This is a genomic window from Candidatus Krumholzibacteriia bacterium (assembly GCA_029865265.1).
GTDB lineage: Bacteria > Krumholzibacteriota > Krumholzibacteriia > WVZY01 > JAKEHA01 > JAKEHA01.
In genome coordinates this window covers 87,501-202,843 of the sequence record JAOUHG010000002.1, presented here as the reverse complement: position 1 = coordinate 202,843, position 115,343 = coordinate 87,501, and the positions used below count along the sequence as shown (strand labels likewise).

Sequence of the window (115,343 nt, the reverse complement as noted above, 5' to 3'; positions counted from 1 at the left end):
GAACTCAAGCGGCAAGGCGTGGTGGTGATGGCGCGGGACCGCAGGACCCTCGCCGAAGAGATGCCGGAGGCCTACAAGGACGTCTCCGAGGTGGTGAACACGCTGGACGCGGCGGGGATCATCCGCAAGACGGTGCGCATCCGTCCCCTGGGCGTCATCAAGGGCTGAGCCGCGCCGGCGGATTTTGGGGCTTCAACGCGCCCGACGCTTGCGCTATGATGACGCCCCTGAAACGGCGCCATTTACGCCCAGGCCAGGTCACCGGGGCCGCTTCACCCGGCCTTCCCGAATCGTATCGCAATTGCTGTCAGCATGGCGCGAACGCCCGCCGGGCGGGTGCCGTCGCGCCGACGACGACAGAGGAGATTCACAGAATGAAACGAGCTTTTCTTGTCACGCTCCTGTTGCTGGCCGCCGTGCCGGCCGGCGTCGTACAGGCGCAGACCACCGAGCCCCAGTACCTGAGGCTTCCGCACCGGTTTCAGATCTTTGTCGAGGGTGGCGGCGCCCTGCCGACCTCTCCTTCCATCTGGGACGAACTGTGGGATTCCGCCTTCTCGTTCGGCCTCGGGGCGGGCGCGTCCATCTTTCCGTGGCTAGAAGTGAACGCCGGGTTCAACACCATGAGTTTCGGGCTCAACCACCTGCAGGCCAAGGGCCTGCTGGGCTACCAGGGAATCCAGGAGGTCGAGGGGGGCGCGATCTCCACCAGCATCTACTACGGCTCCGCGCGCTTCATCGCGGTGCCGCGCGCACGCACCAATCCCTACCTCGAGGCGCAGGTGGGCTACTTCAGCACCTCGGCCGACGACGTGATCATCGAGGGCGTCGTCGACAAAAGCATGGAGAGCGTGAGCGGTATGTCCGTTTCCGGCACCGTCGGCATCCAGTACGCCATGAGCGACTACTGGACCGCCTATGCCAAGTACACCTACACCGCCAATCTCAACGGCGACTTCGCGCCGGGCGACCTGCTGCAGCCGGTCAACGGATCCCGCGATGAGCCGAAGGGCAACCAGATCATCCAGTCGCTGATCGTCGGTGTCATGGTTCGCTTCTAGTTTCTCATGACGGCACGCAAGAGCGTTCATGGTCTGCTGCTCGTGCTGGCGCTGGCGGCAATGCCGATGCCGGGCCGCGCGGAACCGCACGTGCGCAACGGCATCTACGCGGGTGCCGGTTACGGGGCGGACTGGGGCAAGGTGGAGCTCGCCGGGCAACAGCAGACGGAGTCGTCGGGGACGCTGAACCTGCGCCTGGGCTGGGCGTTGCGCCAGAACCTCCTGCTCGGCGCGGAGTACATGCGCTGGGCCAAGGACTACGAATACAAGACGCTCGACGGCAGCATTCCCTGGCGTGTCACGCTGTCCGGCATGGTGGCCGCGGTAACGTACTTTCCTGGCAACCAGGGCTTCATGCTCCGTCTGGGGCTCGGCGTCGCGGACGCGTCGGTCGACGCCGACGCCACCTCGTTTTCGGAGGCGGCGAGCTACTCTCCGGATCCCGGCCTCGCGGTTCTGCTCGCAGTGGGCTACGAGGTCCGGCTCACCACGCGCTTCGCGCTGGGCGCCGATTTCGACGTGCTGTATCTCGCGGTGAGCGACGATACCTTCGACCGCGCCTACGTTTACGGCATCAATCTCCAACTCAACTGGTACTGGTAGCACCCTTCGGAGGCCCCCATTGTCGCAGCCGAACCCGCCCGCATCCGGCGTCATCACCATCGAACGGCACATCCTCATGGAGCAGGAGCGATTCCCCGATTCCTCGGGTTCGCTTACCAATCTCCTGTACGACCTCGCCCTCGCCGGCAAGCTCATCGCGAGCCGAACGCAGCGAGCGGGGCTGGCCGACATCCTGGGTTCCGCCGGACACGAGAACGTGCAGGGTGAAGAGGTGCAGAAGCTCGACGTCTATGCGCAGCGCACCATCTATCAGCTGACGGACCACACCGGCCGCCTGTGCTGCATGGCGTCCGAAGAGGAGAAGGAGATCATCCCCATCCCGGAGCCGTACCCCAAGGGCGACTATGTGCTGGTGTTCGATCCGCTCGACGGCTCCACCAACATCGACTTCAACGTGGCCGTGGGAACCATCTTCGCCATCTTCCGCCGCCGGACCCCGTCCGGTCCCGGCACCGCGGAGGACGTCCTGCAGAGCGGGAGCGAGATCGTCGCGGGCGGGTATCTGGTGTACGGGTCGAGCACCATGCTCATCTATACGACCGGGCACGGCGTCAACGGTTTCACCCTGGATCCCACCATCGGCGAGTTTCTGCTCTCGCACCCCAACATCCGCATTCCCGAGAAGCCGCGCTACTACAGCGTGAACCAGGGCAACGAGAAGTACTGGACCGAGGGGGTGCGCCACTACACGCGCTGGCTGCAGGGGGAGGAGGGGAATGCGCGCGCGCTGGGGCTGCGCTACATCGGTTCCATGGTGGCCGACGTGCACCGCACTCTGCTGGGCGGCGGTGTGTTCTACTACCCGGCGGATACCAAGGATCCCAGGAAGCCGCAGGGGAAGCTGCGTCTCCTGTACGAGGCGGTGCCGATGTCCTACCTCATCGAACAGGCGGGCGGATACGGGTCGACGGGCCGCGGTCCGGTGCTCGACGTGAAGCCCACGTCCCTGCACCAGCGCACGCCGGTCTTCGTTGGTAATCGCGAACTGGTCGAGAAGGCCGAGGAATTGATCGCGAAGTACGACGGCTGACGGATCGGGTCAGCGCACGAACTGCGCAACGAAGTGGCGTGGGTCCAGCGCCTCTCCGCTCGCGCGTCTCACCAGTTCATCCCACGGGTAGCGCTTGCCGGCGAAGAACACGCGTTCGCGCAGGAACGCTCCTACGCGCTCGTCACCCACAATCGAGCCCCCCGCGTCTTCACCGCCGAAGATCCCGTTGCGGATCGCGTAGTCCAGCTGCGAGGCGAACAGCTCGCCGAGCATGTAGTTGTGGTAGTACACCGGCGCCGACACCACGTGAATCTTGGCCGCCCAGTCCGGCTCGTCGCGGCCATCGGGGCGCGCCACCAGCTGGAACTCTTCCACCAGGTCCCACCACAGCCGGTTGAGATCGCGCTCCGGATCCGCGTACAGCGCGCGCTCGAACGCCACCATCACCTGGCACCAGCGCGCAAACACGATCTGTGCGAGACGCGAACTCATCTGCGACGCGCGTGCCAGTTCCTCGCGTTCGCCCGCCGGCACACCCACCATGCGGTCGATCCAGCCCGCATCCTTGGAGAGACGGCCGAAGAGCATCGCAATGGCCTCGGTGGCGAACACGTGTGCGTGCTCACGCAGCAGGAAGGGCAGCGACGGGTCGATGTAACTGTCGTATACCGCGTGACCCAGTTCGTGCAGCATGGTGCCGGCCCAGTTCTCGTCGTTGTGGACATTGGCGAGCACTCGCACGTCACCGCGCCGGTCGATGTCGATACAGTAGGCGTGCTGCTCCTTGCCGGGACGTTCGTACAGATCGCTGTTGGCGATGATCTGGTTCACGTCCAGGCCGATCCCGTCGAAGAAACGGCGCGAGAGGTCCACCACGTCGGCGTCCCGGTAGAAGCGGTCGAAATCGACCTCGAAGATGCGCGGCGCCTCCTGGAAGTAGGGATCGTCGTAGTGCCAGGGCCGCAGGTCCCTGGCGGGAACTCCGAAACGCGCCGACAGGAACGCGTCAACCTCCGCTTTCTCGCGCGCGAACGGTTCCCGGGTCAGCTCGTCCAGGCGGCGGAACAGCTGCTCGAGATCCGGCGCGTGCTGCTCCGCCAGCTCGAGCGACATGACGTAGTAGTCGGAGAAGCCCACCGATCGCGCCACCTCGTTGCGAAGCCGCACCAGTTCGAGAAGGTCGTCCCTGACTTCGCTCCCCACCGCCTTGTCCGCCTCCCACACGCGTTTGCGGTAGGCGGCGTCATCGCTCTGCTTCAGCACGTTACGCACCTCGTTGCCGGTCAGCTCGCGGCCATCCGCGCTCGCGCGAAAGGTCCCGAACGCCTGCACGATCTTGCTGGAGAGGCGCGTCATGGCCTCGATCTTCGCCGGGTCGATCTGGTTGCGCAGGTAGGCGTGGTGGAGAAGGTCGAGCTGGCGGCGCTCCAACGCATCCATCCCGTCGCCGGTTTCACGCCAGTGGCGGACGCGCGCAAAGTCGTCCTGGCTGGTGTACACCGTCTGCAGACGAACCTCGAGCTCGGAGTAGCGCGCGAACGCGTCCGGGCTGCCGGAGGTGGTGGCGTTCCAGTACGCCAGGTTGACCTCCCGGGAGAGGGCCTCGATCTGCTCGAGGTGGACGGCGAGAAACGAGCGGAAATCGGTCATGAATCGTGGGTCCTCGGTTGCGGGTGAGACGCCGGCGTCGCGGCGCCATCACCCTACCCCAGGCCCGCGTCGGCTGGCAAAGCTCAATTGGCAATTCTTTTTTTTGCAACGGGTTGGCGGAGACGATACAATGGGTGCTCCGTTCGTGTGAATAGGCGCCCCGGCCGCGGGTAGGGAGGCTATTATGGCAACCCGATTGCAGCTGGCGGTCGCGGGCCCGGTCCTGGCGGAACCCATCGTGACCGAAGACAACGAAAACGAAATCATTGCCGGCTGGAAGCGTGGTGACAAGCGCTCCTACGAGACGCTGGTACGCCGTTACATGACCGACGCCTTCCTGGTGGCGTACGGTTTCGTGGGCAACGCGGAGGACGCCCGCGACCTGTCGCAGGAGGCGTTCATCAAGGCCTACCACGCGCGCGGCCGCTTCGAGGCCGGGCGCCCCTTCTACCCGTGGCTGTATCGCATCCTGCGCAACCACTGTCTCAACTTCGTGCAGCGGGGCCGGCGCAACCTCTCCATCGACGCGGATGACTTTCACCGCGAGATCGCGTGCCCGCGTCCCACCCCGCTCGACAACCTGGAGAGCGAGGAGCGCAGGCGGATCGTGCGCGCCGCCATCGCCCGTCTCTCCGAGGATCACCGGGAGATCATCGTGCTCAAGAACTTCAAGGACCTCTCCTACAAGGAGATCGCCGAGGTGCTGGACGTGCCCATCGGGACCGTGATGTCCCGGCTGTTCTATGCCCGCCAGGCGCTACGCGCGCTCATCGAGGAGCTGGAACAGACCGGCGCCGACGAGGCGGCAGGGGGTGAACTGACATGAGCTGCAACCGATATCAGACCGACGGCATGCGCCTGCTCGACGGCGAGATGTCAGCCGATGAGGCGGCGGCGTACGAGGCGCACCTGCGCGGGTGCGACGTGTGCCACCGCGAAATGAAGTCCCTCGGCCGCGTGGTGCGGTTCAGCGAGGAGTTGAAGCTGCGCGCGCCCGACGACGAGTTCTGGAAGGGTTACTGGGAGAGTATCTACCGGCGCAGCGAACGGAGCATTGGATTCGTGCTGCTGATCGGGGGGCTGCTGGCGGTGACGGTGTACGGGATCTACCGTGCCCTCACCTCACCCGCCCTGCTGACCTACGAGGGCATCAGCGTCACCATCATTCTGGTGGGACTCGCCATCATATTCATTTCCGTGGTGCGCGAGCGCTACCACGAACGCCGCAACGATCCATACCGGGAGGTCGAACGTTGATCCTCGCCACCACCGACACGGTTGCCGGCGCCCGCGTCACGCGTGTGCTCGGTCTTGTGCAGGGAAGTACCGTGCGCGCGCGCAACATCGGGCGCGACCTGACCGCCTGGATGAAGAACATCACCGGCGGTGAGGTTCGCGAGTACACCAAGCTGCTCGCCGAGGCGCGCGAGCAGTGCCTGGATCGCATGCGCGAGGAGGCGGCGCGCATGGGCGCCAACGCCATCGTCGGACTGCGCTTCTCGTCGACCGACATCTCCGAGGGTGCATCCGAGCTGCTCGTCTATGGCACCGCGGTCGTGATCGAGCCCGAGTAGCGCGCCGGTTGGCCGCCCGCAACGCGTGTGGTATAGTGCGGGCATGCAACTGGGAGAGTGGACGGTCCGGAGTTGCCTCGCGGGGAGTTTTGGTCTCGACGGGGGTGCCATGTTCGGGGTGGTGCCGCGGATCATGTGGGCGAAGGCGCTGCCCCCCGACGAGTTCAACCGGGTGCCCATGGTGATGCGGCTGTTGCTGGTGCAGGGGCGCGGACACACCGTGCTGGTCGATGTCGGCGCGGGTGGCGGGCACAGCCCCAAGAACCGGGAGATCTACGCGTTCTCGGACATGAAGCCCCTGCGTGACGTGGTGCGTGCGAGCGGGGTCGACCCCGACGCGATCACCGACGTCCTTCTCACCCATCTGCACTTCGACCACGGCGCCGGGATCGTCGATCCCGATGGCGATGGCTGGCGCCTGGTGTTTCCGGACGCGCGCCACCACCTGCAGCGTTCCCAGTGGGAGCACGCCTTTGCCCCCACCCCGCGCGACCGCGCCAGCTACTATGAGGACCGCATGCGCGTACTGGAACGCGAGGGCGTGCTGGTCGTGCACGACGGCCCCTGGCAACTGGCGCCGGGCTTCGAGCTGCTCGTCTTCGACGGCCACACGCCGGGGCAGCAGCTGCCGCTCATCCACGGAAACGGGACGGCAATTTTCTTCTGCGGCGACCTGATTCCGACCCACCATCATATTCCGACGCCGTACGTCATGAGCTACGACCTGCTGCCGGTCGCCGCCATGCAGGAGAAGTCCGCCGTGCTGGAACGGGCCGCAGCGGAAAACTGGATCCTTTTCTTCGAACACGACGCGCACCTGGCGGCGTGCCGTATCGTCAAGGATGGCAAGCGGTTCACGAAGGGCGCCGAGGTCGACATCGCCGGCGCGTGATTGCCCGGAACGCATCCCCGCCGCCGCGGTACAATTGGCGGTCTGCCGGCTTGACTCGGCGGCCATTCTGTTGAATGATTGATAAGATTTCGCTCGGACACTCAACGCAGCCCAGGAGGATCGGACCTATGAACCGCAACCTGCTTTTGCTCGGCACGGTAGCCGCTTTCGGCCTCGCGGCCGCGGTCGCCGGCGCGGGGGACGCCACCCGCATTTCTTCGAAGACGTGTGACGAATCCATCAAGACCGCGTCGGTATCGTCCTGCTGCGCGAAGGGCGCCACGGCGACCGCCGCGTCGGTGGAGGCGGGTACGAAGTCCTGTACGCGCGGCGCCACCGTCACCACCGCCGCGGTCAACGACTGCGCGCGCAGCGCGTCGGCCGTTCACACCGCGGACATGACGCTGGTCGCCGCCGGCTGCGACAAGAATGCCGCCGCTGCCGCGGGTGGCTCGTGCGACAAGGCCAGTGCGGCTGCCGCGGGTGGGGATGCGTGCTGCAAGACCGGCCAGGCCAAGACCGCGTCGGCGGGAGCCTGCAAGGCCGTGTGCGAGGAGTCGAAGACGGCGACCACCTTCAATGGTGCCGTGGACGAGCTTCCGTACCGCGAGAACAAGCGCCTGGTTCTGACCGGTACCTACGTGTGCGGTCATTGCTCGCTGGACGCCACCGAGACATGCTCGCCGCTGTTCAAGACCGCGGACGGCAAGGTCTATCCGTTGATCAGCAACCCCGAGGCGTCGCAGCTGCGCGCCGCGAACGATGGCAACGGCGTTGAGATTGCATCCAGCGTCAAGAAGCTCAACGGTATCAAGTACCTGGAAGTGAAGAGTTACAAGACGCTGTAGGACCGCAGCGTCGCAGCGCAGGAAAACAAGAAGGCCTCCCCGTCCGGGGAGGCCTTCTTCGTTTCCGATCCTGCGGTGGGGATGCCGTTCAGCGCGAACGCGAGCCGCCCTTGGCGCTGCCGCCGCGCGCGGCCGGCGCGCTTCGCGACCCGCTGCCGCCCCGCGATGACGAACCCCGCGATTTCACTCCGCTCGAACCCCGGCTCGACGCGCCCCGCGGCGCACCCTTCACACCGCTGCTGGAACCACGCGAGCTCGGCGCCGGCCGGACTGTCCCGGATGATCCACGCGTCCGCTGCGGCGTGCTTCCGCGCACCGCAGGTTTCGAACCGCTCCGCGTCGCGGGTGCACCGCGCACGCCGGCCGTCGGCCGCGAACCCGTCCGCGCCGGTGCACCGCGCACGGCGGTCTTGCCGCGGTTGGTTCCGGAAACGGTGGTCTTCACCCGCGGCGTTCCATAGCGTCCGGCCATGACCGTCGCCCGCGTGGCGGATCTCGTGCTGCGCGCGAGCGACGTGCGGTTGGCCCGGGTCACCGAGCGCTGGACGTCCTTCTGCGCGATGCGCAGGCTGCCGTCGCGCTGTGCGGCACGCGTGCGCTGCGCGGTCAGCGATCCGGACTGGACGTCGCCGCTCTTGTAGCGGGTCTTGAACTTCTCGGGGTATGTGTAGCCGCCCGACGGGTAGTACGGATAGCTCGGGTAGTTGCACGGCGGCGCGTACCAGCCGCAGCTGTAGTAGCCGCCCCAGCCTCCCCAACCCCAACCCCAGCCCCAGCCCCAGCCCCAGCCGATGCCCACCGACCAGCCGCTCCCGCAGTACGGGTAGTAGCCCGGCCAGTACCAGTAGAAGGGATCCCACAGACCCCAGCCGCCTGGATACAGGTAGACGCTCGGGTCGACGTAGCGTACCTCCGAACCGTAGGGATAGAAATTGACGACGACGTCACCGTCGTCGGGGTTGTCGATGATGGTCGAACCGTCCGCCACCTGCTCCACCATATCGTAGCCGCGCGGCAGCGGATAGACGAGCGACTCGCTGCGCTGGAAGTTCTGCACCACGCGATACTCACCGCACGCATCGACATCGGCCACGCCGTCACACGCACCACACAGGTAGCACGGGTACTCCACGCGTTGGTTCACGTAGAAGTTGGTGTATCCGAAGTAAACCTCCTGGTGCGAAACCCCGCGCACCAGCTCGGCCGCCACCATGTTGGCGGCAATGAACGGATCGCCCGTTATACGGTACGGCTCCGCGCCCGGCACATCGGTGCCCCGCAGGTGGGCGAGTTCCGCGGCGTCGATGGCGCCGGGGTCCGTGACCGCGAGGGCGAATGCGAACTCCACCCCGGTGGGCGTGTCGACCACCAGCTCGCTGCCGTATTCGGGGATGGAATACTCCGTATTGGCGCGGGCCACCTCGGGCGGACCCGCGGGATACAGCAGGTGGACGAAGCCGCGCGAGTCGATGCTGAACACGAGCACCGCGGCGTCCTTGCGGGTCTGGAATTCGAACGCGACGCGGTCGCCTGTGTTGACGATGCCGCCCAGCGGGACGCTGGCGCGCAGGATCACCCCACCGTCTCCACCCTGGCGCGCGGCGGAAACCGCGGCTGCCGGAGCCGGAGCGGCGAGCAGGAGAGAAATCATCAGGGGAGTCAGGTTCTTCTTCATGGCGGCTTCCTCCCGGTGCGGGACGCGAGGGGCGCGATCAGGGGCCGACCGAGATCGACGGGAACAATCAGGCTATTCTTTAATATAGCCCATCTCCGCCCCCGTGGCAAGGCGGCGGAACCCCCCACCCGCAGGGGCGTATGCAGGTTCTGGACCACCGGCGGTCGGACTTTTTCTAGGCAAGCCCCGGGGGTTGTGCTAGACGTAGGCGGAATTCCCGCCCCACGACGAGCACTGCAGCGCATTTGGGCGCAAACGTAGACAGGAAGGACGCATATGGAATTCTTCGCGGCTGTGCCCGCGGCGATCGGCCGTTCATTGCCCCAGATCCTCGCCGATTCCGGCCGTTTTGGCCTCTTCATCCTCTGCATCACCTTCGTGCTGTCAGTGATGACATGGGCCGTGGTCTGGGATCGCGCGCGGCTCTACGCGCGCCTGCGCGCCAAGGGCGATGCACTCCGCAAGGCCATGGTCACCCGGGGTATCGGCCCCTGCGTGGCGGAGGCGGAGCACTTCCTGCCCTCGGTGGAGGCGGCGCTGCTGCTGGAAACGCGGCGCTTCGTCGCCGGACGCGCCGTTGACGGTGTGCTGGTCACGGACGATCCCGCGCTGGCGGATTCGGAGCGGTCGCGGCTCAAGGGGCTGCTGGAGGCACGCGCCATGAATGAAATCGGCGAGATGGAGCGGCACCTGATCCTGCTGTCCACGACGGCGAGCATGGCGCCGTTCCTGGGCCTGCTGGGAACGGTGTGGGGAATCATGCACAGCTTCCTGAGCATGGGTGTCGAAGGGGCGGCGAGCATCGAGGTCATCGGCCCCGGCATTGCGGAAGCGCTCATCACCACCATCGCCGGCCTCGCCGCCGCCATTCCCGCGCTGGTGGCCTACAACGTCTTCGTGCGCGCGGTGCAGCGTAAGGAGACGCAACTCGATCTCTACATCTCGCGCGTGCTGGACGGCGTGATCGTAATGCAGGGCGGCGCGCAACGTTCCATGAACTCGCCCCGGCCCGCACGCACCGGCGCCGGCGCCTGAACGGAGCGTCGTTGCGATGCGAAAAACCCGTTTTTCCACCGTCGCGGAGATCAACGTCACCTCCATGGTCGACGTCATGATGGTGCTGCTCATCATCTTCATGCTCACGGCACCCTTCATCCAGGCCGGCATCCAGGTGAAGCTGCCCAAGGCAAAGTCGACCGTGATCAAGGAAACCGATGCGGTGGTCATCTCCGTGACCAAGGAGCGCAAGGTCTACGTGAACAAGCAGCTGGTTCCGGAGGAACAACTCGGGTCCACGCTGGCAACGTTGAAGGCGGCGGGGGAGGAGCGCATCTTCGTGCGCGCGGATCAGGATGTGCCATACGGCGCGGTCATGTCCGTCATCGGCGAGGTCAAGGCCGCGGGTATCAGTGACGTGGGCATGATCACCGAGAAGAAGGACGGGAAGCGCTGATCGCGGCGGTCTGCAATGCGCAGGGCGATTCTCATATCCATCGGCTTCCACGCGTTCATTTCGCTGCTGGTGTTCCAGTGGGTGTCGTTCCGGCAGGTGAGCTATGTGCCGCGCCAGGTCTACGATGTCACCCTGGTGACCCCCGCGGTGGCCGAGCCGGCGCCAAGGGTGGTGCGCCCGGTGGTGCAGCCGGATCCGCCGGCGCCGGAGCCGGTGCCCGAGGAGAAGGACGAGGAAATGCCGCCGCCGCCGGACGAGCCGAAGAAGAAACCGCCGGTCAAAAAGGAAACGAAGAAGCAGGTGCCGACCACCCAGATACAGAAGACCATCCCGCCCGCCGAGGCGGACACCAGCGGCCAGCAGATGGCGGCGCCCCCCACCGGGTCGATCTCGTTCGAGCACGATTTCCCCTTCGCGCACTACATCGGACGCATGCGGCAGAAGATCGCCGCCACCTGGCGGCCGCCGGGCGGTTCGCCGGAAGAGCGCGCGTGCCGGGTGTACTTCCGCGTGCACCGCGATGGTTCTGTGAGCAACGTCGCGGTGGAGGAGTCGTCGGGTTTGTCGCTCTTCGATCAGTCATGTCAACGCGCGGTGCTGCAGTCCGCCCCGCTGCCGCCCCTCCCGCGCGAATTCAAGGACGCCTATCTCGGCGTTCACTTCAGTTTCCTGTACCGGGAGTCTGAGTGACGCCGCGGTTGGGTCTCGTGCCCGCAAATCCTGGAAGAGGAAGAAAACGATGAAGCGTTGTCTCATTGCGCTGCTGGCCGTCATGTTGCCCGCGGGGGCGCACGCGCAAACCGATGTGTGGCCCGATCCTATCGTCAAGGAAGGCGTCTTCGTGATCCCGTTGTGGCTCCCGACGTTCGCCGGGCAGGGCGATGTCGCCTCCCGTGCGCAGCGGCTCGAGCAGATCGTCCTTGCCGATCTGGAGTTCACCGGCCTGTTCAGGATCATGCGCGAGGAGCCGGCCACGGCCGGTGTGGCGGGTGTTGCCAACGCGGTGGTGGTGCGCGGAAAGGTGTTTCACGAGGGTGCCGACGTTTCCTTCGAGGGCATCGTGAACGATCTCGGTTCCGGCGACTTCATGGGGGGCAAGAAGTACAAGGTGGGCGACAAGGACGTGCGCCGCGTGGCGCACCACTTTGCCGACGAAGTCGTGCGCCTGGTGACGGGCGAGAACGGGGTGGCGTCGACGCAGATCGTGTACACGCGCAAGGTGGGTGACAAGTGGGAACTGGTGGTGTCCGACTATGACGGCTACAACCCGCGCGTGCTGGTGCGCCAGGCGATGCCGTTGCTGGCGCCGCGCTGGATGGACGCAAACCAGGCCATCGCCTACACCAGCTTCCGCAACGGCAAGCCGGACCTTTTCGTGCGCTACCTGGCCGAGGGGCAGTCGCACAATCTGGCCAACTACAGCGGCAGCAATACAGCGGTGGACTGGGTGCAGAATCCCGGCCTGCTGCTCGCGTCGCTCTCCAAGGACGGCAACGCCGAGATCTATCTGCTGCAGAAGAACGGCCACATCCAGGATCGTCTCACCCACAATCGCGCCATCGACACCAGTCCGAGCTGGGCTCCCAACGGCCGCGAAATCGTATTTTTGTCGGACCGCTCCGGCTCTCCGCAGCTCTACCTGATGGAACGCAGCGGCGGCAACGTGCGCCGGCTGACCTTCACCGGTGGCTACAACGCCTCGCCGGACTGGTCGCCGCGCGGCGACCTCATCGCATTTTCCACCCGCATGGGGGCCGAGTTTCAGATCGCCACCATTACCCCGGACGGTCGCGACGGGCGTCTGATTACCAAGGATGCCCGCAGCTACGAGGATCCGCGCTGGGCTCCAGACGGCCGTCACCTCGTCTGCACCGAGCGGGGCCGCGAGGAGACCGTTTCCGTTGTTGACATCGTCACGGGGGGTAAGAGAATATTGGCCCAGGGTTGCGACCCCGACTGGTCGAGCCCCTAAATACGGGAAAAATAAGAACGTTGCGATTTTGGATGCCCCGTTTTGTATGGTCACGCACGAGGACTGATCCGAGGAGGTCATGGGAATGATTGCCAAGCGTTTGATGTGGTTGCTCGCGGTGTCGAGCATGGTGTTCGTCGCGGGTTGCGGCGGCAAGAAGGCGATGGATGAGCCGGTCGATGCTGCGCCCGCGCCGGTCGTCGAGGAGCCGGTCGAGAAGCCGGTGGTACAGGAGCCGGTGAAGGAAGTTTCTCCGATGGCGTTGAGCGACGCGTTCTTCGCGTTCGACTCCTACAGCCTGAGCGCGGAAGCCAAGGGCACGCTCGAAGCCAACGCGCGCGAGATGAAGCGTGTGACGGACAAGATGATCACCATCGAGGGCCACTGCGACGAGCGCGGCACCAAGGCCTACAACCTGGCTCTGGGCGAGAAGCGCGCCAACGCCGCACGCGACTACCTGGTGGCAATGGGCGTCAACGCGTCGCGCATCACCACCGTGAGCTACGGCAAGGAGCGCCCGTTCGATCCTGGTCACGACGAAACGGCGTGGGCCAAGAATCGTCGTGCGCACTTCGTCGTAAAGTAACGCCGGATCGAACACCGAGTTGATCCGCCGTACGTTCAGAATCCTCGGAATCGCCGTCGCGGGGGCGGTGCTGTCGGGTTGCTACGGGGCCAAGCTGGTCAAGGGCCCGGTCAACTCCGACCACGCTGCGCGCGTGGCCGATACGCTGCGGACCGATCAGCAGCAGCTTCTGGAGCGGATCCAGCGCCTGGAGGATCAGATCGCCCGCGACAGCGAGGAGCGGACGTCCTTTCAGGCTCAGACCTCGGTGACGCTGTCGGAACTCGATGAGGCGGTGCGCGTTCTGGTGAGCCGCATCGAGGACAGCGAACAGTTGAGTGTCAACCGTGGGGGGCGTGGCCGCAGCAGCGGTTCACGCCCCTCGCCTGTTCCCCCCGCCGACTCCCTCGCGCAGGCGGCGGAGGAGATCTACCGCGGGGCGTACATGGACGTGACGCGCGGCAACTACGAACTCGCCGCGCAGGGCCTGCAGGACTACCTGGCCCGGTTCCCCGAGGGTCCGCGCGCGGTCGAATCCCACTATTACCTGGGCGAGTGCAACTACGCCACCGAGCGCTACCTGGAAGCGGCGGGCGAGTTCCAGCGCGTGGTTACCGACTACCCGAACGCGCGCCTGGTGCCGGCCGCGTACCTCAAGATGGGGCGCGCCTACCTGCAACTCGAAGAACGGGGCCTGGCCGAGAAGGCGTTCAACACGCTGATCGAAAAGCACCCCACAACCGAGGAAGCCAAGCAGGCCCGCAGCGCCCTCGCCGAACTGGGCAACTGACCCCGGGCCCGCCGTCGTGGGCGACGTACTCCTCTATACTGCCGGTCTTCTCGTTCTGCTCCTGCTGTCCGGTTTCTTTTCCGGCTCCGAGGCCGCCCTTTTTTCTCTCAGCCGCTCACATCTGCGCGCGCTGCGTGACGTCTCCGGCGCGGGCCGCCTGGTGTCACGGCTCCTGGAACGGCCGCGCCGGCTGCTCATTACCATTCTGCTCGGCAACCTGACCGTCAACATCTTCGCCACCAGCACCGCTACTGCCATCGCGCTGGAATCGTTTGGCGAGCGGGGCGCGGGCTACTCGTTCGTGGTGATGGCGGTGCTCATCATGCTGTTCGGGGAGATCATCCCCAAGGCGCTGGGCCTGCACAGTCCGGAGCGATTCGCACGCGGGGTGGTGTTTCCGCTTTCCGTCCTGCACACGCTCTTTCTGCCCGTACGGGTTCCGCTCACCCTTTTCACCGATCGCGTGATCGACGTGCTGCGCGGACGGCTGGGCGCCGCGAGCAGATCCTACTCCTGGGACGAACTGCTGACGGCGGTGCGCATCGGCCGCCGCGAGGGCGCGGTGGGCGCGTTCGAGTACGAGATCCTCTCGCACGTGCTGGAGTTCCGTCAGAAGGTCGTCAAGGAGATCATGACGCCCAGTATCCAGGTGACGTCGGCTCCGGTCAGCGCGGGGCGGGAAGAACTGGTGCAACTGTTCGCCAGCAGCGGAAGGTCGCGCATTCCGATCCGCGAGGAGTCTTCCGACGACGTCATCGGCATCCTGCATGTGAAGGACCTGGTGGACCCGGACGCGGCGAGGACGGAGGACGACCTGCGTGCGCGCCTGCACGAGGTCTTCTTCATCCAGGAAACGGCCTCCATCGTTGAGTTATACGGAGAACTGCAAACACGCAAGATACACGTGGCGATCGCGCTCGACGAATACGGTTCGTTTGCGGGCGTGGTGACCATCGAGGACATCCTGGAGCAACTGGTGGGCGAAATTCGCAACGCGCGCGAGCCGCGTTCGCAGCCATTCCAGCGCATCGACGACAAGCGCATCGTCGTCGACGGCACCATGGAGCTGGATGATTTCAACGAGGAATTCGATACCGCGCTGCGCGACGAAGAGCACGAGACAGTGGCCGGGTTCGTGCTGGGGTTGCTGGGGAGGATCCCGCGCGAAGGCGAGACCATCGTGGCGCAGGGGTTGCGCTTCCACGTCATCTCCGCGCAACCCAATCGCATTCGCAAGATCCGGGTGGAAAAGCTGTGAGCGACCGCCACCTCATCATCATCTCGGTGGTGGCATTCGTGCTCGGTATCTTCTATTCGGGCAGTGAGACGGCGTTCATCGCCGCCGACCGCCTGCGCCTGCGCCACCTGGCCGACGCCGGCGACCGTCGCGCGCGGCGCGTGCTGGCGTTGCTGGAGAACCCGCGCTACCTGCTGAGTTCGGTCCTGGTGGGCACCAACCTCGCCATCATCGGCTGCACCACCACTTTCACCGCACTGATGGCCCGCCACTACGGCACGTCGGGGGCAACGCTGGCCACGCTCATCTTGGTGCCGGTGACGTTGATCTTCAACGAGGTCATCCCCAAGGGGCTGTTCCTCTACTACTCAACGCGCGCGGCGCTGGGCAGCGTGGACATCCTGCGCGTGCTGACCGGCCTTCTGTACCCGCTGGTACGCACATTCACGTTCCTCTCCGACGTATTCACGCGCTTCCTGCCCATCAGCCCGTCGTCGCGCCTGCTCAATGTTTCCATGGAGGAACTGCTGTTCCACATCGGCGACAGCCGGGGCGCGGGGCTCATTGCGCCGGAGACCACTGAGTTGATCGACCGTGCCATCGAACTCAAGGATCTCTCCATCCGCGACGCCATGACACCGCTTGAGGTGGTGCTCATGCTGGATGGTGACGTGCCCTTCGACGACCAGCGTGGTGTCATCGCTCACGAGCGATTTTCGCGTTACCCCGTGTACCGCGGGCAGCGCAACAACGTGGTGGGTGTGATTTCGGTGCACGAATTCGTAACCGCCCACGACCGCGAGGCGCTGCGCAGGAACCTGCAGCCTCCGTATGCGGTGCCCGAGAACGCGCGGCTCTCCGACGTCCTCCTGCAGATGCGTGAGGGCGGCCGTCACATGGCGTTGATCCGGCGCCCCGACGGAACCTGCGTGGGCATGACCACGCTCGACGACATTCTCAAGCGCCTGGTGGGTGTCATCGTGGACGAGTTCGACTGAGCCATGACCACGCCCGTCGTGACCGCGCCCTTCGCCCTTGCCGGCCGGCGCCTGCTGCTCCTCGCCGACGGCCGCTTCTCGGCTGCGGACGGCAAGACGGCGGTGTGCGTGGCGATGGACCGCCCCGGGGACGTGGTGGCGGTGCTGGATGCGTCGCGCGCGGGCCGCAGCGTGCGCGACGTGCTCGGCGTGGATTGCGCTGCGCCGGTGGTGGCGACCATCGAGGAGGGGCTGCGCGCCCGCCCCGAGGTGGCGGTGGTGGGGGTTGCACCCACCGGCGGCGTGCTGGAGGCGGGGGATCGCGCGGTTGTCGCCGCCTGCCTGCGAGCGGGCGTCGACGTGGTGAGCGGTCTGCACGTGTTTCTGGAGGACGACGCCGAGCTGCGCGCGCTGGCTCTGGCCTCGGGGGCGCGCATCTGGGACGTGCGCCGCGTGCCGGAGGCGCGGTTGGTGTCCACCGGCGCCGGCTGCAACACGGGTGCGAGCGTGGTGCTCACCGTGGGCAGCGACTGCGGAGCCGGCAAGATGACGGTCGCCCTGGAGCTCGCGCGCGCCGCGAAGGGCAGGGGGTTGCGTGCGGCATGGGCGGCCACCGGACAGACGGGGATCATCCTGCGCGGGCGGGGTGTCCCGGTGGACCGCGTGGTTGCGGACTTCGTCGGCGGGGCCACCGAGGCGCTTGTCAACCTGGAGGGCGACGCGATGGACGTGGTGTTCGTGGAAGGGCAGGGCGCGCTCATGCACCCCGGCTACGGCGCGGTCATGCTGGGTCTCTTGTATGGATCGATGCCGGATGCGATGGTGCTGGTGCACGCGCCGGGGCGGACGCGCTACAAGCGCTTCACCATCCCGATTCCGCCGCTGGCCGAGATCATCGCCGGCTACGAGGCCATGATGCGGCCGTACAAGCGTTCCCGTGTGGTGGCGCTTGCCCTGAACACCGCCGCGCTCGGCGAGCCCGATGCCCACCGCGCCATCGAGGCCGCGCGGCAGGAGACCGGCCTGCCCGCCACCGACGCGGTGCGCTTCGGTGCCGGCTTTCTGCTCGACGCGCTGCGCGACACCGGGGCGATTCCAAGCGGGAGTGATGCATGAAACTGGAAGTGGAACCCATTCGGGTGGAGACCGCGCACCCCTTCAAGATTGCGCGGGAGACCAAGCAGGTGCGCGACATATTCGTGCTGACGCTGGAAGCCGACGGTGTGCGCGGCATGGGCGAGGCCGCACCACAGGGGTACTACGGCGAGGATGCCATGACCGTACGATCCGCGGTCAACGCCATCGGCCGCCTGCTCGATGCCGAGCCGTCCGAGGTGCGCCGGCGCCTCAACCAGCCCGGCGAGGAACTCCACCAGCGCCTGCAGGCGCACGCATCCGTGCGCGCGGCGCTGGACATGGCGCTGTGGGATCACGCCGGCCGCTGCGCGGACGCGCCGGTGTGGAGCCTGATTGGCGCCGATCCGCTGCGCGCGCCCCTCACGTCTTTCACTATCGGCATCGACCGGCCCGACGTCATCGATGCCAGGGTCGACGCGGCCGCCGCCTACCAGGTGCTCAAGGTGAAGGTGGGGCTTCCGGGCGACCTCGAGATCGTGGATCGCGTCATGACCCGCAGCGGGAAGGTGGTTCGCGTGGACGCCAACGAGGGTTGGGACGCGGAAACCGCCCTGGAAAAGACGCTGGATCTGTACCGGCGCGGCGTGGAGTTCTGCGAGCAGCCCATCGCGCGCGAGGACGTGGACGGGTTGCGCCAGCTGAAGCTGGTGAGTCCGCTGCCCGTCGTGCTCGACGAGAGCATCTCGGGACCGGACGACGTCGACCGCTGCCACGACCAGGGACACGGCATCAACATCAAGCTCATGAAGTGTGGCGGCATCACGCCCGCGCTGCAGATGATAGAGCGGGCGCGGGCGCACGGGCTGAAGGTCATGATCGGCTGCATGCTGGAGACGTCACTGGGCGTGACCGCGGCCGCGCACCTGAGTCCGCTGGCCGACTGGGCGGACCTCGACGGCAATCTGCTGCTGGCGGACGACCCGTTCGAGGGCGTGACGGTGGTGGCGGGCAGGCTGGTGTTGCCCCGCGAACCCGGCCTCGGCGTGCGCCGTCGCTGAGCGCTATTCCAGAATCACGATTGCCATGGCGTGCTCGTCGGTGTGGGTGATGGTGCAATGCACCACCGTGGCGCCAAGCGAGTCCATCAGTTCCCGGGCGCGGCCGTGCAGTTGCATCACCGGCTTGCCGCTGGGGATGCGTATCACCTCGATGTCGCGCCAGCGCACCCCGTATCCCCACCCGGTTCCCAGCGCCTTCATGCACGCCTCCTTGGCGGCGAAGCGCCCCGCGATGCGCGGCACGGGGTCCGCGTAGCGCAGCACGTACTCGCGTTCCGCCTCGGTCAGGATGCGGGCGGGAAAGCGATCCGGGTAGTTCTCCCGCACGCGCGCAACGCGGGCCAGCAGGATGGAGTCGATTCCGATTCCCTTGATCATGGTGCGTTCCCAGCGCCGCTGCCGCTTGCCTGCGGCCCGGCGCGGAAGCGGAAAGTATAGCCGACACAGGTCCGCGCTTGCCACGCGCGTGTTTGGGGTTTAGCGTGCGCTGCGAGGAATCATGACGGCATCCAGACGCAACCACACCCTCGGCATCATCAACGGGATGCTGGTCAACCTGGGCAACGCCTTCGTCGACCCGTTCACCGTGCTGCCGGTCTTCATCGCGACGCTGGGCGGCGGGGCAGTGGTGATCGGCTTCGTGAGCGCCGCCTTCACCGCGGGCTGGTTCTTTCCGCAGGTGTTCGTGGCCAGCATGGCGCAGGCGCGCCGCCGCGTACTGCCCATCTACGCGGCCTCATCGGTGTTCCGCTTCCTGGGTTTCGTGGGAGCCGGGGTGAGCGTCTACCTCATCGGGCCGGATCATCCGACTCTGCTCATGGCGAGCGTCATCACGGGACTGTCCATCAATGCGCTCGCGGCCGGGGTGGGGGGCGTGCCGTTTCTGGAGATCACATCCAAGACGGTTCCCATCCGGGAGCGCGGCTCGTTCTTTGCGGGCCGGCGCGTGCTGGGTGGTGCGCTGGGTGTGCTGGCGGGGCTTCTCATCGCCGCGGTGCTCGACGGTGACCCGGGCGCGATGTGGGCCAACAGTGCGGTCTACCGCTGGGTCACGGTGTGCGCCCGGTTCCTGCGCCTGAGCGATCACGCGTTCCCTTACGACTACGGAATCCTGATCATCATCGGCGGCGTCATCACGTCGTGCGGTGTGCTTGCCTACATGTTCGTGCGCGAGCCGCCCGCCGAGCACGTGACCCGCCCTCCCGCGCTGCGACACCAGATCGCCGACGGGGTGGCCATGCTGCGGCGCATGCCGCACTACCGTGCTTACCTGCTCATGCGCGTGTTCTACCAGCTCACCGCCATGGCGTTTCCGTTCTACGCCACCTACGCCTACGTGCGTCTCGGCTTCTCCGAAGCCAGTGTGGGGCTCTTCCTCTCCATATGGATCGGCGCGGGCATGCTGTCCAACGTGCTTTGGGGACCGCTGCTCGACCGGCGCGGCAACCGCATCGTGTTCCTGAGCACCGCGGTGGCCAGCCTGCTGCCGCCGCTGGTGATGCTGTGGCTCACCCGCGCAGCACCCGCGCCGGGATCGATCTCTGTCTTCCTGCTCGTCGCCTCGACCTTTCTCATCAACGGCTTCGTGCGCAGCGGTCGCTTCATCGCCAACCACACCTACCTGCTCGAGTCCGCACCCCCGGATCGCCGTCCCCTGTACGTGGGTTTCATGAACTCCCTCTCGTTTCCGTTCATGCTCAGCCCCATCCTGGGTGGCATCGTGGCGGAAACCCTGGGATTCACCACGCTGTTCGCCTTCGGGGGCGCCGCCGCGGTGGCCAACATCGTGATCAGCGCCCGCCTCGCCGAGCCGCGGTCCGCGCGTCGCGTCACGGCGGACGCGGCTGCCACGCCACTGTGACATCGCGGCGCAGACGGTAACCGCAAACATGACAGTGTGGCAGATGCCTGTGTCAGCCCTGTGCCCCACGCCGGGGACGGCGCGCCGGGCGAATCTCTAATATATTGTAAATATGAAAGATACACCGTTGCTCCGCGCTGGCACGGCGCGTGCAATTCCTCTCCCTCGTTGAACGCATCATCATTTGCGACATCGAACTCTCTGAACATGCAGACCAACGGAGGTCACTGAATATGAAACTCATGAAGTACGAAAGCCCCGCCACCCCCATCGATCGTCTCTTCGACCGGCTGAACTGGGGCTTCCCGCTCGAGCGCGTCTTTGGTGACGCGGAGAGTACCGAAGAGGGCTGGGCCTCGATCCGCCTGCCGCGGACCAACATCGCCGAGCTGGACGACGCGTTCGTCTTCAGCATGGAGATGCCGGGCCTGGACAAGCAGGACGTGTCGGTGAACATCGAGGGCGACACCCTGATCGTGCGCGGCGAGAAGTCGGAGCAGCACGAGGAGAAGGGGCTGATCCGCCGCGAGTATCGCTCCACGAAATTCGAGCGCAGCTTCAACGTGAACGGCATCAACCGTGACGCCGTCAAGGCGAAGATGGAGAACGGGATCCTCAGCGTGACGCTTCCCAAGGCGCCGGACAAGGTGGGCAAGAAGGTCGAGATCGCGTAGGCGATCCGCGAAGGTGACAGCGAGGGCCCGGGGGCGTCCCCCGGGCCTTTCTGTTTTCGTCCCGGTATGTTACTGTCGGCGCGCATGATACCCCTCGCAGCGCTTCCCATTCTGCTCATGGTGGCATCGTCGTTATCGCCGGCCACGTCCGGGGATCCCGAAACCGACACCTGGTATGTGGTCCGCATTGGCGGCGCGACGGTCGGCACGGCGTCGGAGAGCCTGGTGTCGGGCACGGGCGGCGTGGTGTTCAGCGCGCACCTCAGCGTTCGTTTCACCCGGCTGGGCACCCCGCTCTCCATGATGGTGCTCACCGAGGAGGTTTCGGACCCGTCCGGGCGTCTGCTGCGTTCGCGCATGGAGAGCTCTCTCTCCAACTCCAGCTCCACCGCGTCCCTGGATGGGGATTCGGTGCGCTACGAATCCCGCGTGGGGCGCACCCTGGACCGTCGCGCGTTCGCGTGGGAACCGGGTGCCGCCACCGAGGCCGGCGCGGCGCTGGCGCTGCGTGCCTGGGTCGGGGGAAGCGCGGCGGACACCACCATGACCATCTTCGACATCGGCGAGGGCGGGTTCCGGGTGCAGCGTTTCGTGCGCAACCCGGACGCGACCGCGGAGATGGCGAACACGGGCCGCGTGGTGGTGGACGAGTACGACGCGGGCGCGCAGTCGCCGTCGTCCACCATCTGGTTCGACGAGAGCGGCGATGCGGTGCGCACGGTGGTGCGCCAGCTGGGCGTCGAAATCGCCATCGAGAAGATCAACGCCGACGAACTCGACACCATCGAGATCGAACCGGACTTCGACATCATCCGGCAGTCGATGGTGGACTGCGCCGGCTTTCCCCGGCCGGTGAGCCGCGTGAAGGACGTCACGCTGCGGCTTGAGTTCTCGGGGCTGCCGCCCGTCGCAACCATGGCCGGTCCCAACCAGGAAGAAACCCTGCGCGAAGATCACGCCGTCGAACTGCGGCTGTCGCGCGGGACCACCGTGCGCATGACGGAAGACGAAGGGTCCCAGGCGCGCTTCCTGCAGCCGGATCGTTTCGTCCAGTCCAACAACCCGACGCTGCGCGCGGTGGCGGACAGCATCCGCACCGTGACCGGCGACCGGGACTGGAATCTCGCCCGCGACATCGCGGCCTGGGTCAACGGTCACATCGAACACAAGGGCATGGAGCACGGCTACGCGTCGGCGCTGGATGTGTACCGCACCCGCGCCGGCGACTGTACCGAGCACTCGCTGCTCACCGTGGCGCTGCTGCGCGCCAGCGGCATTCCCGCACGTCCGGTGGTGGGACTGGCGTACAGCGAGGGGGACGGCGCCTTCGTGGGGCACATGTGGGTGGAGGCGTACGTGGGGCAGTGGCGCACGCTGGACGCGCTCGACCTCGACCTCGATCCCATCCGCCTGCGTGTTCACGCGCCCGAGTCAAGCGAGTCGCTGGGCGAGCGCGACCTGCTGAGCGCCTACGGCGCCGTTGCCGGCGTTTCCGTGAGCGTCATCGACTATCACCTCAACTAGACGGGAGCCCGTTGTGCCGAGCCTCAAGAAGACCATGTTCCGCGAGTACGACATTCGCGGCCGCGTCAACGACGACGAGCTCAATGCGCGCTCGGCGGAGTGGATCGGCCGTGGCTTCGGAACCTTTCTCGCCCGCCGTGGCATCGACGACATGGTGGTCGGCTATGATTCGCGTTTTGGATCCGTGGATATAAAGGACGGCCTGGTCAAGGGGCTGCGCGCCACCGGGCGCAACGTGATCATGGTGGGAATGTGCCTCACCCCGATGATGTACTGGTCGCAGTACCGCTTCAAGGTGAAGGGGGGCGCGATGATCACCGGCAGTCACAACCCCAAGGGCTGGAATGGACTCAAGCTCGGGGCCGGATTCTCCTCGACGCTGGTTGCCGACGAGATCCAGGAGTTGTACGGCATCATCGAGGGGGAGGAGTTCGCCAGCGGACGCGGCGACTACAGCGAGGTGACCATTGCCGACGACTACGCCGCCGACCTTACCGGCCGGGTGGATATCGTGCGCCCCCTGAAGATCGTCATCGATACCGGCAACGGAACCGCGGGTGCCTTCGCCCCGCGCATATTCCGCGACGCGGGGCTCAACGTGATCGAACAGTTCACGGATCTCGATCCGGAGTTTCCCAATCACGAACCGGATCCGGCGCGCACCGACACCGTCGAGATCCTGGGCCGGCGCGTGCGCGAAGAAAAGGCCGACCTCGGCATGGCCTTCGACGGCGATGGCGATCGCTTCGGCGTGGTCGACGAGAAGGGCGATGTCATCTGGCCCGACCGTTACATGATCCTGCTGGCGCGGCAGGTGCTGGAACGGGCTCCGGGCGGCAAGATCGTCTTTGACGTCAAGTGCACCCAGGCTCTCGAAGACGACATCCGCGCGCACGGAGGCGTACCCATCATGTGGAAGACGGGGCACTCCCACATCAAGGCCAAGTTGCACGAGGAGAAGGCCGCGCTGGCCGGCGAGATGAGCGGCCATGTGTTCTTCGTGGAGAACTACTACGGCTTCGACGACGGCGTATACTCGGGACTTCGTTTCGTTGAATACGTGGCCGCGCGCAGCCAGCCGCTGTCCGTCATCATGGCGGGGACGCCGGCGTACGTGTCAACACCGGCCATCAACGTCAAGTGCGCCGACGAGGTCAAGTACGACGTGGTAAAGAGGCTCACGGCGGAGCTCAAGCAGGACTTCGATCGCGTGGTCGACATCAACGGGGCGCGGGTGGTGTTCGAGGATGGCTGGGGACTGGTGCGCGCCTCCTCCAACCTGCCGGAGCTGGTGCTGCGCTTCGAGGCGCGAACGCCGGAGCGCCTGCAGAAGATCAAACAGACCTTCCGCGGCTACCTGGATCGATACCCGGAAGTGGATCGACACTGGGAAAACGAATAGGAGATTCGATCATGTTCATGCTGATTGCGTTGATTGTGCTGGTTTCAGTGGTGGTGCCGGCCGGCGCTCAGGACCTCCCCGAGGGGTACGCGCCCCTGACGACGACGCAGCCCATCATCGACAAGACCCTGCACGTGCACCTCGCTCCGGATCTCTCTCCACTGACCGGAGCGGACCAGCTCGCGGTGGACTACCTCATCCAGGCCGGGGAGATCTTCCAGCAACTGCACGAGAACATGAAGCATCGCCAGGCGACCGGGGCGCGCACGTACCTGGTCGACACGGACCGCAACCTGGGTTCGCCCCCGGCCACACAGAACCTCCTGACGCTCTACTACATGTCCAATGGCCCGGTGGTGCGCGGGCTGGACAACGTGCGCCGGCCCGTGCTGCCGGTGGATCCCCCCGTTCCCGGTGGCGCGCTGTATCCATGGGACGTGACCCGCGAGGAACTGGACGCATTCATGAAGGATCACCCCGACGAGGTGGAGACAATCCTGCACCCGCGCACGGTGGTGCGTCGCTGCACCGTCGGCGCCGTGAACGCGGATCTCGCCGCCCTCAACCGTCACCGCGACATCGAGAAGGCGCACCCCGACCTCAAGCCCAGGCTGATCGAGTTGTCGCGCCATCCGGATCGGGTGGCGTTCTATGCCGTCCCCTACCCGGTTGCGTATGCCGACGAACTCGCAAGGGTGAGTGGCCTGCTGAAGAAGGCGGCCGACGCCGTCAAGGCCGAGGACCCGGACTTTGCCGGCTACCTGCGCGCGCGCGCCAACGACCTCATCATCAACGACTACGCCGCCGGCGACTCGGCCTGGGTAACGGGCAGCTTCAAGAACCTCAACGCGCAGATTGGTTCCTACGAAACGTACGATGACGCACTGTTCGGCGTGAAGACCTACTTCAGCCTCAATGTTCTGCTGCGCGATCACGAACGCAGCGACGCGCTGCGCTCGGCCACCGCGGCCCTGCAGACGCTGGAGGACTCGCTGCCCTACGACAAGGGCAAGCCGCACAAGCGCGTGCGCACCGACATTCCCGTCGGCGTGTACGAGGTGGTGGCTGACTTCGCGCAGTCACGGGGAACCAACACTGCCACCATTCTTCCCAACGAGGCGAGTTCGGCGCGCAAGTACGGCCGAACCATCCTCCTGCGACACAACATCATGACCAACCCGGACCTGTTCGAGAACCAGCGCCGCTCCTACGTTGCGGTCATGGACGCGAAGTTCGCGAATGACTTGATCGCCGAAGGCAACGCCAATCGGACACTGTGGCACGAGATCGGCCACTACCTGGGCGTGGACCGTACGCGGGACGACCGCGACCTCGACCTCGCGCTGGGCCAGGCGGCGGCGGTCTACGAGGAGATGAAGGCGGATCTGGTGTCGCTGTACGTGATTCCCACCCTGCTGGACATGAAGTTCTACACCGCCGACGCGGCGCGTTCCGTGTATGCCAGTGGCGTGCGCCGCGTGCTGCTCAAGAACAAGCCGGAGCGCGCGCAGGCCTATCAGACCATGGAGCTGATGCAGTTCAACTACTTCCTCGCCCAGGGCGCCTTCACGTTCGACGCCGCGGCGGGGAAGTTGTCGGTGGACTATGCGCGCATGCATGCCGCCGCGACCGCGATGCTGGGTGAGGTGCTGGAGATCCAGGCCGCCGGCGACGCGGCGGCGGCGGAGGCATACATCGCCAGGTGGACCACGTGGCGCGACGATCTGCACGAACGCATGGCCGCGGCCATGCGCGATGCCGAGCAGCACCGCTTTGCGTATGTGACCTATCAGTCGATCGAGAACGTGCGCAAATGAGTTGGGGCGCCGGCGTGCGCCGGGCGGCGAACCACCCCGAGCTGCAGATCGTGGCCGGGAGCGTCCTGATCTCCTTCTCGGCCGTGTTCGTCAAGCTGGTCCACGTGGGCCCCACCGCGACCGGCGTGTACCGCAACGTGTTCGGCGCGCTGACGCTGTTTGCGCTGATCGCACTGCGGCGCGACCGGGTGTTCAACGGGATGCGGCGCATGCGCTGGGCCCTCCTCGCCGGCCTGTTCTTCGCGGCGGACATATTCTGCTGGCACCGTTCCATCCTGCACGTGGGGCCGGGGCTGGCCACCATCCTGGGCAACTTTCAGGTGTTCGTAATGGCGGCGGTGGGCATTCTGGTGTTCCACGAGCGCGCCACGTTTCGTTTCCTGCTTGCGATTCCACTTGCCGTCACCGGTCTGTTTCTTCTGGTCGGGCTCAACTGGACCGGCCTCGATGAGTCCTACCGCATCGGTGTCGGGTACGGAGTTCTCACCGCCATCAGCTACGCGCTCTACCTGCTGTCGTTGCGCGCCGCGCGGCGCGAACCTGAACGGGTGTCCGCGGTGGCAAATCTGGCGGTGGTATCGTTGTTCACCGCCGTCCTGCTGGTGCCGGTGGCCGTGTTCACCGGAGAGAGCCTGCGCATCCCCGACACGCGGAACGCGGTTGTGCTGGTGGCCTATGGTGTCCTGTGCCAGGCGCTGGGGTGGATTCTCATCTCCCGCACCTTCCACCTGGTCGACGCGTCGCGCGCGGCACTGGTGCTGCTGCTGCAGCCGGCGCTGACGTTCATATGGGACATCGCGTTCTTCGGCCGTCCCACCACGCCGGTCGAGGCCGGCGGGGCGGCGCTGGCCATCGTGGCCATCTACCTGGGCGGCGTCCGGCCGGCCCGCGCCGTCGCACCGGAGCGGACCGCATGAACTGGAAGCTGCTGCTGCCGCTGGGCCTGTTCGGTCCGCTCATGGGCGCGCTCGTGGTGCTGGGGGTGCTCCCCGAGGGGAGCGACCGGTTCGTGTGGTTCGCCGTGGTGGCGCTGTGCGCGTTCCTGTGCGCGCGCCGCGAGCGCAAGCGGGCGCTGTTGCACGGGGCCGTGACCGGCTTCTGGAACGGCGCTTCGGCCACCATGGCGCAGGCGCTGTTCTTCGAGACCACCGTTCGCAACAACCCCATTCTGGTGGAGAGGTTCGCCGGTCAGCCGTCCGGGTTCGACCTGGAGTTCTTCATGTTCATGCTCGTGCCCTTCATCGGCGTTGCGGGCGGTGCCATGACCGGGTTGCTGGCCATGGTGCTGGCGCGCGTGCTGCCCGGCCGCGACGCGCCGGGGAACGGGGAAACCACCCCTTGACAATCGCGCGCGCTTGGCCAACGCTGTGAGCCGGGGCAACACCATGGAATCAAAAGCAATACAGGCATCGCGGCGCACCAAGATCGTGGCCACGCTGGGCCCGGCGAGCGACTCGCCCGAGATGATCGAAGCGCTCATTCGCGCGGGCATGAACGTGGCGCGCATCAACACGTCTCATGGCACACGGGACGATCACGCGCGCGTGGTGAAGAACGTGCGCGCGGTGGCGTCGCGACTGGGCGTGTACGTTCCCGTGCTGCTGGATCTCTCCGGTCCCAAGATGCGCATCGGTGCGATGGCGGCGGGATCCGCGATGCTGCGCGCCGGCGATTCGTTCACCCTGACCACGCGCGCGGTGCCCGGCGACTGGCACGAGGTGTCGATCAGCTATCCGGCGCTGGTGTCGGACGTCTCGCCGGGTGACCGCATCCTGATGGGTGACGGAGAGATCGAACTCAAGGTGATCGACAAGCAGGACGCCGATGTGCGGTGCGAGGTGGTCGTCGGAGGGGAGTTGAAGTCCAACAAGGGCGTGAACGCGCCCGGGGTGAGACTGCGCGAAACCGTACCCACCGAGAAGGACCTGGTTAGCGTCGAATTCGGAATCAAGGAAGACGTCGACTACTTCGCACTCTCCTTCGTGCGCTCGGTGGACGAGGTTGCGCGGCTGCGCTGGTTGCTGCGTGAGAAGGGTGCCGATATACCGATCATCGCCAAGATCGAGAAGAAGGAAGCGCTGGAAAACATCGACGGCATCCTGGACGCAGCCGACGCGGTCATGATTGCGCGCGGCGACCTGGGTCTGGAGATGCCCATCGAGCAGGTTCCACTCATCCAGAAGGATCTCATCCGCAAGGCGCTGGCCGCGAGCAAGCCGGTCATCACCGCCACCCAGATGCTGGAATCCATGATCCAGAATCCCCGTCCCACCCGTGCCGAGGCGGCGGACATCGCCAACGCCGTGTTCGATGGCACCGATGCGGTCATGCTCTCGGGCGAGACTGCATCCGGCAAGTACCCGGTGGAGGCCGTGCGCACCATGGCCGAGGTGGCGCGGGCCAGCGAGGCGCGCATCGACTATGCGGGGCAATTCGCCGCGGTGGCCCCCCGGCCGGGCCGGACCATCCCGGAAGCGGTGGCGCACGCCGCCTGCTTCACCGCCATCGAGATCGGCGCGAAGGTCATCCTGTGCTGCACGCGCTCCGGCCAGACCGCGCTGTACGTGTCCAACCACCGTTCGCCCACGCGCATCGCGGTGATCAGTCCGCACGAGCCGACGCTCAAGCGGACCATGCTGTACTGGAACACCGCGTCGGTAAGAATCGGCGCTTCCACGGATACCGACTCCATGATCGAAATCGCCAAGCGCGCGGTGGTCGAGGCCGGAGTCGCCTCGCGCGGGGATCGCGTGGTGGTGGTGGCGGGTGTCCCGGTGGACGTGCCCGGCACCACCAACATGATCAAGGCTGATGTTCTCTAGTTGGCCGCTCCCGGACGGGCTGGATATAGAATAGAAGGAGAAGACCAGAATGAAATCGCTGCTGATTGCCACCGTGGCCATCGTCATGCTCGCCAGCGTGGCCCACGCGGCCGCTTCCGACAAGGAGTTCGAGTCGACGGCCAACCAGTACATCGACAAGTTGCTGGAAATGAATCCCGAGTACGCAACCACCCTGGGTGATCATCGTTTCGACGGCCGCCTGACCGATCGTTCCGCCGCGGCGATAGCCGAACAGGCGCGGGTGGCGCAGAGTTACCTGGATCGGCTTGCCGCCATCGATGCGAAGTCGTTGAGCGAGGTAAACGCCATCGATTACGCGATTCTCAAGCTCAACCTGGAGCGGGCGGTGTTCGAAGCCAACGAACTGAAGGAGCACGAGTGGAACCCGCTCTTCTACAACATGGGCAACGCCATCTACGCGCTCATCGCGCGCGACTTTGCCCCGCTGGATGACCGCCTGCGCAGCGTCAAGAGCCGTCTGGAGGAGATTCCCGCGGTGGTGGCCGCGGCGCAGGCCAACCTGAAGACCCCGCCGCGGGTCCACACCGAGACCGCGATTCTGCAAAACCAGGGCAACATCGGCATGATCCGCGACGAGCTCTCCCAGTTCGTCGAGGGTTCGTCGGTCGCGGCAGAACTGGCGCCCGTGCGCGAGGCGGCGGCGAAGGCGCTGGAGGCGTACGGCGAGTGGCTGGAGAAGGATCTGCTCCCGCGCTCCAACGGCGACGTCCGCATCGGCGATGCGATGTGGCGCAAGAAGCTGCGCTTCTCGCTGGACTCCGATCTGTCCAAGGAGGAGATCTACGCGCGTGCCGCGGCGGATCTCAAGGCGACACAGAAGACCATGTACGAGACGGCGTTGCCCCTGTACAAGAAGTACTTTCCGGAGGACACCGACCCGGCCAGGCTTGGCGACGTGAAGCTGGTCAACAAGGCCGTACTCGACAAGCTGGCCGAGGACCGGCCCAACAACGACACCATCGTCCCCAAGGCGAAGCAGACGCTGGCGGACGCGATCGCCTTCACCCGCGAGCACAAGCTGGTCACCGTGCCCACCGAGCCGGTGAAGATCATCGTCATGCCGGAGTTCCAGCGCGGCGTGGCGGTGGCGTATTGCGAGTCGCCGGGCCCGATGGAACCGCAGGGGGAAACCTTCTACTCGATCTCTCCCACACCGCAGGACTGGACGCCGGAGCGCACCACGTCTTTTTTCAAGGAATACAACGATTACATGCTCAACGACCTGACCGTGCACGAGGCCGTCCCCGGCCACTACCTGCAGGGGGCGCATTCCAACAAGTTCAAGGCACCCACCATGGTGCGCGCCGTCTTCTACAGCGGTTCGTTCGTGGAGGGTTGGGCGGTGTATTCGGAGAAGGTGATGGCCGACGCGGGGTTCGGCGGGCCGGCGGTGAAGATGCAGCAGCTCAAGATGCGGCTGCGGGTCATCATCAACGCCATCATCGACCAGAAAATCCATACCGAGGGCATGACCGAGGATGAGGCCATGGCCCTGATGAAGAACGAGGGTTTCCAGGAGGACGGCGAGGCCGCGGGCAAGTGGCGGCGTGCGTGCCTCTCGTCGACGCAGCTCTCCACCTACTTCGTGGGCAGCGCCGAGGTGGAGGACATCCGCCGCGCCTACGAGGCGAAGAACAAGAGCGTGGATCTGCAGAAGATGCATGACAACATGCTCTCCTTCGGGTCGCCGTCGGCCAAGTATATCGCCCGCATGATGAAGCTCTAGACCCCCGTTGCGGGGCCGGTGCGCGTCCGCCGCCGGCCCCGCGCGTGGACTTATTCCCCCGCCCGCGTTATAATCGTGCCATGGACACCCGGGTAGGCCCGGCCCGGCGGGCGGCGATACAACTCCTTTCGTTACAGCGAGATGGCTGGTTCGACCACGGCTCGCGCCGCGCGTTGGCGGCGGCCGTGGGGCTGTGCGTGCTGCTTTCGGCGGCCGCCGTCCAGGCCCAGTTCGGGGGATTCACGGCGGTCCCGCCGCAGACCTCGGGACTCGACTTTCAGATCAACGGCCTCGGCAACGAGGACTGGGGCTACGGCGCCGCGTTCTTCGATCTTGACGGCGACGGCGACCTCGACCTGTTCGTCGCGAACGAGGGTGGTGTGGGGGACTGGCTGTTCCGGCAGAATGCCGACCGCACCTTCACCGACATCGGACAGGCCGCCGGATGCGCCGATACCGGGAACAACCGCGCGGTGAAGTTCGCCGATTACGACAACGACGGTGACGAAGACGTCTTCGTGGCAGCGCACCGGGGTCCCAACCGGCTCTTCCGTAACAACGGCGACGGCACCTTCACCGACGTGGCGGATCCAGTCATGGCTTCCGGCAACCTCACCTTCGGCGCCGCGTGGGGCGACTACAACCGCGACGGCTACCTGGACCTGTACGTGGTCAATCGAATCGAGGAAAACCAGTTCTTCGTGAACGACGGCGACGGCACCTTCACCGAGCGCGCCGCCGAACTCGGCCTCGCGGACCGCAAGGCCGGACTGGAGGCGGTGTGGATCGACTACGACAACGACGGTGACGTAGATCTCTACCTCTCCAACGACAAGCACGGTGGCAACCGGCTGTGGCGCAACAACGACGACGGCACCTTCACCGACGTGTCGGTGGAATCAGGCAGCAACATCAGCATCGATTCCATGGGAATCGGTGTGGGTGACTTCGACGGCAATGGTTTCGTCGATCTGTACCTCACCAATACCACCGGGCTGACCAGCATCAAGAACGTCCTGCTGCGCGCAAGGGGCGACGGCACCTTCGAGAATGTCGCCACCGCACTGGGCGTGCAGGTGGCGCAGTACGGCTGGGGAAATTCCTTCCTCGACTACGACAATGACATGGACCTGGACCTCTACGTGGTGAACTGGGACTTCGTGCCCGGGGCTTCGTCGGCCAAGAACCAGCTGTTTCGCAACAACGGTGACGGTTCCTTCACCAATGTCACCGATGCCGCTGGCGTGGGCGACACCGGTCCCGGTTACGGTCTCGCGCTGGGGGACTACAACAACGACGGTTTCGTCGACATGTTCGTCAGCAACAACCGCGCGCAGTCGGTGCTGTACCGCGCGGTTCCCACCAATGCCAGCTGGCTGAAGGTCAAGACGCAGGGCACGCAGAGCAACCGTGACGGCATCGGCGCGCGCGTGACGGTGGTGGCGGGCGGAGTGACGCAGTTCCGCGACGTGAGTGGGGGGGAGAGCTACCTGTGCCAGCCCAGCCTGGAAGTGGAGTTTGGCCTGGGAGGTTTCACGACCGCCACGCGTGTCGATGTGCGCTGGCCGTCGGGCGTGCTGGACCGCTACGAGAACGTCGCCGGCAGGCAGACGCTGCTGGTGGTCGAGGGTGAGACCAACGCGCTGATCGTCAGCCTGATCGAGGCCACGGTGGAGGATGACGGTGTGCGTGTGCGTTGGGATGCGTCGCGCGAGGCGGGCGTGCTCGGCTTCCGCGTATACCGGCGCACGGGCGGTGGCGCGGAGAAGCTGGTGAGCGGCGAGTCGCTGTTGCCGGTGACCACGCGCGAATTCGTGGATGCCGGCGTACCCAGGGGAAACGCCTACCAGTACGTGGTGGCGGGTGTGGAGGATTCCGGGGAGGCACGTTCCGAGCCCGTGGAGGTCGTTGTCCCCGTGGCGCAGTACACGCTGATGCAGAACGCGCCCAATCCGTTCAACCCGCGCACCGAGATCTGGTTCGACCTGCCCGGCGCGACCTCGGCCCGGCTGGCCATCTACGACGCCGCCGGGGCGCTGGTGCGGGTGCTGGTCAACGGCGACCTGCCCGCCGGACGCCATCGGGCGGTGTGGACGGGCCGAGACGACCAGGGGCAGGACTCGGCGTCCGGCATCTACTTCTACCGCCTCGAAAGCGCGTATGGCGTGCAGACGCGCAAAATGGTCCTGCTCAAATAGCACCTGGACAGGTGTAATTCCTTTTTTCATTTTGCTCTCCGGTCGGCGCGCGAGAAGCTGATTTGCGCTTCACCTTGTGCGGGGGGCGTGCTAGGGTATGGCGATCGCGCCGCCGCAGCGCGAGGGAGGGCATTCATGACAGAGACATCTACCGTCGTCCTGGGCGTTCCGCGCGAGACGTTTGCAGGAGAGACACGCGTCGCGCTCGTTCCCGCCGTCGTTTCCATTCTTTCAAAATCCGGTGTTCGCGTGGTTGTCGAGCGTGGCGCCGGAGAACAAGCCGGATACCCCGACAGCGCCTACCAGGACAAGGGCGCCACCCTGGGATCGCGCGACGATGTGTTTGCGTCGCAGATCGTGGCGTGCGTGCGCGTGGCGGGAGCCAATCCGGGAGGCGATGACCGCGCCCGCGTTCGCAGCGGGCAGATCATCATTGGAATGGCCGATCCGCTGAACGAGCCGGAGGCGATTCGAGAATATGCTTCCACGGGCGCCGTGCTGTTTGCGCTCGAACTCATCCCGCGCATTACGCGCGGACAGGCCATGGACGTACTGTCGTCGATGGCGACCATCGCCGGTTACAAGGCGGTGCTGATGGCCGCCGATGCGTTGCCGCGCATGATTCCCATGATGATGACCGCCGCCGGAACCATTACGCCGGCCAAGGCTTTCGTGGTTGGTGCGGGCGTGGCAGGTTTGCAGGCCATCGCGTCCGCCAAGCGCATCGGCGCGGTGGTACACGCCTACGACGTGCGCCCCGCGGTCAAGGAGCAGATCCAGAGCCTCGGCGGCAAGTTCGTGGAACTGCCCGTCGAGACCGCAGACGCCGAGGACAAGGGTGGCTACGCGAAGGAACTCGGCGAGGACTTCTACCGGCGCCAGCGCGAACTGATGGCCAAGGTGGTCGCGGCCAGCGACTTCGTCATCACCACCGCGGCCATCCCGGGCAAGAAGGCGCCCGTTCTCATCACCGGCGACATGCTCAAGGCCATGGCACCGGGCTCGGTGGTAATCGACCTGGCGGCCGAACGCGGTGGCAACGTGGACGTGACCCGCGCGGGCGAGACGGTGGAGGTGCACGGCGTGAAGGTCATGGGGCCGACCAACCTGGCCGCCACGGTGCCGTACCACGCCAGCCAGATGTTTGCGCGCAACGTGACGTCGTTCGTGCAGAATTTCGTAAAGAAGGGCGTCATCGATCTCTCCATGGAGGACGAGATCGTGCGGGGCACCATGGTGACCCGCGATGGCGACGTGGTCAATCCGGTGCTCCGCGAGCGGCTGGGAATGGCCGCCGTGGCGAGCTGAACCGGAATCGACGGGAGGTCAGGTCTTGGATTCTTTCGTGATGATTCTAACGGTGTTCGTGCTGGCGGTCTTCGTTGGATTCGAAGTGATCCAGAAGGTGCCGCCCACGCTGCACACCCCGCTCATGTCGGGGTCGAACGCGGTATCCGGCATCACCATCATCGGCGCCATGCTGGCGGCAGGGTCGACGGACAAGATGTTGACCACCTCGCTGGCGTTCGTGGCGGTGGCGTTCGCCACCATCAACGTGGTGGGCGGGTTTCTTGTCACCAATCGTATGCTGGCAATGTTCCGGAAGAAGTAAGGAGCGGGGCGGTAAGCAATGCGCGAATCAATAATCAATGTTGCATATGTGGTAGCGGCCGTTCTCTTCATCATGTGCTTCAAGATGCTGGCGCACCCGCGCACGGCCATCAAGGGCAACCTGATGGGTGCGCTCGGCATGCTGGTCGCCATCGTGGCCACCCTGGTGGACCGCCACGTGGTGAGTTACACGGTGATTGCGGCCGGTTTTGCGGTGGGTGCGGTGGCCGGCGCGGTGATGGCGCTGCGCATCGCGATGACCGCGATGCCGCAGATGGTGGCGCTGCTCAACGGGTTCGGCGGCGGTGCGTCGGTGCTGGTGGCCGGCGCGGTGCTGATCGAAGCCAACAGCGGCGGGCCCATCGACAGCCTGCAGATGACCATCGCAACCGTTGCCTCCGGAATCATCGGCGGCGTGACATTCTTCGGAAGCCTGGTGGCTTTTGCCAAGCTGCAGGAATTCGTCATCAAGGGCAATCCATACCGGATTCCGATGCAGAACGCATTCAACGCCGCACTGGGCATCGTGTGCCTCGTGCTGGGCGTCATGTTCGTGCGCGACCCGTCCAACATGCTGCCCTACTGGATGCTGGTGGGTGTGGCATCGATCCTGGGGTTCACGCTGACGCTGCCCATCGGCGGCGCCGACATGCCGGTGGTGATCGCGCTGCTGAACTCGTACTCCGGGCTGGCCGCGGCCGCGACCGGTTTTGTCCTCAGCAACAACGCACTCATTATTTCCGGCTCGCTGGTGGGCGCTTCGGGGCTCATTCTCAGTGAGATTATGTGCCGGGCCATGAACCGCTCACTGGCCAACGTCCTGTTCGCAAAGTTCACCGCCGTCGACGGTGGCAGCGGCGACGATGTCTATGCCGGCAAGATCAAGTCGACCTCGGCCGAGGAAATCGCAATGCTGTTCGACACCGCGCAGCGCGTGGTCATCGTCCCGGGCTACGGCATGGCGGTCTCGCAGGCGCAGCACGCCGTGCGTGACCTCGCCAACCTGCTCGAGTCCAAGGGCGTCGTGGTCGAATACGCCATTCACCCGGTGGCGGGGCGCATGCCCGGCCATATGAACGTCCTGCTGGCGGAAGCCAACGTGGACTACGACAAGCTCGTGGAGATGGATGCCATCAACCCGACCATGGAAACGGTGGACGTCTGCATCGTGATCGGCGCCAACGACGTCGTGAACCCGGTGGCGCGCGACCCCAAGAGCATCATCGCGGGCATGCCCATCATCGATGTCGACAAGGCGCGCACCGTGATCGTGGTAAAGCGCAGCCTCAGCCCGGGCTTCGCGGGCATTCCCAACCCGTTGTTCGCCGCGGACAACACGCTGATGTTCTTCTCCGACGGCAAGAAGGCCATTACCGACATGATCGGCGCGGTCAAGGAAGCCGCTTAGCCCCCGGCGCGGCCGCGTCGTCAGTGGTGCCGGAAGGGTCATGAAGAAGGTCCACGTCTGTCACGCCAGCGAGGTGCCGTCTGGTGGTATGCGGGCCTTCGAGGTGGACGGGGAACCGGTCCTCATCGCCAACGTTGCGGGACGCTTCTACGCCATCGGCAACGAGTGTACCCATGCGCATTCCGAGTTATCGGACGGCTACCTGGACGAGAACGAGTGCACGGTCGAGTGCCCGCTCCACAACGCGGTTTTTTCTCTCGAGTCGGGCGATGCGCTGGAGTCTCCCGCCGAACTGCCTGTGCCGACCTATGCCGTCATTCTAGAGGGCGAGAGCCTCTACATCGAACTTCCCTCCAAGTAGGGTTCCTGGAGCCGCATGAAGATCGGAATCATCGGTCTCCCGCAGACCGGTAAGAAGACCCTGTTTTCCCTGCTCGTCGGCCCGGCGGCGCTCTCCGGCCACGCCGACCCGCGCCAGCCCGCGCGCGGCGTGGGTGACGTGCAGGACCCGCGTTTCGACCGCCTGGTAGAACTGTACCGCCCCAAGCGCCAGGTGCGCGCACGCCTGGAGGTGGTGCTGCTACCCGCCATCGAGGAGAACACCCTTTCCCAGGGCGAAGCGCTAAAGGAACTTTCCGAGATCGACGCGTACTGTCACGTGGTACGTGCCTTCGATGACGCGTCCATCTATCACATCTGGGGTGCCCCGGATCCGCGGCGTGAAATCGAATTCGTGCACGGGGAAATGGTGCTCCACGACCTGGTGTTCATCGAAAAGCGGCTGGACCGCATCGACAAGAATCTCAAGAAGGGCAAGGACGACCGCGCCGAGAAGGAAAAGCACCTGCTGACGCGATTCCGCGAGGCGCTGGAGCGCGAAGAGCCCCTGCGCCGCCTCGACGTTTCCGGCGAGGACGAGGCCATCGTCGCCAGTTACCCGTTCCTGACCCGGCGCCCGCTCATCGCCGCACTCAACGTGGCCGATGACGCGGTGGGGAACACCGTTCTGCGCGACGAACTGGAAGCGGCGTTCGGCCAACTGGGCCTGTCGATGGTGCAGCTCGCCGTGCGCGCCGAGGCGGAGATCGGGCAACTGGACAGCGCCGAGGAGCGCGCGGCGTTCATGGCAGACCTCGGCATCACCGAACCCGCGATGCACCTGCTGACGTCGCGCTGCATCCAGGCGCTGGGGCTGCAGTCTTTCTTCACCGTGGGTGAGGACGAGGTACGCCAGTGGTTCGTGCGCCGCGGCGCACTGGCACCGGAGGCGGCGGGCGCCATCCACAGCGACCTGCAGCGGGGCTTCATCCGCGCCGAGTTGATGAAGTACGACGACCTCATCGCCGCGGGCAGCGAGGACAAGCTCAAGGCCACCGGCAAGTACTACCTCAAGGGCAAGGACTACCCGGTTGAAGACGGGGACATCCTGGCCATCCGCTTCAACGTGTGACCATGGCCTCGGTCACACTCATTCCCAACCGCGAAAAGTCGCTGCGACACCGGCACCCGTGGGTGTTCTCGGGAGCGGTCGGCAGCGTTTCCGGCGATCCGGACGCGGGTGCCATCGTGGACGTGCTGGATGCGCACGGAAAGTTTCTCGCGCGCGGTTACTACAACGCGCAGTCGCGCATCCGGGTGCGCGTGCTTGCCTGGGAAGACCGGCCCATCGACGAGGCCTTCTGGCACGCGCGTGTGCTGGAATCGCTGACACGGCGCGGCGCGTTGTCCGCGGATGCGGACACCGATGCGTACCGGCTGGTGCACGCCGAAGCGGACCTGCTGCCGGGCCTGGTGGCGGATCGCTACGGCGAGGTGGTGGTGGTGCAGTTCCTGACGGCCGGCGTGGAACGCGTGCGCGAGGTGATCCTCGACGCCCTGGCGGAGGGCACCGGCGCGCGTTGTGTCTTCGAGCGCAGCGACACGTCGTCGCGCTCCCGGGAGGGGCTCGCCGCCTCCGTCGGGTGCGTGCGTGGCGACGCCAACGCGGTGGCGGAGGCGGTGCGCGTGCGCGAGAACGGGCTGCGCTTCGTGGTCAACGTGGGCAGCGGGCAGAAGACGGGCTTCTACCTCGACCAGCGCTGCAACCGCGCCACGGTGGCGGCGCGTGCACGCAACGCGAGGGTTCTGGACGTGTTCTGCAACACGGGCGGGTTCGGCGTGGGCGCGCTGAGCGGCGGCGCGGCCTCGGTGGTGTTCGCCGATTCATCGGGACCGGCCCTGCAGACGCTGGGCCTCAATCTGGAAGCCAACGGTCTCGACCCCGCGGCGTGCGAGCAGTTGCAGGGGGATGCCTTCGAATCGCTGCGACTGCTCCGCAGCAAGGGCCGGCGCTTCGACCTGGTGGTGCTGGACCCGCCGAAGTTTGCCAGCAGCCGCCACCAGCTCGACAAGGCGTTGCGTGCCTACAAGGACATCAACCGGGTGGCCATGGAACTGCTGGAGCCTGGTGGCACCCTGGCCACGTTCTCCTGTTCGCAGGCGGCGGATATCGCGTCATTCACGCTGGCGGTGGCGTGGGCCGGTATCGATGCGCGGCGGGATGTCCAGATTCTCCAGCGCCTGGGGCAGGCGGAGGATCATCCGGTTCTTGCCTCGTTCCCCGAGTCCGAATACCTCAAGGGCCTCGTCTGCCGCGTCATGTGACGGGCGGTCTCCCTACACCTCGACCAGATACTCCCCGCGCCCCTTGCGCGTAATGCCCGGCACGCGGCAGCCCGCCGCCGGCAGACCCACTGGAATGAGCAGGTAGGCCCGTTCGTTGGCGGGGCGGCCCAGAATTTCGCCCAGAAACTTCATGGGACTCGGCGTGTGCGTGAGCGTGGCGAACCCCGCGTGGTGCAACGCCGCGATGAGGATGCCGGTGGCGATCCCAACCGACTCGTTCACATAGTAGTGCAGGTCCGCCGCGGTTGGCCCGTGCCGTTGCGCGAACACCACGATCAACGCGGGGGCGATTTCCAGAAACGGTTTGTTCTCGTCGGTGCCCAGCGGCTCGAGGTCGGCCAGCCAGCGTTCCGAGGCCCGGCCGCCGTAGTGTGCGCGCTCCTCCTCCTCCGCCGCCGCGCGAATGCGGCGTTTGAGCTCCGGGTCGGTGACCAGCACGAAGGTCCACGGTTGCTTGTTGGCGCCCGACGGCGCCTGCGCGGCCGCGTCGATACAGTCGAGCAGCGCGTCGCGCGGAACGGGATCGGGTGCGAAATGCCGTACCGACCGGCGCGACCTTGCTTCGGTGAGGAACTCGCGGGCACGTGCCGCCATCTCGGCGTCATCACGGCGTACGAAGTCGAGGGGAACACTCTTGAATGCCGGCCCGTGGCCGGGAGGATGGTGGCTCATGACGGCCATTCTACGCGCGGGGCCGTCCAGCGGCAAGTTCGTGAATAATGTAACTATACAATAAACAGTTGGCCTCAACGGGTGCCCTGCGCTAACCTTGAGGAGTCATACAAGGAGGGAATGATGATTACCGTTCGCGATGTGCTGGATTCCAAGGGACGCCAGGTGTGGTCGGTGTCGCCGGGTGACAGCGTGTTTCAGGCGCTGGAACTGATGTCGACTCGTCACGCGGGCGCGCTCATGGTGGTCGAGAATGAGAAACTGGTGGGTGTGATTTCCGAGCGTGACTACGCGCGCAAGGTGGTGCTCGCCGGCAAGAACTCGCGCCAGACGGCGGTGGGCGACATCATGACCTCCAAGGTGTACTACGTGTCCCCTGACCACCGCATCGAGGAGTGCATGGCGCTGATGACCAGCAAGAGTGTGCGCCACCTTCCGGTTCTGCAGGACGGACGCCTGGACGGCGTGATTTCCATTGGCGATGTCGTCAAGGCGGTCATCTCCCACCAGGAGTTCATCATCGAACAGCTGGAGCACTTCATCGCGGGGCGCTGAGGGTCCGCCGGATAAGCGGTTGCGCCCCCGGCGCGGTTGCGGTTACGATCCCCGCGACCCGCTGCAAGGAGTGCCTGCGTGAATACCAATCGTATCCTGATCGTGGGCGTGATCATCGCGATCGCGCTTTCGCTTCCGTTCTACGGCTACCGCTGGAACCTCTTCATGCACATCTTCGGTGCCGTGCTCTTCATGGGCAACATCATGGTGACCGCGGCGTGGGCCAGCATGGCCCGGCGCGCGAAGCACACCGAGGCGTTGCGCCTCGGCGTGCGCGGCATCGTCGTGACGGACACCATCTTCACCATGCCGGGCGTGCTGCTGCTGGTTCTCAACGGTGGCATCCTGGGCACGCCGTTCTTCAAGGCGCACGCGATGTGGCTGTTCGTCTCCATCGGCCTGTTCGTTGTCAGCGGCATCATCTGGGGCGCCATCCTCGTCCCGTTGCAGCGCCGCATGTCGGCGCTGATGAAGGCCACCCCGCCGGGGTCCGCGGTGCCCCCACAGGTGGACGGTCTGCTCGCGCTCTGGTTCCGCTGGGGTGGCATTGCGACGCTCCTGCCGCTGGTCACACTCATCCTCATGGTGGCCAAGCCGGATCTGCGCTGAGCGCCACACCGGCAAAGGGGTGGGCAGGGGGCCACGGGGGGCGATACAATCCCCGCATGATCCCGTTCGCGTTCCTGCCCTCGAGGCTGGCCGCCCTCAACGCGGCATGGTTGCTATTGCTGGTGCTGGTGCTGCCCGCCTGCGGCGACGACCCTGCCCAGCCCGCGCCCGCCAACCCGCCCAACCTGCACGGCATCGGTGGCTGGACCGAGTTCGACCAGTTCGCGGTGGGCGATGGCGGAACCATTCTGCGCTACCGTGGCACGGCGTGGCGCGCGTTCCCGTCCCCCACCCGGAAGACGCTCTTCGACGTAGCGGGCTTTGGCGCGAGTGCCGCGGTTGCGGTGGGGCAGGACGGCACCATCCTGCGCTTCGACGGTACGGACTTCGTGGTTGAGGCGTCCCCGACCACCCGCACACTGCGCTCGCTCTACGGCGCATCCACGGCCAACATGATCGTGGTCGGCGACGGCGGCGTGATCCTCGAGAACGACGGCAGTGGCTGGCAGGACATGAGCGGTGCCACCGGCGTGGATCTGCGCGGCGTGTGGGCGACCGGCACCGGCGAGGCGTGGGCGGTGGGTGTCGCGGGCGAGGTCATCCACCGCGTGTCGGGAACGTGGGCGCGGGAGGCCCCGTTTACGTCCGCGACGCTGCGTGCGGTGTGGGCGGACAAGCCCGACGACTGGTTCGCGGTGGGGGACGGCGGGGAGATCTGGCAGAACCGGGGCAGTGGGTGGGTGCCGATGACCTCGCCCCGCACCGACGACCTGTACGACGTGTTCGGCAGCGACAGCGCGTACGTATTCACCGTGGGCGACGCCGACTCGGTTCTCTTCTACGACCAGACTGCGTGGCGGCCCATCGTCCCGGTTCCCAACGGGCGCTTCGAGGCGATCTGGGCGACCATCTGCCCCCTGCCGTTTCCGGCGCGCACGGCGTCCGGCACGGTCCATTGCTCGAACACCTACTTTGCGGGCAGCGCGGGAACCGTGGCCCGATACACCCTGCTGGGAACCTACGAGATAATGGCCGGGCCGTGAGGGCGCAGACCTGCCTTGTACCGCGCCGTTCATGGCGCTATAATTTACCATTACCGACGCGTCCCCGTGCGTTGCCGGCGCCCCCCGACGCCTGACCTTCCAAGGAGACGATTGCCATGAGCCGCACCGGAATCCTTCGCCTCGCCGCCGTCCTCGCCACCCTGCTCAGCCTGTTGCTGGCCGGTTGCGGCGAAGACGACCCGGTTGCCACTGAAGAGCCGATCTCGGTGGACGTATTTTTCGATTTCACCGTGGGCGGCCAGCCGCTGGTGCTCAACTCGCTCACCTACGACAACCCCGCAGGGCGCAAGTACAGCGTCAAGGTGCTGCGCTTCGTGCTTACGGACATCCGTCTCCACTCCGAACAGGGCAACAACGTGAAGCTGAAGGACCTTCACTACTTCAACATCGCGGACCCGTCGAGCCAGACCATCCACTTCGATGGTGGCGTGCCGCACGCGGACTGGAACCGGGTTACGTTTACCTTCGGACTCGACGAGACGCGCAATGTGCGCGACAAGTACATCTCAATGACCAAATTCCACACCGAGATGGCCTGGCCCACCGGTCTGGGTCCGAACCTGGGCTATCACTACATGCAGCTCGAGGGGAACTACGAACAGACGCCCGGCGGCGCGACGGCCGGGTATACCACGCACACCGGCGCGCGCCAGCTGGACGGGACCAACCCCATGTTTCCGGGCATTGTGGACGCGACGCCGCATCACCACCACTTCAGCGTAGACCTGCCGGTCACCCCCACCCACATACACGAGGGCGGTTCCGGCGAAGTGACGCTGCACGTGGAACTCAACGGCTGGTATACGGATCATGCGCCGGCCGACGGCAACGATACCCAGTATGATTTCACCGACTACCCAGCCATGATCATGGGGAACCTCGAAGCGCAGGACAAGCTCATGAGCAATGGCCCCTTCTGCTTCTCCGCATCTATGGAAGCGCAAGGCGGGCATCACTAGCGCAAGGGCACCTTCGGGATTGTTGCTTTCGGTTCAAACGCCTCCGCAGCGCGGCTCCGGGAGTAATCAGGAGCATGACGAATAGACGACTGATGATCTGGGCGTGCGCGATGCTGGTCATTGCATCGTGTACCGGCGGCGACGACGGGGTCACCCCCCCGGTCGAATCCGAGTGCCCTCCGGCCACGCCGCTGGTCATCGATCTGCCGGCGAACTTTCCCGAACTGCCCAATCCGAAGGACAACCCGCTGACGGTAGAAGGGGTCGCGCTGGGGCGGCGGCTCTTCTACGATCCCATCCTTTCCGGCGACAGCAGTCAGGCCTGCGCGCAGTGCCACATCCAGCAGAACGCGTTTGGCGACACCCGCCGTTTCAGCGAGGGGATTCACGGCGTATTTGGCAGCCGTCACGCGCCCACCATCGTCAATCCGGCGTGGGTATCCGAGATGTTCTGGGACGGGCGCGCGGCCGGCCTGGAGGGCCAGGCGCGCGAGCCGGTCCCCAATCCGATCGAGATGGACCTGCCCTGGCCCGACGCCATTGCGCGCCTCGAGAACCATGCCGAGTACCCCGGCCTGTTCTGTGCCGCCTTCGGCGACAGCCGCATCAGCCAGGACCGGGTGGTGAAGGCCATCGCCCAGTTCGAGCGGACGTTCATCTCCGCGAATTCCAAGTATGACCGTGTGCGCCGCGGCGAGGACGTGTTCACGCCGGTCGAGCAGATGGGGTACGACATCTTTCGCACCGAGCGCGGGGACTGTTTCCATTGTCACGACGAGTTGTTCTTTGCCACCAGCACTTTCCACAACACGGGGCTGGATTCCATCGTGGCCGACGACGGCCGTTACGACGTCACCGGTGATCCCGCCGACATCGGCAAGTTCAAGTCCGCCACACTGCGCAACATCGAGGTGTCGTCGCCCTACATGCACGACGGCCGCTTTGCCACCCTGGAGGAAGTGATCGCCCACTACAACATGGGGTTCCACGATGGGGACGACGTTGACCCGCTCATTCGCGCGCGGCTCACCCGCCCACCGATGAGGCCGGGGGAGATCGACACGCTGATCGTCTTCCTGCAAACCCTGACCGACCCGGACTTCCTGTTCAATCCGGATCTGTCCAATCCGTTTCTGGCGCCGGTTGCCACGCCCGTCACAAACGGGCGATAATGCGCGCATGGACCGCCGGGCGCTTGCGGCGTTGATCGATCATACCTGCCTCGCTCCCGGCGCGGGCGCGGGGGACATCGACGCGGCCTGCGATACCGCGCTCGCGTTCGGCATGCGGGTCTGCGTGGCGCCGGTGTGGGTGCCGCGGGCGCGGGCCCGGGTGCGGGACGCGGTGGGCGTGGTGACGGTGGCCGGCTTTCCCCACGGCAACACCACCACGGCGGCCAAGTGTGCGGAGGCGCGCGACGCGCTGCTGGCCGGCGCATCCGAAGTGGACATGGTGATGCATATCGGGGCGCTCAAGGATGGCGATGAAGGCGCGGTGGGCGCGGACATCCAGGCGGTGGCGGTGGTGGTGCACCGTAATAGCGGATGTCTGCTCAAGGTGATCATCGAAACGGCGTTGCTCTCGCCGGAGGAGATCCTGCTTGCTTGCCGGCTCTCGGTTGCAGGCGGCGCGGATCTGGTGAAGACCTCGACCGGGTTCGCGGCCGCCGGTGCCACGGTTGAGAACGTGCGCCTGATGCGACGGGCGCTTCCGGACGGAGTCGGGATCAAGGCGGCGGGCGGGATTCGTGACTACGCGGCCGCGGTGGCCATGATCGATGCGGGTGCGACGCGCATCGGCGCGAGTGCTTCGGCGGAGATCCTGCGCGGGGCGCCGAAAACCTGAAAACGAGGAGGCGGTTCGATGCGAACGATGTGGGCGGCACTTCTGGTTCTGAGTATGGGCGTCACCACCGCACCGGCCGCGAGGGCCGACGCTCCCTCGGGGAAGGCGGCCATTGCGGCGGTGGAGGAACTCGAGCACGCACGCCAGCACGCGATGGTGTCGGTGGACGCGGAGGTTCTTTCGGGGATCTTCGCCGACGACATGACGTACATCCACTCCACCGGTCTTGCGCAGACGCGCGATGACCTGATGGAAATGCTGTCGCGAGGCGACATCCAGTACGTGGCGTTCAAGGTGGAGTCTGTCTCCTACCACGTGTACGGGGCCACGGTGGTGGGGACCGGTGTCCAGGCCATTGAGCTGACCTCGTCGGGCAAGGCGTTCATTTCGCGCAGCCGTTACGTGGTGGTCTACGTCCCCGTGCAGGGGCAGCACCGCCTGGTGTCATACCAGTCAACCACCATGCCGGAGATCGTGATGCAGGAGACGGTGGGGGATCGCAAGGCGCCTTGATTCGGCCCGGGATCGAGATTACCTTCGAGGGGCGACGTGGAGCGGCCGCGCCGCACAATGTGAACTAGAACCAGGAAAGCGAGTTCTGATGGTCCAGACGCCCTCCACCATGTTGCCCCTGGGCACGCCCGCGCCCGATTTCACGCTTCCCGAGCCCGCCGCCGGCGCGACGCGCTCCCTTGCGGACTTCAAGGCGCCCACGCTGGTGGTCATGTTCATCTGCAACCACTGTCCCTTCGTGATCCACGTCAAGGACGAGATCACCCGCCTCGCGCACGACTATGCGGCGCGCGGCGTCGACTTCGTCGCCATCAACGCCAATGATGTCGACGCCTACCCGCAGGACGGGCCGGATGCGATGGCGGCGCTGGTGCGGGAAGCCGGGTGGGCGTTTCCCTTCCTGCTCGACGGGACGCAGGCGGTGGCGCGTGCGTACCACGCGGCCTGCACGCCGGACTTCTTCGTGTTCGACGCCGAACGGAAGCTGCGCTACCGCGGCCAGCTGGACGACAGCCGTCCCTCCAACGGCCGCCCCGTCACCGGCGCGGACCTGCGCGCCGCCATTGACGCGGTCGTGGCGGGCAGGCCGGCGCCGGAACCGCAGCGGCCCAGCATCGGCTGCAACATCAAGTGGAAGCCGGGCAACGAGCCGGACTACTTCACCACCTTCATCGCCGCGCGCAAGTCCGGCTAGCATCCGATGGCACGCCGCTTCGAAACGCCCGACGCATACCACGGTGGCATCATCACGCGGGTGAAGCACGCGCGCCAGGACGTGGATCCGCGCAAGCACGACCTTGCCCCGGCGGTGCTCGATTTCGGGCCGGTGCGCGTGGTGCTGGCGCGCCATTTCGGCTTCTGCTACGGCGTGGAGAACGCGGTGGAAATTGCGTATCGCACGCTGGCCGAGCATCGGGACCGGCGCGTGTTCTTTCTCTCCGAGATGATCCACAACCCCACCGTGAACGGTGACCTGCGCGAGCGAGGCGTTCGTTTTCTCTTTACGCCGTCGGGCGAGCAGTTGGTGCCGTGGGAGGAGCTCACCCCGGACGACATCGTCGTGGTGCCGGCGTTCGGCACCACCCTGGAGATGCAGGAGAAGCTCTCCGCGCTCGGCATCGACCCGTACCGCTACAACACCACCTGTCCCTTCGTGGAGAAGGTGTGGAAGCGCAGCGCCCAGCTGGGTGGAGAGCGTTTCGCGGTGGTGGTGCACGGCAAGGATACCCACGAGGAAACCCGCGCCACCTTCTCCCACAGCCGCCGCGCCGCGCCCACCGTGGTGGTACGCGACCACGCCGAGTCGGTGTTGCTGGGCGACGTGATTCGCGGAACGCGGTCCCGCGCCGACTTCGATCGCTGCTTCGGGCACAAGTGCACGCCGGGCTTCGACCCGGAGACCGACCTGGTGCGCCTGGGGGTGGTCAACCAGACCACCATGCTCGCCACCGAGACGCACGAGATCGCGCGCGAGCTGCGGCGCGCGCTGGCCGAGCGCTACGGAGAGGACGCCATCGCCGATCACTTCGCCGACACGTCCGACACACTGTGCTACGCCACCTACGAAAACCAGAACGCCACCTACGCGTTGATCGAGCACGGCGCGGATCTCGCCCTGGTGGTGGGTGGATACAACTCGTCCAATACCTCACACATCGTCGAGCTGTGTCAGAAGGCGATGCCGACGTACTTCGTGCAGGGGGAGGCCGAGCTGGTATCCAGCACGCGGATGCGGCACTTCTCGCTGGAATCGCGCAGCGAACGCGTCACCGACGGCTGGATGCCCGATCGGCGGCCGCTGGACGTGGTGCTGACGTGCGGGGCATCGTGCCCCGACGCCATCCTGGACGCGGTGCTGCGGCGCCTGCTTTCGTTTTTTGAAGACGTACGGGATATCGAAACCGTGCTGGCGCCCTACCCGGCGCTGGTGCCCGAAACCGGGAGATGAGCAACATGAGACGCTGGACATGCACCCCGTGGGTGGGCGCGCTGCTGGTCGTTGCGGCCGCCGGAGCCGCCTTCGCCACCCCACCATCGGTTACCGCTGTTTACCCCGTGCCCCAGCGCGTGGACGTTCCCGCCAACACGGTGATCCGCGTTGATTTCGACCGCGCCATCGATCCCGCCACCGTCGACGGCATTTCCTTCCGCGTCTACGGGCGCTGGTCGGGTCCGGCCAGCGGTGTTACCACCGTAAACGGAGCCCGCATCGAATTCACGCCCAGCGTGCCGTTCTTCGCGGGCGAATGGGTGACGGTCAACGTGAGCCGCGGCGTCGAGAACCCGTCCGGCGAACCGATGGCCCGGGGCTACGCGTGGAACTTCTGGATCAAGACCGCCCCCGGCGATCTCGATTTGACCTACGGCGGACGGGTGCCCTGCCGCCAGGGGGGGGAGTCGTGGGTGCAGGTCTACGGCGCGTACGCCGGCGATCTCAACAACGACGGGTGGACCGACCTCTCCGCGCCGTGCGAACAGACCCACGACGTGCGCGTTTTCATGAATAACGGCGCCGGCGGGTACACGTCGTTCACCGCCAGGCCCGTGCCCGGCGGCCTGGTTCCGAGTCCCAACGAGGGCGCCGACTTCGACCACGACGGTGAGATCGATCTGGTGGTTGGAAACACCGGCAACAGCACGGTCAGCGTGATGTTCGGCGACGGAACCGGCGACTTCCCGGCCTCGGCGACCTACACGGCCGGCAACAGCGTGCGCGGTGTGGGCGTGCTGGATCTCAACGGCGACGGGTGGGACGACATCGTCACCGCCAACCGCTTCGCGAGCACGGTGAGCATCCTGCTCAACAACGGCGATGGCACCTTCGCGAGCGCGGTGGCGCGCGAGGCCGGCGCCAATGAGTTCTCCATCGCGGTGGCCGATGCCAACAACGACGGCCTGCAGGACGTGTTCGTGGGCTGTTTCTCGTCTCCCTACAACATCGTGGTGATGTTGAGCGACGGCAACGGCGACCTGGCGGCGCAGACGCCCACCGCCGGCGGCGGGCAGCCCTGGCAGATGGTGGTGGGGGACTTCAACGGCGACGGCAACGTCGACGCCGCCATCTGCAACACCAACCAGAGCCGGCTTGCGGTGCTGCTGGGCGACGGCGCGGGCGGGCTGGCGGCGCCGTACTACAAGACGGTGGGGTTGTTCCCGCTGGCGATCGACACCGGCGACATCGACGGCGACGGCGACCTCGAGCTGGTGACGAGCAACTACACGGCCGGCACGTGGACGCTGTACGAGAACACCGGCGCCACCTTCGCCAATGCGCGCACGCTGCTGGCCAGCACCGCGGGTTCGTGCGCGTTGCTGCACGACCGCGACAACGACGGCGACCTCGACCTCAGCGGGCTGGATGAGATCGACGACTGGATCTACCTCTACGACAACGACGTTCCCGCCACCGCGGTGACGACCGCGCCCCGCGCGGCGCTGCTGTCGCTGGAGAACAGCCCCAACCCCTTCAATCCGGCCACCGAAATCCGCTTCGAACTGACCCGGGCCGCCGACGCGACGCTGGCGATCTTCGACGCATCCGGCGCGCACGTCGTTACCCTGCGGCGGGGGGCGCTGCCCGCGGGCGCACACCGCGTGCGCTGGAACGGCGCCGATGCGCGCGGCGAGCGGGTGGGCTCGGGGGTGTACTTCTGCCGCCTCGATGCCGGCGCCGAGGTTCTGACCCGAAAGTTGGTGCTTCTCAAGTAGGCGCCCACGGGGCTAGAGTCGCCCGGTGGAGGTCTGCCATTGAGAAGCCAGTGGGAAGAAGCCGACGCGCCCGCCGCCGGCGATGATGCGCTCGCGCTCCGCGTCTACACGTCCCGTTTGATCGGCAGCGAATCGTCCCTGGTTCTGCACGGCGGTGGCAATACCTCGGTGAAGGCCGCGGCGCCGGACGTGTTTGGCGACCCGCAGGACGCCATCTGGGTGAAGGGAAGCGGCTGGGACCTGGCCACCATCGAACGCGGTGGCTTTGCGCCCCTGCGTCTCGAGGGCGTGCGCCGCATGGCGGAACTCACCGCCCTCACCGACACGCGCATGGTTACCATGCTGCGCGCGCTGCTGCTCGACCCGGGGGCGCCCACACCGTCGGTCGAAGCCATTCTCCACGCCATCATTCCGTTCGCCTTCGTCGATCACACCCATGCCGACGCCGTCGTCACCATCACCAACTCGCCCAACGGGGTGGAGCGCATCGGCGAGATCTACGGCAACCGCATCTTCATCGTGCCCTACGTCATGCCCGGCTTCGTGCTGGCGCGTGAGGTCTTCGACATGACGCGCGACGTGGACTGGGCGGAGATGGAGGGCATCATCCTGCTCAACCACGGGGTGTTCACCTTCGGGGACGACGCGCGCACCAGCTACGAGCGCATGATCCAACTGGTGACGGAGGCCGAGGACTACCTGGACGTGCACGCGCCGTGGGAGGAAGCCGGGGAGGCGCCACACCAACTGAACGCCGCGGACCTGCGCGTACTGGCTCGGGCCCGCCGTGCGGTATCGCGCGCTGCCGGCACGCCGATGGTGGCGCGTGCCGACACCTCCGCCTCGAACGTTGCCTTCTCGAGCCGGCAGGACGCCGCCGACATCGCGACGCGGGGTCCGCTCACCCCCGATCACGTGATCCGCACCCGCCGCACCCCGGTGGTACTCGACGGTGAGGCCGACCCGGCGGACGCCGTCGCGGCGTTCGCGCAGGCGTACCGCGCGTACTTCGACGCCAACACCAGCGGCTCGCTGCAGGCGCTGGACCCGGCGCCGCGATGGGCACTGTGGAAGGAGCGGGGCACCGTCACCTTCGCCGCGTCGTACGGTGACGCGGCGGTGGCGGCGGACATCGTGGCGCACACGCTGCCCGCCATCGAACGAGCGGAGATGCTCGGTGGCTGGGAAGCGCTGCCGGAAGACGACATCTTCGAGGTCGAATACTGGGAACTCGAACAGGCCAAGTTTTCACGCGCCCCCGCGCGTGGCGAGTTTGCCGGACGCGTGGCGCTGGTGACCGGTGCGGCGGGCGGGATCGGGCGCGCGTGTGCGGAGGCATTCCTGGCGGCGGGAGCGTGCGTGGTGGCGCTGGATCGAAGCGAATCGGTGGAAGCGCGTTGGGACGATCCCCGCGTTCTCGCGTGCGTGTGCGACGTGACCGATCCCGAAGCGGTCGAGGCCGCGATCCACGATGGCGTGCGCCGTTTCGGGGGGATCGACTGTCTGGTGAGCAACGCGGGAATCTTTCCCGCCTCGTCGCGCATCGCGGAACTGCCCCGCGAACGGTGGAACGAGAGTGTCGCCGTGAACCTGGACGCCCACCTCGGCCTCCTGCAGAAGGCGCTGCCATTCCTGGAATCGGGCATCGATCCTGCAATCGTGATCGTGGGCTCGAAGAACGTGCCCGCGCCGGGACGGGGCGCCGCCGCCTATTCCGTTGCCAAGGCGGGTCTTACCCAGCTGGCCCGGGTGGCGGCGATGGAGTTCGCCCCCGCCGGCATCCGGGTGAATGTGCTTCACCCCAACGATGTGTTCGACACCGGCATATGGACCACGGAGGTGCTGGCAGCCCGTGCGGCCGAGAACGGAATGGACGTGGAATCGTACCGGCGCCGCAACCTGCTCGGCGTGGAGGTGGCGTCGGGCGATGTCGCGGCCCTCGCCGTCGCCCTGTGCGGCCGCCTGTTCTCGCGCACGACCGGCGCCCAGATTCCCGTGGATGGCGGAAACGACCGCGTCCTGTAGCGACGTTCCTTGCCCCGGCGCGGCCTGCGGCGCCATCTTCACGGTATGCGGTTCCTGCTGATTGCATTCCTGCTCCTCGCCGTCCTGGCGGGTGCCGCCTCGGCCCAGGAGTCGCCCGGCGTGTGCGCCAGTTGCGGTGAACCCATCGACGGACCCTACTTCACCACCAAGGGGCTCTCCTACCACGCCAACCACTTCCGCTGCGCCCACTGCGACCTCGCCATCAGCGGCTCCTACAGCGAGTACCAGGGGAAGGTCTATCACAACGATTGCTTCCGCGATCACGTGGCGCTGCGCTGCTCGCTGTGCAATGCAACCATCACCGGTGAGTACCTGCAGGACTACTGGGGCAACTCGTACTGCCAGCACCACGACGGTGTCGCGCCGGTGTGCGACTCATGCGGGCGGTTCATTTCCGAGCCACTGACCGGTGGCGGCGTGCGCTACGACGACGGTCGCTTCGTGTGCAACGTCTGCCGCCCGAAATCAATCACCGACGTCGGCGAGATACTGACCCTGGTCAACGAGGTCGCCGGGCACATGAAGGCGTTCGGGATGAACGTGGACTACGAGGGTGTGCAGATCCATCTGGTGGGGCGCGAGAAGATGCAGAAACTCTCCGGGCACCATTCGGACGGCCTGCGCGGCTTCACCGACTACCGCGAGCAATTCCGCCTGCTGGGGTACTCGAGGGGCAGGCGCATGAACATGTACCTGCTGTACGGCATGCCGCGCATGGAGATCATCAGCACCATCGCCCACGAACTGGCGCACATCTGGCAATTCAACCAGGGGCAGTTCAAGTCGGAGCGCGCGTGGTCGGAGGGGAGCTGCAACTACGCCGCGTTCCTGGTCCTGGCCCAGTACCCCGGCCGGGAAAGCTCGTTCTTCCGCGTGAGTCTCACCCGCGACGGCGACGACGTGTACGGCGACGGATTCCGCCGCGTGAAAACGCTCGCCGAGGCCGAAGGTGCGGGCACCTGGCTGCGCTACCTGTCCAAAGACCGGCAATTCCCACCCGGCTACTAGCCTCCTCGCGGCCGGGGCGGCGCGCCCCGGCGCGCACAATCCGCCCGGCGTGTGACAGCGTGTGCGTGATGTGTTACCATGCGCGCGTCCGGTGATCACCGGTTGAATCCCGTTCCGCGCGTCTTATCAATCATCGAGAGGACTGTGAATGGCAAAGCATCGGGTCGTCCTGTTGCCGGGCGACGGAATCGGCCCCGAGGTGGTGGAGGCGGCGCGCTGCGTCGTAGACGCGTCCGGGCCCGAGATCGAATGGATCCCCATGGAGATCGGGGCCGGTGCCTTCGAGACGCACGGCGATACGCTGCCGCCCGCGGTGCTGGACGAGATCCGGCGCTGCGGCGTGGCCCTCAAGGGGCCCACCACCACGCCCATCGGCAAGGGGCACGTGTCCGCCAACGTGCGTTTGCGCAAGGAGCTCTCGCTCTACGCCAATATTCGTCCCGTCAAGACCGTGCCGGGGCTGGAGACGCCCTTCGGCAAGACCGACCTGGTGATCGTGCGCGAGAACACCGAGAGCCTCTACGCCGGCCTCGAGAACGAAGTCGCGCCCGGCGTGGTGACGTCCATCAAGGTCATCACCGAGACCGCCAGCCGGCGCATCGCCAAATTCGCCTTCGAGCACGCCATCAAGTGGGGGCGCCATCGCGTGACCGCGGTGCACAAGGCCAACATCATGAAGAAAGCGGACGGCCTGTTCCTGGAGTGCGCCCGCCAGGAGTCGCTGCCCTACGAAGGCCGCGTCAAGTTCGATGATGTGCTGGTCGACGCGCTGGCCATGAAGCTGGTGACCAACCCCGGGCAGTACGACATGCTGTTGCTGGAGAATCTCTACGGCGATATCGTGAGCGACCTGGCCGCCGGCCTGATCGGCGGTCTGGGTCTCGCGCCGGGTGCGAACTACGGGCCGGATTGCGCGGTCTTCGAGGCCATCCACGGGTCGGCGCCGGACATCGCCGGCAAGGGCATCGCCAATCCCATCGCGATGATTCTCTCCGCAGCGATGATGTGCCACCACCTGGGCGACACGGAATCGTACGTGCGCATACGCAAGTCGGTGCGCACGGTGACCCGGGATCACGCCCAGGTGCTGACGCCGGACCTCGGTCACACGGGCACCACCCGGTCGGTCACCGACGCCATTGTGGAAGAGATTCACCGTCGCCGCCGTGACACGGTGATCGACTAGGAAGGGAGCTCCATGATCATCAAGCCGAAGGTTCGTGGATTCGTGTGTGTCACCACCCATCCCACCGGTTGCACGGCCAATGTGCGCGAGCAGGTTGAATTCGTGCGCTCCAAACCCACGCTTGCGGGTGGTCCCAAACGCGTGCTGGTGGTGGGCGCGTCGACCGGTTACGGCCTGGGTTCGCGCATAAACGCCGCATTCGGGTGCGGCGCGGCCACGGTGGGTGTGTTCCTCGAGCGGCCGCCAGCCGACAACCGCCCCGCCACCGCGGGCTGGTACAACTCGGTTGCGTTCGAAAGCGAAGCGCGCGCGGCGGGTCTGGTGGCGCGGAGCCTCAACGTCGACGCGTACTCCGATGAGGCCAAGGCGCGCACCATCGAAATGCTGCGCGGCATTGGCCCCATCGACCTGCTGGTCTACAGCCTGGCCTCGCCCAAGCGCACGCTTCCGGGGACGGGTGAGACGAGCAAGTCGACCTTGAAGCCCATCGGCGCCACCTACCACGGCAAGACCGTCGATACCGACCGCGCCGTGGTGGGTGATGTCACCATCGAGCCCGCGAACGAAGAAGAGATCCGCGAAACCATCCAGGTCATGGGCGGCGAGGACTGGGAGATGTGGGTGGACGTGCTGGACGGCGCGGGGCTCCTCGCGGACGGCTGCCGCAGCGTGGCGTACACGTATATCGGCCCCCGGCTCACCTGGCCCATCTATCGCGACGGCACCATCGGCCGCGCCAAGGAGGACCTGGAGCGTGCCGGCAAGGCGATCGATGCGCGCCTGGCGGCAAAGGGCGGCCACGCGTTCGTGTCGGTGATGAAGGCCGTCGTCACCCAGGCGAGTTCCGCCATTCCGGTGGTGCCGCTGTACATCTCGCTGCTCTTCAAGATCATGAAGGAGAACGGCACCCACGAGGGGTGCATCGAACAGACGCAGCGCATGTTCGCGCGGCTCTACGCCGCGGGGGACACGCCGGTGGACCAGAAGGGACGCCTGCGCCTGGACGACTGGGAGATGCGCGAGGACGTGCAGGCGGAGGTGGACCGCGTTTGGCCGTCCATCACCACCGGGAATCTCAACACGTTGACCGACTTTGATGGCTACCGGGCGGAGTTTCTGAAGCTGTTCGGTTTCGGTCTGGCCGGGGTCGACTACGACGCCGACGTCGACCCGGTGGTGGCGTTCGAAGAGGCGGTCTAGCGCACCCGTACCACCCGGGTCACGTCCGCCGCGGCGCCCGCCGTGGCGCGCAGGAAGTACACGCCCGATGGGACCGCCACGCCGCGGTCGTCGCGGCCGTCCCATGGCACCAGGGTTCGCCCGCTCGCCAGCATTCCCGTCCACAGTTGCCGCACCCGCCGCCCGCGCACGTCGCAGACCGTCAAGCACGCGTCCCTTGCCAGCCGCTCCCGGCGGGCGCTAGACTGTCGCGCTTCGGCGGACCAGAACCATGTCACTTCGAACCGATATCGCTGTCATGCCCCGGCCGGTGTGGGTCCTGTTTGCGGGGACCCTGGTCAACCGTTTCGGGAGTTTCGTGCTGGTGTTCCTGGCACTGTACCTCACGCGCAAAGGGTTCAGCGCGCCACAGGCGGGCTTCGCCCTGGGCGCTTACGGCGTGGGTGCGATTGGCGCGTCCATCGTTGGCGGGTGGCTGGCGGACCACATCGGGCGGCGCAACAGCATCGTGCTGTCGATGCTGCTTTCCGCCGCGGTCATGCTCGCCTTCCTGGGTGCCGAAGGCTACCTGCTGCTGGTGGTTCTCGCCGCGTTGGCCGGCTTCTGCGCCGAGCTGTACCGGCCGGCTGCGTCGGCGCTCATCGCGGACGTCACCGAACCCGCGCAGCGGGTGACCGCCTACGCGCTGTACCGTCTCGCCATCAACCTGGGCTTCGCGGTCGGCCCCGCGGTGGGCGGGTTCATCGCGGAGCGTTCCTTCACGCTCCTCTTCGTCGGTGATGCCATCACCTCGGTGATCTACGCGGGCATCGCGCTGTTTGCGCTGCCCAACCGCGTCGGTGAGCAGCACGAAACGGACGAACGCCGCAGCGCGTTGCCGGTCATTCTGCGCGACACGCCTTTCCTGCTCTTCATTGCGTCGACGCTGGCCGCCTCCGCGGTCTTCATGCAGTTCGTTTCCAGCTACCCGCTGCAGGTCGAGGCCTACGGGCACTCGAGCGCCATGTTCGGCATCCTGATTTCGATGAACGGCGTCATCATCTGTCTCACCGAACTGCCGCTGACCTCGTACACGCGGCGGCGCCCGGCGCGGCGCGTGATGACGCTGGGGATGCTGGTAATCGGGGCCGGCTTTCTCATGACGGGATTCGTGCGCAGCGTCCCGCTGCTCATGCTCACGGTCGTAGTCTGGACGGTCGGCGAGATGCTCTACTTTCCAATGGCCTCCGCACACGTGGCCAACGTGTCGCCACCCGATATGCGCGGGCGCTACCAGGGTGCGTGGGGGATCGCGTGGGGTTTCGGTGCGGTGCTGGGACCTGTCGGAGGCACGGCGCTGTTTGCGCTTGATCCGCGCATGGTGTGGTTCGTGTGCGCACTCGTATCGGCGGTGGGGGCGTGGCTGGTGCTGCACGCCACGCGCGTGACGCAACCAGTGGTGCCAGCCGCGTCGCAGGTCTAGCCGTCTTCTCCCTGGATGGTGACCACGAGGCTGCGCGACCCGGCGCGGTCGCGGTGCTCGCACAGAAAGATCCCCTGCCACGTGCCCAGGTTGAAGGCGCCGCCGGTGATGGGGATGCTGATGCCGGTTCCGATGAGCGCGGCCTTGATGTGCGCCGGCATGTCGTCCGGGCCCTCGACGGTATGTTCATAGTGCGGGGCGCTCTCCGGGGCGAGCAGGTTGAAATGCCGCTCCAGGTCACCGCGCACGTCGGGGTCGGCATTCTCGTTGACGCACAGCGACGCCGAGGTGTGGAGCAGGAACAGGTGGGCGACCCCCACGCGGAATCCGGCCAGTTCGGGCAGCGCCCTCAGGATCTCCGCGGTGACCAGGTGAAAGCCCCGTGCCCGCGGGGCCAGGTCGATTTGCCGTTGTAACCATTTCATGGCAATGAGCTTAGCACATCGGTCGCCCCCGCCGGGAGGGTTTCGTCCCGGGGTGGGATTGGCGCAAAGATTCCCGAGTTGGGGCTTGAAAAAGACAACCTTGTCTTGTTAGATTAAGTGGACTAAACACTATTCGTCATCCCTAACACGGACGGGCAGTCATGGAAATCTGGAAGCGCTATCAGGAAAAGGAACTCTCCCACTCGATGGCTCACTACCTGCAGGCGGTGGCCGCGCTCAAGAAGGAGAAGGGATTCGCGCGTGTCGGCGACATCGCCGACCACCTCGGGGTCTCCAAGAGCGGTGTTACCTCCATGCTGCGCTCCCTGGCCGCCCGTGGCCTGGTGGACCACGAGCGTTACGGCTGCGTGGAACTCACCGATACCGGAAAGGAACTCGCCGCGCGCACCCAGTGCAACCGCGAATTGCTTACCGTCTTCTTTCGCGATGTGCTCGGCGTCCCCGCCGAGGTGGCCAACGAAGATGCCTGTATGATCGAGCACCTGGTGAGCCAGGAGGCGATGACGCGGCTGTTGCGTCTCACCGCGATCCTCAGCTCCGGCGAAGAGGATACCGCGCCGGTTCTGGATCGCTACCGGCGCACGCGGCGCGTGTGCCCGCACCACGACGTGGAAGCGTGTGATATCTGTGAAGAACACTGCCTGGTCGAGATGATCGCGCGCGACCTGCCCCGGCCCCGCGTCGCCGCGGAGCGCACGCGATGAAGACGGTTCGTCTCGACCATCTGACACCGGGCGCTCGCGCCATCATCCAGGACATCGTCGGTGGCGGTCCGCTGGTGCGCCGTCTGATGGACCTGGGGCTCGTGCCCGGCACCCCCGTTCACTACGTTCGTTCCGCGCCGCTCGGGGATCCGCTGGAGCTGGTCGTGCGCGGAACGCACCTCTCGCTGCGGCGCTCGGAGGCCGCCCGGGTCCATGTCGAGCCTGTCTGAACTGATCCGCCCGCGCCGCGGCGGCCTGCGGGTCGTGGGCGGCCCCGACGGCGACCCGGAGAAGACGCGCGTCGTCGCGATCCTCGGCAATCCCAACTCCGGGAAGTCGACCCTCTTCAACCGGCTCACCGGGATGCGCGCCAAGGTGGGCAACTACGCCGGCGTCACCGTGGAGAAGAAGGTGGGCCGGTGCGCGCTGCCGTCCGGCGGTCGCGTGGACGTGCTCGACCTGCCCGGCACCTACAGCCTCCACCCCGGATCGCCCGACGAGATGATCGTGCGCGACGTGCTCTTCGGGCTCTCCCCCGATACGCCGTCGCCGGACCTGGTGGTCTTCGTCGTCGATTCCACCCAGCTGGAGCGGCAGTTGTTTCTCGCACTGCAACTGATCAGCATCGGGCGCCCCGTGGTGCTCGCGCTCAACATGATAGACGCTGCGCGCGCCGAAGGTATTTCCATCGACGAGGAGACCCTGCAGCTTCGCCTCGGCGTGCCGGTGGTGTCAATATCCGCGGCCAAGGGAATCGGCATCGGCAACCTGCGCCGCCTGATGGAGCGCGAAGTGGCGCCGTCGGCGCGCACCTTCCGGCAGCGCCCCGCACCGGTGCAGCGCGTACTGGACAGCCTGAGCGCGCGCCTGCCGCGGCGCGGGCTACTCTCGTCCACCGGACGCACCGACCTGGCGGCCGCGATCCTGCTCGACGACGGCGAGGACGACGCCATCGCGCGTTTCGTGCCGCCCGACGTGCAGGACGACCTGCGCGTGCTGCGCCGCCGCCTCGACCAGAGCTGGCCGGACTGGCGCGTTGACGACGCGCGCGGCGTCTACGAAGCCATCGACGACATCATGGAGGTGGCGGTTTCCAGCCGCGGCGAGGGCAAGGAGGCGCGCACACGCGCGCGCATCGATCGCGTGCTGACACACCGCATCTTCGGCCCCGTCATCTTCGTGCTGCTGATGGGAGCGATCTTCCAGTCGGTGTTCGAGTGGGCTGCGCCGGCCATGGACTGGATCGATTCGTCGGTATCCATGTTCGGGAGTTTCGTGGGGGCGCACCTGCCCGACGGCCCCCTGCGCTCGCTGGTGGTGGACGGGGTGATCGCGGGTGTGGGGGCGACGCTGATATTCGTGCCGCAGATCGCGGTGCTGTTCTTCTTCCTCTCCGTGATGGAGGGGTCGGGCTACATGGCCCGCGCCGCATTCATCATGGACCGGGTGATGGGGCGGGTGGGCCTCTCCGGACGTTCCTTCATCCCGCTGCTGTCGTCGTTCGCCTGCGCCATCCCGGGCATCATGGCCACGCGCACCATCGACAACCGGCGCGACCGCATCACCACCATGATGATCGCGCCCTTCATGTCATGTTCGGCGCGGCTGCCGGTGTACGCGGTGCTGATCGGTGCGTTCATCCCGCGCACGCGCATCGGCTTCCTCACCCTGCCGGGTATCACGCTGTTCTCGATGTACTTCCTCGGTATCGTGGCCGCCATCGCGGTGGCGGCGGTGCTCAAGCGCACGGCGCTGCGGGGCGGAAAACCGCTGTACGTCATGGAATTGCCGCCGTACCGCATGCCGGCGTGGCGCACGGTCGTGCACACGGTGCGCGAACGCAGCCTGCTCTTCCTGCAGAAGGCGGGCACGGTGATCCTGGCCGTATCGATCATCCTGTGGTTCCTCGCCTCCTACCCGGGTGCGGGCGAGCAGGGCAGGGAGTTGGAGGCGCGCATCGATGTCGCCGCGCAGGCCGGTGACGTCGTCACCGCCGACGCACTGCGCAACGAACTGGCCGGGCTGAACCTGCGCGACTCGTTTGCGGGCCGCGGCGGGCGCCTGCTGGAGCCGCTCATCGAGCCACTGGGGTTCGACTGGCGCATCGGCATCGGATTGATCACCTCGTTCGCGGCGCGTGAGGTCATGGTGTCGACCATGGCCACGGTGTTCAACCTGGGCGAGAGCGACGCGGGCCTGCACACACTGCGCGACAAGCTGCGCCTGGCCACGGACGCGGAGACGGGTGCGCGCGCCTACTCCTCCCTCACCGCGGTGAGCCTGATGGTGTTCTTCGTGCTGGCCTGCCAGTGCATGTCGACGGTGGCGGTGGTGCGGCGCGAAACCAACTCGTGGCGCTGGCCGCTGTTCATGATGGTGATGATGAACGCGCTCGCGTGGATTGTGAGCTTTGCCGTGTTCCAGGGCGGGCGGCTCATCGGCCTGGGATAGATAGCATGTCGAACACGCTGCAAACCATCCTTGTACTCGCGGCCGTCATCGCCGCCGTGGCCTGGCTCGTCACCGGCCGGCTGCGCCGCCGCCGCGCGGGCAGCAAGTGCGACCACTGCGGGCTCGCCGAGGCCGTCCGCACCACGAAGTCGTCGAAGTCATCCTGATTCCAGCGGCTGCGCACGACACCGCTCCTCCGCTCATGGTCCTCGCGCGAAACATTTGAAATCGCGCTGCGGAAATCGCGTCGCAGCGGTGTCGTGCACGCCCGCCATGCATGCGCTATACTGCGTGACATGCACCGTTTCATTGCACACGTCCGCGACGACTGGTACCCGCTGTGCCGGTCCGAGCAGTTGCGGTCGCAACCGCTGGCGGCGTCCCTGTTCGGCGTGCCCGTGGTGCTGTTTCGCACCGCCGGCGGGCAGGCGGCTGCGCTCGCCGACCGCTGCCCGCACCGCAACGTTCCCCTGTCGCTGGGCCGGGTGCGGGGCGAGTGCATCCAGTGCGCGTATCACGGCTGGCAGTTCGACCCCGCGGGGCAGTGTCGCGCCGTGCCGGGGCTGGTGGGCGACGTGCGCGCGCGCGAGCGGCGCGCCGCGGCGTACGCAACCCGCGAGTCGCAGGGCTTCGTGTGGGTGTACGGCAGGGAGGACACCCCCCCGCTGCGCGAGCCGTTTCAGTTTCCGTATGTGGGGGTGCGCGGCTGGAGCAGCGCGCGTGAGACCCTCGACGTCGACGCCTCGCTGCACGCGGTGGCGGAGAACGCGCTCGACGTTCCGCACACCGCCTTTCTGCACGGCGGACTCTTTCGCAGCGAGGATCGCCCGCGACGGGAAATCGAGGTGGTGGTGCGCCGCCATCCCGACCGCGTCGAGGCCGAGTACATCGGCGAATCGCGCCCGCCCGGCGTCGTCGCCCGCCTGTTGGCGCCGCGCGGGGGCGAAGTGGTCCACTTCGACCGCTTCATCCTGCCGTCGGTGGCCCAGGTGGAGTATCGCCTGGGCGAGTCCGGCCTGTGCATCTCCGCCGCACTGGCACCGCTGGGCGACTACCGCACGCGCCTGGCGGTGATGTTCTCCTACCGGCTGCCGGTGCCGGGCTGGATGGTGCGCCCGCTGCTGCGCCGTTTCGCCATGCGCATCTTCCGGCAGGACGCCCGCATGCTCGCGCGCCAGACCGAGACCGTGCGCCGCTTCGGGGAGGAGAACTACAAGTTCACCGAGATCGACGTGCTGGGGTCGGAGATATTCGACCTGTTGCGTGCCGCCGCGGCGGGTTCGCGTGGCGACGCGCCGGTGCGCGAACGGCGCATCCGTATCGCGGTGTGATGCCCCGCAACGCCTCTCATCCAATCCATGGTCCGGCTTCGTATCGGGGACAAACCCCACACGACCGAAACGAAGGAGGACTCTCATGCGATCCAACTGGATTCGATTCCTGGCAGTCGGCTGCGTCCTGTCAATCGCCGCCGCGGTGGCGGTTACCCGCGCGGCACCGCCGGACCAGCGCGGCCTGATCTGGGCCGGTTGCGAGGTGTACAACACCTTTGGCACCCCCGCCAACGTGAGCCCCGGGGCGGGCAACTTCGACGCCCTCTATAAGAGCCCGGCCGGTTTTCGCGACGGCATCGGCGCCATCTCCGACGCCGCGCCGGGCTACGGCCGCTACAACGGCGGGCGGTGGCAGGAGTTCGTGCTGAAGCCGGGGGTGGACGGGGGCAAGTACGCCAATGCGTGCGGTGTCGAGGACCTCGACCTCAACGACTTCCAGGCCACCGGCGTGTACTTCTCCTGCCCGCTGCACAAGACGCGCTAGCGAATCCTCACCGGACCCCGGCTCTGCCGTCGAGGCCCGTGCCGGCGGCGGGGCCGGGGCAAAAGATTGCGTTTTTGCGGCCGGGGACTTGACCCGCGGCCCCCGAGACCGTAGTATCCGCTACCAATACGTCCTTTTAACCGGGCCCCGCGAGGCCCAGAAGGGATTCCACATGACAACCCCGTTGTCCCCGCGCGCATGCGGGGTGATCGTTGCGCGACCCTGTTGCCTTCCCGAGCGTATCGCGGGAGGGCGTTTTTTTGTGCCCGCCGGTGGTCACATCGCGCCGGCCGAACACGCTGCACCGGAGGTGACGCGATGAATCCCCGCCCGCGTGGCAAAATGATCCTCGCCGACGGAACCCGTTACGACGGCCTTCTCACCGGCGCGGCGGCCCGCACAGGCTGGGGCGGGCCCGTCTGGGGCGAGGTCGTCTTCAACACCTCGATGACCGGTTACCAGGAGGTCATCACCGATCCGTCCTACGCGGGGCAGATCGTGGTGATGACCTACCCGCAGATCGGCAACTACGGCGTCACCGTGGACGACAACGAGAAACCTGCGACCGCGGCGCGCGCGCTGGTGGTGCGCGACCTGCAGGAATTCTTCTCTCCCGGTCCTGGGCGCAGCGCGCTCGAGCCCTTCATGGTGGAGCAGGGACTCGCCGGCCTAACCGGCGTGGATACACGCGCGGTCACGCGCCACATTCGCGACAAGGGTGCGATCATCGCCGCCATTGGCGGTGAGAACATGCGCGACGAGGACCTGCTGGCGCTGGCGCGCTCGAAGAAGCTCGACCGCGGCGAGCGGCTGGTGGCGGGCGTCTCCGGCACACTCAACGCCCTGCACGCGGGCGACGAGCGCCGCGCGGCGGTCATCGACCTGGGTGTCAAGAAGAGCATCGTGGACAATGTGCGCCGGCTGGGTGTCACCACGCGCGTGTTCGATGCCGGCTTCAAGGCGGCGGAGATCCTGGAGGGCGGGTTTGACTTCGTGGTGGTGTCCAACGGACCGGGCGATCCCGCCGACATCCCGGAGGTGGTCGAGCAGGTGAACCAGCTGATCGGGCGCACGCCGATGCTCGGCATCTGTCTCGGTCACCAGCTCATCGCGCGCGCGCTCGGTGCCGAAACCTACAAGCTCAAGTTCGGGCACCACGGCGCCAACCAGCCGGTGATCGACCACCGCACCAACCAGGTGTTCATCACCAGCCAGAACCACAATTTCGCGGTCAGCGACGACATCGCCGACCACGCCGGGGTCACTATCACCTACACCAACGCGGCGGACGGAACGCTGGAGGGATTCATCGACGAACACCGCAAGGTCGAGTGCGTCCAGTTCCACCCCGAGGCATCGCCGGGACCGCACGACTGTCACTTCATCTTCGACCGTTTCTACCAGAAAGCGAAGGAGTGGAACCATGCCCAGGCTTGAAGGCATTCGCTCCGTCATGGTGATCGGCAGCGGGCCGATTGTCATCGGGCAGGGGTGCGAGTTCGACTACTCGGGCACGCAGGCCATCCGGGCGCTGCGCGAGGAGGGGCTGCGCGTCGTCCTGATCAACAGCAACCCCGCCACCATCATGACCGACCCCGACATGGCCGACGCCACCTACATCGAGCCGCTCACCTTCGACGCCTGCCGTGCGATCATCGAGAAGGAACGGCCCGACGTGCTCCTGCCCACGCTGGGCGGGCAGACCGCCCTCAACCTCGCCATGGAACTGTCCGACTCCGGCGTGCTGGAGGAGTTCGGCGTCAAACTGATCGGCGTGGATCTCAACGCCATCCGCCGCGCCGAGGACCGCAGCGGTTTCAAGGCGCTGTGCGAGGAGGCCGGCTTCGACACCCCGCGCAGCGCGGTGGTGCAGTCGATGGAGGAGGCCATGCGCGCGCTCGAACTGCTCGGGCTGCCCGCCATCATCCGTCCCTCCTTTACCCTGGGGGGGAGCGGTAGCGGCATGGCGCGCACCCGCGACGAGTTCGTGCGCATCGTCAAGACCGGGCTGCGCAAGTCGCCCGTGCACGAGGTGCTCATCGAGGAGTCCATCGAGGGCTGGAAGGAATTCGAGCTCGAGATCATGCGCGACCGCGACGGCAACCACGTGGTGGTGTGTTCCATCGAAAACCTGGATCCGATGGGCGTGCACACGGGGGACAGCATCACCGTGGCGCCGGTGCAGACCCTGCGCGACCGCGAGTACCAGATGATGCGCGACGCGTCGTTCAAGATCATGGATGAGGTCGGCATCTGGGGCGGGGCCAACGTACAGTTCGCCGTCGAGCCGTCGACCGGGCGCATGACGGTGATCGAGATGAATCCGCGCGTATCACGCTCGTCGGCGCTGGCCAGCAAGGCCACCGGGTATCCCATTGCCAAGGTGGCGGCGCGGCTGGCACTCGGCTACACCCTGGCCGAACTGCCCAACGACATCGTCGGCACCATTCCGGCCGCATTCGAACCGTCGCTCGACTACGTCGTGGTCAAGATTCCGCGCTGGAACTTCGAGAAGTTCAGCGGCGTGGAGGATGTGCTGGGCTCGCAGATGCAGTCCATCGGGGAGGTCATGGCGCTGGGCCGCACCTTCAACGAGGCGCTGCAGAAGGCGCTGCGTTCCCTGGAAAGCGACTGGACCGGTTTCGATACGGTGGCGCTGCCGGCCGAGGACATCGAGAGGATGCTGTCGGTGCCCAACTCCCTGCGGCTGTTTGCGGTGAAGGCCGCGTATGCCGCGGGTATGGATACCGCGCGCATCCACGAACTCTCCCGCATCGACCCCTGGTTCCTGGAGAACCTGCGTGTGCTGGTGGACTTCGAGAGCCGTGTGCGCGCCGAGGCGTTTCCGCCGCCGCGCGAGTTCATGCGTGCGGCCAAGCGCTTCGGCTTCTGCGACCGGCAGCTCGCCACCCTGTGGGGCGTGCGCGAGGAGGAGGTCACCGGCGCCCGCGAGGGCATGGATATCCACCCGGTGGTGAAGATGGTGGACACGTGCGCGGGCGAGTTCGAGGCGCGCACGCCGTATTACTACATCGTGTATGACGACGAGTGCGACGTGGAAACCGACACGCGCCGCTCGCGCAACGCGAAGCGCAAGGTGGTCATCCTGGGCAGCGGTCCCAACCGCATCGGGCAGGGAATCGAGTTCGACTACTGCTGCGTGCACGCGGCCATGGCGGTGCGCGAAATGGGCTGCGAGGCCATCATGGTCAACTGCAACCCGGAAACGGTCAGCACCGACTTCGACATCTCCGACCGCCTGTACTTCGAACCGGTGGCCTTCGAACACGTGATGGCCATCGTGCGCAAGGAACAACCTGCGGGCGTGATCTTTCAGTTTGGCGGGCAGACCCCGCTGAAACTCCTGCACCGCCTTGCCGCCGCGGGCGTGAAGGTGCTGGGAACGGGTGTGGAGGCGGTCGACCAGGCGGAGGACCGTGAACGCTGCCACGATCTCATGAACAGCCTCGGTATTCTGCACCCGCCGTGTGCCTTCGCCTCGTCGCGGGAGGCGGCCATCCGCGAGGCCGCCCGCATCGGCTACCCGCTGCTGCTGCGCCCGCCCTACGTGCTCGGCGGGCGCTCGATGGAACTGGTGCGCAGCGAGGAAGAGATCATGGAGTCGGTGGACTCCGCGTTGCGCTCCAGCGAATCGCGCGCGCTCATGATCGACAAGTTCATCGAGGGCGCGGTGGAAGTGGACGTGGACTGCGTGAGCGACGGCGAGAACGTCGTCATCGCGGGCGTCATGGAACACATGGAAGAAGCCGGCATCCACTCGGGCGATTCGAGCTGCGTCATTCCGCCGCTGGCGCTGGAGGAGGAGATCATCGCCGAGGTCAAGAACCAGACGGTGCGCATCGCGCGCGCGTTGCATCTGGTGGGAATGATGAACGCGCAGTTCGCCATCAAGGACAACCGCATCTACTGCTTCGAGATCAACCCGCGTGCCTCGCGCACCGTCCCGTACGTGAGCAAGGCCACCGGGGTGCAGTGGGTCAAGCTGGCGACGCGCGCGGTGATGGGAGAGAAGATCGATATGGCGCGGTACGGCGAGACCATCATGCCGGACTACATGTCGGTGAAGGCGCCGGTGTTTCCGTTCGAGAAGTTCCCCGGTGTCGATTCCATCCTGGGCCCGGAGATGCGCTCGACCGGCGAGGTGATGGGCATCGGCGAAACCTTCGACGAGGCCTTCATCAAGGCGCAACTGGCGGCGGGCTACCGGCTGCCCCGGGGGGCGAACGTCTTCATTTCAGTTGCCAACCGGTTCAAACGCAAGGTCATCTTTCCGGTGAAGGCACTGCGCGACATGGGCTTCCATATCGTGGCCACGCCGGGCATGGCCAAGGTGCTGCGCTCCCACGGTGTGCCGGCGCGCGTGGTGCACAAACTGAGCGAGGGTGACCACGACATCATCGACATGATCGAGAACGGGGATATCCACCTGGTGGTCAACATGGCCTGGAGCCGGAAGTCGGTCAAGGACGACAAGTTCATCCGTCTCGCGGCCAACAAGATGAAGGTGCAGTGCATCACCACGCAGGCCGGGTTCCACGCCCTGGTGCTCGGGCTGCAGACCCTTTCGGGCGGTCCCGTGCACGTGGAGTCGATTCAGAACTACAACGCGCGCCTGGGCCGGCCGGCGGTGGCGGAAGCCGCGGGCGGCGGAGCCCGGGCGGTGAGCGAGGTGGCGTGACCCACGTCGCCGGCGCCGTTCCCGGTGTGTCCGCGCTGGTGATCGCCCAGGACGCCGGCGCGCAGATCGATCGTTGCGTCGCCAGCCTCTCCTTCGCCGACGAGATCGTGGTGGTGGACGGAGGGTCGGTCGATGATACCGCCGGGCGGGCACGGGCGCGCGGCGCGCGCGTCATCGCCAACCCGTGGCCCGGGTTCGCCGCGCAACGGCGTTTCGCCCTGCAGCAGGCGCGTCACGCCTGGGTGTTCGCGTGCGATGCGGACGAGGAAGTAACCGCCGAGCTCGCCACCGCGATTCGCCGCGTCGTAGACGGAAACACCGGCGCCGCCGGCTACCGGGTTCATCGCCGCAACCAGTTCCTGGGGGCGTGGGTCGACAGGGGGCCGTGGACGGACGACTGGCAGCTGCGACTGGCGCGGCGCGACGCGGTGCGTGTCACCGACGCCGCCGTCCACGAGGGCTACCTGGTGAACGGGCCGGTGGCGAAACTGGATCCGCCCCTGAACCATTACACCCACCCGACCATCGCCGAGAGTGTGCGCCGCATGAGCGTGTATACTTCTCTGGAGGCGCCCGGTCGCGCCCGCCGGCGCAGGGTCGGGGTGCTGGATCCCCTGGTCGCACCCGCCGGTGTGTTCTTCAATTACTACGTGCTCAAAGGATGCTGGCGTGCGGGTGTGCGCGGTTACCTGCTGGCGGCAACCACCGCCATGTACAAGTCCGTTCTATACGTGAAAACGCGCGCGTTGCAGGATCCGTCCGCGCAAGACGGGCGGGCATCAAGATGACAATCGTTCGCCGCATACTCCGCTGCCCGGGCGTGCTGTGTACGGCCTTGCTCGTGCTGGCGGCGCCGACACGGCCTGCGTCCGGCGACGCAGGCCTCGATGCGCGCACCCTGGTGGTGGGAACGCGCGCCGAGCCGCGCACGCTCAACCCGATTGCCATCACCGCGTCGGAAGGCCACCAGATTGCGGGACTGGTTTTCCTGAAACTGCTCGAGGAACAGGACGACTTCATGTCCTTTGGACCGCAACTGGCGGAGTCGTGGTCGACCAGCAACGACGGGCTCGCGGTGACCTTCCTGCTGCGCGCCGACGCGCGCTGGTCGGACGGAACCCCGGTTACCGCGGAGGACGTCCGCTTTACCTGGCAGGTTCACACCGACACCACCGTGGCCTGGCCCAGCGCCAGCATCAAGGCGAAGATCCGCGACGTCGAGGTGCGCGGTGCCCGCACGGTGGTGTTCCACTACACCGAGCGTTACCTCTACCAGGTCATGGATGCCAACGACGGCGTCATCCTGCCCCGCCACCTGCTGGACAGCGTGCCGCGAGCGGAACTCAAGAACGCCCCCTTCGGCCGCGCGCCGACCGGCAACGGCCCCTACCGCCTGGCGGGCTGGGAATCCGGGCAGTACATCGCGCTGGAGGCGAATCCCGCTTACCACGGTGCGGCGCCCGCGGTCACGCGTGTGATCTTCAAGTTCGTTCCCGACGCGGTGACACTGGTGGGGCAGCTGAAGGCGCGCGAAATCGACCTGCTCGAGTCCGTGCAGCCCGGGGACGTTGCGTCCATCCGCGAGCGGCGGCCGGACGCGGTCATTCATACCGTGCCGTCGCGGCGCATGAGCTTCATCGTGTGGAACACCACGCGCGTTCCTTTCGACGACCGCGAGGTGCGGCGCGCGCTCACCATGGGCATCGATCGGGAGGAGCTGATCCGGACAGTGTGGGGCGGCTACGCACAGGAGTGCACGAGCCCCATCGTACCCCTGCTGTGGGCCCACGACCCGGACATCGCGGCGCTCCCGTTCGATCCGGCGCGGGCACGGGCGGTGCTCGCGGAGCGCGGCTACCGCGATGGCAACGGCGATGGCGTTCTGGAGCGGGACGGCGTGCCGCTGGAGGTCGAACTTGTGGTGAATGACGCCCAGAACCGCGTCGACGTGGTGACCATCGTGCAGGCGCAGCTCAAACGCATCGGCGTGAAGGTGAACCTGCGCGTCATGGAATTCGGAGCCTACCAGGATCGCGTTCTGGCGGCGGACTTCGACGGGGCATTCGTGGAGTGGAAGGTGCAGACCAGGGTGGATCTGACGAGCATGTTCCACTCCCGGTCGAAGCGTCCGCAGGGGTTCAACTTCGGCGCCTACGCGAATCCGGAGGTGGACCGGCTCATCGAGGCGGCACGCGCCGTGCCCGACATGGCGGGAGCAAAGCACCTGTGGGACGAGGTGCAGCGGCTGGTGTACGAGGATCAGCCCTACACGTTCATCGCGGTCCCGCAGGAAATCACCGCGGTTTCCAATCGTTTCTGCAACGTGAAACCCAGCGCGATCAGTTTCTTCGTGAACCTCCACGCCTGGCGGATTGCCCCGGACTGCGGGCCTTGACGCGCGCCGCGCGCGCCACCACCACGCCGTCCTCGTTACACAGTCGCACCGCGTCGCGGCCATTGCCGCGAATCCTCGTCCTTACGACGCACAGCGTACGCGCGCGGCCGCAGCGTGTGACGGCAATTCCCAGCACGAACGGCCGTCCTTGCGGGTTGACGCGCACCGTGGTGGTGGCGATGAGGCGCGCGTCGGGCGAGAGGCGCGCCGGCCGCAGACGTTCTCCACAGGCCGGGCAGGCCGGCGCGCCGTGCAGCTGCACGTGACCGCGCGGGCAGCGCCACGCGACGAGGCGCGGGTGCGATGGGCCGTTCATGAAGCTGCCTCGGCCGTGAACACGTAGCAGTCGCGTGACACACCACCGGCGCTCTGGATGGCGGCCATGCGCGCACCGGCCTGTTGCCGCTCGCCGGCCGTGCCGGTCAGCTGCTGGTGGATCTCCACCAGGGACGTCAGTCCACACACACCGATAGGATGTCCGCGCGCCTTCATGCCGCCAGACGGATTCACCGCCAGCCGGCCTCCGACCGACAACTCGTCGCGCGCGAGGGCGCGCCACGCATCGCCGAGCGCAAAGAAACCCATCGCCTCGAGGTTCATCAGTTCAAAGGGGGCGAAGGCGTCGTGGATTTCAACCACCTGCACGTCGCGGGGCGTCCGTCCGGCCATGGCGAACGCCGCGCGCGCGGCTCTCGCCGCGGCGTGGAACTCGCCCGGCCGCAGGCGTTCGTGAAAGCGCGGCGTGTCCATGGCCGCACCCCATCCGGTGAGGCGCACCGCCCCTTCGTCACTCGAAAGAACGCACGCGGCCGCCCCGTCGGACATCGGCGCGCAGTGGTGACGGCGCAGGGGATCGGCCACCACCGGACTGCGCCGCACATCCTGCGCGGTAATCGGTTTGCGGAAGTGGGCCAGCGGATTCAACGCACCGTGACGGTGATTCTTGATGGCAACTTCGTCGAATGCGCGTTGCGGCACGCGGTGCGCGGTGTGGTAGGTGCTGGTGGCGAGGGCCGCCAGCGCAGGAAGCGTGGCGCCGTGACGCTGCTCGACCGCGTCGGACACGCGCGGGGCCAGCATTCCCGCGGCCGCGCCGGCGTCGAGGTGAGTCATCTTCTCGCACCCCACCAGCAGGACGTCCCCCGGCGTTCGATCCGCGCTCTGGAGCGCGCGATGGATCGCCTCCGCGCCGGTGAGGAACGGACCGAGAACGGGGGCACGAAGGCCCGGTGCCACCGCACGCAGCACCTCGCCGGCGAGGCCGGCGGGATCGGCGATGGCGCACAACTCCGTGGGTGCGAAGGACGAAAAAAAGACCGCCCGGATGCGGCCGGGGTCGATTCCGTCGAGCGCCAGCGCGGCCGCCCGGGCAAGGAGCGAGCGAAAGTCACCATCGTGACGGCCGATGCGCGTCATGGCCGCCGTTTTGATCTTGATTTCGCTCACGCTTTCAGCATATAAAAGCCCGAATTCCCCGTCAACGAACGCGGGCATCGAGTCCGCACCGAAAGCAGCCCCCCCTCATGATCCACCGTATTGCGATCGCCGCCCTGATTGCCGGACTCACCGCCCAGCTGTTGAAGGTGGTGATCGAGATGCTGCGGACCGGTCGGCTGAATTTCCTGCGCTTTTTCGACAACGGCGGCATGCCGTCCTCCCACACCGCCCTGGTGACGGCCCTTACCATCGGGGTGGGCCGCTACGCGGGTATTTCGTCGCCACTCTTCGCCATTACCTTCCTCTTCAGCCTCTATTTCGTCTTCGAGGCGGCCGGATTGCGCCAGGAGGTCGGCAAGCAGGCGCGCCTGCTGAACGAGCTGGCCGACGAGCTGCGCCAGACCCACCACCTGGACCGCAAGCGCCTCAAGGAGCTGGTGGGGCACACCTGGAACGAGGTCTTCGGGGGCTTCCTGTTCGGTGTCCTGGTGGCCGCGGTGGCCTTCCGGTAGCGCATACGCCCGTCGGCCCGCAACCCCGGATCGTGGCGCTTGTTCCGCGCCCGCCCGGGGCGTATATTGATGGGTGACCGGCGGGCCTGGACCCCTCCCGCCGGACAGGATGTCAATCACCCGCCGATCTCTTTTTCTTACCGCCATGCTCGCCGCGACCGTCGCGGGCTGCGGCTCGGAGGATCCGACCCGGTTCGGCCGCCCGCCGGTGGTGAATTCCTATGCGCCCACCGATCGGCACCTGAGCGCCTTCGTGGGTGACACCCTGCGGTTCTCGGTTCGCGCCACCGACCCGGACCGGGACGCGGTGACCACGGCCTTCACCGTGGACGGCGGCATGGCAGGGGTGGGGGCCCCGTGGTTCTACGCGGTGCTGGACACCGGTTGCGTGACCGTGCGCGGTTCGGTGAGCGACGGTGAGTTTGTCTCCTACATCGAGTGGACCGTCGAGCGCCACCAGCCCATCAATTACCCGCCGGCGATCGGGGCGATCCAGCCCATCGAACCCAGCCCGACGCTGATCATCGGCAATTCCATGTCCTTTGCCATCGTGGCGAGCGATCCCGATGAGGACGAACTGGCGTACACGTTCACGGTCAACGACTCGCTGGTGTCCGATACCCGCCAGTTCTCGTATCTTGCATCCTCGATCGGCTCGAAGCTCGTGCGTGCCACCGTGACCGACGGCGAATTGTACGCGAGTCACGAGTGGAACCTCCGCGTCACCACCATTCCCGACACCATCGCACCGGCGCGCGTGGAGATCACCGGGTCCGGCACCGGCAACGAGCCCGGCGAGGTGTACGTGGCGTGGACGGCGGTGGGGCGCGATGGCATGCTGGGGGTTCCCTCCGAGTACCAGGTACGCACCGCGCCCAACCCGATTCTCACCGAGGGTGACTGGACCCGGGGCAGCCAGCGGCCCGGCGTTCCGGCGCCGGCGCAGCCCGGGACGCCGATGTCCATGATGGTGGGGGGGCTGCTTCCCGCGCGCACCACCTACCTCGCCGTGCGTGCGATCGACGACTTCGGCAATATTTCACCGCTTGGTGACAGCCCGGTGGCGGTAACGCGCGGCATGCGCGTGAGCGGGTCGGTCGTCAACACCGAAACCGGACTGCCGGTGGAGGGGGCCGTGGTACGTATCGGGCTGTTTACCACCGGCACCGCGCCGGACGGTTCGTGGACGCTCAGCGAACTTCCTCCCATCGACGATCTGCTCAACGCGGGTGACACCCCGCCGACCGGTGTCGGGGAGTACTTCGATCTTTCGCTGCCCTACGTGGTGACACACCTGGCGGTGACGCCCCTGTACGTGATACCAAACCGCGCCCTGGGCACGGCCAACTACGCGGACTTCCTCCAGTTCTTCCGCTCCATGACCGATGTCGCGGGGAATCCCTTCGGCACGAAGCAGCGGCGCTGGGAGCTCCCCATCGATCTGTACGTCCGCGCCTACGAGAAGGACGGGTTGGACTACAAGGAGACCGTCGAACGGGTCGCCGCCGAGTTCGATGCCATCCTGGGGACGCAGGTCTTCAACGTCTCGACGAACCGGACCGGCACCGGTGTGGAGACCATCTACCTCGACGGGCTCTTCCAGGACAACTACGGGGTGAAGGAGTGGACCAGCGACTGGTATCCGTACCTGGCTCTAATCGAGTTTCGGACCGTCTACACGCCCGCCACCGCCCACGTCCTGGAGCGGACCATCCGCCACGAACTTGGCCACGCGCTGGGACTCAACCACAGCTCGTCGTACACGCACCTCATGGTGGGCGGGGTTGCCCCGCAGGTGAACCAGTTCAGCGAAGACGAGATTGCGGTGATCCGGTGCCTCTACAACATCCCGCGCGGTTTCGACAACCGCCTCTTCCTCCGCCGCTGAGCAGTCCCCGGCCCGGCGGCCCGGATTGACGCCCCACACCCGCTGCTGCTATACTTGGTCACCACCCGGTGGTGTGTCGGGCCGGATCCAGCGGATCGTGCCACGTCGGTGTTCGCAGCCCCCTCGCGCGCATCGTCCCACCGCATACGTCTATCAATTGCGCAACGTCCCCCGTGCCGGTTCCAGCGTTTGCGCGGAGCCGTCCGGTGACATCGCCGCGCCATGGCGCGGCAGTGATTAAGCAACACGGAGGGTTCGTGGACTCCTTCCCGCTTCGCCTGCGTCCGGTCTTCTTCATTGTAGTAATGATCGCTGCCCTGTGCGGGCCCGCCGGCACACGGGCTGCGGAGATTGTGTATACGCTCGAACTTCGCGCGGCCGAAGTCTCCATCCGGCATCTCGCCAGCGGCGATCTCGCGCATATCGACGACGAACGCTACGCCTCCACCAGCGATGTGGGTCTCCCGCAGGTACCGGTCCGCATCGTCAGCCTCCTGCTCCCGCCGGGTGCGACCGTCGACGGCTTCACCTGCGATGCATCCGCGCCCGCGGTGCTCGCGACGTCGATCGACCCGTACCTGGTGCCGGAGGCCGTTTCCACCGATGGCTCCCGCGGCGAAGGGCCGGCCGCGACCACGTGGAGCGGCGGCAGCTACCCGGAGGCGTCGGCGGTGTATCTCGGCACCGGTTACCTGCACGGCCACGCCATCGCCAGTTTCGCGCTTTACCCGGTGCGCATTGCCGGTGGCGCGGTCACGGTGAGTGAGCACATGACACTGCGGGTGCGCACCGGCAACGGCGGGCCGGAGATGCATGTCGTCTCGCGTCTGCGCTACAACGAGCAGCGCGACGCCGACGTCCGCGCGCGCATCGGTGCGCTGGTCGAGAATCCGGAGGCGATGAGCGCTTACACCATTGGCTCGGTGCGTGTCGCGGACAGGCGTGGCGGATTCAAACCCACGTCATTCCCCTCGCTGGAGGGAAGCCCGGTGGACTACGTCATCGTCACCAACGATTCGCTGGCGGACGAGTTCCAGGTGCTGGCGGACTGGAAGACGGCGAAGGGAATTCCCACCGTGATTCGCACCACCGAGTGGATTGCGGCCAACTACCCCAACGGTGTCGATCTCGCGGAGACCATTCGCACCTTCGTTCTGGATGCCTATCAATACTGGGGCATCAAGTACCTGCTGCTGGGCGGCGACACCGACCAGGTGCCGGCCCGCCTGGGCGCCACCACGTTCTTCGGCGCCAAGGCGATCCCGGTTGACATGTACTTCGGCTGTCTGGACGGCGACTGGAACGCGGACCACGACGCGCTGTTCGGCGAGCCCGGTGCCACCGACCAGACCGACCTCTACCAGGAGGTCTACGTGGGGCGGCTGCCGGCGACCTCGTCCGTGGTGGCGGCAACGCTGGTGGGGAAGGTCATCAGCTACGAAACGCCGCTGGATGCGTCGTACACCGGCAAGGTGCTCCTGCTGGGTGAAGTGCTGTTCCCGATCGACTGGACCTCCGGCCAGGCCGTCACCCAGGACGGTGCCGGCATCGCCGAATTCCTCAAGCTGCTCGCTTTCACCGATCCGTCGCTCACACTCACACGCATGTACGAGAACTACGAGCCCTACCCGGGCGCATTGCCGGAGACGGCGGTCTCGGCCATCGACTCCATCGAGAGTGGGTACGACCACGTGAACCATATCGGTCACGGCTTCCGCTTCAACATGTCGGTGGGTGCGGGGAATATCGTGAATGCGGATGCGGACGCGATGGTGAATCCCAACCGCTTCACCAACCTGTATCTGCTCAATTGTACCGGCGTTGCCTTCACCTATTTCTGTCTCGGCGAGCACTTCCTGGTGAATCCCAACGGCGGCGCCGTGTCGGTGGTGGGGGCCAATGAGAGCGCCTACCCGCTGCTCTCGCAGCCGTACATGAACGACTACTACGACCTGCTCTTCAACCAGGGTGTCACCAACATCGGCGAGACTTTCGTGCGTTCCCGCGAACCGCGCACACCCGTCGCGCAGACCGGTGACAACGGCGAGCTGTGGACGCACTACATCTACTGCATGCTGGCCGACCCCGAGATGCCGCTGTGGACGAGGCCGGTGCAGCCCCTTGTCGTGAACTACACCGGTGCGTTGGGGCTGGGCACCACGCCCATCACGGTTACCGTCTCCGACGCTGGCGGCCCCGTGGCCGGTGCGCGCGTGTGTCTCTCCAAGGACGACGACGACTACGAAGTGGGTCTCACCGACGGCGCCGGATCGGTGACGCTCACCATGACCGCCGAGTCGGCCGGCAACGTCTCGGTGGTGGCCAGCGCACCCAACCGCGCCACGCACGTGGGCGCCATTCCCGTCAGCCCCGGCGCGGGTGCTTACGTGAGCTTCGCCGGGTGCGAGGTGGGGGATGACTCCACCGCGACCACCAGCGGCAACGGTGATGGCGTGATCGGGGCGGGAGAAGTGCTCGAACTCACGGCCTCGGTCAGGAATACCGGACTGTCGGCCGCGCAGAACGTCACCCTTGCGTTGCGCACCTCCTACGTCGGTTTCGTGGTGGAGGACAGCCTGGCGGCCGTGGGCATCGTGCCGGCGGGCGGGACGGTCGCCGCCACCGATCCGTTCCGTATCCGTATCGATCCCTCGCTGCCGGACGAACTGCCGGTGCTGTTCACGCTCGAGGTGCGCGACAACGGGGTGCCGCTGTGGACGGATCGCTTTACGCGTCTGGTGCATACACCGCGGCTCGAGTTCGTGGTGCTGCGTGTCGACGATTCGGCGAGCGGCAACGGAGACGGCGTGGTCGACGCGGGCGAGGACTTCCGTCTCTACTACGACGTGAAGAACTTCGGCACCGGGGCCGCCCACGGGCTCACCGCTCGTCTGACCGACCTCGGCGGTGCGTTCGTGTTCACCGACAGCGTGGACACGTACCCGGAGTTGCCCAGCATCGGCGAGGCGGAGAACACAAACGGATTCCTCCTGCGGGAGAACAGTGTCGCGGTGCCCCACACGCTCAAGCTGGAAGTAGCCGACGCATACGGACAGGTGTGGACCAAGCTCTTCGAGCTGCGCGCACCCGTACCACCGCTCACGCTGAAGTTCGATCCGAGCCTGGGCGCGGATCGTCTCAAGATTTCCTGGGACGCGAGCGCATCCGCTGACGCCGTCGGTTACCGGGTGCTATCGTCGCCGTTCCCGGGCGGGCCGTACTCGGTGATGACGCCCGACCCGGTGCACCATACGACATTCCTCAGCGGCGGGCTCCAGCCCACCACCCGCTATTACATGCGCGTGACCACCATCGATGCCTCGGGTAACGAGAGCGCGCCTTCCCCGGAGTTCAGCGGCAGCACGAATCCGAAGCAGGCGGAGGGTTGGCCCATCGCCATGGCGGTGGAAACCGTGTGTTCTCCGGTGGTGGGCGATATCGACGGCGACAACGACTTCGAAATCATACAGGGCAACAACAAGCTCTACGCCTGGCATCATAACGGGGTGGAGGTACGCGACGCTGACCTCAACGCGCAGACGTGGGGTCTGTTCAGCACCCTGGGAAGCAACTACGTGGCACACGTCGGCCTGGCCGACATGGACGCGGTACCGGGAATGGAAATCCTGGCCGCGTCGCGCGACACCAAACAGGTGATTGTCTTCAGCTACACCGGCAACCCGATCGCCGGCTGGCCGCAGACCGTGTTGAATCCGATACGCGCCGCGGTGGTGGCGGGCGATATCAACAACGACGGCCAGAAGGAAGTCATCGCGCTCGACGAGAAGGGCGTTCTCTACGTGTGGAATCCAGATGGCAGCGAATGGCGCAATGGCGACAACAACCCCGCAACCAACGGCGTGTTCCGCACCTTCGGCGGATGCGTCTATCAGTACACCTGCCCGGCCATCGCGGATATCGACGGCGACAACGTCAATGAAATCGTGGTGGGGACGCAGGGTGACTCCCTGTACGTGCTCAACGCAGACGGCTCGGTGGTGCCGGGGTGGCCGAAGGGATTCAGCACCGACATTTCGGGTAGCCCGGCGGTGGGTGACATCGACAACGACGGAGACCTGGAGATCGTCGTGTGCGAATGGGGCGGCCTGGTGTGGGCGCTTCACCACGACGGCACCATCCTGTGGAATACGTGGTTCCAGAACCAGCTGGCGTTCGGTCCCTCGCCCGCGCTCGGGGACCTCGATGGTGACGGCAGGCTGGAGGTTGTCCTGCCGAGCAAGAACCGCAACCTGTACGCCATCCGCTGGAACGGCAGCAGCCTGCCGGGCTGGCCGGTGGCCTACGCCACCCAGTTGTACACGGAATCGTCTCCGGTCATCGCGGACATCGACAACGACGGTTCACTGGACGTGCTGCTGGGAGACGAGAACAAGTACCTGAACGCGTGGGACGCTTCCGGGCAGCTCATGCCCGGCTTCCCGCTGGCGTTGTCGGATGCGGTTCGCGCCACGCCGCTCATCGCCGACGTCGACAAGGATGGCGATACCGACCTGGTGGCGGCCGGGTGGGACAAGAGTGTCTACGTGTGGGATTTCCCGTCGATGTTCAATCCCCTCAAGGCGCCGTGGGCGCGCTATCACGCCAATCTGTTCAACGACGGCAACGTTGCCACGCCCCTGCCCACACCGGTGGGTGGCGCCTCGTTCCGCTACGCGGCGCTGGGCGGTGGCATGGAGCTGGTGTGGACGGTTCCGCTGAGCGCGAGCGGCGGGTTGTTCAACGTGAGCCGGGCGGAGCTGAAGGACGGCGAGCCGGGCCCGTACCGGCGGGTGGCGAGCGCGGTGGGTCTGTCCATGGACGGTGAGGTGCGGGTGGTGGACCGGGGTGTGGAGATGGGCTCGCGCTACGTCTACCGGCTGGAGGGAGAGGGCGGTGTGGTCAACGAGACGCTGGCGGTGCTGGTACCGGTGACGATCGCGAAGCTGGGCCAGAACTATCCCAACCCGTTCAACCCGGTGACAACAATCGAGTACTGGGTTCCGGGCGGAAGCCGCAACCGGGTGAGCCTGGTGATCTACGACGTCCGGGGTGCGCGGGTGCGCACGCTGGTCGACAGGGAGAAAGCCGCGGGCCGTTACGCGGCGCAGTGGGACGGGCGCAACGACGCGGGTGCGCCCGTCAGTTCCGGCGTCTACTTCTACCGCATGGTGGCGGGTGGTTTCGAGAACACCCGCAGGATGGTCCTTCTGAAATAGAGAAACGGGCAAGAATTTCTGCGCGGCAGGCCATCCGGGACGAGCATACCTCCTCGACACACCAGCAGATCCCGGATGGCTGTCGTCGCGCAGACTCTGCCATTGACGGGCCGATCCCGTTGCGATATAATGATGTACTCATCATTGGGCGGTTCAACAACCAACCGCGGGAGCGCAAGCGAAACGCGATCTGCTACCAACAACGGTTTTCCATTTCTCCGTGATTTGACATAGCCGCGGCGCCACGGACGCGCGGCAAGACCAGCAGATGGTCCGAAGATCGCCGTCGCTCCTACCGGCGAACGACTGACCGCGCGTACCGGAGGTTGTCTCTGATGAACCGCCTTTCCGCCCGTGTCTCGCTCGCTACCATGCTTGCCGTCGCCATGCTCGCGCACGTCGCCGTGGCGTCGGACCTCTCCTTTCGCGTTCCCGTACCCGGGGACGTGTCCGTCACCTCCGCCCCCGGGGGGGACCGCGTCGCCGTGACCGCCGATGGGTGGCAGGTGTCGCGCGAGCCAGGCTATCCCGAGTTGCCCTATCGGATCGTCAACGTGTTGCTGCCGCCCGGCGAGGCGGTGGCGTCGGTTTCGTTCCGCTCCGGCACGACGCGTGTCGTCCGTTCGGGAGTTTCGCCCGTCGTGGCCGGTGCGCACACCACGTCCCAGGGTCTCGAGGCGGATGCGCCGGCTGCGGTTCTCCCCGCGTCCGGTGAGGCGCGCGGGCGCTTCCTGGGCTCGGGCTGGTTGCACGGGTACGCGGTGGCGAGTATTGCCATCTACCCGTTTGAGGTCGTCGACAACACATTGCTCGGGGTGGACGAAGTTGCCTTCACCGTGCACACGCGGGCGGCCGAGGATCGGCCGGTAACACGCGAACGCCGTCGCGACGCGCTCGACGAGTCGGTACGCGAACGGCTGCGCGCCATGGTTCTCAACGCCGGGCAGGTGTCGTCGTACGCCAGCGCGGGTGAGGTGGTGCCCGAACCGACCGGCGGCTTCCTGCCGTCCATCTTCCCGTCGTTGGAGGGAAGTGCAGTGGACTACGTGATCGTTACCAACGACTCACTCGCCGCCACCTTCCAGACCCTGGCCGACTGGAAGACGGAGAAGGGTGTGCCGACGGTGGTGCGCACCACGGAGTGGATCGCGGCCAACTACCTCAACGGCGCCGACATGGCCGAGACGGTGCGGAATTTCGCCATCGACGCCTACGCCAAGTGGGGGATCAGCTATCTCCTGCTGGCAGGCGACTCGGATCAGGTTCCGGTGCGCACCGCATTTTCCGTCTTCTACGACGGCGGCCGCATGTTGCCGGTCGACATGTACTTCGGCTGCCTGGACGGCGACTGGAACGCCGACCACGACGCGATCTTCGGCGAGTTCGGCCAGGACAACGCCGACCTCTACGCGGAGGTCTACACCGGACGGTTGCCCGCGCGCTCCAACGCGGAGGCCGCGGTGATGATCGGCAAGGTGATGGAGTACGAGAAGCCCTCGCAGACGTCCTACGCCGCCAAGAGCCTGATGCTGGCCGAGGTGCTCTTCCCCTCGAACTATCACCCCGGCGACCCGATTTCGCTCGACGGCGCCAGCATCACCGAGTTTCTGCGCCTGTCGTACTTCACCGATCCAGCGCTCGCCGTGACGCGTCTGTACGAGAACCACCCGGCGTACCCGGGTGTCCTGCCGGAGACCCGGCAGGTGTCCGTGGACTCGATCAACGCCGGCTACAACCACGTCATACACATCGGCCACGGGTTTCGTTTCAACATGTCGGTGGGCGACGCGAGCATTGTGAACGCGGATGCCGACGCCTTCACCAACGGCACACGCCTGTCGAACTTCAACCTGCTGAACTGTACCGCGTGCGCGTACACCTACGAGAGCCTCGCCGAGCACCTGCTGCGCAACCCCAACGGCGGCGCCGTGTCGGTGGTGGGGTCCAACGAGAGCGCGTTCCCGACCACGGCTTCCTCGTACCAGGGCGAGTTCTACCGGCTGCTGCTGATGCAGAACGTCGTCCATCAGGGCGAGCTGTTTGCGCGCTCGCGCGAACCGCGAACCGGTTTCGCGCTGGCCAGCGACGGATCCGATCGCTGGACGCACTTCGTCTACACCAACCTCGCGGAGCCCGAGATGCCCCTGTGGACGCGGGCGGTCGCGCCGCTCACGGCCAGCTTCCCGGCCAGTGTCCCCAAGGGGACCAGCCTGGTCACCGTCACCGTGACCAGCAACGCTACGCCCGTGGAGGGCGCGGTCGTGTGCTTGTCCAAGGACGGCGATGACTACGAAGTGGGGACCACGGACGTGTCCGGCCAGGTGACGCTCTCCTTCCGCGCCGAGAGCGCCGGATCCATCAAGGTGGTTGCCACCGGCCGCAACTACAAGCGCTACGATGGCGCCATCACGGTGACCGGAACCGGGCCCTACGTGACGCTGGCCTCGATGGTCATCGACGACGACAACCTCAGCGGTACCAGCGGAAACGGAAACGGTGTCATCGAGGCTGGCGAGCGCGTCGACCTGCAACTCGCCTTCAAGAACACCGGCACCTCCAGCACCACCGGGACGCTCACGGTCCGGCTGCGCAGCAACGACGCGGGCGTTACCATCAATGACAGCACTGCCAGCCTGGTGACGCTCGCCGCGGGGGCCACGGCCACCGCCACCGGTGGCGTGCGCGTCACTTTCAACAGCGCGCTGCCGGACGAGTACGCGGCGCCCTTCGTCGTCGTGGTCCGCGTCAACGGCGTCGAGACGTGGCGCGATGAGTTCAAGAAGGAAGTCCACCTGGGCAGCCTTGCGCTGGTGCGGTTGCGCATCGACGACAGCGCCTCCGGCAACGGCAACGGCGTGGTTGAGGCAGGGGAGCAGTTCAACCTGTACTACCGGGCCAAGAATTTCGGGACCGGCACGTATCCCGGCGGATCGGTGACCATCAGCGATCTCGATGCAGGCTTCACAATCATCGACGGCACGGATTCCTTTGGCGCCATTGCGCCGCAGGCGGAAGCCGAGAATGTGGGCGGACTGACGTTGATCGAGCCGAGTGTCGCCAGCGAACACCGCCTGCGCATCCTGGTGACGGACACCTACGGCCGTGCCTATGCCGACACCGTCGAGCTGCGCGCGCCGCTGCCGCCATCGGCGCTGGTCGTCGACCCCGGGTTGGGGCCGGATCGGTTGCAGGTATCGTGGACGGCCAGCACGAGCCTGGACGCGGTGCGTTACAACCTGTATCGGTCGACATCCGCACTGGGGCCGTTCGCGCAGAGCAACGTGGACCCGGTTGCGCACACGTTCTTCCTCAACACGGGGCTGAGCTCAACCACCAAGTACTACTTCAAGGCGACGGCCATCGATGCATCCGGAAACGAGAGCGCGCAAAGCGCGGCGTTCTCCGGGAGCACCAACCCGTCACAGGTGATCGGGTTCCCGATCGGGATGGCCGCGGAGACCACGTCGTCTCCGGCGGTGGGGGACATCGATGGCGACGGATTGCCGGAAATCGTGGTCGGCGACAACCGCGTCTATGCGTTTCACGGGGACGGGGACGAAGTGGTGGATGGCGATAACAGTCCGGTGACATGGGGCGTGTTGTCCGACCAGGGCGACAACTTCGTGGGGCACGTGGCGCTGGCCCAGCTCGATGGACTGCCGGGGCTGGAGATCGTTGCATCTTCGCGCGAGACCAAGCAGGTGTATGTGTTTCGCCATACCGGCGAGGTGCTGGCCGGCTGGCCGCGGACGGTGGAGAACTTCATCCGCGCGGGTGCGGCGGTGGGTGACGTCGACGGCGATGGACTGCCCCGGGAAGTGGTGGCCATCGACGAACTCGGCGTCGTTTACGTGTGGCGCGCCGACGGATCGGAGTACTTGGACGGTGATGCCAATCCTGTAACCCAGGGCGTGTTCAAACGCCTCACCGGTTGCACCTTCCAGTATTCCACGCCGGCGCTGGCCGACATCAACTCAGATAGCCGGGATGAAATCATCGTCGGCACCCAGGGCAATGAGTTGCACGTGCTCGATCTGTATGGCAACAACCTGCCCGGGTTTCCATTGGCGCTCGCCGATGACATTTCCGGGAGTCCCGCGGTGGGTGACGTCGACGGCAACGGTACCCTGGAGATCGTCATCAATGTCCGCAATGGAAACATTCGTGCCATCCGCAACAACGGCACCGAGCTGTGGTCGCGCTTTACTGCCAACGGGCTCTTCTTTGCCCCCTCGCCAGCGCTGGCCGACGTGGATGGCGACGGCAAGCTCGAGACCTTCGTGCCGGCTGCGAGCGGCAAGCTTTACTGCTTCAGCTTCACCGGCACCGATCGCCCCGGCTTTCCGGTGAACTACTCCACGCTTACCTATACCGAATCCTCGCCGGTCATTGCCGACGTGGACGGCGACGGCCTGCTGGACGTGGTGATCGGCAGCGAGGAGCAGAGCATCTGGGGGTGGGACCGCAACGGTGTGGTTCTCGACGGGTTCCCGCTCAAGACCCAGGATTCCATGCGCGGTGTGCCCCAGCTTGCCGACGTCGATCTCGACGGAGACACCGACCTGGTTGCGGCGGGCTGGGACAAGAATGTCTACGTGTGGGACTTCAGCGGTAGCTGGGACGACAATGCGGCCCCCTGGCCGCGGTTCCACGCCAACGTGCACAACAATGGGCGCACGGGTTTCACCCTGCCCACTCCGGTGGGTGGCGCCTCGTTCCGCTACGCGGCGCTGGGCGGGGGCATGGAACTGGTGTGGACGGTTCCCCTGAGCGCGAGCGGCGGGTTGTTCAACGTGAGCCGGGCGGAACTGAAGGACGATGTGCCTGGCCCGTACCGGCGGGTGGCGAGCGCGGTGGGCCTGTCCATGGACGGTGAGGTGCGGGTGGTGGACCGGGGCGTGGAGATGGGCTCGCGCTACGTCTACCGGCTGGAGGGCGAGGGCGGTGTGGTCAACGAGACGCTGGCGGTGCTGGTACCGGTGACGATCGCGAAGCTGGGCCAGAACTATCCCAACCCGTTCAACCCGGTGACAACAATCGAGTACTGGGTTCCGGGCGGCATCCGCAATGCGGTGAGTCTGGTGATCTACGACGTCCGGGGTGCGCGGGTGCGCACGCTGGTCGACGGGGAGAAGGCCGCGGGCCGTTACGCGGCGCAGTGGGACGGGCGCAACGACGCGGGTGCGCCGGTCGGTTCCGGAGTTTATTTCTACCGCATGTCCGCGGGCTCCTTCCAGGATGCGCGCAGAATGGTTCTCCTCAAATAACGTTCGTATTCCCAACCGCGACCCGACGCGGAGGTGACGGTCTCATGAAACGATTCCGAGTTGCAATTCCCGTTCTGGCCACCGGACTCCTGCTCGCAGCCGGCGTGCTTTCTGCGCAGGCTACGACCCTCTCCTACCAACTGGTGCTCGACCCCGCCGACGTGGACGTGCGCGGTACCGCCGCGGGGCACGCGGTCTCGGTGCGCGCCGACGGCTATTCCACCCTCGCGGACGAGGGGCGCCCGGCGCTGCCGTACCGCATCGTGAGCGTGCTGTTGCCCCAGGGGCACGAGCTGGCGTCGTTCGCCGCAGATGCACGCGGCACCACCGTCATCGCCACCCGCGTGAGCCCGGTGCTCGCGGATGCGATGCGCACCGAAGACGGCGTCGCGGGGCAATCGACCGCGCTGGTGTCGCTGGCGTCAGGCGGGGCGTTTCCCGCCGAGCGCGCGCGTCTGCTTGGTGTGGGAACCCTGCATGGTTACACCATCGCCAGTTTCGCGGTGTATCCGCTGTCGTTGTCCGGAGAGGATCTGGTTGCCTACCCGGCCGTCACGCTCGAAATCGAGACCACGCCATCCGCGCAACCGGCGCCCGTCCACATGGTGCGGCGCCGTCCGCGTGCCATGCAGCGCATCCAGGGAGAACTTTCGCGGCTCGTGATCAACAGCGCCGACGCGGCGGGTTACAGCTTTGGTGCCGTCGACGTGCCCGCGCCGGACGGTGGCTTCGCCCCCTCGACCTTTCCCTCGCTGGAGGGCAGCGCGGTCGATTACGTAATCGTAACCCCCGATTCGCTGGCGGCCGCCTACCAGGCGCTGGCGGACTTCAAGACGGGCAAGGGTGTCCCGACGGTGGTGCGCACCACGGAGTGGATCGAGGCCAACTATCGCAACGGCTCGGACCCGCAGGAGACCATCCGCAACTTCGTCAAGGACGCGTATGCAAAGTGGGGGATCACCTATCTGCTGCTGGGCGGAGACACCGGCGAGATCGCGCCGCGCCTGGCGTGGAGCGGCTTCTACGACGGCGGGCGTTTCCTGCCGGTGGACATGTACTTCGGTTGCCTGGATGGTTCGTGGAACGCGGACGGCGACGCCATTTTCGGGGAGGGCACGCCGATAGACGGAGCCGACCTCTACGCCGAGGTGTACGTGGGCCGCTTGCCGACCTCGTCGGTGGCGGAAGTGGCCATGATGACCGGCAAGGTCATCGCCTACGAGACTCCGGCCGACCTCTCGTTCGGCCATCGCGTGCTCCTGCTGGGCGAGGTGCTTTTCCCGCTGAACTGGTCGCCACCCCAGGCGATCACCGTCAACGGTGCCGATCTCACCGAGACCATCTACAACAACCATCTGACCGCCCCGGGACTCGATGTCGTGCGCATGTACGAGACGCAGGAGTACTTCCCGGGCTCGGTGGACGAGAACCGGGCGGCGGTTCTGGACTCGCTCAATACCGGGTTCAACCACGTGGTGCATATCGGGCACGGCTATCGCTTCAACATGTCGGTGTCCGACGCCAGCATCGTGAACTCCGATGCGGACGCGCTCATCAACGGAAACCGTCTATCGTGCCTCTACTTTCTGAACTGCACCGGGGCATCGTACACGTACTACTGCCTGGCGGAGCACTTCCTGCGCAATCCCAACGGGGGCGCGGTGTCGGTGGTGGGCGCCAACGAGAGCGCCTTCCCGAACGCCTCGTCGGCGTACATGAACGAGTACTACAAACTGGCGTTTGATTCGGCGGTTACGAACATCGGCGAGACCTTCGCCCGCTCGCGCGCGCTGCGCACACCGCTGGCCCTGCTCGGTGACAACGTCGACCTGTGGACGCACTACATCTACACGCTCCTCGCCGACCCCGAGCTGCCCATGTGGACGCACCGTCCCGCGACGACGGATGTGACCCACGCCGCCAGCGTGTCCGCCGGCAAGCAGAACATCCTGGTCACGGTGATGAGTGGTGGCAATCCGGTGGAGGGTGCCACCGTCTGCCTGACCAAAGGCGGCGACGACTACGCGGTGGCCACCACGGACATGAGCGGACAGGCCACGCTGCCGTTCCGCGCCCGGTCTCCCGGCGCTATCGACGTCGTGGTTACCGGTCACAATCAGCGGCGCTACGACGGCACCATCACCGTGACGGCCGCGGCAGCATACGTGCAGATTGCGGGCATGACGGTAGACGACGACAACACGGGCGGCACCGCCGGTAACGGCAACGGTGTCATCGAGGGTGGAGAAACCGTCGACCTGGCGCTGTCCCTCAAGAACACCGGCCCGGTGTCCACCGGTGACGTCACCGTTACCCTGCGCAGCAGCGACCCGGGTGTCGTGCTGGACGACAGCACGGCCGCGGCGGGTGTCATCGCCAGCGGGGCAACGGTGGTTGCGGGCGGCGGCGTGCGCGTCACCTTCGACGACGCATACCCGGACGCCTACCCGGTGCCCTTCACGCTGGTCATCAAGAACGACGGCGGCGAGGCGTGGCGTGACACATTCAAGAAGGAAGTTCACCAGCCCGGGCTGTTCCAGGTGACGTTGCGCATCGATGACGTGGCCAACGGCAACGGCGACGGCATTGTCGATGCCGGCGAGCAGTTCCACCTGTTCTACAAGGTCAAGAACTTCGGCACCGGTGCCTTTCCGGGCGGGTCCGCGACCATCACCGATCTGGACGCCGGTTTCACGCTGATCGGCGCTAACGACAGCTATGCGGCCGTGGCGCCCATGGCCGAGGCGGAGAACACCGCCGGGTTCGAGATGATCGAGACCAGTGTCGCCAGCGAGCACCGCCTGCTGGTCGAGATCGTCGACACCTACGGGCGCTCGTACCAGGACATCGTCGAGTTGCGTCCGCCGGTTGCCCCTGTGGGGCTGGTCATCGACCCCAGTCTGGGGCCGGACCGTCTGCAGGTCTTCTGGTCGGCGAGTGTGAGCGGTGATGCCGAAACCTACCACGTCTATCGGTCCACGACGCCGGTAGGGCCGTGGGTGAAGTCCACGGTCGACCCGGTGTCGCACACCGTGTTTCTCGACCGGGGACTGACGTCCAATTCCCTGTACTACTTCAGGGCCACCACCATCGATACCTCCGGCAACGAGAGCGCGCCGTCGGCCGTGGCCTCGGGCAGCACGAACCCGCAGCAGGTCTCCGGGTTCCCCCTTCCGCTGGGCTCCGAAACCAGTTCCTCGCCGGTGGTGGGCGATATCGACGGCGACGGCGATCTCGAAATCGTGGTGTGCGCCGACAAGGTTTACGCCTTCAACAGCGACGGGAGTGAAGTGATCAACGGAGACGGCGACGCCCAGACCTGGGGCGTGCTGTCCCCGGTCGGGGGATCGTTTGTGGCACACGCGGCGCTGGCGCGCCTGGACGCGGCGCCCGGCCTGGAGGTCATCGCAGCCTCGCGCGACCTCAAGCAGGTGTACGTGTTCAACCATCAGGGGGCCCTGCTGCCCGGCTGGCCCCGGAGCGCGGAGAACTTCGTCCGCGCCGGGGTGGCGGCGGGCGATCTCGACGGGGACAATCTGCTGGAAGTGATCGCGGTGGACGAGAAGGGTGTGATCTACGCCTGGAATGCCGACGGCAGCGAATTCATCGACGGCGACTTCAATCCGCTCACGCAGGGCGTGTTCTTCCGCATGCCCAATTGCACATTCAACTATTCCACGCCAGCCATGGCGGACATCGATGGCGACAACATGGAAGAGCTGATCGTGGGTTCGCAGGGCGACCAGCTCTACGTATTCAACGAAGACGGTTCCGTGAGCCCGGGGTGGCCGTACGCGCTTGCTTCCGACGTGGCGGGAAGTCCGGCGATTGGTGACGTTGACAACAACGGCGACCTCGAAATTGTGGTCAACACGGCGGCCGGTAACCTGTTCGTGATCAACCATGATGCGACGCTGCAGATGTCGCAGTACTTCAGCAATGCCCCCTGGAACCCCTTCTTCGCCTCGTCGCCCGCGATCGGCAATGTCACCGGCGACGGCAAGCTGGAGATCTTCGTGGCGCGCGGCAGTGGCAACATCTACGGCACGCAGAGCAATGGTGTCGTGCTGGCGGGGTGGCCCAGGCAGTACACCACCACCACCTACACCGAGTCGTCGCCGGTCATCGCCGACGTCGACGGGGACGGGAATCCCGACATCGTGATCGGCAGCGAGACCCAGTACCTGTACGCGTGGAACGTGAGCGGCCAGTTGATCGCCGGCTTCCCGCTCAAGACCGACGACGCGATGCGCGGCGTACCCGAACTCAACGACGTGGATCAGGATGGCGACATTGATCTCGTCGCCGCGGGCTGGGACAAGAGCCTCTACGTGTGGGATTTCTCCGGTAGCTGGAACCCGGCCACCGCGCCGTGGCCGCGCTTCCACGCCAACGCGCACAACAACGGGGCCCACGGCTTCGTGGTTCCCACCCCGGTGGGTGGTGCCTCGTTCCGCTACGCGGCGCTGGGCGGGGGCATGGAACTGGTGTGGACGGTTCCGCTGAGCGCGAGCGGCGGGTTGTTCAACGTGAGCCGGGCGGAGCTGAAGGACGATGCGCCTGGCCCGTACCGGCGGGTGGCGAGCGCGGTGGGCCTGTCCATGGACGGTGAGGTGCGGGTGGTGGACCGGGGCGTGGAGATGGGCTCGCGCTACGTCTACCGGCTGGAGGGAGAGGGCGGTGTGGTCAACGAGACGCTGGCGGTGCTGGTACCGGTGACGATCGCGAAGCTGGGCCAGAACCACCCCAACCCGTTCAACCCCGTGACGAGCATCGACTACTGGGTGCCGGGCGGCATCCGCAACGCGGTGAGTCTGGTGATCTACGACGTGCGGGGTGCGCGGGTGCGCACGCTGGTCAACGAGCACAAGGCCGCGGGCCGCTACCAGTCACGTTGGGATGGGCGCAACGACGCGGGTGCGCCGGTCAGTTCCGGCGTCTACTTCTACCGCATGGTGGCGGGTGGTTTCACCGACACGCGCAAGATGCTGCTGGTCAAATAGAAGGCGGGGTGACCCTCGCGCCGCAGGAAGACGTTCCCATCCGGGAGTCCGGAATCGCCCGCAACCCCTTGTGGATGCGGGCGTTTTCGCGTCCAAAAGGGCGTTGACACCGAGTTGCGGGCTGGGGTAGGTTCGATTCAGGCCGACGTCGAATCCGACGCATGCTCCCCGTAATACACGGAAATATCAAGCCGCCGGGATCCCCGGCGGCGTCCCCGCAGACCCTTCAGAAGAAGAGGCGATCGTGCAGTATACGCTGACCGAAGAGCAGCGCCTGATTCAGCAGACGGCGCGCGAGTTCGCCGACACCGTCATCGCCCCCGCCGCGGACAAGCATAACCGAGAGGCCAGATTTCCGCGCGAAATCGTCAAGGAACTGGGCCGCATGGGGTTTCTCGGCATGCTGGTGCCGGAGGTGTACGGCGGCAGTGCGGCCGGCAACTTCGCCCTGGTGCTGGCGTTGGAGGAGGTCAACCGGGCGTGCGCGTCCACCGGCGTGACCATGTCGGTGCAGAGCTCGCTGGTGACCGCGCCCATCGTCCACTGGGCCTCGGAAGACCTCAAGAAGCGCTACCTGCCCAGACTCGCCAGTGGAGAATTTCTCGGCGCGTACGCGCTGAGCGAACCGGGGTCGGGCAGCGATGCCGCTTCGCTGGTGACCAGCGCGGTGCGCGACGGCAATGAATTCGTCCTCAACGGAACCAAGAATTTCATCACCACTGGTCTGGAAGCGGATGTGGTGCTGGCCATGGTGCGCACCGACCCGTCCCACAAGACGCGCGGTATCTCCGCCTTCGTCATCGAAGCCGCCTCCAAGGGGTTCTCGGTGGGGAAGAAGGAAGACAAGCTGGGACTGCGCGCCTCCAGCACCACCCAGCTGGTGTTCGAGGATCTGCGTGTGCCCGCCGCCAACATGCTGGGCGACCTGGGGGGCGGGTTCAAGATCGCCATGCACACGCTGGACGGTGGACGCATCGGTATTGCGGCGCAGGCCGTCGGTATCGCCCAGGCGTGTCTCGACGCGTCGGTGAAGTACGCCGAAGAGCGCGAGGCCTTCGGTCAGCAGATCGGCAAGTTCCAGGCGATGCAGTGGAAGATCGCGGACATGGCGATGCACATCGAGGCGGCACGCCTGCTGGTCTACAATGCCGCCCGCCTCAAGGACGAGAAGCAGCCGCACGGCAAGGAAGCGGCCATGGCCAAACTGTTCGCGTCCCAGATCGCCAACCAGGCCGCGCGCGAAGCCGTGCAGATCCACGGCGGCGCCGGATACCTGGAGGACTTTCCCGTGGAACGCTACATGCGCGACGCGCGCATCACGGAGATCTACGAGGGCACCAGTGAGATCCAGCGCCTCGTGATCGCCCGCAGCGTTCTGCACAATCTGAAGTAGCGCGCCGGGCCATCCGCGCCCGAGGAGGTTCAAGGTGAAGATCGTCGTGCTCGTCAAGAGCGTTCCGGACACCGAATCCAAGATCAAGATCACCGCGGACGGTTCCGGCATCGAGACCCAGGGTCTCAAGTTTGTCATGAACCCCTACGACGAGTACGCCGTCGAGGAAGCCATCCGCATCCGTGAGCGCCTCAAGGACGATACCACCGTGGTCGCCGTCTCGCTGGGCCCCGATCGCGTGGAGGAGGTGCTGCGCACCGCGCTGGCCATGGGCGCGGACGACGCGATCCACGTGGGCGACCCGGCGTTCGAAGGCGGCGACGCCGGCGCCAACGCCCGCGTGCTGGCGGAGGTGATCCGCCCGCTCGGCGCCCATCTCATTCTCGGCGGCAAGCAGGGCATCGACGACGATGCCGCCCAGACCATCCCGGCCATCGCGGAGTTGCTCGGCATACCGCAGGCGCTCATCCTGACCGAACTCAAGATCGAGGGGAACAAAGCCAGCGCACGCAGGCGTGTGGAGGGCGGCGACGAAGTGGTGGAACTCACCCTCCCCGCCGCGGTGACCTGTGAGAAGGGGCTCAACGAGCCCCGCTACGCGTCGTTGCCCGGCATCATGAAGGCCAAGAAGAAGGAAATCCGCAAGGTGGGTCTCGCCGACGTGAAGCTCGATGCCGGACAGGTGGGGGCGGCGGGATCGAAGAGCAAGCTGGTTCGCTATCACGCGCTGCCCGAGCGCCCGCCGGTGAAGATGATCCCCGGGGATGCGGCGCAGCAGGCGAAGGAGCTCGCGCGGCTCCTGCGCGAAGAGGCCAAGGTCATCTAGCCGCTCGAAAGGACGAGGACATGTCGAAGGGAATCCTGGTATTCGGTGAGATTCGTGGCGGCGCGCTCAAGCCCATCGCCCGCGAGATCGTGACCGCGGCCAACGCGCTGTCGCAGTCGGGCGGCGGTCCGGTGAGCATCGCGCTCATCGGCGACGGGCTCGACGCCGCCGTCAACGACGCGAAGTCGCTTCCGGCGGGCAAGGTATTCGTGGCCCGCGACGCGCAACTTGCGGCGTATTCGAGCGAGGGATACACCACCGCACTCAAGGCCATCATCGATCAGTGCGGCGCGGACACGGTGCTCTTCGGCGCCACCGCCATGGGCAAGGATCTCTCCGCCCGCGCCGCCGCGCGCTGCGAAGCGGCGCTCTTCACGGACTGCACCGGGGTGACGCTCAGCGACGGAACGCTGCGCGTGTTGCGCCCGGTGTACTCGGGCAAGGTGATTGCGGAGATGGAGGCGGTGGCGCCGGTGCGCTTCGTGTCCATCCGGCCCAACGTGAACCCACCCGCCCAGGCCGCTTCCGGCGCCGAGGTCGTGGAGGTGGCGGCCGGGGTGAGCGCCGATTCCATCCACGGCCGGGTGGCGGAATTCGCGGCGACCTCGGGCGGCAAGAAGGACCTCACCGAGGCCGAGATCATCGTCTCCGGTGGGCGCTCGCTCAAGAGCGGTGAGAACTTCAAGATCCTGCAGGATCTCGCCGACGTGATGGGAGCCGCGGTGGGCGCGTCGCGCGCCGCGGTGGACGCCGGCTACGTGCCGCACGCCATGCAGGTGGGCCAGACCGGCAAGGTGGTCAACCCCAAGCTCTACGTGGCGGTGGGCATCTCCGGCGCCATCCAGCACCTGGCGGGCATGCGCACCTCCAAGGTGATCGTGGCCATCAACAAGGACGAGAACGCGCCCATCTTCCAGAAGGCGGATTACGGCGTGGTGGGTGATCTCTTCGACGTGGTTCCGCATCTCACCGAAGAGATGAAGAAGCTCGTCGCTTCCTGATCAGAACTGGTACATCAGGGATACCGAGCCCACCGTCGCGGTGGCGTCGTCGCCATCGCGGTCGTGGTCCTCGGGCTGCCAGTCAAACAGGACGTTGAGCCACAGCGCGCGGTACACGCGCGCGTTCACAAACAGATTCACGCGGTGGTAGACGTAGTCCGAGAAGATCACCTCGCTGTCGTCGATTGTTGCCGTGCCGGAGGAGAACGCCTCGTAGTCACGCGTGCCGGGTTCGTATGAGGCCCACAGGTAGAGCCCGCTCACGCCGATCTGCTCCAGGGCCAGTCGCACGCCCAGTTCGCGGTACTCCTCCTGCGGCACGTCCGTGCTGGACAGCCACCCGAACGCCGGGCCCGCCCCGAACCGGAACCCCCCACTGTACCAGTTTACGGCCATGTAGTTGCGCGACTCCAGGTAGTCGTCGTACGCGCCGGTGGCGACGTCGTAGTCATAGTTCTCGGTATCGGTCGCCATTTCAATGCTCCAGTGCTCCGCCACCGGCCACTCGAACAACCCGGAGACCAGCACCGACCAGAACGAGCTGCGGGTGCCGCCGTCGGGATAGTCGCGCTTTTCCGTGGAAACATTCACGTACAACCGCTCGTGGGGCGCACCGAACATGCGCACCTCCAGCAGCGGGCCCAGCGCGTGGTACTCGATCTCCGTGCTGTCCGGGATGGACATGGTGGTAAGGCGGATCCCGCCCGATACGCCACGGAAGGGGTCGCGGCCCACGTCGAGCATGGCGGTGGCAACGTTACGCGTGTAGTCGTAGTCGAACTCGGTGCGACGTTCGTAATCCAGGTTCTCGACGCGGTCGTCCAGCCGGACCGTCAGGTGGGTTCCCGCCCGCGCGCGCAGACCCGCGCGCGCGTAGGCGCGGGTGTAGTCGTTGGGGAACTCGTAGCCCGCTCCTTCCTGGAAGCCCCGCCGCGCGACCTCGCCGTCCAGGTTCACCACCCACCGGGCGCTGCCCAGGCGGCGGGTGAGCAGGCCGTGCACCGCCGTTTCCCAGCTGGATTCACCCAGGTATTGCCGGCCCTCCAGCAGCGAGTAGTTGCGGCCCAGCGCGCCGGTCACCCACGCCACCCGCAGGCGCGAGCGTGCTTCGTTGATGCTGCTCAGCGTGTCGGCCTCGGAGATGGAATAGCGCTCGGTGTAGGTGTCGAAACCCAGTTCCAGCGAGCCCAGCCAACGTCCGGCGGCGGTTGCCGGGGAGGAGAGTTGCGTGATCCCGAGCAGGAGTGCGGCCCCCGCGAGCGCGCCGATCCCGGGGCGGTGTCCGGCGCTCATCCGTGCCCGTCCCCGAACAGCGCGATGGCGGCGGTGAGCAGGTCGATCGCAAGCGGCTCGTCACCGGCGGCCAACGCTGCCAGCGCCTCCACGCGCAGCGCGCGCGCCTCGGCGAGGACCGCGTCGGGGAGCGATCCGTGGGCTTCGTCGTTGGCAATGAGGATCTCGAGGCGGGCCAGCAGGTCCTGAAGCGGCGCGTCGTTCGCGGACGCCGCCGTCTCCGGCGCGCGCGGCGGCGTTCCCGTCCCGGCGCACGCCGAGAGCGTGATGGCGGCGGCCAGTGCGACGGGGCGAAGGAGGTCAGTTCTCCGCATCTTTCATGGCGGACAGTCCGCTGCGGGCCAGGTTGTGTGCCACGCGGGTGAGCGCGAGCGCGCGCCGGGGGTCACCGTCGCCGAGTGCGGCCCGCGCCTCGCGCTGGCGGGAGGTCGCGCGTTCGAAGAACTCACGCGCGGTGGCACGGTCGCTGCCGGCGATGGTATCGCCGAGTTTTGTGATGGCATCGTCGGTGCGCGCCAGGGCGGATTCGACGGACGCGGGGTCCACCGCCACGTCCATGCCGCGCAGCGCGGCACGCACCGCCTCGCGGGCGCTGGTGGACAGGGCAAGGGCGCGCTTGTAGTCGCCGTCGCCGAGGGCGCGGCGTGCGTCGTCCTGCTGGCGTGCAGCTTCTTCCACCCTGCGCGTCGCACCGTCGTGAGCGGACTCACCCAGCACGTCACGCGCGCCCTCCAGAACGGCGTCGGTGAGTGCCACCGCGCGCACCGCCTGTTCCTCGTCGGACGCGCCGGCGCCGCCGCCCGCACGCATGGCGCGCAGGGCCAGGTTGCGCGCACCCCGGGTCTGCTCCACGGCGATGGCGGCGTCGCCACGCTCCGCGCTGCGTACCGCGCGCCGCTGCAACTCGTTCGCCTGCTCCAGCAACCGGTTCAACGCCGGGTCGTGCGACGCGCGCGATTCGCCCGCGCGCTCGATGATGCTCTGCGTGCGGTCTATCTCTTCGGCCACGTCCGGGCCCAGACCGTCGCGCCGTAGCATGCGGATGGCGCGGTTGGACAGGGCCAGCGAGGATTCGGCCAGGCGCAGCGACGTTTCGAACATGTGCTGCTGCACCTGCTCGCGTGCCCGCCGGAGGTTGTCGGCCGATTCGAGGATGAGGCGGCGCGCGACGATCTTGTCGTTCCCGTCTTCTTCGAACACGATGCGTGCCTGTTCGAGGCGGGTGGTGGCGCGCTCCATGGTGCGCACGGCCTGTTCTTCGATGCGGGCGTCGCGTTTGGCCACCGAGATGGTCTGCTGAATGACCTCGCGCGCGCGGACCGCCACCCGTCCCGCCTGCGCGTTGGAATTCTGCTCGAGCAGACCCACCGACTGCTTGTGCAGGGTGGTCGCGGTCTCCAGCAGACCGCGGGCGCGGATGCTGTTGGTCTCCTGCACCACGGCGGTGGCCACGCCGAGGAGTTCGGCGTTGCGTTCGATGAAGCCGCGCACCGAGTCCATGTTGCCCTGGGCGGTGGTGGGTACCGGCGCCGTCACCAGAGATGCGGCGCAGATCGACAGGAATATGAGAAATGCTTTCATGGTCGTCTCCGGGACCGTGTCCCGGGCCGGATACCGCAAGCCGGGTGCCAGCCGCGCGCCCGGACGGCCGGTGACGTATGTGAAAATGCGGCAATATGTTGCAAGAACCCGCGGGCCGGCGTGGCCCGGACCGTCTGCGGCGGGTGACCGCGCAGGGGCACCCCGTGCACCGGGTGGTCCAGTCCGCTACTCCATTCCATAGCGCTCCAGGCGGCCGTAGAGCGCGCGGCGCGTGATCCCCAGCAGCCGCGCGGCCTCGCTCTTGTTTCCACCCGTCGCGGCGAGCGCGCGTACAATGAGCTCGCGCTCCGCCTCCTCGAGGTTGAGTGTACCGGTTCCGTCCGCCGCGGAAACCACCGCCCCCACCCGTTCAGGCGCAATCATGATATCGGCGGTGCCGATGCGTCCCTCCGGTCGCAGGATCACCGCGCGCTCGAGCACGTTGCGCAGCTCGCGCACGTTGCCGGGCCAATCGTGTGCCGCCAGCCGTGCCAGCGCGTCGTCAGCGAGGTCGGCCGGCGCGCGGCCCCAGTCCGCGAGGAAGTGGCGCGCCAGGTCTGCGATGTCTTCGCGGCGCTCCCGCAGCGGCGGGATGACGATGGGGAAGACGTTGAGCCGGTAGAACAGGTCCTGGCGGAAACGGCCGCTGGCGATGTCTTCTTCCAGCACCTGGTGCGTGGCGGACACGAGGCGCACGTCGACGTGCACCTCCTTGACGCCACCCAGCGGCGTAAACGACTGCGATTCGAGCACGCGCAGCAGTTTCGCCTGCAGCGCCGCCGGCAGGTCGCCGATCTCGTCCAGGAACAGCGTGCCGCGGTCCGCGATACGAAAGTGCCCGGCCTTGCTGCGCACCGCACCCGTGAACGCGCCCTTCTCGTAGCCGAACAGTTCGCTCTCCAGCAGCGTGTCGGGGATGGCGGCGCAGTTGACGGCGATGAACGGGCCCGACGAACGGCCGGATGACCGGTGCAGCGCCCGCGCCACCACTTCCTTGCCGGTGCCGCTCTCGCCGCGGATCATCACCGCCGCGTCCGAACGCGCGAGACTCTGCACCAGACGCCGCACCTCCATCATGGCCGGGCTGGTGCCGACGAGGTCGCCCGCCGAGCCACCGGCCAGCGCCTGCCGCAGGCCACGGTTCTCGACCTCCAGCCGGCGCTTCTCCTCGATCCGGCCGATCACCAGCAGGACCTCTTCGTTGCGGAACGGCTTGATGATGTAGTCGTACGCGCCCTCGCGCATTGTCGCGATGGCGGTCTCGATGGACGCATAGGCCGTCATCACCACCACGTCCACCGCGGGAAAGCGGCGCCGAAGCTCCCGCAGCAGCGTCATTCCGTCCATCTCTCCCATGCGCAGGTCCGTGATGACGATGTCGGGAACGGCTGTCTCGACCGCGGCGAGCGCGTCGGCGCCGCTGGTGACCGCGCGGGCGTGGTGCCCGGCGTCGCCCAGTTCGTCGGCGAGAAGCGATCCGATGCGAACCTCGTCGTCCACGATGAGAATGTGCGCCATGCTGGGGCCTACTCCTTTGCGGCAGTTGCCGCGCCCGGGTCCCGCGGAAAGGAAAGCACGATGCGCGCGCCGCCTGAGTCCGCCCGCTCGATGCGCAGGCTGCCGCCGTGCTCCTCCATCACCGACTGCACCACGCTCAGGCCGAGACCACTGCCGTCGACCCGGGTGGTGAAGAAGGGACGCGTGACGTCCTTGAGAATGGCGGGGTCGATGCCCGGCCCGCTGTCGCTCACGCTGATAGTAACGTGCCCGGCATCGTGGCCCACGTCAATGCCTATGCGTCCGCCCTGCGGGGTGACCTCCAGGGCGTTCAACAGCACGTTCAGCACCGCCTGGCGCACGCGCCGTTCATCGCCATGCAGGGTCAGAGCGCCGGTGTCCTGCACCCCCACCTCGATATTCCCGGCCTTGGCCTGGTTCTCGACCGCCAGCAGGGCCCGGCGCAGGATGCGGCCGACTTCGAGGGGGACGAACGCCGCGGGTTGCGACTTCGCAAACTGGAGATAGCCGGTGAGGACACGATCCAGCCCGTCCACCTCGTCGACGATGTAGGTGAGCGCTTCATCGTCGATGGCGTGCCGGCGTTGCACGCGCTGTGCCGAGGCCCGGATGATGCTCAACGGGTTGCGAATCTCGTGCGCGATCGTCGCCACCATTCTGCCCAGCGTGGCCAGGTTGTCCGTCTCGATCATCGCCTCCCGCGCGCGTTCCAGCGAACGCGTGCGGCGGTAGAAGAGAAACCCCAGCAGGATGACCACCGAGGCATTGCCCAGCGAGATGAGCACGATGAGGTCGCGCAGCTCGCGCAGCTGTGCAAAGAACGACGCGCCAGCCTCCACGCCGACGACGCCGATGATCGTGCCGGTCACGCCGTGGACGGGCGCGTAGGCGCTCTTCAGGTACACGTCGCCGGTCCGGTACAGGCTTGTGTACGCCGCCACGCCGGCGCGGGCGAGGGCGACGGCCGCCACGTCGAGCTGGATGAAGGGGTTCTCGTCTCCGGGCTCGCTGTAACCGGCCAGGTCGATGGCGGTGTTTCCGGCGGCGGAGATGATGACGATGTTGGAGAGCTGGTGGTCGTCGCGCGCGATCAGCAACTGGTCGTAGAGGACGGGGTCGATGGTGCCCGCGGTGAGCGAATCCGGCCCGGCGTCCTCCACCTCGTGGGCCACCGCGGTGGCGATGGCGCGCAGACGTTCGCCCAGCTGGCTGTCGAGGTGGCCGCGCGCGCGTCGGTACAGCGCCAGGTTGGACAGGACGAGCACGGCCGAGAACGCGGCGAGAAAGACCACGAACAACGTGGGCCGTGTCCGCGCGGATACAATGGATCTTTGCATGGCCGGATGCGCCGGGTGCGCCAGCGTGGCATCATTCTAGGCGAGCGTCGCGAGGGGCGACAAGCAAAGAAGAGGGCAAACGGCGCGGGCCCGCCCACAATGGGCGAGCCCGCTGGTTTGTTCGATCCTGAAAAGGAACGGCTACCGAATGACGACGAACTTGCCGATCTTGCGCCTGTAGGCCTCGTTGGTATCGGTGTCGATGGCGAACAGGTAAACGCCGCTGGTGATGTCCTGGCCGTTGCGGCTGACGAGATCCCACTCCACCGTACCGTTGCCGGTGCGGCCGTCGAAGTAGAGCTCCTCCACCAGGTCACCCGCGAGGGTGAAGATGCGGATGGTGCCCTGATCGGCGGGCAGGTTGCGGAACTCCACCTTGATACCGGTGGGATCGTCGTTGTTGGGGCCCAGCGTCCACGGCTGCATGGACTCCGTGGTGGCTGGGTTGGGTACCACGTAGACATCGTCTTCGTTGTAGGCATAATCCGCCTGCGAGGGTCCGCCCGGCTCGATGAACACGAAGTTCGATGACGGATCACCCACGAGTCCCTCGAAGAAGGTCCCGTCGGAAGCGATGGCGTGGTCACCCGCGGTCACCGCGTAGAAGTACGGCCGCCCGCGGTGCATGCTGCGGTCGACGTAGCGGTAGTACTGCCGCCCCTTGTCGGTGATTCCCAGTTCCCACGCGGCCAGCGCACCCAGCGTGTCGCACACTTCCGAGGTGACGCCCTGCGGGCACGGCGGGTTGGAACCCGGGTACTCGGTCAGGTACTGCTTGATCGAGTTGATCATGTCCCGCTTGACCGACGGGGAGAGAATGCTGGTCAGCGGCTCGTAACGGTAGCGGTCGAGCCCTGTGTCCTCGCCGAAGTTGTTGATCAGGTCCATCTCCACCAGCAATTTCCACAACTCCTTGGGCGGGCCGTTGGAAGCCGAGGTGCCGGTCGGCCGCGTCCAGTTGTCGGCGCGGAACAGCCGGTAGCCCTCGAAGTCGTCCTTCAGCGTCTTGATGTCCGGCTTGGTCTCGCTGAAGTTGTCCCAGTAGATAGCGACGCCGTCGGTGCTCGTGTCGTCGATGCGCAGAAACGGCGGCGGCGGTGCCGTGCCCACGATCCAGAATATCTGGGTCTCGTTGCCGCCGACACCGGTCATGAACTTGAGTGTGTCTTCCTTGGCCGGGTCGTAACCGCAGGCGGTCTGGAAGAGCTGCTCTTCGGCGCAGTCGTTGTTGATCCAGACCGTCTGGCCGCGGGGAACGTTGATGGGCGGCGCGTTCTGATAGCGACAGGTATCGACGGCGATACCGCTGGCCGGTCCCGGTACGGGCGTTTCGCGCCCCGCGTATCCGGTCGGCACCGGGTCGTCACCGAGCAGGTTGAACCATGCGCCCTCGAAGGTGAGCTGCGCGTTGGCACCGTTGGCGATCATCCCGTCCAGGCGGTTTCCGATCACGAAGGCGGTCTGGAACACGAGCGTGCTGCCGGGCAGCAGCTCCTTGAACGGCCCCGCCGCCATGAGCATGCGGTAGTCGCGCGGCACCTGCGCGTCGCGCTCGATGATCTTCGACGAGAGCAGCTCGTAGCGCTCGAAGTCGTTGGTGGGATCGCCACCGTCTTCGAACGAGGCGCTGCCCGAGAAGTTGGCGTAGGTGCTGATGCCCACGCGGCGCGGTGCGAACTCGCCGTTGGGGTCGATGGTGTGGTCGAGGAACATGATCCCCAGGTAGCCGAGCGTGCGGCCGTTGTCGCCGTCGGCGTCGAACACGAACGCGATGTCCATCGACACCGGGCCGAGGTCGGTGCACAGCACGGGCACGGCGCGGCGGCCGGTGGCGTCGTCTTCCCAGTAGTTGTCCACGTCACGCGGACCGGCGTCACCGTCGGCGAAGAAGCCGATGTACACGTCCTCGAGGACGTTGTTGCCCTGGTTGGTGATGATGAACTGGGCGCCGATAAAGTCGTCGAAGCGGTCTTCCTCCCACTGGTAGCTCTCCTGGCGCACGTGGAGGTTCAGCGGGTTGTGCTGCGGATAGATCTGCGTGGCGGAGGGCTGGTCGTCGGTGTACTGGCACACGAACATCTGCTTGGAGACGGCCGCGAAGTCCTCGTCGATCTGACCGTCGCCGTCGTCGTCGCGCCCGTTGAGCCAGTCCTCGTCCACCTCGCCGTCCTTGTCGTCGTCGCGGTTGTCGGATGGCGCGCGCGCGCCGCCCCGGGCACCCTCGGCCGCGCGATACATGATGTCGAGGGGGTCCTGGGTCGGGCGGAATTCGAACGCATACGCGGCGGTGGACACCGCCGGGACGCCCGCCTTCAACGCGCCCACCCACATGCCGGCCACGAACAGGTACTCGACACCGCTGCCCGCGGGCCACTGCGCGGAAGGAGCCTCGGAGAAGGTCAGCCCCGAGCCCGGCCAGGAGCCGAACTGTCCCCAGTTGCCGACGTGCATCTGCAACTCGCCGACGTTGTGAACGTTGGAGCCATCCAGCACAAAGATCCGGTTGGGGCCGGTCTGGCCCTTCTTGGTGACCTCGCTGGGGGTGTCGATGCGCGCGAACACGAGGGACGGAAGTACGGCGGCCACGATGAACAGGCCGGCGGACCACACATTGCGCTTTCTCATTCCGGTATCCTTCCTATCAGTCCGGAAGACCGTAACATGCGTACTGGGAACAGGCTGTTGGCCGGCCGCCTACGGCCGATACGAGTGGTGGGATCACTGGAAAAGGTGCCATGCGGCGGGCGGACTGTCAAGGCACAATTGCGGATACAGCGCTCGGGGGGGAGGCCGGCCCGGGGCCGGGGAGCGGTCTCTCGGGGGGCGCGCCGGAGCGCGCCCCCCGGGGCGGGACCCGCAAGGCCGGTATCCTAGCGGATCACCACGAACTTGCCGACTTTGCGCGCGAAGGCGGCGTTGAAATCGGTCTCCACGGAAAATAGATAGACGCCGCTCGCGACGTCCTGGCCATTGCGCGACACCAGGTCCCATTCGGCCGTTCCCACCCCCCCGCGCCCGTCGAACCCGATCTCCTCCACCAGGTCCCCGGCCAGGGTGAAGATGCGGATCGTGCCGCGGTCCGCGGGGAGGTTGCGGAACTCCACCTTGATGCCGGTGGGGTCGTCGTTGTTGGGACCGAGCGCCCAGGGCTGCATCGACTCCCGGGTGGCCGGGTTGGGGACCACATACACCGCCTCGTCGCGGTAGGCGTAGTCCGCCTGCGAGGGTTGTTGCGGTTCGACGAACACGAAGTTCGCGGCGGGGTCGCCCATCTTTCCCGGGGTGAGGGCGCGGGTGTCTTCGTCTTCGCCGTGATCGGAAGCGGTCACCGCGTAGAAGTAAGGGCGGCCACGGTGCATGCTGCGGTCGATGTAGCGGTAGTACTGGCGGCCGCGCTCCATCATCCCCAGTTCGTATGCCGCCAGCGCCTCCAGCGTGTCGCACACCTGGGGGGTTACGCCCTGCGGGCAGGGCGGGTCCGCGCCGGGGTACTCGGTGAGGTACTGCTTCATGCTCTCGATCATGTCGCGCTTCTGGGCCGGCTCGAGGATGTGGGCGAGCGGTTCGTAGCGGAACGGGTTGAGCCCCGTATCATCCCCCAGCCCGTTTACCACGTCCATGGCACGGAGCAGCTTCCACAAGTTGGACGGCGGCCCGGTTCGCGCGGATGTTCCCGTCGGCCGCGTCCAGTTGTCCGCCCGGAATACACGATAGCCCTCGAAGTCCAGCCTGAGCGTCTTTACGTCGGGCGTGACCTCGCTGAAGTTGTCCCAGTAGATGGCGACACCGTCGCGCGCGGCGGCGTCGATGCGAAGCGTCGGCGGCGGCGGCGCGGTTCCCACCAGCCAGTAGATGTGTGTCTCCTGGCCGTCCACGCCGGTCATGAACTTGAGCGAGTCCTCCAGCGTGTATCCGCAGCCGGCGCGGAAGATCTCCTCGCGCGCGCAGTCGTTGTTGATCCACACCGTCTGCCCGCGCGGAACGTTGACCGGCGGTTGCTGGGCGAAGCGGCAGGTGTCGATGGCCACCCCCATGGCGGGGCCGACCACCGGTGTCTCGCGACCGGTGGCGCCGGTGAGGTCGTCGTTGTCCTGGTCGAACCAGGCGCCCTCGTAGGTGAGCTGCGCGCTGGCCGCGTTGGCCACCATGCCGGCATAGCGTTCGCCGATGACGAAGGCGGTCTGGAACACGAGCGTGCTGCCGGGCAGCAGCTCCTTGAAGGGGCCGGCCGCCATCAGCATGCGGTAGTCGCGCGGTACCTGCGCGTTGCGCTCGATCACCTTCGATGACAGCAGTTCGTAGCGCTCGAAGTCGTTGGTGGGATCGCCGCCGTCCTCGAACGACGCGCTGCCCGAGAAGTTGGCGTAGGTGCTGATGCCCACACGCCGCGGCGCGGTTTCGCCGGTGGGGTCCACGGTATGACCCAGGAACATGATGCCCAGGTAACCCAGCGTGCGGCCCTCGTCGCCGTCGGCGTCGAAGACGTAGGCGATGTCCATGGAGACGGGTCCAAGGTCGGTGCATTCCACCGGGACGAAACTGCGGCCGGTGGCGTCGTCTTCATAGTAGCGGTCAGTGGTGCGCTGGCCGGCGTCGCCGTCGGCGAAGAAACCCACGTAAACGTCTTCCAGCACGTTGCTGCCGGCGTTTGTGATGTGAAACTCGATGCCCACGAAATCGTCGTAGCGGTCTTCCTCCCACTGGAAGCTCTGCTGCCGCACCTCCAGCCCGAGCGGGTTGTGCTGCGGGAACGCGCGCGCGGTTTCCGGGTAATAGTCGGCATAGCGGCAGGCGAACATCTGGTTGGAGATGGCGGCGAAGTCCTCGTCGATGGCGCCGTCGCCGTCGTCGTCATAGCCGTTGAGCGGGTCTTCATCCACCGCGCCGTCGCCGTCGTCGTCGGCCTCGGCGGGCGCGCGGGCGCCGCCGCGGGTGCCTTCCGCGGCGCGGTACATGATGTCGCGGGTGTCGCGGCCGGGATCGAATTCGAAGACGATGCCGTTGGGATCGAAGCCCAGGGTGGTGGACACGGCGGGGATGCCGTTCTTGAGCGCGCCCACCCACAGGCCGGCGCCGAACAGGTACTCGGTGCCGCTGCCCGCAGGCCATTGCGCCGAGGGGGCCTCGGAATACGCGGCCCCGGCACCGGGCAGGGAGCCGAACAACCCCCAGTTGCCCAGGTGCATCTGCAGTTCGCCCACGTTATGGACGGTGGACCCGTCGAGCACGAACACACGCTGCGGCTCACCGCCGGTCTTGGACGCCGGTGGTGTATAGCTGTGACGGGCCGCGGCGACAGTGGGGATTGCAAACAGAAACGGCGCAACGAGCGCCAGCGAACCTCGTTTCATGCCATCCTCCTGGATACATCCCGGAGTCGGTGGGGCTCACCGGTGTGACGAAACGAGGGGTGGGATCGCGAAGCAATTTGGCTTCGTGCTTTCAATGAGCATCGTGCCCGGAGTTGCGTCAAGCGCCATCTTGTGCGGGGGCAGTGCTGGCGTAAACCACCGGCGTTCGCTTAACATGGAGATCCGTGGTCGCCACAGGTAAATGTATGACCCTTTCATTTGGACAGATTCTCGGCCGTCGTGGCCCTGGCGCAATCGCGATGCTGCTCGCGGTGCTGGCGCTGGGTGGTTGCGGCGAGGAAAAGACGGCGCCGAAGCGTCTCGCCATTGCCTACTCCAACGACCTGTGGGGCGAGATCCGCTCCTGCGGGTGCTCCGAACACGACCTGGGCGGGTTGGGACGACGTGCCACCTTCCTGAAGGCCGTCGCGGACACCACCGGAGACATGCTGCTGGTGGATGCGGGCGATTTTTTCGGCGCGAGCATCAACTACGGCGTCGAGAAGGCCGACGTCACCCTCAAGTCCATGGCGCTCATGGGCTATCACGCTGTGGTGATCGGCGAGGACGAACTCGGTTTCGGACTGGACTTCATCCTGCGGCGTTCCCGCGACGCGCGGCTGCCCATCGTGGCGGCCAATCTGTACGACGCGGTCGGGGATACGTTGATCTTTCCGGCGTCGCGCGTGGTTACGCTGCCCTCCGGCCTGCGCGTGGGCATTGCGGGCGTGATGAGCCCCGCCATTGCGCTGCCGCCGCAGGTGGCGGCGGGATCGCTGGACATTCGCGACCCGCTGGCGGCCGTGCAGCCGGTGGTGGACGGGATGCGCGGCGATGTGGACCTGGTGGTGGTGCTGGCGCACATGCCGCGCGGGGAGGCGCAACGCTTCACGGAATTGCTGCGCGGGGTGGACGCCGTGTTCCACGGGCACGACGGGAAGCCCATGCGCCAGTTGCGCCGTTTCGGCGACGCCTACCTGCTCGAGCTCGCGGCGCGCGGGCTGTACATGGGCGTGGCCTACGCCACGCTGGGGCCCGACGGGCGCGTCGCCAGCATGCAGGATGCGGTGGTTCCCATGGACGAGCGCTTTCCGGACGACGAGGCCATCGGCCGCCTGTTCCAGGCCTACGACTTCGACATCGCCGCCAAGGAGCGCGCGACGCTCCCCACCGGTGTCACCAACGTGCGCAACCTCTCCCACAGCCGTTTCCAGGGCGCGGAGGCGTGCCGGGAGTGCCACGAGGACATCCACGCCGCGTGGTCGGACACACGGCACGCGCACGCCTGGGAAACGCTCACCGACCTCTCGCGCGAGTTCGACCGGGATTGCACACCGTGCCACTCGGTGGGCTTCTATAAGAACGGGGGCTTCGAGAACGTCGTTGCCACCCCCCACCTCACCGGCGTGCAGTGCGAGTCCTGCCACGGCAATGCGGCCGGTCACGTGCGGGACCCGGACGTCAGACCCGGCGTGGAAGACGCACGCAGCCTGTGCCGGGACTGCCACAACGAGGACCAGAGCCCGGACTTCGAGGTGGAGGCGTTCTGGAAGCGGATCGACCATGGCCCGGGCGGGGCGCCGGCCGGTGCGGTAAAAGGCCGTTGACACTGCCGGGGGGCGGTGTTACGGTTCCGGCCTACCGGTTTATTTTTGATGATCCCACCGGAGCACCGAATCGGCGCAAAGAACCCAACGCACGGGGAAGGAACACTGCGCGCCGGGTATCAAGGAGTGGTTCGTCGATGAAATTCAAGTTTGTTGCGTTGTGCCTGCTGGGTGTCTTTGTTCTCGCGGGCTGCGGCGAGAAGGCGCCCGTAGATCCGTACGCCCAGATTTCGCTGCGCCAGGCGCTGTACGGCCCGCCCGTTCTGAGCAAGGGCTTCAAGTACAAGCTGGTGTCACCCGAGATCGTCGAGTCAGCCGGCGACTATGTGCTCGTCCGCCAGGGGAACGTTTCCACGTTCATCACCGGCGCGAGTCTCGCCGACAAGATCAAGTCCTACGATCCGGGGACGATCACGTTCAACGTCGTCAAGAAGTTCAGCCCTGCGCCGCATTTCCGGTGCATGGAAGTGGTGGCGGGCAACGACACCGTTCCCATTCCGCAGGGACGTTCCATTCCGTTGCCGCGCATGACCAATGCCGCCGGCTTTGCGTCTGAGGATCATACGCCCGCTGAAATGACGCGCTTCAAATACAACGACACCGTTGGCCTCGAGAAAGAGCCGGAGCGCAAGTACCAGCTCTCGGCCAAGCTGGTGCGCGTCGAAGAGGGCAAGGACAAGTACTGGATGCTGGAAGGTGCCACGCCTTCCGCCCGGGGCCAGGTGCCCCTGCTGCGTGTGGCGGAACCGCCGCCGGCGCTCGAGATCGTGTTCAACCTGCTGGCCAGCAGCGGTGCCACGTTTGACGGTGGCGTCACCTTCGTGGAGGCCGAACCGTGGGTGAAGCGGCAGAAGAATCACGTCTGCGGCACGGTGGAAGTTGACTACGTGACCTTCTTGAACAAGGTGTTCCGGACCTGATCGCGCGACGAACCCGATCCCGTCCGTTTCTGTACCTGGAAAGAGGCGCCCTCGGGGGCGCCTCTTTCACGTTCGGAACCTTATGCTGCATCCTCCGCAAACCCTGCTTGACCGCCGTTTTCGGCCTGCGGTAGCGTCCGGGCCATGAAGCGGCTTCCCACCTGGCTCGAGATCGATCTCGACCGGCTCGACCGGAACATCGAGACCATCCAGACCGCCGTCGGCGCCGACGTCGGCATCCTGCTGACCGTGAAGGCCGACGCCTACGGTCACGGCGCGGTGCAGGTGGCGTCCGCGGTGGCGCAGCGCGTGCGCATCTTCGGCGTGGCCACGGTGGACGAAGCGGTCGAGTTGTGGGAGTCCGGCATCCGCAACGACATCCTCATCCTGAGCCCCATCCTGGAGACCGAACTCCCCCCGGTTGCCCGGCACGGGTTTGCCATCACACTGCCTTCGGCCAGTTTCGCCGACGCGGTGGCGCGTTTTGCGCCGGCGCGGCCGCTCGACGTGCACGTCGAGGTCGATACCGGCATGGGACGAACCGGAATCGCCGAAGAGGAAGCGTTCGATGAAATCGTGCGCATCGCGCGCAACGCGGCGGTGAACCTGCGCGGTGTCTATACGCATTTCCCGGTGTCGGACACGGATGCCGAGTACACGCGCGGACAGATAAAACGTTTCCGAGCGCTGGTGGCGCGCCTGCGGGAGGCCGGGGTGGTGGTACCGATGGTGCACAGTGCCAACAGCGCCGCCGTGGATGGCGTGGCCGAATCGCACATGGACCTGGTGCGGCCCGGGCTGCTGGCGTACGGCCTGCACCCTGCGGGCGGGACGCCCGGTATCGCCGTCGCGCCCGTCATGGCGTGGAAGTCGCGCATCGTGCGCGTGCGCCGCGTGGCCGCGGGGCGCACGATCTCCTACGGCCGCTCGTTCACCACCCGGCGCGATTCGATCATCGGCGTGGTTCCGGTGGGCTACGGTCACGGCTATCCGCTGCGCCTGTCGGGCCGGGGCGCCATGCTCGTGTCCGGACACCGCGTGCCCATCGTGGGGCGCGTCACCATGGACATGACGATGGTCGACCTCACCGATCTCCCGGCGATTCCCGCCGAGGGCGATGACGTGGTGCTGGTGGGGAGCCAGGGGGACGAATCGATTTCGTTCCACGATCTCGCCACGTGGGCGGACACCATCTGCTACGAGATCATGTGCATGATCTCCAAGCGGGTGCCGCGCACCTACTTCCGCCGCGGCAAGGTGGAGACCTTCAAGACACTGCTCGGCGTGTTGCCCAACAACGTCGCCGTGTAAACGCGTTCGCGCGGCCGGTGCCGCATCATCATGCGATTCTCCAGGGTGATTCTTCTGGTCCTGGACGGCGTTGGCGCCGGCGAGGCACCGGATGCCGCCGCGTACGGCGACACGGGCAGTCACACCCTGGCCAACACCGCCCGCGCGGTGGGTGGCCTGCGGGTTCCCACGCTGGCGCGGCTGGGCCTCGGGGGCATCACCCACATCGCGGGTGTCACGCCCGCCACCGAAGCGCGGGCGCACCATGGCCGCCTGTGCCCGCGATCCGCGGGCAAGGACAGCACCACCGGTCACTGGGAACTGATGGGCTGCGTCCTCACCCATCCATTTCCCACCTACCCGGACGGGTTTCCAGCGGACGTGGTGGCGCGCGTGGAAGACGCGCTTGGCCGCCGGATCCTCGGCAACAGGGTCGCCAGCGGCACCGTGATCCTGGAGGAACTGGGGCCGCGCCACCTGGAAACCGGCGCACCCATCGTGTACACGTCGGCCGACAGCGTGCTGCAGATTGCGGCGCACGAGGCACGCGTCGCGCCCGCGCAGTTGTACGCGTGGTGCGAGGCGGTGCGCGCCGTGATGGTGGTGCCGCACGCCGTCGGGCGGGTCATCGCGCGTCCCTTCGCGGGGAGTCCGGGCCGTTTTCACCGCACCGCGGGGCGCCGCGACTACTCGCTGGCCCCGCCGCAATCCACCGTGCTCGATCGCCTCGCCGGCGCGGGCAGGCGCACCCTGACCATCGGCAAGATCGACGATCTCTTCGCGGGGCGGGGTATCGCGCATGCGCTGCACACGCGCGACAATCGCGAAGGAATGGCGCGCCTGCTGGAGGCCGTGCGCGGTGACGGCTTCGATCTCGTATTCGTGAACCTGGTGGACTTCGACAGCATGTGGGGACACCGCAACGACGCGCGCGCATTCGCCCTGGGGCTGGAGGAGTTCGACGCCTTCCTGGGCGGTTTCCTGGAAGAACTCCGGGAGCGAGACCTTCTGATCATCACCGCGGACCACGGCAACGATCCCACCACGCCCGGCACCGACCACAGCCGCGAATACGCACCCCTCCTGGTGCATCACCATGGGCTGGTGAACGGGCGCCTGCTGGGTGATCGCGATTCGCTGGCCGACGTGGGTGCAACCGTGGAGTGGATTCTCAGCGGCACGCGCGCGCCCGCGGGAACGCCGGTGGTGGACGCGGCGGGCGCCGCGACCGGCTAGTGCTCTTCCAGAATACGGCGGTCGAGTTCTTCGACGCTCTGCATGTCCTGCACCGGGCGCGCCGACGCGGATCCGTGACGGTCGCAGGAGCGGCGTGGCTCGGTGCCCACGATGAACACCTCGCGGCGGATACGCGGGCAGAACTCGGTGGCCAGCAGGCCCGTCTTCTCGCAGATGATGCGGTACTCGACGCCCTGCACCTCGGGGAAGTCGGGTGCGTGGCGGTGGGCGTAGTACGTCTTCATGACCGACGTCCACGTGGGCAGTGAAACCGCCGATCCGGTCATTCTCGCGCCCATCGTCTTCTTCTCGTCGAAGCCCGACCACACGCCGACGGCGAGGTCTCCGGTGAACCCGACGAACCACGCGTCGGTGCACAGATCGGTGGTGCCGGTCTTGCCCGCGGCGGGTTCGTTGAAGCCGTTGACACGCGCGTTGTGGCCGAAGCCCTCGTTCATCACGCTCTCCAGCAGGCTGGTGATCATGTAGTTCACCGCCGGGTCCACCACTTCCTCGCGATAAATGGAATTCTCTTCCAGCACACGCCCCTCGCGATCCACCACCTTTTTTACCAGTAGCGCGTCGCCGCGCATGCCGCCCGCGGCGAGGGTGGCGTAGGCGTTGGTCATCTCCAGCAGGGTGACTTCCGAAACCCCGAGGGCCAGCGAGTACACCGCCTCGAGGTCGCTCTTGATCCCCAGGCGGTGGGCCATGTTGATGGCCTCCGCCGGCCCCATCGCCATGAGCAGGCGGATGGCGGCGATGTTGATGGACACGTTGAGCGCGTGGCGCAGCGTCACCTCGCCCTCGAACGTCTCCGAGTAATTCTGCGGCTTCCACACGTCGCCGTTGGGGAGGTCGAGCACGATGGGCGCGTCGAGGAGGATATCGGCGGGCGTGTATCCGTTTTCCATCGCCGCCGCGAAGATGAAGGGCTTGAACGCGGATCCCGGCTGGCGCTTCGCCTGCACGGCCCTGTCGAACTTGCTGTCCTTGAAGCTGCGCCCGCCCACCAGGGCGCGCACCAGGCCGCTCTTGACGTCGATCGCAACCACCGCACCCTGCAGGTAGGCCGGCGTGCCAACCGCCTCGCCGGCGGCGAGGGCGGCCTCGTAGCTGGGCTTGGTTTCCGAGTAGTTGCGCCATTTCTCCATGCGCGCGAGCTGCGATTCCATGCTGTCCTCGGCCGCGCGTTGCAGCAGCGGGTCGAGGCCCGTGTACACCTTGAGGCCGTCGCGGTAGATGCGATCCGAACCGTAGCGTTCCTCCAGATACTGGCGAACCTCTTCGAGGAAGTAGGCGGCGAACTCGCTCTGGCCGGGCTTGCCGGGGCGGACGTTGACCGGTTCCACGGAAATGGAATCCGCCTCGGCGCGGGTGAGCTTGCCCGTGTCCACCATGGCGGCGAGCACGACGTCGCGCCGTTGCATCGCGCGCTCCAGGTGGTTGATGGGGGAGTAGTCGCGCGGGTTCTTGGGAAGCCCCGCGATCATGGTGGCCTCGCCGATGGTGAGTTCCTTTGCCTTCTTGCCGAAGAAGGTCTGCGCGGCCGCTTCCACGCCGTGCGCGCCACCGCCGAAGTAAATCTGATTGAGGTACATCTCCAGGATTTCGTCCTTGGAGTATGCGCGCTCGATGCGCATGGCCAGCATGGCTTCCTTGATCTTGCGCGTGAGCGTGTTCTCGAACATGTCGAAGAGGTTGCGCCCCAGCTGCTGGGTGATGGTGCTGCCCCCCTGCACACGCTGCCCGCGGCGCGCGTTGATGACGACCGCGCGCGCGATGCCGAACATGTCCACACCCCAGTGGGTGTAGAACTTGCGGTCCTCGATGGCGATGAAGGCGTCCACCAGGTAGGGCGGCAGGTCCTCCAGCGGAACCAGCGCGCGGTCCTCCACGAAGTACTCGCCCACCACGCTCGAGTCGGCGCCGAACACCTGGGTCTTGAGCGTGGGCTCGATCATCTCGAGGCGGGAGGTGCTGGGCAGATCGCGCGCGAAGTAGCGGTAGGCGCTGAACATCAGCCCCGATGCGAGCACGGCCACGCCGATGAGGATGTGCTCCACCCGCCAGCGCGGCGGCTGCCCGCCGGGCGCAGGCGCCGCGGGGTCCGCGGGCGGCGCCGCCGGTGGCGGCTGCCGGGGTGGCTGTGTGGTGCCGTTGTTCAGATCGTCATTCATAGGATCAACCTGGGGTCCCCGGCACGATAGCACGGGGCGCCGAATGGCGGCTATGCTTTACGCCACCCGCCGCCGGCTGATACAATTGCCGACTCCAGCTAAAGTTACGCCGTTGAAAGGTAGCATTCCATGACGCGCAAGCAAGACGAAACCGCGCTCTCGGTCGACCAGCAGATGGCCATCATCCGCCAGGGCGCCGTCGAGGTCATCCCCGAGGAGGACCTGCGGCGCAAACTGGAGCGATTCCTCGCCGGCGGCGAGCCGCTGGTGATCAAGCAGGGGTTCGACCCCACCGCCCCCGACATCCATCTCGGCCACACCGTCGGGTTGCGAAAACTGCGCCAGTTTCAGGACCTCGGGCACACCGTCGTGTTCCTCATCGGGGACTTCACCGGAATGATCGGCGATCCCAGCGGCCGCAGCGAGACCCGCCGGCGTCTCGACCACGCCGAACTCATCGACAACGCAAAGACATACACCGAGCAGGCGTTCAAGATCCTGGATCCGAAGAAAACCCGGGTGGATTACAACAGCCGCTGGCTGGCCAAGATGGAATTCGCCGACGTGTTGCGCCTTACCGCCACGCAGACCGTCGCGCAGATGCTGGAGCGCGACGACTTCGAGAAGCGTTACCACGCGGGCAAGCCCATCAGCCTGCTCGAGTTCGTATACCCGCTGGCGCAGGGGTACGACTCCGTCGCGCTTCAGGCCGACGTGGAGATCGGGGCCACCGAGCAGAAGTTCAACCTGCTCATGGCCCGCGAAATCCAGCGGCAGTACGGGCAGGAGCCCGAGGTGATCCTCACCCTGCCCATCCTGGAGGGGATCGACGGCGTCGAGAAGATGAGCAAGTCGCTGGGCAACTATATCGGCATCACCGAGGCGCCCGAGGAGATCTTCGGCAAGACGATGAAGATCCCCGATACGCTGATCGTGAAATACTTCGAGCTGGTGACGTCTCGAACGCCGGCGGAGGTCGATGCCATCCGCGCGCGTCTGAAGGATCCTTCCACCAATCCATCGCACCTCAAGCGCGAACTGGCGCGCACCCTGGTTGCCGAATACCACGATGCGGAAGCCGCCGAGGCGGCGGAGGCGCACTTCAACCGGTTGTTCGTTCAGCACGAGCGCCCCGAGGAAACGCAGCGCGTCGAAATGAAGGTGGATGAGGGCGGGCTGTGGATCGCGAAGGCCCTGCAGCAGGCGGGGCTGTGCACGAGTACCTCGCAGGCGCGCCGCATGATCTCGCAGGGCGCGGTCAAGGTGGACGGAGAGAAGGTCTCCGACGCCGACCTGCGCCTCGTGCCGCGCAAGGAAGCCTACGCCGTACAGGTGGGCAAGCGCGGTTTCGCCGACATCGTGGTGTCCTGAGCGCATGCGCCGACTCGCATGCATGGCGCTGGTGCTGCTGGCCGCCGCGGGGGCCGCCCGGGGACAGGTCGCGGAACCGGACCTGCTGGACATTCCTTCCCGGGGTGACTATCTCGACAGCCCCGTCTTCTACGATCACTATATCGACCGATACGCCGATCCCGCCGACCTGCCCGGCCTGCGCGACGGTCGCGTACGCGTCCAGCACTACGACGCGTTCGACGCCCGCAGCTTCGCCTGGGAACAGACTATCGGCACGGACTACAGCTGGTGGATGCAGATGCAGGAGATGCGCTTCCTGCTGCCGCTGATCGCGTCGCCGCGCGAGCAGGATCGCGCCATTGCGCGCGACTGGTTGATCCGCTGGTTCGCGGTGCACATGGCCGGTGACGTGGCGCCCGCGCGCTGCGGTGAACCCATGACGTGGGCGTATCGCGCGCTGGTGTTCGTGTACTACCTGCGCAGCGAGCAGACGCGCGGGCAACCCGACGAGGACGTGGTGGGCATTCTGCGGGGGGCGATTCTCGAGCACCAGCGATGGCTTGCCAAACACTTCGACCCGAACAGCAACCACGGTTTCATCGATGCGCTCGGTCTCTACGAAACCACGCGCGTGTACGACGACGAGAATGCGCGCGGCGTCGCGTGCGAGCGTCTGCGGGCGCTGACCCGGCTGTCGGTGTCGGAGCGCGGGGTCCACCGCGAACACGCCGCGGGCTACCATTTCACAGTTCTTGGCTGGTTGGACGAAATCGCAGCCTATCTGGCGTCGGGGCCGGAGTCGGTGCAGGAGACGGCCCTCGAGCTGAGCGATGCCGTCGCCCGCATGCGCGCCGCCGCCTACTACCTGCAGGACCACAGCGGCGGCATTCCGCAGATCGGCGACACGGACTCCTCCGCCGTGGACAAGTTCGGCGGGCAGTATCGCATTGCGCGTGCGCCCGGCGGGCAGAGGGTGCTGGTGGACACCGACGCGGGCTACGCCGTGTACAAAGGCGACGGGCGCCACCGCGACCGCCGCTACGTGGTCTTCCGGGTTCCGGCGCAGCGCGTGGAAATGTCCGCACACGCCCATTGCGACGCGCTCTCGGTGCTTTACTGTGTCGACGGCGAAACCCTGCTGGGTGACGCGGGCAAGTTCTCCTACGCGGGCGACATGCGCCGTCACTTCTGCCGCTCCGCCATGGCCCACAACACCGTGTTGCGGGCGTTGACGCAGCCGGATCCCTCGGTGGTCCGCAATGTGCTGCGCGCGGAGCGCGTACTCAATCTCTCGAATGCCGACACGACCTGCTGGCGCGGCGAGATGACGAATGTCGCGTACCACGTGACGAGGACGGTGGTGATGTCGCATCGCGACCGGGCGCTGGTGGTGACGGACACCCTGCGCGCGGGCGGGCAGCGGCACCGTCCCGCGGCGCAGCCGCCGGACGCGGTCCCGCCGCACGCAGTCCTGCTGTGGAACATCGGTCCGTCGGTGTGGAAGATCGTCCCGCTGCAGGCGGGGGAAGGGGGCATCTGGTCGTGGCGTCTCGTTACCAGGCGAGCCCGCAGCTTTGAAATGCAGATCCGTGTGGTGCCCCTGAGTGCCGCCGCGACGGTCCAGGTACGACAGGCGCGCGGGGAGGGCAGCCCGATGCTGGGGTGGTATTCGCCGCAGCACGGGATCCTGCGGCCCGCGTCGGTGCTGGTGGTTCAGATCGAGGGTGAGTTGTTCGTCGAGACCCGCGTGGACGAACTCCGCCGCCACCCGAGACGTCGTCAGCGATGAGACGATCCCGCGCCGGCGAGGCGCTGCGTGTCTTCCTCCTGCTCCTGGTCCCGCTGTGCGTCGTCGTGATGGGTGTGGAGGCGCTGCTGCGCGCCACCCACCTCTTCAACGCGCGCGTCTCCTTCAGCAAGCCGGATCCCGAGATCGGCTTCCGCTTCACGCCCGGCGCCGGCTACTGGTTCTTCGGTGAGAACGACCACCCCGTCGAGGGGCGCATCAACGCGCTGGGCTGGCGCGACTACGAACGAACGTGCGAGAAGCCGGTGCGGTGTTATCGCGTGGCGGTGATTGGCGACAGCTATGTGGAGGCATTCCAGGTGGAGTTGGATTCCACCTTCGTGGCCGTCACCGAACGGCGGCTCAACGCGCTGCACGTTCTCGGTCCGGGGGGCGGGCGTGTGGAGTGCATGAACTTCGGGCGTTCGGGCATGACCACCACCGAGGAGCTGATTGTGCTGCGGCGGGACGTGCTGCCCTGCGATCCCGACGCCGTCGTCGTGTTGTTCACCGGTGGCAACGACATTGCCGACATCAGCCCGGCGACCGCCGATGGCACCTTGCGCCCCTACCCGCGTCTGCAACCCGACGGGTCGCTCGTGTTCGACATGAGCTTCGCGCAGAGCCGGGGGTATCGCATGCGCGCGCTGATCAACCCCGTCAAGCAGCGGTCCGTGCTGGCGTCCCTGATTGCGGAGCGCTACAACGCGCTGCGCCGCGCTCCGGCACCGACCGCCGCGGTGGGGGAGCCCCGCATCTCGCGCGAGCGGTCGCTGTGCACCGCGCACCCGGACTCCACCTACCTGCGCCAGTACGCGATGAACAAGCGCCTGCTGGCCGAGATGGCCGCGGCGTGCGCCGCCCGCGGGGTGACGCTGTGGCTGATCTCGGTGCCGCCGGTCCGCCACGCCGGGGAGGCGGCGGCCCTGCGTGCGATAGACCCCACCTTCGACCCGGCCTTCTTCGACGACGATCTGGCCGCGATGGCGGACAGCACCGGGGCGGGCTTCGTGGCCCTCGCGGGGCCGTTCGCGGCGTCCGGCCGGGCCGGCGGTGAGCCGCTGTTCTGGGCCCACTGGAGCTACGCCGGTCACCGGGTGGCCGCGGACGCGCTGGTGGCGGCCCTGGCGCCGGCCATCCAGCACGAATAGCCCCCCAAGCACCCCCGGGGGGCCATGGCGACCCACCTCTCAGGGGGGGGTGAAAGATTTAACAAGAATGTTGAAGATCCCCGTTGACACTTCCCGGCCACCTCGGATATATTGGCCGTTACCTCAGTGAATTCATACCGATAGGATCTTTGATCTCGGATAGAATTCCTCCCGGGCAGGAAGCAGTTCCTGTCCGCACGATCTTTGAAAATTCGAGTAGTGTGCGTGAGCCTGAGTTAGTTCGGCTCGAGGCTTCGAACGCACGTTGTCCGCTTCTGCGGCGATGTGGCGGTTTGGGGTCTTGAGATATTGTTTCGAATCGAACGGGCTCTCGAAGTGCACGCGGTTGGCGGCGGTTTCCGCAAGGGAGCCGGTTTCCAATTCCGCACTTCGTTGAGCCATGTTTCTGATCGAATAGGATTAAAAATCTTCTACAACGGAGAGTTTGATCCTGGCTCAGAACGAACGCTGGCGGCGTGGATTAGGCATGCAAGTCGAACGTGAAAGTACTGAAGGGGTAACCCGGATGTACGAGTAAAGTGGCGAACGGGTGAGTAACGCGTGGGAAACCTGCTCCTGGGCGGGGGATAACAGCTCTAACGGGCTGCTAATACCGCATGACGCCACGGATCTCATGATTCGTGGTTAAAGGAGGCCTCTATTTATAAGCTTCCTCCTGGGAATGGTCCCGCGTTCTATTAGCTTGTTGGTGGGGTAATGGCCTACCAAGGCGACGATGGATAGCCGGCCTGAGAGGGTGGTCGGCCACACTGGGACTGAGATACGGCCCAGACTCCTACGGGAGGCAGCAGTCGAGAGGCTTCGGCAATGGGGGAAACCCTGACCGAGCGACGCCGCGTGGGTGATGAAGATTCTCGGATCGTAAAACCCTGTCAGGTGGGATGAAAAATCATTCGGCTAATACCCGAGTGACATGACAGTACCACCAGAGGAAGCTCCGGCCAACTCCGTGCCAGCAGCCGCGGTAACACGGGGGGAGCAAGCGTTGTTCGGATTCATTGGGCGTAAAGAGCTCGTAGGCGGCTCTGTAAGTCGGGGGTGAAAGACCACAGCTCAACTGTGGAACCGCCCTCGATACTGTGGAGCTTGAGGCTGGGAGAGGAAAGTGGAATTCCTGGTGTAGCGGTGAAATGCGTAGATATCAGGAGGAACACCGGTGGCGAAGGCGACTTTCTGGACCAGTTCTGACGCTGAGGAGCGAAAGCTAGGGGAGCAAACAGGATTAGATACCCTGGTAGTCCTAGCTGTAAACGATGGGCACTAGGTGTGGGGGGATCGACCCCTTCCGTGCCGCAGTTAACGCATTAAGTGCCCCGCCTGGGGAGTACGACCGCAAGGTTGAAACTCAAAGGAATTGACGGGGGCCCGCACAAGCGGTGGAGCATGTGGTTTAATTCGATGATACGCGAAGAACCTTACCGGGGCTTGACATGCAGCTGAAGGTTCGTGGAAACACGGGCCGTCCCTTACGGGACGGTTGCACAGGTGCTGCATGGCTGTCGTCAGCTCGTGTCGTGAGATGTTGGGTTAAGTCCCGCAACGAGCGCAACCCTTGTCTTTAGTTGCCATCAGGTCAAGCTGGGCACTCTAGAGAGACTGCCGGTGATAAACCGGAGGAAGGTGGGGATGACGTCAAGTCATCATGGCCCTTACGTCCCGGGCTACACACGTGCTACAATGGCAGGTACAGAGGGCTGCGAACTCGCGAGAGTGAGCGAATCCCAAAAAGCCTGTCTCAGTTCGGATTACAGTCTGCAACTCGACTGTATGAAGTTGGAATCGCTAGTAATCGCAGATCAGCAGGCTGCGGTGAATACGTTCCCGGGCCTTGTACACACCGCCCGTCAAGTCAACCGAGTCGAGTGCACCCGAAGTCGCTGCACGAACCCGCAAGGGACGAAAGCGCCGAAGGTGTGCTTGGTGAGAGGGACTAAGTCGTAACAAGGTAGCCGTACTGGAAAGTGCGGCTGGATCACCTCCTTTCTAAGGAGAGTTATGACGACGGTGATCTTTTCACGAGATCGCCGGTGTCACACTCCTAGGTCGACGAGCCGAACCTCGGCTCACCACACTACTCGTTCGAATATGGTTTCCAATTGAACCGATAATAAACTTATCGGGCCTATAGCTCAGTTGGTTAGAGCGCACGCCTGATAAGCGTGAGGTCGGTAGTTCAAGTCTACCTAGGCCCACCAGGTTCTGGAGACAATTCTCTAAGGTTTTGGGGATATAGCTCAATTGGGAGAGCACCGCCTTTGCAAGGCGGGGGTTACCGGTTCGAGCCCGGTTATCTCCACCATTTAGAGGATTTGCTGGCAATGGCCAGATTCGTTCTTTGACATTCTGTTTGGGTAAGAGAGCGGTATCTTCCTTAGATGCTAATTGAGTAAAGCTACTAAGGGCGCATGGCGGATGCCTTGGCGTCGGTAGGCGATGAAGGACGTGGTAAGCTGCGATAAGCTCCGGTGAGGTGCACACAACCGTTGATCCGGAGATTTCCGAATGGGGAAACCCAGCACGGCAAAACCGTGTTACGCGTCGATGAATCCATAGTCGATTGCGAGCTAACGGGGTGAACTGAGCCATCTAAGTAGCCCCAGGAAGAGAAAGAAACCTCGATTTCCTCAGTAGCGGCGAGCGAAAGGGAAAGAGCCTAAACCCAGC

The 115,343-nt window shown here is 66.3% G+C and carries 91 protein-coding genes, 2 tRNA genes and 2 rRNA genes (2 of these 95 cut by a window edge); 79 read left to right on the top strand and 16 right to left on the bottom strand.

The window, feature by feature from the left end:
* The 4 genes from OEX18_02075 to fbp form a co-directional block, all read left to right on the top strand.
* Nucleotides 1-168, top strand: the 3' end of a protein-coding gene (locus tag OEX18_02075; protein MDH4336048.1) for an RtcB family protein. Its footprint begins 1,215 nt before the window's first position; 168 of the gene's 1,383 nt are visible here — the last part of the coding sequence; its start codon lies off the left edge, out of view; it ends in the stop codon at nucleotides 166-168.
* Nucleotides 169-374: 206 nt separating this feature from the next.
* Complete coding sequence (locus tag OEX18_02070; protein MDH4336047.1) at nucleotides 375-1,061, top strand: outer membrane beta-barrel protein; 687 nt, start codon at nucleotides 375-377, stop codon at nucleotides 1,059-1,061.
* A gap of 6 nt (nucleotides 1,062-1,067) precedes the next feature.
* Nucleotides 1,068-1,664, top strand: a complete 597-nt coding sequence (locus OEX18_02065) for an outer membrane beta-barrel protein (GenBank protein ID MDH4336046.1) — start codon at nucleotides 1,068-1,070, stop codon at nucleotides 1,662-1,664.
* A 19-nt stretch (nucleotides 1,665-1,683) separates the two neighbouring features.
* Nucleotides 1,684-2,715: a class 1 fructose-bisphosphatase gene (fbp, locus tag OEX18_02060; protein ID MDH4336045.1), complete on the top strand. Its 1,032-nt coding sequence runs from the start codon at nucleotides 1,684-1,686 to the stop codon at nucleotides 2,713-2,715.
* A 9-nt stretch (nucleotides 2,716-2,724) separates the two neighbouring features.
* Here fbp and OEX18_02055 read toward each other — a convergent pair whose 3' ends face one another.
* A complete protein-coding gene (locus tag OEX18_02055; protein MDH4336044.1) occupies nucleotides 2,725-4,326 on the bottom strand; it encodes a M2 family metallopeptidase in 1,602 nt (533 codons plus the stop codon).
* A 184-nt stretch (nucleotides 4,327-4,510) separates the two neighbouring features.
* On the opposite strand from OEX18_02055, the gene OEX18_02050 reads away from it, so the two are divergent.
* From OEX18_02050 to OEX18_02030, 5 genes are all read left to right on the top strand, one after another.
* On the top strand, nucleotides 4,511-5,152 hold the full coding sequence (locus OEX18_02050; protein ID MDH4336043.1) for a sigma-70 family RNA polymerase sigma factor: 642 nt from the start codon (nucleotides 4,511-4,513) through the stop codon (nucleotides 5,150-5,152).
* The gene (locus tag OEX18_02045; GenBank protein ID MDH4336042.1) at nucleotides 5,149-5,583 is read left to right on the top strand and encodes a zf-HC2 domain-containing protein; all 435 of its coding nucleotides are present in this window, start codon (nucleotides 5,149-5,151) and stop codon (nucleotides 5,581-5,583) included. Before OEX18_02050 ends, OEX18_02045 begins: the two co-directional genes overlap by 4 nt.
* The gene (locus tag OEX18_02040) at nucleotides 5,580-5,900 is read left to right on the top strand and encodes a YbjQ family protein (GenBank protein ID MDH4336041.1); all 321 of its coding nucleotides are present in this window, start codon (nucleotides 5,580-5,582) and stop codon (nucleotides 5,898-5,900) included. Before OEX18_02045 ends, OEX18_02040 begins: the two co-directional genes overlap by 4 nt.
* A 43-nt stretch (nucleotides 5,901-5,943) precedes the next feature.
* Complete coding sequence (locus OEX18_02035; protein ID MDH4336040.1) at nucleotides 5,944-6,792, top strand: MBL fold metallo-hydrolase; 849 nt, start codon at nucleotides 5,944-5,946, stop codon at nucleotides 6,790-6,792.
* 128 nt (nucleotides 6,793-6,920) lie between these two features.
* Nucleotides 6,921-7,640 carry a hypothetical protein gene (locus tag OEX18_02030; GenBank protein ID MDH4336039.1) on the top strand — a complete coding sequence of 240 codons (720 nt, stop codon included), beginning with the start codon at nucleotides 6,921-6,923 and terminating at the stop codon, nucleotides 7,638-7,640.
* 88 nt (nucleotides 7,641-7,728) lie between these two features.
* Here OEX18_02030 and OEX18_02025 read toward each other — a convergent pair whose 3' ends face one another.
* The gene (locus tag OEX18_02025) at nucleotides 7,729-9,315 is read right to left on the bottom strand and encodes a DUF4384 domain-containing protein (protein ID MDH4336038.1); all 1,587 of its coding nucleotides are present in this window, start codon (nucleotides 9,313-9,315) and stop codon (nucleotides 7,729-7,731) included.
* Nucleotides 9,316-9,591: 276 nt separating this feature from the next.
* On the opposite strand from OEX18_02025, the gene OEX18_02020 reads away from it, so the two are divergent.
* From OEX18_02020 to OEX18_01975, 10 genes are all read left to right on the top strand, one after another.
* Complete coding sequence (locus OEX18_02020; GenBank protein ID MDH4336037.1) at nucleotides 9,592-10,350, top strand: MotA/TolQ/ExbB proton channel family protein; 759 nt, start codon at nucleotides 9,592-9,594, stop codon at nucleotides 10,348-10,350.
* Between the two features lie 16 nt (nucleotides 10,351-10,366).
* Nucleotides 10,367-10,768 (top strand): biopolymer transporter ExbD, encoded by a 402-nt coding sequence (locus tag OEX18_02015; protein MDH4336036.1) that lies wholly within the window; start codon nucleotides 10,367-10,369, stop codon nucleotides 10,766-10,768.
* A 15-nt stretch (nucleotides 10,769-10,783) separates the two neighbouring features.
* A complete protein-coding gene (locus OEX18_02010) occupies nucleotides 10,784-11,458 on the top strand; it encodes a TonB family protein (GenBank protein ID MDH4336035.1) in 675 nt (224 codons plus the stop codon).
* A 49-nt stretch (nucleotides 11,459-11,507) separates the two neighbouring features.
* On the top strand, nucleotides 11,508-12,740 hold the full coding sequence (locus tag OEX18_02005) for a hypothetical protein (protein ID MDH4336034.1): 1,233 nt from the start codon (nucleotides 11,508-11,510) through the stop codon (nucleotides 12,738-12,740).
* Nucleotides 12,741-12,825: 85 nt separating this feature from the next.
* Complete coding sequence (pal, locus tag OEX18_02000) at nucleotides 12,826-13,326, top strand: peptidoglycan-associated lipoprotein Pal (GenBank protein ID MDH4336033.1); 501 nt, start codon at nucleotides 12,826-12,828, stop codon at nucleotides 13,324-13,326.
* Nucleotides 13,327-13,345: 19 nt separating this feature from the next.
* The gene (locus tag OEX18_01995) at nucleotides 13,346-14,095 is read left to right on the top strand and encodes a tetratricopeptide repeat protein (protein ID MDH4336032.1); all 750 of its coding nucleotides are present in this window, start codon (nucleotides 13,346-13,348) and stop codon (nucleotides 14,093-14,095) included.
* A 16-nt stretch (nucleotides 14,096-14,111) separates the two neighbouring features.
* Nucleotides 14,112-15,353, top strand: a complete 1,242-nt coding sequence (locus OEX18_01990; GenBank protein ID MDH4336031.1) for a hemolysin family protein — start codon at nucleotides 14,112-14,114, stop codon at nucleotides 15,351-15,353.
* Complete coding sequence (locus OEX18_01985; protein MDH4336030.1) at nucleotides 15,350-16,330, top strand: hemolysin family protein; 981 nt, start codon at nucleotides 15,350-15,352, stop codon at nucleotides 16,328-16,330. The genes OEX18_01990 and OEX18_01985 overlap by 4 nt, the downstream gene beginning before the upstream one ends.
* Nucleotides 16,331-16,333: 3 nt before the next feature.
* Nucleotides 16,334-17,425, top strand: a complete 1,092-nt coding sequence (locus OEX18_01980; GenBank protein MDH4336029.1) for a DUF1611 domain-containing protein — start codon at nucleotides 16,334-16,336, stop codon at nucleotides 17,423-17,425.
* Nucleotides 17,422-18,444 (top strand): dipeptide epimerase, encoded by a 1,023-nt coding sequence (locus OEX18_01975; GenBank protein ID MDH4336028.1) that lies wholly within the window; start codon nucleotides 17,422-17,424, stop codon nucleotides 18,442-18,444. The genes OEX18_01980 and OEX18_01975 overlap by 4 nt, the downstream gene beginning before the upstream one ends.
* Nucleotides 18,445-18,447: 3 nt before the next feature.
* On the opposite strand, the gene acpS is transcribed toward OEX18_01975, so the two are convergent.
* Nucleotides 18,448-18,822 carry a holo-ACP synthase gene (gene acpS, locus OEX18_01970; GenBank protein ID MDH4336027.1) on the bottom strand — a complete coding sequence of 125 codons (375 nt, stop codon included), beginning with the start codon at nucleotides 18,820-18,822 and terminating at the stop codon, nucleotides 18,448-18,450.
* A 121-nt stretch (nucleotides 18,823-18,943) separates the two neighbouring features.
* Between acpS and OEX18_01965 the strand changes: the two genes are divergently transcribed.
* The 16 genes from OEX18_01965 (at nucleotide 18,944) to OEX18_01890 (ending at nucleotide 38,172) form a co-directional block, all read left to right on the top strand.
* Complete coding sequence (locus OEX18_01965; protein MDH4336026.1) at nucleotides 18,944-20,305, top strand: MFS transporter; 1,362 nt, start codon at nucleotides 18,944-18,946, stop codon at nucleotides 20,303-20,305.
* A gap of 233 nt (nucleotides 20,306-20,538) precedes the next feature.
* Nucleotides 20,539-20,979 carry an Hsp20/alpha crystallin family protein gene (locus tag OEX18_01960; GenBank protein ID MDH4336025.1) on the top strand — a complete coding sequence of 147 codons (441 nt, stop codon included), beginning with the start codon at nucleotides 20,539-20,541 and terminating at the stop codon, nucleotides 20,977-20,979.
* An 84-nt stretch (nucleotides 20,980-21,063) separates the two neighbouring features.
* A complete protein-coding gene (locus OEX18_01955) occupies nucleotides 21,064-22,503 on the top strand; it encodes a transglutaminase-like domain-containing protein (protein MDH4336024.1) in 1,440 nt (479 codons plus the stop codon).
* Between the two features lie 13 nt (nucleotides 22,504-22,516).
* Nucleotides 22,517-23,905: a phosphomannomutase/phosphoglucomutase gene (locus OEX18_01950; protein ID MDH4336023.1), complete on the top strand. Its 1,389-nt coding sequence runs from the start codon at nucleotides 22,517-22,519 to the stop codon at nucleotides 23,903-23,905.
* Between the two features lie 11 nt (nucleotides 23,906-23,916).
* Complete coding sequence (locus OEX18_01945; protein ID MDH4336022.1) at nucleotides 23,917-25,722, top strand: NUDIX hydrolase; 1,806 nt, start codon at nucleotides 23,917-23,919, stop codon at nucleotides 25,720-25,722.
* Nucleotides 25,719-26,639 carry a DMT family transporter gene (locus OEX18_01940; protein MDH4336021.1) on the top strand — a complete coding sequence of 307 codons (921 nt, stop codon included), beginning with the start codon at nucleotides 25,719-25,721 and terminating at the stop codon, nucleotides 26,637-26,639. The genes OEX18_01945 and OEX18_01940 overlap by 4 nt, the downstream gene beginning before the upstream one ends.
* Nucleotides 26,636-27,064 (top strand): hypothetical protein, encoded by a 429-nt coding sequence (locus tag OEX18_01935; GenBank protein ID MDH4336020.1) that lies wholly within the window; start codon nucleotides 26,636-26,638, stop codon nucleotides 27,062-27,064. The genes OEX18_01940 and OEX18_01935 overlap by 4 nt, the downstream gene beginning before the upstream one ends.
* Before the next feature lie 43 nt (nucleotides 27,065-27,107).
* Nucleotides 27,108-28,544 (top strand): pyruvate kinase, encoded by a 1,437-nt coding sequence (gene pyk, locus OEX18_01930; protein MDH4336019.1) that lies wholly within the window; start codon nucleotides 27,108-27,110, stop codon nucleotides 28,542-28,544.
* 49 nt (nucleotides 28,545-28,593) lie between these two features.
* Nucleotides 28,594-30,312 carry a DUF885 domain-containing protein gene (locus OEX18_01925; protein ID MDH4336018.1) on the top strand — a complete coding sequence of 573 codons (1,719 nt, stop codon included), beginning with the start codon at nucleotides 28,594-28,596 and terminating at the stop codon, nucleotides 30,310-30,312.
* Between the two features lie 80 nt (nucleotides 30,313-30,392).
* On the top strand, nucleotides 30,393-32,510 hold the full coding sequence (locus OEX18_01920) for an FG-GAP-like repeat-containing protein (protein MDH4336017.1): 2,118 nt from the start codon (nucleotides 30,393-30,395) through the stop codon (nucleotides 32,508-32,510).
* 135 nt (nucleotides 32,511-32,645) lie between these two features.
* Nucleotides 32,646-33,818 (top strand): Re/Si-specific NAD(P)(+) transhydrogenase subunit alpha, encoded by a 1,173-nt coding sequence (locus OEX18_01915; protein MDH4336016.1) that lies wholly within the window; start codon nucleotides 32,646-32,648, stop codon nucleotides 33,816-33,818.
* A gap of 40 nt (nucleotides 33,819-33,858) precedes the next feature.
* Nucleotides 33,859-34,122, top strand: a complete 264-nt coding sequence (locus OEX18_01910) for an NAD(P) transhydrogenase subunit alpha (protein ID MDH4336015.1) — start codon at nucleotides 33,859-33,861, stop codon at nucleotides 34,120-34,122.
* Nucleotides 34,123-34,140: 18 nt separating this feature from the next.
* A complete protein-coding gene (locus OEX18_01905; GenBank protein ID MDH4336014.1) occupies nucleotides 34,141-35,529 on the top strand; it encodes an NAD(P)(+) transhydrogenase (Re/Si-specific) subunit beta in 1,389 nt (462 codons plus the stop codon).
* 40 nt (nucleotides 35,530-35,569) lie between these two features.
* Nucleotides 35,570-35,890 (top strand): non-heme iron oxygenase ferredoxin subunit, encoded by a 321-nt coding sequence (locus tag OEX18_01900; protein ID MDH4336013.1) that lies wholly within the window; start codon nucleotides 35,570-35,572, stop codon nucleotides 35,888-35,890.
* A gap of 15 nt (nucleotides 35,891-35,905) precedes the next feature.
* Nucleotides 35,906-36,979: a DUF933 domain-containing protein gene (locus tag OEX18_01895; GenBank protein MDH4336012.1), complete on the top strand. Its 1,074-nt coding sequence runs from the start codon at nucleotides 35,906-35,908 to the stop codon at nucleotides 36,977-36,979.
* A 2-nt stretch (nucleotides 36,980-36,981) separates the two neighbouring features.
* A complete protein-coding gene (locus tag OEX18_01890; GenBank protein MDH4336011.1) occupies nucleotides 36,982-38,172 on the top strand; it encodes a class I SAM-dependent rRNA methyltransferase in 1,191 nt (396 codons plus the stop codon).
* A gap of 12 nt (nucleotides 38,173-38,184) precedes the next feature.
* Here OEX18_01890 and OEX18_01885 read toward each other — a convergent pair whose 3' ends face one another.
* Nucleotides 38,185-38,865 carry a nitroreductase family protein gene (locus tag OEX18_01885; GenBank protein ID MDH4336010.1) on the bottom strand — a complete coding sequence of 227 codons (681 nt, stop codon included), beginning with the start codon at nucleotides 38,863-38,865 and terminating at the stop codon, nucleotides 38,185-38,187.
* Nucleotides 38,866-38,988: 123 nt separating this feature from the next.
* On the opposite strand from OEX18_01885, the gene OEX18_01880 reads away from it, so the two are divergent.
* The 14 genes from OEX18_01880 (at nucleotide 38,989) to OEX18_01815 (ending at nucleotide 53,558) form a co-directional block, all read left to right on the top strand.
* Entirely contained in the window at nucleotides 38,989-39,420 is a 432-nt protein-coding gene (locus tag OEX18_01880) for a CBS domain-containing protein (protein MDH4336009.1), read from the top strand.
* A gap of 78 nt (nucleotides 39,421-39,498) precedes the next feature.
* Nucleotides 39,499-40,029: a DUF2269 domain-containing protein gene (locus OEX18_01875; GenBank protein MDH4336008.1), complete on the top strand. Its 531-nt coding sequence runs from the start codon at nucleotides 39,499-39,501 to the stop codon at nucleotides 40,027-40,029.
* A 56-nt stretch (nucleotides 40,030-40,085) separates the two neighbouring features.
* Nucleotides 40,086-41,072, top strand: coding sequence for a hypothetical protein (locus OEX18_01870; GenBank protein MDH4336007.1), 987 nt, complete (start codon nucleotides 40,086-40,088; stop codon nucleotides 41,070-41,072).
* Nucleotides 41,073-41,188: 116 nt separating this feature from the next.
* Complete coding sequence (locus tag OEX18_01865; GenBank protein ID MDH4336006.1) at nucleotides 41,189-42,052, top strand: hypothetical protein; 864 nt, start codon at nucleotides 41,189-41,191, stop codon at nucleotides 42,050-42,052.
* Between the two features lie 74 nt (nucleotides 42,053-42,126).
* The gene (locus OEX18_01860) at nucleotides 42,127-43,224 is read left to right on the top strand and encodes a cytochrome-c peroxidase (GenBank protein MDH4336005.1); all 1,098 of its coding nucleotides are present in this window, start codon (nucleotides 42,127-42,129) and stop codon (nucleotides 43,222-43,224) included.
* A 7-nt stretch (nucleotides 43,225-43,231) separates the two neighbouring features.
* Nucleotides 43,232-43,897 (top strand): deoxyribose-phosphate aldolase, encoded by a 666-nt coding sequence (gene deoC / locus OEX18_01855; GenBank protein MDH4336004.1) that lies wholly within the window; start codon nucleotides 43,232-43,234, stop codon nucleotides 43,895-43,897.
* A gap of 18 nt (nucleotides 43,898-43,915) precedes the next feature.
* On the top strand, nucleotides 43,916-44,410 hold the full coding sequence (locus OEX18_01850) for a nuclear transport factor 2 family protein (protein ID MDH4336003.1): 495 nt from the start codon (nucleotides 43,916-43,918) through the stop codon (nucleotides 44,408-44,410).
* An 88-nt stretch (nucleotides 44,411-44,498) separates the two neighbouring features.
* Nucleotides 44,499-45,104 (top strand): thioredoxin family protein, encoded by a 606-nt coding sequence (locus OEX18_01845; protein MDH4336002.1) that lies wholly within the window; start codon nucleotides 44,499-44,501, stop codon nucleotides 45,102-45,104.
* Between the two features lie 6 nt (nucleotides 45,105-45,110).
* Nucleotides 45,111-46,358 carry a 4-hydroxy-3-methylbut-2-enyl diphosphate reductase gene (locus OEX18_01840; protein ID MDH4336001.1) on the top strand — a complete coding sequence of 416 codons (1,248 nt, stop codon included), beginning with the start codon at nucleotides 45,111-45,113 and terminating at the stop codon, nucleotides 46,356-46,358.
* 5 nt (nucleotides 46,359-46,363) lie between these two features.
* Nucleotides 46,364-48,118 carry an FG-GAP-like repeat-containing protein gene (locus OEX18_01835; GenBank protein MDH4336000.1) on the top strand — a complete coding sequence of 585 codons (1,755 nt, stop codon included), beginning with the start codon at nucleotides 46,364-46,366 and terminating at the stop codon, nucleotides 48,116-48,118.
* A gap of 39 nt (nucleotides 48,119-48,157) precedes the next feature.
* On the top strand, nucleotides 48,158-50,143 hold the full coding sequence (locus OEX18_01830; GenBank protein MDH4335999.1) for a bifunctional aldolase/short-chain dehydrogenase: 1,986 nt from the start codon (nucleotides 48,158-48,160) through the stop codon (nucleotides 50,141-50,143).
* A gap of 45 nt (nucleotides 50,144-50,188) precedes the next feature.
* Nucleotides 50,189-51,172, top strand: coding sequence for an LIM domain-containing protein (locus tag OEX18_01825; protein MDH4335998.1), 984 nt, complete (start codon nucleotides 50,189-50,191; stop codon nucleotides 51,170-51,172).
* 148 nt (nucleotides 51,173-51,320) lie between these two features.
* Nucleotides 51,321-52,358, top strand: a complete 1,038-nt coding sequence (locus OEX18_01820) for an isocitrate/isopropylmalate dehydrogenase family protein (protein ID MDH4335997.1) — start codon at nucleotides 51,321-51,323, stop codon at nucleotides 52,356-52,358.
* A gap of 12 nt (nucleotides 52,359-52,370) precedes the next feature.
* Nucleotides 52,371-53,558: a trans-2-enoyl-CoA reductase family protein gene (locus tag OEX18_01815; GenBank protein MDH4335996.1), complete on the top strand. Its 1,188-nt coding sequence runs from the start codon at nucleotides 52,371-52,373 to the stop codon at nucleotides 53,556-53,558.
* On the opposite strand, the gene OEX18_01810 is transcribed toward OEX18_01815, so the two are convergent.
* Nucleotides 53,555-53,743 carry a hypothetical protein gene (locus OEX18_01810; protein ID MDH4335995.1) on the bottom strand — a complete coding sequence of 63 codons (189 nt, stop codon included), beginning with the start codon at nucleotides 53,741-53,743 and terminating at the stop codon, nucleotides 53,555-53,557. The genes OEX18_01815 and OEX18_01810 overlap by 4 nt on opposite strands.
* Before the next feature lie 65 nt (nucleotides 53,744-53,808).
* Between OEX18_01810 and OEX18_01805 the strand changes: the two genes are divergently transcribed.
* Entirely contained in the window at nucleotides 53,809-54,999 is a 1,191-nt protein-coding gene (locus OEX18_01805) for an MFS transporter (GenBank protein ID MDH4335994.1), read from the top strand.
* Here the strand turns inward: OEX18_01805 and OEX18_01800 are convergent.
* Entirely contained in the window at nucleotides 54,996-55,424 is a 429-nt protein-coding gene (locus OEX18_01800) for a secondary thiamine-phosphate synthase enzyme YjbQ (protein MDH4335993.1), read from the bottom strand. The genes OEX18_01805 and OEX18_01800 overlap by 4 nt on opposite strands.
* A 161-nt stretch (nucleotides 55,425-55,585) precedes the next feature.
* On the opposite strand from OEX18_01800, the gene OEX18_01795 reads away from it, so the two are divergent.
* From OEX18_01795 to OEX18_01750, 10 genes are all read left to right on the top strand, one after another.
* Nucleotides 55,586-56,149 (top strand): metal-dependent transcriptional regulator, encoded by a 564-nt coding sequence (locus tag OEX18_01795; protein ID MDH4335992.1) that lies wholly within the window; start codon nucleotides 55,586-55,588, stop codon nucleotides 56,147-56,149.
* Nucleotides 56,146-56,379, top strand: a complete 234-nt coding sequence (locus OEX18_01790; GenBank protein MDH4335991.1) for a ferrous iron transport protein A — start codon at nucleotides 56,146-56,148, stop codon at nucleotides 56,377-56,379. The genes OEX18_01795 and OEX18_01790 overlap by 4 nt, the downstream gene beginning before the upstream one ends.
* Nucleotides 56,363-58,600, top strand: a complete 2,238-nt coding sequence (gene feoB, locus OEX18_01785) for a ferrous iron transport protein B (protein ID MDH4335990.1) — start codon at nucleotides 56,363-56,365, stop codon at nucleotides 58,598-58,600. The genes OEX18_01790 and feoB overlap by 17 nt, the downstream gene beginning before the upstream one ends.
* A gap of 5 nt (nucleotides 58,601-58,605) precedes the next feature.
* Complete coding sequence (locus OEX18_01780) at nucleotides 58,606-58,767, top strand: FeoB-associated Cys-rich membrane protein (protein ID MDH4335989.1); 162 nt, start codon at nucleotides 58,606-58,608, stop codon at nucleotides 58,765-58,767.
* Between the two features lie 129 nt (nucleotides 58,768-58,896).
* A complete protein-coding gene (locus OEX18_01775; protein ID MDH4335988.1) occupies nucleotides 58,897-59,931 on the top strand; it encodes an aromatic ring-hydroxylating dioxygenase subunit alpha in 1,035 nt (344 codons plus the stop codon).
* 85 nt (nucleotides 59,932-60,016) lie between these two features.
* The gene (locus tag OEX18_01770) at nucleotides 60,017-60,418 is read left to right on the top strand and encodes a hypothetical protein (protein MDH4335987.1); all 402 of its coding nucleotides are present in this window, start codon (nucleotides 60,017-60,019) and stop codon (nucleotides 60,416-60,418) included.
* A gap of 318 nt (nucleotides 60,419-60,736) precedes the next feature.
* A complete protein-coding gene (gene carA / locus OEX18_01765; protein ID MDH4335986.1) occupies nucleotides 60,737-61,855 on the top strand; it encodes a glutamine-hydrolyzing carbamoyl-phosphate synthase small subunit in 1,119 nt (372 codons plus the stop codon).
* A complete protein-coding gene (gene carB, locus OEX18_01760) occupies nucleotides 61,842-65,117 on the top strand; it encodes a carbamoyl-phosphate synthase large subunit (GenBank protein MDH4335985.1) in 3,276 nt (1,091 codons plus the stop codon). The genes carA and carB overlap by 14 nt, the downstream gene beginning before the upstream one ends.
* On the top strand, nucleotides 65,114-65,905 hold the full coding sequence (locus OEX18_01755) for a glycosyltransferase family 2 protein (GenBank protein MDH4335984.1): 792 nt from the start codon (nucleotides 65,114-65,116) through the stop codon (nucleotides 65,903-65,905). The genes carB and OEX18_01755 overlap by 4 nt, the downstream gene beginning before the upstream one ends.
* Nucleotides 65,902-67,512 (top strand): ABC transporter substrate-binding protein, encoded by a 1,611-nt coding sequence (locus OEX18_01750; GenBank protein MDH4335983.1) that lies wholly within the window; start codon nucleotides 65,902-65,904, stop codon nucleotides 67,510-67,512. Before OEX18_01755 ends, OEX18_01750 begins: the two co-directional genes overlap by 4 nt.
* On the opposite strand, the gene OEX18_01745 is transcribed toward OEX18_01750, so the two are convergent.
* Both OEX18_01745 and OEX18_01740 read right to left on the bottom strand, forming a co-directional pair.
* Nucleotides 67,457-67,828, bottom strand: coding sequence for a hypothetical protein (locus tag OEX18_01745; GenBank protein MDH4335982.1), 372 nt, complete (start codon nucleotides 67,826-67,828; stop codon nucleotides 67,457-67,459). The genes OEX18_01750 and OEX18_01745 overlap by 56 nt on opposite strands.
* Nucleotides 67,825-68,958, bottom strand: a complete 1,134-nt coding sequence (locus OEX18_01740) for a thiolase family protein (protein ID MDH4335981.1) — start codon at nucleotides 68,956-68,958, stop codon at nucleotides 67,825-67,827. The genes OEX18_01745 and OEX18_01740 overlap by 4 nt, the downstream gene beginning before the upstream one ends.
* 77 nt (nucleotides 68,959-69,035) lie before the next feature.
* Here OEX18_01740 and OEX18_01735 point away from each other — a divergent pair, with 77 nt between their 5' ends.
* The 8 genes from OEX18_01735 to OEX18_01700 all read left to right on the top strand — a co-directional run bounded on the left by OEX18_01735 (nucleotide 69,036) and on the right by OEX18_01700 (nucleotide 90,055).
* Nucleotides 69,036-69,461 (top strand): divergent PAP2 family protein, encoded by a 426-nt coding sequence (locus OEX18_01735; protein MDH4335980.1) that lies wholly within the window; start codon nucleotides 69,036-69,038, stop codon nucleotides 69,459-69,461.
* Nucleotides 69,462-69,570: 109 nt separating this feature from the next.
* Nucleotides 69,571-71,349 (top strand): matrixin family metalloprotease, encoded by a 1,779-nt coding sequence (locus OEX18_01730; protein MDH4335979.1) that lies wholly within the window; start codon nucleotides 69,571-69,573, stop codon nucleotides 71,347-71,349.
* Nucleotides 71,350-71,606: 257 nt separating this feature from the next.
* Nucleotides 71,607-76,565 (top strand): C25 family cysteine peptidase, encoded by a 4,959-nt coding sequence (locus OEX18_01725; GenBank protein ID MDH4335978.1) that lies wholly within the window; start codon nucleotides 71,607-71,609, stop codon nucleotides 76,563-76,565.
* Between the two features lie 335 nt (nucleotides 76,566-76,900).
* Nucleotides 76,901-81,832, top strand: coding sequence for a C25 family cysteine peptidase (locus OEX18_01720; protein MDH4335977.1), 4,932 nt, complete (start codon nucleotides 76,901-76,903; stop codon nucleotides 81,830-81,832).
* A gap of 44 nt (nucleotides 81,833-81,876) precedes the next feature.
* Nucleotides 81,877-86,835 carry a C25 family cysteine peptidase gene (locus OEX18_01715; protein ID MDH4335976.1) on the top strand — a complete coding sequence of 1,653 codons (4,959 nt, stop codon included), beginning with the start codon at nucleotides 81,877-81,879 and terminating at the stop codon, nucleotides 86,833-86,835.
* A 244-nt stretch (nucleotides 86,836-87,079) separates the two neighbouring features.
* Nucleotides 87,080-88,228, top strand: coding sequence for an acyl-CoA dehydrogenase (locus tag OEX18_01710; GenBank protein MDH4335975.1), 1,149 nt, complete (start codon nucleotides 87,080-87,082; stop codon nucleotides 88,226-88,228).
* A gap of 34 nt (nucleotides 88,229-88,262) precedes the next feature.
* Nucleotides 88,263-89,054, top strand: a complete 792-nt coding sequence (locus tag OEX18_01705; GenBank protein ID MDH4335974.1) for an electron transfer flavoprotein subunit beta/FixA family protein — start codon at nucleotides 88,263-88,265, stop codon at nucleotides 89,052-89,054.
* Between the two features lie 20 nt (nucleotides 89,055-89,074).
* Nucleotides 89,075-90,055: an electron transfer flavoprotein subunit alpha/FixB family protein gene (locus tag OEX18_01700; protein ID MDH4335973.1), complete on the top strand. Its 981-nt coding sequence runs from the start codon at nucleotides 89,075-89,077 to the stop codon at nucleotides 90,053-90,055.
* Here the strand turns inward: OEX18_01700 and OEX18_01695 are convergent, their stop codons facing one another.
* From OEX18_01695 to OEX18_01665, 7 genes are all read right to left on the bottom strand, one after another.
* Nucleotides 90,056-91,348 (bottom strand): hypothetical protein, encoded by a 1,293-nt coding sequence (locus tag OEX18_01695; GenBank protein MDH4335972.1) that lies wholly within the window; start codon nucleotides 91,346-91,348, stop codon nucleotides 90,056-90,058.
* Nucleotides 91,345-91,662 (bottom strand): hypothetical protein, encoded by a 318-nt coding sequence (locus OEX18_01690; GenBank protein MDH4335971.1) that lies wholly within the window; start codon nucleotides 91,660-91,662, stop codon nucleotides 91,345-91,347. The genes OEX18_01695 and OEX18_01690 overlap by 4 nt, the downstream gene beginning before the upstream one ends.
* Complete coding sequence (locus OEX18_01685; protein MDH4335970.1) at nucleotides 91,649-92,929, bottom strand: hypothetical protein; 1,281 nt, start codon at nucleotides 92,927-92,929, stop codon at nucleotides 91,649-91,651. The genes OEX18_01690 and OEX18_01685 overlap by 14 nt, the downstream gene beginning before the upstream one ends.
* A 186-nt stretch (nucleotides 92,930-93,115) precedes the next feature.
* Nucleotides 93,116-94,447 carry a sigma-54 dependent transcriptional regulator gene (locus OEX18_01680; protein ID MDH4335969.1) on the bottom strand — a complete coding sequence of 444 codons (1,332 nt, stop codon included), beginning with the start codon at nucleotides 94,445-94,447 and terminating at the stop codon, nucleotides 93,116-93,118.
* 8 nt (nucleotides 94,448-94,455) lie between these two features.
* Entirely contained in the window at nucleotides 94,456-95,784 is a 1,329-nt protein-coding gene (locus OEX18_01675; protein MDH4335968.1) for an ATP-binding protein, read from the bottom strand.
* 141 nt (nucleotides 95,785-95,925) lie between these two features.
* Nucleotides 95,926-98,409, bottom strand: a complete 2,484-nt coding sequence (locus OEX18_01670) for a hypothetical protein (GenBank protein ID MDH4335967.1) — start codon at nucleotides 98,407-98,409, stop codon at nucleotides 95,926-95,928.
* A gap of 245 nt (nucleotides 98,410-98,654) precedes the next feature.
* Complete coding sequence (locus OEX18_01665) at nucleotides 98,655-101,135, bottom strand: hypothetical protein (protein ID MDH4335966.1); 2,481 nt, start codon at nucleotides 101,133-101,135, stop codon at nucleotides 98,655-98,657.
* Nucleotides 101,136-101,341: 206 nt separating this feature from the next.
* Between OEX18_01665 and OEX18_01660 the strand changes: the two genes are divergently transcribed.
* The 4 genes from OEX18_01660 to OEX18_01645 all read left to right on the top strand — a co-directional run bounded on the left by OEX18_01660 (nucleotide 101,342) and on the right by OEX18_01645 (nucleotide 106,188).
* Nucleotides 101,342-102,742, top strand: coding sequence for a multiheme c-type cytochrome (locus OEX18_01660; GenBank protein MDH4335965.1), 1,401 nt, complete (start codon nucleotides 101,342-101,344; stop codon nucleotides 102,740-102,742).
* 137 nt (nucleotides 102,743-102,879) lie between these two features.
* Nucleotides 102,880-103,662, top strand: a complete 783-nt coding sequence (locus tag OEX18_01655; GenBank protein MDH4335964.1) for a hypothetical protein — start codon at nucleotides 102,880-102,882, stop codon at nucleotides 103,660-103,662.
* Between the two features lie 144 nt (nucleotides 103,663-103,806).
* On the top strand, nucleotides 103,807-104,973 hold the full coding sequence (gene alr / locus OEX18_01650; protein MDH4335963.1) for an alanine racemase: 1,167 nt from the start codon (nucleotides 103,807-103,809) through the stop codon (nucleotides 104,971-104,973).
* 30 nt (nucleotides 104,974-105,003) lie between these two features.
* Complete coding sequence (locus OEX18_01645) at nucleotides 105,004-106,188, top strand: phosphopentomutase (protein MDH4335962.1); 1,185 nt, start codon at nucleotides 105,004-105,006, stop codon at nucleotides 106,186-106,188.
* Here the strand turns inward: OEX18_01645 and OEX18_01640 are convergent.
* Entirely contained in the window at nucleotides 106,185-108,368 is a 2,184-nt protein-coding gene (locus tag OEX18_01640; protein ID MDH4335961.1) for a PBP1A family penicillin-binding protein, read from the bottom strand. The genes OEX18_01645 and OEX18_01640 overlap by 4 nt on opposite strands.
* 129 nt (nucleotides 108,369-108,497) lie before the next feature.
* Between OEX18_01640 and tyrS the strand changes: the two genes are divergently transcribed.
* From tyrS to OEX18_01605, 7 genes are all read left to right on the top strand, one after another.
* The gene (gene tyrS / locus OEX18_01635; protein MDH4335960.1) at nucleotides 108,498-109,739 is read left to right on the top strand and encodes a tyrosine--tRNA ligase; all 1,242 of its coding nucleotides are present in this window, start codon (nucleotides 108,498-108,500) and stop codon (nucleotides 109,737-109,739) included.
* Between the two features lie 4 nt (nucleotides 109,740-109,743).
* Complete coding sequence (locus tag OEX18_01630) at nucleotides 109,744-111,510, top strand: heparinase II/III-family protein (protein ID MDH4335959.1); 1,767 nt, start codon at nucleotides 109,744-109,746, stop codon at nucleotides 111,508-111,510.
* The gene (locus tag OEX18_01625; GenBank protein ID MDH4335958.1) at nucleotides 111,507-112,658 is read left to right on the top strand and encodes an SGNH/GDSL hydrolase family protein; all 1,152 of its coding nucleotides are present in this window, start codon (nucleotides 111,507-111,509) and stop codon (nucleotides 112,656-112,658) included. The genes OEX18_01630 and OEX18_01625 overlap by 4 nt, the downstream gene beginning before the upstream one ends.
* A gap of 433 nt (nucleotides 112,659-113,091) precedes the next feature.
* Nucleotides 113,092-114,662, top strand: a 16S ribosomal RNA gene (locus OEX18_01620).
* Between the two features lie 135 nt (nucleotides 114,663-114,797).
* A tRNA-Ile gene (locus OEX18_01615) sits at nucleotides 114,798-114,874 on the top strand.
* A 28-nt stretch (nucleotides 114,875-114,902) separates the two neighbouring features.
* Nucleotides 114,903-114,978, top strand: a tRNA-Ala gene (locus OEX18_01610).
* 86 nt (nucleotides 114,979-115,064) lie between these two features.
* A 23S ribosomal RNA gene (locus OEX18_01605) occupies nucleotides 115,065-115,343 on the top strand (it continues 2,745 nt past the right edge of the window).
* Together the 16S and 23S rRNA genes with 2 tRNA genes alongside form the textbook arrangement of a ribosomal RNA operon.

Coding starts and splice junctions, on each gene's coding strand:
- OEX18_02070 (MDH4336047.1), top strand. CDS start 375: ATGAAACGAGCTTTTCTTGTCACGCTCCTGTTGCTGGCCGCCGTGCCG.
- OEX18_02065 (MDH4336046.1), top strand. CDS start 1,068: ATGACGGCACGCAAGAGCGTTCATGGTCTGCTGCTCGTGCTGGCGCTG.
- OEX18_02055 (MDH4336044.1), bottom strand. CDS start 4,326: ATGACCGATTTCCGCTCGTTTCTCGCCGTCCACCTCGAGCAGATCGAG.
- OEX18_02050 (MDH4336043.1), top strand. CDS start 4,511: ATGGCAACCCGATTGCAGCTGGCGGTCGCGGGCCCGGTCCTGGCGGAA.
- OEX18_02045 (MDH4336042.1), top strand. CDS start 5,149: ATGAGCTGCAACCGATATCAGACCGACGGCATGCGCCTGCTCGACGGC.
- OEX18_02035 (MDH4336040.1), top strand. CDS start 5,944: ATGCAACTGGGAGAGTGGACGGTCCGGAGTTGCCTCGCGGGGAGTTTT.
- OEX18_02030 (MDH4336039.1), top strand. CDS start 6,921: ATGAACCGCAACCTGCTTTTGCTCGGCACGGTAGCCGCTTTCGGCCTC.
- OEX18_02025 (MDH4336038.1), bottom strand. CDS start 9,315: ATGAAGAAGAACCTGACTCCCCTGATGATTTCTCTCCTGCTCGCCGCT.
- OEX18_02020 (MDH4336037.1), top strand. CDS start 9,592: ATGGAATTCTTCGCGGCTGTGCCCGCGGCGATCGGCCGTTCATTGCCC.
- OEX18_02015 (MDH4336036.1), top strand. CDS start 10,367: ATGCGAAAAACCCGTTTTTCCACCGTCGCGGAGATCAACGTCACCTCC.
- OEX18_02010 (MDH4336035.1), top strand. CDS start 10,784: ATGCGCAGGGCGATTCTCATATCCATCGGCTTCCACGCGTTCATTTCG.
- OEX18_02005 (MDH4336034.1), top strand. CDS start 11,508: ATGAAGCGTTGTCTCATTGCGCTGCTGGCCGTCATGTTGCCCGCGGGG.
- pal (MDH4336033.1), top strand. CDS start 12,826: ATGATTGCCAAGCGTTTGATGTGGTTGCTCGCGGTGTCGAGCATGGTG.
- OEX18_01980 (MDH4336029.1), top strand. CDS start 16,334: ATGACCACGCCCGTCGTGACCGCGCCCTTCGCCCTTGCCGGCCGGCGC.
- OEX18_01975 (MDH4336028.1), top strand. CDS start 17,422: ATGAAACTGGAAGTGGAACCCATTCGGGTGGAGACCGCGCACCCCTTC.
- acpS (MDH4336027.1), bottom strand. CDS start 18,822: ATGATCAAGGGAATCGGAATCGACTCCATCCTGCTGGCCCGCGTTGCG.
- OEX18_01965 (MDH4336026.1), top strand. CDS start 18,944: ATGACGGCATCCAGACGCAACCACACCCTCGGCATCATCAACGGGATG.
- OEX18_01960 (MDH4336025.1), top strand. CDS start 20,539: ATGAAACTCATGAAGTACGAAAGCCCCGCCACCCCCATCGATCGTCTC.
- OEX18_01955 (MDH4336024.1), top strand. CDS start 21,064: ATGATACCCCTCGCAGCGCTTCCCATTCTGCTCATGGTGGCATCGTCG.
- OEX18_01945 (MDH4336022.1), top strand. CDS start 23,917: ATGTTCATGCTGATTGCGTTGATTGTGCTGGTTTCAGTGGTGGTGCCG.
- OEX18_01940 (MDH4336021.1), top strand. CDS start 25,719: ATGAGTTGGGGCGCCGGCGTGCGCCGGGCGGCGAACCACCCCGAGCTG.
- OEX18_01935 (MDH4336020.1), top strand. CDS start 26,636: ATGAACTGGAAGCTGCTGCTGCCGCTGGGCCTGTTCGGTCCGCTCATG.
- pyk (MDH4336019.1), top strand. CDS start 27,108: ATGGAATCAAAAGCAATACAGGCATCGCGGCGCACCAAGATCGTGGCC.
- OEX18_01925 (MDH4336018.1), top strand. CDS start 28,594: ATGAAATCGCTGCTGATTGCCACCGTGGCCATCGTCATGCTCGCCAGC.
- OEX18_01920 (MDH4336017.1), top strand. CDS start 30,393: ATGGACACCCGGGTAGGCCCGGCCCGGCGGGCGGCGATACAACTCCTT.
- OEX18_01915 (MDH4336016.1), top strand. CDS start 32,646: ATGACAGAGACATCTACCGTCGTCCTGGGCGTTCCGCGCGAGACGTTT.
- OEX18_01910 (MDH4336015.1), top strand. CDS start 33,859: ATGATTCTAACGGTGTTCGTGCTGGCGGTCTTCGTTGGATTCGAAGTG.
- OEX18_01905 (MDH4336014.1), top strand. CDS start 34,141: ATGCGCGAATCAATAATCAATGTTGCATATGTGGTAGCGGCCGTTCTC.
- OEX18_01900 (MDH4336013.1), top strand. CDS start 35,570: ATGAAGAAGGTCCACGTCTGTCACGCCAGCGAGGTGCCGTCTGGTGGT.
- OEX18_01895 (MDH4336012.1), top strand. CDS start 35,906: ATGAAGATCGGAATCATCGGTCTCCCGCAGACCGGTAAGAAGACCCTG.
- OEX18_01890 (MDH4336011.1), top strand. CDS start 36,982: ATGGCCTCGGTCACACTCATTCCCAACCGCGAAAAGTCGCTGCGACAC.
- OEX18_01885 (MDH4336010.1), bottom strand. CDS start 38,865: ATGAGCCACCATCCTCCCGGCCACGGGCCGGCATTCAAGAGTGTTCCC.
- OEX18_01880 (MDH4336009.1), top strand. CDS start 38,989: ATGATTACCGTTCGCGATGTGCTGGATTCCAAGGGACGCCAGGTGTGG.
- OEX18_01870 (MDH4336007.1), top strand. CDS start 40,086: ATGATCCCGTTCGCGTTCCTGCCCTCGAGGCTGGCCGCCCTCAACGCG.
- OEX18_01865 (MDH4336006.1), top strand. CDS start 41,189: ATGAGCCGCACCGGAATCCTTCGCCTCGCCGCCGTCCTCGCCACCCTG.
- OEX18_01860 (MDH4336005.1), top strand. CDS start 42,127: ATGACGAATAGACGACTGATGATCTGGGCGTGCGCGATGCTGGTCATT.
- deoC (MDH4336004.1), top strand. CDS start 43,232: ATGGACCGCCGGGCGCTTGCGGCGTTGATCGATCATACCTGCCTCGCT.
- OEX18_01850 (MDH4336003.1), top strand. CDS start 43,916: ATGCGAACGATGTGGGCGGCACTTCTGGTTCTGAGTATGGGCGTCACC.
- OEX18_01845 (MDH4336002.1), top strand. CDS start 44,499: ATGGTCCAGACGCCCTCCACCATGTTGCCCCTGGGCACGCCCGCGCCC.
- OEX18_01840 (MDH4336001.1), top strand. CDS start 45,111: ATGGCACGCCGCTTCGAAACGCCCGACGCATACCACGGTGGCATCATC.
- OEX18_01835 (MDH4336000.1), top strand. CDS start 46,364: ATGAGACGCTGGACATGCACCCCGTGGGTGGGCGCGCTGCTGGTCGTT.
- OEX18_01825 (MDH4335998.1), top strand. CDS start 50,189: ATGCGGTTCCTGCTGATTGCATTCCTGCTCCTCGCCGTCCTGGCGGGT.
- OEX18_01820 (MDH4335997.1), top strand. CDS start 51,321: ATGGCAAAGCATCGGGTCGTCCTGTTGCCGGGCGACGGAATCGGCCCC.
- OEX18_01815 (MDH4335996.1), top strand. CDS start 52,371: ATGATCATCAAGCCGAAGGTTCGTGGATTCGTGTGTGTCACCACCCAT.
- OEX18_01805 (MDH4335994.1), top strand. CDS start 53,809: ATGTCACTTCGAACCGATATCGCTGTCATGCCCCGGCCGGTGTGGGTC.
- OEX18_01800 (MDH4335993.1), bottom strand. CDS start 55,424: ATGAAATGGTTACAACGGCAAATCGACCTGGCCCCGCGGGCACGGGGC.
- OEX18_01795 (MDH4335992.1), top strand. CDS start 55,586: ATGGAAATCTGGAAGCGCTATCAGGAAAAGGAACTCTCCCACTCGATG.
- OEX18_01790 (MDH4335991.1), top strand. CDS start 56,146: ATGAAGACGGTTCGTCTCGACCATCTGACACCGGGCGCTCGCGCCATC.
- feoB (MDH4335990.1), top strand. CDS start 56,363: ATGTCGAGCCTGTCTGAACTGATCCGCCCGCGCCGCGGCGGCCTGCGG.
- OEX18_01780 (MDH4335989.1), top strand. CDS start 58,606: ATGTCGAACACGCTGCAAACCATCCTTGTACTCGCGGCCGTCATCGCC.
- OEX18_01775 (MDH4335988.1), top strand. CDS start 58,897: ATGCACCGTTTCATTGCACACGTCCGCGACGACTGGTACCCGCTGTGC.
- OEX18_01770 (MDH4335987.1), top strand. CDS start 60,017: ATGCGATCCAACTGGATTCGATTCCTGGCAGTCGGCTGCGTCCTGTCA.
- carA (MDH4335986.1), top strand. CDS start 60,737: ATGAATCCCCGCCCGCGTGGCAAAATGATCCTCGCCGACGGAACCCGT.
- carB (MDH4335985.1), top strand. CDS start 61,842: ATGCCCAGGCTTGAAGGCATTCGCTCCGTCATGGTGATCGGCAGCGGG.
- OEX18_01750 (MDH4335983.1), top strand. CDS start 65,902: ATGACAATCGTTCGCCGCATACTCCGCTGCCCGGGCGTGCTGTGTACG.
- OEX18_01745 (MDH4335982.1), bottom strand. CDS start 67,828: ATGAACGGCCCATCGCACCCGCGCCTCGTCGCGTGGCGCTGCCCGCGC.
- OEX18_01735 (MDH4335980.1), top strand. CDS start 69,036: ATGATCCACCGTATTGCGATCGCCGCCCTGATTGCCGGACTCACCGCC.
- OEX18_01730 (MDH4335979.1), top strand. CDS start 69,571: ATGTCAATCACCCGCCGATCTCTTTTTCTTACCGCCATGCTCGCCGCG.
- OEX18_01720 (MDH4335977.1), top strand. CDS start 76,901: ATGAACCGCCTTTCCGCCCGTGTCTCGCTCGCTACCATGCTTGCCGTC.
- OEX18_01715 (MDH4335976.1), top strand. CDS start 81,877: ATGAAACGATTCCGAGTTGCAATTCCCGTTCTGGCCACCGGACTCCTG.
- OEX18_01700 (MDH4335973.1), top strand. CDS start 89,075: ATGTCGAAGGGAATCCTGGTATTCGGTGAGATTCGTGGCGGCGCGCTC.
- OEX18_01695 (MDH4335972.1), bottom strand. CDS start 91,348: ATGAGCGCCGGACACCGCCCCGGGATCGGCGCGCTCGCGGGGGCCGCA.
- OEX18_01690 (MDH4335971.1), bottom strand. CDS start 91,662: ATGCGGAGAACTGACCTCCTTCGCCCCGTCGCACTGGCCGCCGCCATC.
- OEX18_01685 (MDH4335970.1), bottom strand. CDS start 92,929: ATGAAAGCATTTCTCATATTCCTGTCGATCTGCGCCGCATCTCTGGTG.
- OEX18_01680 (MDH4335969.1), bottom strand. CDS start 94,447: ATGGCGCACATTCTCATCGTGGACGACGAGGTTCGCATCGGATCGCTT.
- OEX18_01675 (MDH4335968.1), bottom strand. CDS start 95,784: ATGCAAAGATCCATTGTATCCGCGCGGACACGGCCCACGTTGTTCGTG.
- OEX18_01670 (MDH4335967.1), bottom strand. CDS start 98,409: ATGAGAAAGCGCAATGTGTGGTCCGCCGGCCTGTTCATCGTGGCCGCC.
- OEX18_01665 (MDH4335966.1), bottom strand. CDS start 101,135: ATGAAACGAGGTTCGCTGGCGCTCGTTGCGCCGTTTCTGTTTGCAATC.
- OEX18_01660 (MDH4335965.1), top strand. CDS start 101,342: ATGACCCTTTCATTTGGACAGATTCTCGGCCGTCGTGGCCCTGGCGCA.
- OEX18_01655 (MDH4335964.1), top strand. CDS start 102,880: ATGAAATTCAAGTTTGTTGCGTTGTGCCTGCTGGGTGTCTTTGTTCTC.
- alr (MDH4335963.1), top strand. CDS start 103,807: ATGAAGCGGCTTCCCACCTGGCTCGAGATCGATCTCGACCGGCTCGAC.
- OEX18_01645 (MDH4335962.1), top strand. CDS start 105,004: ATGCGATTCTCCAGGGTGATTCTTCTGGTCCTGGACGGCGTTGGCGCC.
- OEX18_01640 (MDH4335961.1), bottom strand. CDS start 108,368: ATGAATGACGATCTGAACAACGGCACCACACAGCCACCCCGGCAGCCG.
- tyrS (MDH4335960.1), top strand. CDS start 108,498: ATGACGCGCAAGCAAGACGAAACCGCGCTCTCGGTCGACCAGCAGATG.
- OEX18_01630 (MDH4335959.1), top strand. CDS start 109,744: ATGCGCCGACTCGCATGCATGGCGCTGGTGCTGCTGGCCGCCGCGGGG.
- OEX18_01625 (MDH4335958.1), top strand. CDS start 111,507: ATGAGACGATCCCGCGCCGGCGAGGCGCTGCGTGTCTTCCTCCTGCTC.